Raw genomic sequence first — 84,684 nt, forward strand, 5'->3', positions numbered from 1 at the left:
GGCCGAACTCACCCGCGGCGGCGCCTGCCCTGCGTTGCCCTGGCCGTAATCCACCCACAAGAACGTCAGGAGATCCGACTTTTCTTGCGAACTCCAACTGCATCTGAATATGAGCGTTCTCTTTCCGCAAACGCTCCAACTCGGCGCGCTCATCGACATCCAGCGGCCGTTCCTGCTCGCCACCCTCGTCGCGTGCCTTCTTCACCCATTTCCCCAATGTCGTTTCATGAACACCGAGATTCTTGGCGACCGACGCAACCGAATCGCCAGAATCCAACACCAATCGTACCGCCTCGGCTTTATACTCGGCCGTGAACGACCGCCGCGTCGAACCCATCAATCAAATCCCTTCAGTGACTACCGGAACCATCCGGCTGTCCACCAAAGCGGGAACGGTTCAGACACCAATCAGGTCGCCCGCATGTAGACGACCGCAGCTCGACTGCCTCCAAATAGCTGTCACTGTTCCCAACTGCGCTGTCATCCGACACGGAGCGACGAATTCGAGTGGCATCTGGGCCCTGTCGAGGACTCGGTGCGGGCCGCGGCCCGCTATTGGGTACAGCGTCGAGCCGCCCGACGCGCGGTCACACGCTGACCGGTCGGAACCACCTCACACGGGCAGTGCACCGATGTCGGCATCGGCGGAGACGAAAAGCCGGTAGGTCGCGAGTTCACGAGCCCGGCGTCCACGCCATTCGAGGTAGCGGTCGATCACCGGGGTCCGGCCGAGGACCCGATAGCCGACGGTGCTGCGCCCCACGCCGCACCGAATGCCCGCGGAAGGCGTTGCGGCAGTCTGCGATCCCGCATGTCACGGGGTCCGAGGAATCCTTCGAGCATGCTCAGTAACCGTTCCCGTATATAGCGCGCAGCGAGGTGGGGTGCGTGTCGGTAGTGCAGCTCGGACTGAGCGTCGACCAACGCCCTGGACAACTCACCTCCGACGTCGGTGACCCCGTTCTGGCACAACAGGATCGCATAGCTGAGTTGATGCTGCTCACGTTCGTGGTCGAACAACCAGTCCTCGTCGACGCCGTTGAGCCAACCCACGTACTTCCACAGGTGCATGATCGCGCGGGACTTTTTCGTCGTCGACGGGCACACCGAGGGTTCGCACGCCCATCATGAGTGCACCACTGAACAGGTTGAGGGTGGAGCCGAGATCGGTCTGGTTGATCAGCAGCCCCCACTGCGTGGCATCCCAGCGCCCGTTCTTCTCGAAGGCCTCGTTGACCAGCGCGTGCATCAGCAGGACGTGCATGGTGAGTTTCCACCCGCCGTCGCGGGCCATGCCGCCGGGCGCGCCCACCGCGTTCGCCCACGTCTGGGTCTCGCCGAGCCGACGCGTCGCGGTACTGCGGACAGCCCGCCGGTCTCGGCGACCAGGTCGACCGGCCCGCCGAAGCGGTAACCGCCGATCAGGGACAGGGCGAGCAGGACGTCGTTGGCGTTGCGTCCGAACCGCCGGAAGACCTGTGCGCCATAGCCGACGAGTTCCGGATCGACCCACGACGGCGTGGCCTCGACGCGGGCGAAGAACTCGCGCAACGCGGTGGGGACGCCGTCCTCCAGGGCTCGGTGGACCGGGCCATCGAGACACGATCTGGGTGCTCCCGCGGCAGGCGCATCGCCGCGACCAGCGCTGCCGCCGGTTCGTCACGCACCATCAGCCGCCAGCCGAGCAGCGACATCTCCACGGCCGTCAGCTCACGCAGGCGCCAATACGCGCGCAACGGCCGCCCGATCAGCCGCCCACGGTCGGGTGACGCCCGGAATCGGCGGGGCGGTCCGAGATCCTGCGGCACCACAACGGTAATGCGACGAAACTACGTACTCCGGTGGAGCCGGATCGAGCGCGGCATCTCGGGTGAACTCGTCGAGAATGCCCCGCTCGTGCAGGCTTTCGATGTGCCGCACGTACTCCGGTCCCGACGACAACCGCGACTTGGTTCCCGGCATCACGACGTTGACGCGCACACCGAGATCGCGCAGATCACCGGCCGCGGCGCGCGCAAGAGCGTTCACCACTCCTTTGGCAGCGGGATGTCCACTGCCACCGAAGGTTCCGAGCGATGCGGCCGAGCCGGTCAAAACGATCGACCCAGATGCTGCTCGGCGAACACCCGCCCGGCGATCGAGTTGAGGTGGAACGAACTCATCAGGTGGGCGTCGATCTGCTGCCGGAACTGGTCCTCAGTGATCGTCAGGACCGTCGAGACCGGCGGCTCGGCGATTCCGGCATAGTTGATGGCGATCTCAAGCGCACCGAACCCCGACAGCGCGGCGTCGGCCATCTTCTCCACGACGCCCGCCTGCCCGGCCGGCCCGCAGACCCCCACCGACTGCCCACCACCGCCGATGATCTCCTCGACGGTCGCGGCGACGGCCTCGTCGTCGCGACCGTTGATCACCAGTGAGACCCCACGCCCGGCGAGCGCGTATGCCACCGAGATTCCGATGACCCAGAGCGGCACCCGCAAGCACCGCGACCCGGCCAGCGAGATCGAGCTCGACCGTCATACCCCGCTGATGATCGGAGTGATTGGCAGCGCCGTGACCGGGACCGAGCGGCCGCGGTCGGTGAAGCTGAAGTCGGCGCCCGAACTGAAACGAGTGATCGCCACCTCGCCGCTCTCGGGCTGTTCGTCGTCGCCGAGCGCGAACCGCACGCTGAGCCCGCTACCGGTAGACGTGCTGTCGGTGGACGTGCTCTCGGTGATCACCCACCTCGGGTCGACGGCCACCCCGATCGCGCGCAGCGGCTCGATATGGTCGTGGGTCAGCAAGGTGATCCATCCGCCGTCGGTCCGTGCGTCCGACTCACCGGGGATCGTCACCACGACCTCATCTCCCTCGACATCGACCTCGATCCCGCTGTAACTGCGGGGTCCGAGCACCGGCTCCAACGCGATCACCTGTGCCAGCGCTGCAGCGTCGGTCCCCAGGCGCAGCACCCGCCGCAGCCGATCCGCCGACAACCCCGCGATGCCGGTGAACTGTTTGCCGAAGATCTCACGCGCCTGCTCGTCGGAGTCGGCGTGGCGACGCACACTCGTCCAGAAGCCGAGCGCGAGCAATTGGTGTTGGAGGGCAACCTCTTCGGCGATTCGCGCCAACGCGGAGTGCGACCACTCCCGGAACTGCAGGTCCGCGACGAGCGGTCCACGATAGTCGACGAATCCGTCGTCGGCGTCCGGATCGATCGCCACCAGCTCGATCTGCGCGGCACGTGTGGTGAACATCGTTTCGGCGTCGGCCGGCAACGGGAGTTCGTCACGGTCGGGTTCGATCGTCACCGTCCACGCGCAGTGCGGATGCCGGTCGGCCGGACGCCGCGGCGGCCGGTGAATCGGCCGGATACGGGCCCGCCGATTGGTGGCGATCGCGGTCGCGTCGAATGTCGGGTCCTCGATGTCGTGGCACATCGCGGTGACGTACTCGTCGCCGAGCGGCTCGACATCCATCAGCGCGCCACAGTGATTCAGCACGAACGCGCCGTGGTGGTGGTCGGTGACCTCGTAGCGGAAGTCCATGAACTGCGGGGGCGCCCCGATGTCGAGTTGCAGGCATTTGAACATGTCCTCGACGCCGTCACCGTCGATACCCAACGCGGTCCGCATCCGGTGGGTGTAGACGGGGCTGGCGGCCATCCATTCCTCGATGGCCACCTGTGCCATCGTGTCCCGGCCGAAGGCGCTGATGAGGTGCGCCATCCCGCTGCGATCGATGAGTTGCCCCGACAACAGCAGCTCCGGGATGAGGTCGGCGAGCTGGTCGCCGGACAGATCGGAGTAGATGCGGGCTGGAATCTCCTGGGCTGTATCGGTCATGGGCTCAGGTCACCAGAAGGGCACCGGCGCCTTGCCGAACGGATACCAGCCCGGCTGATCGCCGGTGGCCTTCTCGATCCGTTTGAGCATGCCGTCGCTCATCGCATTGTTCTTCAGCATTTCGATGAACAGCGCGGAAACGTTGCCGTAGTCGAAGAAGTCGCGCTGCCAGGAGAACTGGAAGTTCCCGGCATACTTGAACCAGCTCCCCTGGATGCCGTCGAGCGCATAGTGGGAACCGTCGTCGCGGGTGCCGGAATAGATCTGCTTCCACAGCCCGATCATCGAACCAGTCTGATCGTCGATCACCCATTCCTGATACGGGTAGGTCCAGCCCTCGAGGCCTTCCATCTCCTGCCCGAGCGCGATCTCACGGATCTCCTCGCGCCCGACGGCCATGAAATCCTTGTCGGGGCCGTAGTTCCAGCCGTACGTGGCGTCCTCGGTATAGAACTCCGCCAACGGTTTCCAGTCGCCGACTTCCTCGGCGTCGATGTTGGCCTGCAGCCAACGCTGCTTCATCTCGTCCAGTTCGGCACGATCGAAGGGCATATAAGGTCCTCGTCATTCGTTGTCGTCGTCGATGATTTTCAATGCTTGGGTCGGGCAGTACTGCACGGCGGCGAGCACGTGCTCGCGCAGGCTCTCGTCGGGCTCCGTGTCGAGGATCTCGGCATGATCGCGGTGCGCGACGAAGACCTCCGGGGCCTCCATCTCGCACATCCCGTGGCCCTGGCACAGGTCGAGATCGATCTCGATGCGCATCACGACTCCGTATCCCGGACCCGTTTGCGGTAGCGCACCCGACACGGTTGCGCGAGCTGCACCACCATCTTCGAGTGGTCGTTGTGATAGCTATCGGCGGGCTGGGCCATCTCGAACTCGTAGTTCTGGAACAGCACCGAGAAGATCGCCTTGAGTTGCATGATCGCGAATTGCGCTCCCACACAACGGTGTCGGCCGGCGCCGAAGGGAATCCAGGTCCAGCGGTTGACCAGGTCCTCCTGGCGTGGCTTGAGGTAACGATCCGGGTCGAAGGTGTCGGGATCGGGAAAGTCGTCGGCCAGCCGATTGGACACCGCAGGCGAGACCGCGATCGTCTGACCGGCTTTCACCTCGAACTCCTCGATGTGGAAATCGTTGCGCACCAAGCGCATCAGGATGATCAGCGGCGGATGCAGACGCAGCGCCTCTTTCAGCGCGTTCTCCAGCAACGGCATCTGCCGGGTGTGGGCGAAGGTGTACTCCGGGCGCTCGCCGGGCGGCGTGTCACCGTAGATCTCGTCGAGCTCGTCGTAGACGCGCCGCAGGTACTCGGGATTGCGAAGCAACTCGATCAGGGTCCACGCGGCCGTGCCCTGGGTGGTGTGATGGCCGGCGAACATCATCGAGATGAACATGCCGGTGATGGTGTCGGCATCGAATCCGACCTGGATCAGGACGTCCATCAGGTCCCGATCCTCTTTGTCCGACACAGGGTTCGTGACGCGCTCGTGCATCACGCCCTGGATGTAGGTGACGAGTTCGGCGCGTGCGGCGTCACGGCGTCGGAAGCTCTCGATGTCGGCGTGGGCATCGACGTAGGCGATGGGGTCGGTGCCCTTCTCCAGGTCGTGGAACAGTTCGGAGACATGCTTGTCGAGTTGCTCGCGGAACTTGCGGCCGATCAGGCACGCCGAGGAGGTGTAGAGGGTCAGCTCGCCGAAGAACTCGAGCAGATCGATCTCACCCTCATCGCCCCATCCGGCGATGATGCGCTCGGCCTCGTTGGGAATCGTTACCGCATGTTGCTTCATGTGTGCGCCTTTGAGCGCCGAGTTGTGAATCGCCTTGGAGCGCTCCTCCGGGCTCGCGTCGAAGACCACGCCCTCACCGAAAACCGGTGTCATGAACGGGTATGCGGCGGCCTGGTCGAGATCCTCCTCGGGCGCCCGGAAGAACTCCTCGTTGGCCGCGGCACCGGAGACGAGCACCACCTCACGGTCGGCGAGCTGGAACTGCCCGACGTCACCGCACTCCTCGCGAACCCGCCAGAACAGTCCGATCGGGTCGGTGGCGAGCTCGTCAAGATGACCGTGTTCACCGTCGCCGCCGGACACGCGTTTCGGGGTCGTGAGGGTGGTCATTGCTCGGATCCTCTCGGGGGGAGTTTGCTCTTGGGGATGGCGCCTTCGGCCTCCACCTCGACCGCACGCATGTGCGCGCCGCGCGGCATCGCGATCATGGCCGCGACCGCCTGCGCAATGTGTTCCGGGGCAAGGAAATTGCCGTGCCGAGCCAATCCGTGCGTGATCCAGTCGTTGAGCATGTTCTCGGTGGTCTTCTGGTCGAGATTCATGCCCATGCCGGTGAGGGTCTGGCCCGGGCGCACCACCCCGGCGCGCACGCCGGTGCCCTCGAGTTCGAGTTGGATGGTCGCGACGAGACCGTCGATGCCGGATTTGGCGGCCACATACGCCGACGACCACGGCCGGGGGTGCAGTGCCACATCGGATCCGATGAACACGACGTCCCCGCGCGTCCGCTCGATCATGCCGCCGATGACCGCGCGGTAGAGACGGTAGGCGCCGGTGAGGTGGATGTTGATCTGATCGGCGAACTCGGCGGGCGAGGTCTCGTACGACAGGCCGACGGCGAGGTCACCGGCACCGGCGACGACGATTTCGAGATCACCGATCGCGGCCTGCGACTTGGCGACACACTCGAAGACCGACGCCTCGTCGGTGACGTCGAGGGGCACCGCGACGGCGTCCCCGCCCGCGGTGATGATCTTGTCGGCGAGCTCTTGGAGACGGTCGACACGGCGCGCGGCCAGGGCCACCGGATGCCCTTGCGCTGCCAGCCATTCGGCGGTGGCCGCGCCGATGCCGGAGGATGCGCCGGCCACCAGGACCGGGCGTCGTGCGGGATGCGGGAGGAAGGCCATCAGCGCACCGTCACTCGTAGGGGAAGTTTGGCGAAGCCGCGGACATTCACCGAGTGCACACGCACCGCGTTCTCGATGTCGATGTCAACCGATCGGATCGACCGGGCCACCTCGGTCAGCCCGATATTGGCCTCCAACCTCGCCAGGTGGGCGCCGAGGCAGAAATGGGTGCCCATGCCGAAGCTCAGCAACGCCTGACCGCAGTCCCGGCCGATCCGGTAGCGGTCGGGGTCATCGAAGACGTCCTCGTCGCGATTGGCCGAACCGACCAGCAGCAACACCCGTTGACCGGCGGCGATGGTGTGCTCACCGTAGTCGACGTCGGCGGCGACCCGGCGCAGCACCATCTGCGTGGAGTTGTCGTAGCGCAGCGTCTCCTCGGTCCAGTCGGGTACCAGGTCGGAGTCGGCGATGACACGCGCCATCTCGTCGGGATTGCGCCAGGCCCAATACAGGGCATTGGCAAGCAGCTTGGTGGTCGTCTCGTTGCCGGCCACCACCATCAGCACCATGAATCCGACGATCTCATCATCGGATAGCGCAGTCTTGTCCCCCGACTCGTCGTCGATCTCGGCGGTGAGTAGTGCGGAGACGAGGTCATCGCCGAGATTGGTGCGGCGTTCGGCGATCAACGCCGAATAGTATTTGTGCAGTTCGATATACGCGTATACCGCCGCTTCGGGGACGTCGAGCACCCCCTCCTCGCGATGCAGCAGCAGATCCGACTGCGTGCGCAGAAACGCCCGATCACTCTCGGGCACGCCGAGCAACTCCGACACCACGTCCATCGGGAGCAGCCCGGCGAAGTCGGCGATGTAGTCGAATTCGCCTTTGTCCAGGCACCGGCTCCAATATTCGCGGGTCAGGGCGGTGATCCGGCCGGAGAGGTCGTTGACGCGGCGCGGGGTGAAGCCCTTGCTCACCAGTTTGCGGATACGCATGTGCTTGGGGTCGTCGAGTGCCAGAAACGACATCGACTTGTGTGCGTCGGGACCGTATGACGCCGGGTCCAGTGACACACCCCAGGCGTTGGACAGGTTCACCGAGTCGCGAAACGCACTACGCACGTCGATGTGCCGGGCCAACGCCCAGAAATCCAACTCGGAGTTGTAATACACCGGCGCCTCGCGGCGCAGGCGAGCATAGGTGGGATAAGGATCCTCATGAAAGCCGTAGGCGTACGGATCGAACGGAATGTGCTCCTGCATCCCGGCCACGGCAACGGTGTCGGTCATCGGGTGTGCTCCATCATCACGATTGCTTCTCCATCAGCAGGTGGGCGGCGGCGACCAGACGTTCGGAGGTCTGCTCGTAGCTGAGGTGGCCCATCCCGGCGTGCACGAGCCCTCCGGCGTACAACATCTCCAGCGCGTCGACAACCGGCCCCGGGTTCTCCGGGTCCACCTCGAGCGCCCTGGCGAGACGTTGGCGGATGAATCCGCCGATGCGCAGACGCAGGTGTTCGACGTCGGGGTCGGTACCCAACAGCGCGACGGTGACAGCGCCGCCAAGTTGGCCCTCGCCGGCGACCACGAGGGAGACATCCCGCAGCACGGCGGCCACCCGGTCGGCCGGATCGAGGGCCGGGTCGGGGTCGGGCACGCCTTCGGCAAGTCGGCGCCAGAACACCTCGGCCACAAGGTGACTCTTCGACGAGAAGTAAGTGTAGGCGGTGGCGGGCGCGACACCGGCCCGCTTGGCGACCACCCGAACCGTCAACCCGTCGAAGCCCTCGTCGTTGAGCACGTCGACCGCCGCGTCGGTCAGCCGGGCAACGGTTTCGGCCTGCTGGGCGGAGAGTCGCCGTCGGGTCGATTCCTGAGATACGGGACTGGACATGTGACCGACGCTACACTAGCTTTGAACTCGAGTCCAGACACCTGTCCAGATGGAGTTCCAGTTCATGTCACTCAGACCCGCATCCGCCTCGGACCTACTCATCGACGGCAAGCTGATCCCCGGCGGCGGTGGCACTTTCGATGTCATCAACCCCGCCACCGAGGCCGTGATCGGCACGGCGGCCGACGCCGACGCCGCCGACATGGATGCCGCGATCGCCGCCGCCCGACGCGCCTTCGACGAGACATCGTGGTCGCGCGACCACGCATTCCGCGCGCGATGTCTCCGTCAGTTACGCGACGCCCTGCTCGCGCACATCGACGAACTCCGTGAGCTCACGGTCGCCGAAGTTGGTTGCCCAGTGTTCCTGACGCACGGGCCGCAGCTGGAAGGACCCATCAACGACCTCGGCTACTTCGCAGACCTCGCCGAGAACTATTCGTGGACCACCGATCTCGGCGAGGCCAAGCCGATGGGTCTGAAGAACCATCGCGAGGTGCGCAGCGAGGCGGCCGGCGTCGTCGGCGCGATCACGCCGTGGAACTTCCCGCACCAGATCAACTTCGCCAAGATCGGGCCGGCACTTGCCGCCGGATGCACGGTCGTCCTCAAGCCCGCTCCCGACACCCCCTGGTGTGCGGCACTGGTCGGCAAGGTGATCGCCGAGGAAACCGACTTCCCGCCCGGCGTCGTCAACATCGTCACCTCCAGCGATCACGCCGCCGGCGCCCAACTCGGCAGCGACCCTCGCGTCGACGTCGTCTCCTTCACCGGGTCCACCGTCACGGGTAAGAAGGTGATGGCCGCTGCCGCGGAATCACTCACCAAGGTCTTCCTCGAACTGGGCGGGAAGTCGGCGTTCATCGTCCTCGACGACGCCGATCTCGCGGCCGCGTGCTCGATGGCCGCGTTCGCCGTGGTCACCCACGCCGGGCAGGGATGCGCCATCACCACCCGACTGCTCGTCCCGCGCGAGCGACTCGACGAGGCGATCTCCGCCACTCGCGACAGCCTCGCCGGGCTCGCGGCGGGCGACCCGACCGACCCCGGAACCCTCTGCGGGCCCTTGATCTCTGCTCGCCAACGTCAGCGTGTGGAGTCCTACATCGCACTCGCACGCGCGGAGGGCGGCACCATCGAGATCGGCGGCGGACGACCCACCGATAAACCCACCGGATTCTTCGTCGAACCCACGTTGATCTCCGGAGTCGACAACTCATCCCGGGTCGCCCAGGAAGAGATCTTCGGGCCGGTGTTGGTGATCCTCCCCCACGACGGCGACGACGACGCCGTCCGCATCGCCAACGATTCTCCGTACGGCCTCTCCGGAGCGGTGTGGGGTACCGACGAGGATCGGATCGACAAGGTCGTCAACGGCGTTCGCACCGGAACCATGTCCGTCAACGGCGGCATCTGGTACGCCGCCGACGTGCCCTTCGGCGGGTACAAAGCATCGGGTATCGGCCGCGAGATGGGCGTCGCCGGCTTCGAGGAATACCTGCAGACCAAGGCCGTCGCCCGACCCGCCTGATCCATCACCCAACGAAAAGAGCAGCAGCACATGACGTCTTCACGATTCACCGACAAAACCGTCATCGTCACCGGCGCCGCCGGCGGCATCGGCGAGGCCTACGCCCGAGCACTGGCCGGCGAGGGCGCCAATGTGGTCGTCGCCGATCTCAACGACGAGGCCGGCGAGAAGGTCGCCGCCGACATCGGCGGACGCTACGTCCACACCGACGTCTCCGATCCCGACTCGGCCGCGGCACTCGCGCAGGCCACCGTCGACGCGTACGGCCGGATCGACGGTCTGGTCAACAACGCGGCGATCTACGGCGGGATGAAACTGGACTTCTTGATCACCGTCCCGTGGGACTACTACAAGAAGTTCATGAGCGTGAACCTCGACGGCGCGCTCAACGTCACCCGTGCGGTGTACTCGCACATGACCGGCGGGGGCGCGATCGTGAATCAATCCTCCACCGCGGCATGGTTGTACAGCGGCTTCTACGGTCTAGCGAAGGTGGGCGTCAACGGGCTCACCCAACAGTTGGCCACCGAGCTCGGCGGTCAGAACATCCGGGTCAACGCGATTGCCCCCGGCCCCATCGACACCGAGGCGACGCGCAACACCACACCGAAGGAGATGGTCGATGACATCGTGAACCGCTTACCGCTCAAACGCTTCGGCACGCCCGAGGATCTGGTGGGCATGTGCCTGTTCCTGTTGTCCGACGAGGCCGGCTGGATCACCGGCCAGATCTTCAATGTCGACGGCGGGCAGGTGATCCGGTCGTGAGCAGCGACCCTGCTGGCTCTCTGCGGCTCGGGTATGTCGGGCTGGGAAACATCGGTGGCCCGATGGCTGGCAGCCTCGCCACGTGGGCCGGCGGGATGACGGTGTTCGACTTGTCCGAAGACGCCGTCGCCAAGCTTGTCGACCAGGGAGCCGATCGCGCGGAATCGCTGTCGGACCTGGCCTCTCGCACCGACATCATCGGGATCTGCGTGCTCGACGACGAGCAGGTCCGCACAGTCGTCAGCGGCGACGGCGGGTTGTTGAGCACCGCGGCTCCGGGAACGATCATCACCGTCCACTCGACGATCGCTCCGGAGACGGCAGTCGATCTCGCTGCCGCGGCCGCCGAGCGCGGCGTGACAGTGCTCGACGCCCCGATCTCCGGTGGCGCGGCCGGCGCCGCCGAAGGCCGTTTGGCGATCATGGTCGGCGGCCCGCGCGACGCCTACGAGAAAATCACCGAACCATTCGCGCTCACCTCCGACATGGTGGTCCACGCCGGTCCGGACGTCGGTGCGGGCACGAAGATGAAACTGGCGCGAAACCTGCTTCACTTCATCTCGTTCACCGCCACCTCCGAGGCCGCCCGCCTCGCCGAGGCAGCCGGTATCGACCTGGTGAAACTCGGAAAAGTGGTCCGCCACACCGATGCCATCACCGGTGGTGCCGGCGCCATCATGCTGCGCGACACCACCGCCGAGATCGCATCGGACGATTTCTGGTACGGCATCTTCACTTCGGTTCGAACCCTGGGCGAGAAAGATCTCACGCTGGCGTTGACCCTTGCCGATCATTTGGGCGTCGACCTTCCCCTCGGCCGGTTGGCACGCCGCGACCTTGCCGACGCGCTCGGCGTCCCCCACCACGAAGGAGAGCTCTTATGACGTCCGAGCAGCGCCAGAAGTCACTCGACATGATGTCGAAGGTCTACGGCTGGGAGATGTCCGACGGACCCGGCGACTACTTCGCACACACCGCCGATCAGGTGTTCGGCGAAGTCTGGTCCCGCGAAGGGCTTTCCATCCGCGACCGCCGACTTCTACTCTTCGGTGCCCTTGCGCAGTCCGGCCAGATCGATGTCGCCGAGATCCAGGCGTCCTCGGCGCTGGCCAATGGCGAATTGACGCCGGAACAGCTGGAGGAGATCTCCCTGTTCCTCTGCTACTACGTCGGCTGGCCCCTGGGCACCAAGATGCACTTCATGTTCGGCAAGGTGATCGACAACCATCGAAAGTCCCAGAAGGAATAGCCGACCATCGAAGGGCGCTGACGCCCTCCCGCCCGACGGTGTTCCCATCCCGATGAACGAGACCTCGAGACCCGTTGCAACGATCGGTATCCGGTCCTCTGTTATCCGATTTCAGCTGTACCGCAGGCCATCTCGAGGCTCGCCGCACGCGGCTCGCACCTCGACCATCGGGAGGGAAGGGTCTTCGATTGTCGGGGGGGTTGCGACCATCGGGGGAAGGCCCGCCGCCTGGGGCGTCGGGGGAAGGGGTCCGGCCATCGGGCAGGGAGGGTTGCTCGACCATCGAGGGGAAGGCGCCTCTAGTCGTCGCCGTCAAACTCAGGAAGGCTCGTCGAACCGTGAACAAGGGTTAAGGTCGAATGATGTCGTCACGAGTGACCTTCATCGAACTGACCGGCGGGAATGGCCACAACATCCTCAGCGCCAGCCCCGGTCCCAACCTGACAGCACACGGGTACGACGAGCGCGAATATGCCGCCGTCGGACGAGCCCGCCGATTCGAGAGCACCTCGTCCGGTGCCGTTACCGAAGCCGACGCCGCAGAATTCACCACCCGAATCCTGGTGCGGCGACCCGCGAATGGCTCCGATTTCAACGGATACCTCGTCGTCGAATGGTTCAACGTGTCCAGCGGAACCGACGCCGCACCCGAGTACACCTACCTCGCGCCGGAGATCGTCCGATCGGGCTACGCGTGGGTGGGGGTTTCCGCGCAGTACACCGGCATCGAAGGCGGTGCCGGGTCGGTCGGAATGGAGGACGGTGACACGCCAACGCGTCTCGCCGACAAGGACCCCGATCGATATGGGTCACTGCGCCACCCGGGTGACGGCTACAGCTACGACATCTTCGGCGCCATCGGCGGCGCACTCGCCGCGAACCATACCGAAGGCCATCCGCTGGCCGGACTCACCGTGCGCCGACTACTGGCCGCGGGCGAATCCCAATCGGCCATGGCACTGACAACCTACGTGAATCATTTCGCCAAACAGCACAACATCTTTCATGGAGTTCTGATTCACAGCCGATCGCTCGGAGCACTACCGCTCGGCGAAGCCGGTAAGCCCGCCGACATCACCGAGGCCTATCGCGGGTTGCCCGTGCGACTATCCACCGATCTGACAGTTCCGGTCTTCGTCCTACAGACCGAAACCGACGTTCTCACCAACTTTCAGTATGTGCAAGCCCGGCAACCTGATTCGTCATTCTTACGCGTATGGGAAATGGCCGGGACATCGCATGCCGACCTCGCCCAGATCGGCGAGTACGAGTCGATGCTCGGTTGTCCGGCACCGGTGAATCGCGGCCAGCAGCGCTTTGTACTGCGTTCGGCACTGCACCATCTGCGGTCGTGGGTCGACGAGGAGTCGGAGCCACCGGTCGCCGACCCGCTCCTGGTGGTCGACGCCGGGGATGGCCACCGGTTCGAACTCGACCAGGTCGGCAACGCGCGCGACGGTGTGCGCACTCCGTGCGTGGACGTACCGACCCAGATCCTGCGCGGCGTGGTCGAGGACGACGTGCCCCGGATCTGTGTGCTGTTCGGTGTGACGACGCCCCTACCGCCGACGGTCATCGCGGATCTCTACCCGGACCGGGACAGCTACCTCAAGCGTTACACCGAGGCGGCCGACATGGCGATCGAGGGCGGCTTTGTCCGCCCGGACGACCGCTCCGAAGTGCTCGCCGATGCCCGCACCGATCTGGTGGCCGACGCCGACGCCTTCCGCTAGGTGAGAACACATTCCAGTCTGGTTGCTGCCCGCTGTTCACCACGGGTCGCACGACCCTGGGAGTCGCCGCGCGCGTCCAAGGACCCTCAGCTCACACGCAGGACTGACATTGTGAACCGCGGTCACCGCGATGGGGAACGCACGGTGATCGGCTCTCCGTGACCCGTGGCGTCACGCGCGGTACCGTCGATGCATGAACAGCGTCGTTCCCGAGCAGAATCCCTCCGCGCCGACACCGTTCAGCGAGTCTGAGGCACAACGGGTCCGCTCGATCTGGGGCACGTTGGGACTGCCGGGTCTGATCGACGTCCACACCCACTTCATGCCGCGGTCGGTGATGGACAAGGTGTGGGCGTACTTCGACTCGGCAGGCCCGCTCGTCGGACGCGAATGGCCGATCACTCACCGAGCCGACGAGGACGTCCGGGTGGCTGCGTTGCAGGCGTTCGGCATTCGCGCGTATTCGTCACTCGTGTATCCGCACAAGCCGGACATGGCCGAGTGGCTCAACGGATGGGCCGCCGACTTCGCCACCCATCACCCCGACTGCCTGCAGACCGCAACCTTCTACCCCGAGGAGCCGGCGACCGCCTACGTTTCGAAGGCCATCGCCGCGGGCACCCGGGTCTTCAAGTGCCACATCCAAGTCGGCGCCTTTTCACCACTGGATCCGCTGCTCGACGGGGTGTGGTCGCAGATCGCCGACGCGCAGGTCCCGGTGATCATCCACTGCGGCTCCGGACCGGCACCGGGCACCTACACCGGGCCCGAGCCCATCGCCGGGCTCCTCAAGCGATTCCCGTCGTTGCCGCTCATCGTCGCCCACATGGGCACACCGGAATACGAGCAATTCCTCGGCCTCGCCGAACGATTCGAGAATGTGCGACTCGACACCACGATGTCGTTCACCGACTTCTCCGAAGAGGGCGCACCCTATCCGGCGGACCTGCTTGCGCGTTTACGCGACGCCGGTCCGAAGATCTTGTTCGGCAGCGACTTTCCCAACATCCCTTACACCTACACCCACGCCCTGGCGGCCGTCATCCGGCTCGACCTCGGCGACGACTGGGTGCGCAGAGTGCTCTACGAGAACGCTGCTGAGGTGTTCGGGATCAACTGACTCCAGGACCACCGGGAGTTTCGCCTGACCCGCGCATGTCGCCATCCGACCCTCAGCGGCGGGTGTGGTTACTCTAGGGCAGTGACACCTTCCTCCGGCGATGACGGTATCAACGCAGCTCTAGAAGCCTGGCAATGCTCCGCCATGGACCGGCTACGGCGACAGGTACCGAGCATGTACCGGCGGGACGCGTGGTGGGATGAGAAGTACCCAATGCCCAGCAACCTGCCATATGACGATGTGCCGCAAGCACTTCAGACGGTCACCCGCAGCCGGGGCCGCACCGTGGAGTATCTGCGGCACGAGGGCGAGCTGCGGCCGGGCGAGTCCGTCCCTGACCACTGGTTCGACCTCGCAAGCTCGGGACATGCCGGGGTACGACGCGCCGCGGATGCCCTCCGAGATCACTTCCCCGATACCGCGACCGCGATGACAAAGCTCGTCACGGATGTCAAGGTCGCCCGTTTTTCGCTCTCGATGAACCCACCTCGGACCGCGGTCGGACTTTTCTACTTGACGCGCGCCAAGGACGATGGACGTCCACTGGCCCTGCTGGGTTTCCCGCCGAACCCGTCCGCCGTCGGGGCTCCACCGTTCTGGCCGACCGTCGCCGCGCGGCTCCGCGGACTCGCCGCCGACGTGCACGACGGGCTCCTCGTCTATCCCCAACTGGACTGTGGGCCAGTCCCATCTGCATACCTTCAGACGCTCGACATGTACGCCCAGAACAACGCAATTCTCGACAACGCCGACTCGGTGGAGGCCTATCTGGAGGACGGGAGACCCGTCGACCTGCCGGAGGTGCCGCCGCCACCAAGGATGGTCGTGGCCGCCAACAATGGCATCAACACCGTATTCATGTTCGACACCTCCGATCCGCAGGGCAATGCCTGGTCGTTCGGGGAGACGGTGCTATTACAGTCGCCGCTACCGATCGACACACTGCTGGACGACATGATTGCCGAACGCCTGATCAGCAGTTGCCGCCCAGTCGACTCGGCTCGGTAGTCGGCACCAGAGATCGAGATGCCCTCGATGCAGCCTACCCCCGCGCCGCGATCCGCACCCGAACCTCCGGACGCCGCAGCGGCGGTACGGTTTTCGGCGGCTGGCGACGCTCCGGGAGCTCACCGAGCAGGGTGCGCGTGGCGGCGGTCACCGCGATGACCGCCGCCTCGAACACCTCGGCGTTGGCTGCCGACGGATGACGTATGCCGCTCACCTTGCGAACGTATTGGCGCGCGGCTGCCTCGATTTCTTCCTCGGTCGCCGCGGGTTCGAGTCCGCGCAGTTCGGTGATGTTGCGGCACATGAGGTGACCTCTCAATCGGCGATGTGGACGACGGCTTTCCCCAGGATCCGCCCCTCGGCGAGATCGGTCAATGCGGTCGGCAGCTGATCAAGGGTGTAGGTGGTGTTGACCTGCGGACTCAGCCCCGCGGCGATCATCTCGGTCAGCTCGTCGTGCAGCAGTGCCGGCACGCCCGGGTGCGTGCGCACGTACTCACCCCAGGCGGCGCCGACAACGGCGATGTTGCGAAACAGCACGCGGTTCAGCTTGACGGTCGGGATACCACCGGCTGCGAAGCCGATGACCACGTACCGACCGTCGGGGGCGACCTGGCGCAGCGCCTCGTCGAACACCTCGCCGCCGGACGGGTCGATCATCACGTCGACGCCCTCGGGCGCGATCTTCTTCAGTTCGGCTCCCCAGCCCTCTTCGAGCTGGACGACCTCGTCGGCGCCCGCGCTGCGCAGCAATTCCTCGGCACCCTTGCGGTGCACGATCGCGATGACCTTGGCGCCCATCGCCTTGGCCACCATGATCGACGCGGTCCCGACCCCACCCGCGGCACCGAGCACCCCGACGACCTCACCGGGCGCGGTCTGTGCGCGCAGTTTCAGCGCGAACAGCGCGGTCTGGTAGTTGATGCCCAGAGCGGCGCCCTGATCGAACGTCAGCCCCTCGGGCAGGGGCAGCAGCTGCTCGGGCGAGGCGGCCAGCTGTTCGGCGAAGCCACCGACGATGGACGCGACGAGAACCTTGTCGCCCACCTTTACCGACGCCCCCTCGGGAGCCTGGCGCACCACGCCTGCGACCTCGGTGCCGGGCGTGAACGGCGTCGGCATGCGGAGCTGGTACTTTCCCTGACTCATCAGCAGGTCGGGGAAACAGATCCCACACGACTTGATGTCGACGAGGACCTGGCCCTCGGCGGGCGTCGGGTCGGGGACGTCGGTCAGTTCGAGGGCGGAAGGACCGGACTCTGCGGTGAGCACCTGAGCTTTCATGGTTGTCCACCCTACGCCGGGGAGAACAATCGCTCGGTCGGTAACCGCAGAGATGCCCTAGGATCGGTTTTCATGACCGCCTCGCCGGCATCGCAGCCGCTCTCCGCTCCCTCTCCCGAACGTCGTCAAGTCGCCGACGACGCGCCGGGTTTCATGCCGCTCGACGAGGCGCAGGCGCTGTTCGAGATCGCCGGTGAGTATCTGACACAACCGGATTCGACGAAGGTCGGCGTGGAGATCGGCACCTATTGCGGCAAGTCGACGGTATTCCTGGGCTCGGCGGCCGAGGCGGCAGGGGCGGTGATCGTCACCGTCGACCACCACCGCGGCTCCGAGGAGCATCAGCCCGGCTGGGAGTATCACGACGAGTCCCTGGTCGATCCGCATTCGGGCACGCTGGACACCTCGGCCCGCTTTCGGCGCACGATGTTCGACGCCGGCCTCGAGCAGACCGTGATCGGGATGCTCGCGCCGTCGACGGTGGCAGCCCGGGCCTGGGGCACGCCCGCCGATTTCGTGTTCATCGACGGCGGCCATTCGATGGAGGCCGCGCAGAACGACCTCGACGGGTGGGCACCGTGGGTGCGCATCGGTGGCGCGCTGCTGATCCACGACGTGTTCCCCGACCCCGCCGACGGCGGGCGGCCCCCGTATGAGATCTACTGCCAGGCCTTGGAGACCGGACAGTTCACCGAGGCCCGCGCGGAGGGTTCGCTACGCGTCCTGCGACGCGACTCCGGCGAGGTCGGAGCCCCGTTGCCGCGGGGCTGACCGCCGCCGAACACCTGGATCCACCCGCCTGCGAGTGCCCGCACCTTACCCAACACGTCCGGATAGCGCTGCAGGTGCGCGCCGCCGTTAAGATCGATTGCGGCACCGGTCATCCACCCCGACGCTGGGGAGGCGAGGAACGCGATCGTCGCGGCGATGTCCTCGGGAGTACCCGCCCGACCCAACGGCGTGTTCTCCAGGTACTCCTCGGTCAGCCCGGGGACGAAGGCGATTCCGGCGGTCAGCGCGGTCTCGACGAGTCCGGGCGAGACAGCGTTGACGCCTACACCCCGCTCGGCGAGTTCGAGAGTGGCCACCTCGACGAGCATCAGCACCCCGGCCTTCGCCGCACAGTAGCACCCCATCCCGGCACCGGGCTGGCGACCGTTCAGCGAGGCCACGCAGACGATCGAAACACTCTGGGCGACATGCCTTCCCGCATACTTGAACACCAGGAACGTTCCGGTCAGGCAGACGTCGAGGGTCATCCGCCACGCCGTCGACTCCAGGTCAGCGAGTGCTCCCGGCATCGACAACCCTGCGCAGTTGACGACGATCGCGAGGTCGTCAACACCGTCGAAACCTGCAGCGACAGAAGCCTCGTCGGTGACATCGAGATGTACCGCGGTCGCGATGCCACCCAGTTCGGCGACAGTTGCCAACGCGGCAGCGCGGCATTGACGTCGGCGACGACGACGCGATGGCCGTCCTCGTGCAGCCTTCGCGCGGTGGCCTTTCCGATGCCCGACGCACCGCCGATCACCAGCGCCGTACTCACGCGGTCACCGCCGAGGTAGCGAGATAGCGTGTGAGAAAAAGGATCTGGTGGGACACGACCGGCTCGAACCACGAATCCGCCACCTCGGCGAAGATCCCGAAGTGATCACACGGGTAGTGCCGGACCTCGGCCCGTGCGGCGAACCCGGCCTTGGCCGCCGCGTGGGGCGGCGCTCCCCGATCGAGGTCGGCGATCTGCATGAGGACCGGCGCCGCCACATCCTGCGCGGCCTTGTCGGCGCGAAATGAGCCTAGCTCCAAGCCGATCGACGCATCGACCTCGTTGCGCCAGCTCGGGCCGGCGATCGCGAGATAACTCTCCAGGTAGCCGTCGCTGGTCAGCGCAGCCCTGTCACCGGGCTTGCCGACGACCGGCATCATCACCGGATCGCGACCCAATGCGGCACGCAGCGCACTACCGATACCTACGGCCGCGGATCGCAACATCGAGCCCGCACCCACCTGCGGGTAATGGTGAACACCGGCCGCAAGCCCGTTGACCATCGGCACCGCCGCGATGACCGCGGCCACGTCGTCGCATCCCGTCCGCGCACGTTGCGCTGCCACGATCAACACGTGCCCGCCGGATTGCGACAGTCCCCACAGTACGATGCGGGAGGCGTCGACACCGGGTTGACGGCCGGCGGCATCGATGGCGGCGTGGTAGTCGGCGACCTGACCGGACATCGAGACGCGTTGGCGCGGTTGGCCGCCGGAGAGCCCGAAACCACGGTAGTCGAACGCGAACACCGCCAGACCTGCGTCGGCCAGGTGCCGCGCGAACGGCTCGAGTCCGGAATCCTTGGTGCCGCAGAAGCCGTGGGCCATCACCACCACCGGCACTCCCGCGTCGGTGGTGAATGCGTTCCCGGTGGGTGCGAAGAACCACGCATCGCAGTTCGTTCCCCCAGACTCGAAACTTACTGTGCGACGGTCGGTGTCGGCGGTGGTCATCGTGCCTCCTGCAGCGGCGTGGCGTCGACGCCCGCCCAGCGGACGGGCCCCTGCTCGGCGGCACGCGCACGCCCCGCGGGCAGTTCCTTGGTGCGGATATTGTGTTCGTAGAGATAGTGGTCGAGTTGCTGTGTGTGCCTTGCCGTGTGCAGCATGTGCCCAGTGAAGTACTGCTGGTCGGAGGCAATGGTGTCACGCATCTGCGGCACCGACGGCGGTCGGTACTGCCCGACCGCATAGGCCCCGATGACCCGGGCCTGGCATTCCACGAACGGAAACAGCGTCGGCGTGGACTGGGCGAACCCGGCGAACACGACGTCGTCGATGCCGGGATAGAAGATGCGCTTGTACAGGTCGATGTGGTTGTCGGGGGCGCTGATCACGTCGGGGTCGAAGAACGGGAAAGTGATGTTGTATCCCGTGGCGTAGATGATCACGTCGAATTCGGCACTCGTGCCGTCGACGAAGTGCGCGGTGTGGCCGTCGAGTCGCTCGATGTTGCCCTTGGCGGTGACGTCACCGGAGCCGAGTCGCAGCGGCAGCTCGACCGACTGCGTCGGATGTGCTTCGAAGAACTTGTGATTCGGGGTCGGCAGGCCGTAATCCTCGGGGCGCCCAGCGGTCATGGGCTGCATGATCTGGGTGAACTTGCGCTGCCACGAAAACGGAATATAGGGCGAGGTGTGGTAGTACTTGTCGGCCGGTTTGCCCGCGAAGTACTTGGGGACGATCCAGGCACTTGACCGCGTCGAGATGGTGACCGTGGTGTCGAGCGCCTTGGACGACAGTTCGACGGCGATGTCGGCGGCACTGTTGCCCAAGCCCACCACCAGGATTCGTTTACCGGCGAAGTCCAGCGGGGTGCGTGGGTCGATATAGGAATGGGAGTGGATCTCGTCACCGGCGAATTCGCCCGGGAAATCGGGCCACCGCGGATCCCAGTGGTGCCCGTTGGCCACCACCAGCAGGTCGACGCGGCGCGTCTCGCCGCGCTGCGTCGACAGCTCCCACCCACCGCCGTCGAGCCGGCGGGCGCGGGTGACGCCATTGCCGAACTCGATGTTCTCGCGCAGCCCGAAGGCGTCGGTATAGTCGTCGAGGTATTGCTTGATCTGGGTGTGGTGCGGGAAATCCGGGTAGTCCGACGGCATCGGGAAATCCCGGAACGAGAGTTGATGTTTGGACGTGTCGATGTGCAGCGACCGATAGGCGCTCGAGTGCCCGTTGGGATTGCCGAACGCCCAGTTGCCGCCGACCCGATCGGAACTCTCGAAACAGGTGTACGGGACGCCGTAGTCGGTGAGCATCTTTCCCGATGTCAGACCGCTGATTCCGGCGCCGATGATGGCGGTACGCGGGAGATCGCGCATGGGAGCCCCTGTGGATAGTTGACAAATCTCTGAATCTGTCTACCGCACGAAACGGCGTGGAGTAAACACTTTCACGAAACTGTCCAGCCCGGTTGTTAGAGTTGGTGTCCATGACAACGGCCCCGGCCACGAGCGTCGCCGACCGCCTGCTCGATGCGGCCGAGAAGTTGCTCGCCGACAAGGGCATTCGGGCCACGACGATGCAGCAGGTCGCCGATGTCGCCGGGGTGTCGCGCGGGTGGCTCTACCGACACTTCCCCGACAAGCAGTCGATGGTCGGGGCGACGATCGTGCGCCTCACCGATTCGTTCTGGAGCGACGCGCGCGTCGAACTCGAAACCCTTGGGGACTTCACCGAGCAACTCGTGGCAGGCGTGCGGATCGGCCGCGGCGCCTACGACGACCCCGGGACGTTACTACTGCGGCTGCGCACGGAAGAGCCGGAGGAATTCGCCGCGTGCGCGGGCGTCGGCGTCAGCGCCCTCGTCCCCGACCTGGCACTGCTCTGGAAACCATTCGTCGACACCGCGATCGAGAACGGAGAAGTGCACCCCGACCACGACGCCGGCGAGGTATCGGAGTGGGTGGCCCGGATTCTCATCAGCCTCGGCACCGTTTCCGGCACCACCGTCGACGCCGACGACCCGGCATCGGTGCGACGACAGGTGGAGCGCTTCGTCATTCCGGGGCTCGCGGCCGCGCCGTAGCCGGAGCGCTCGAAAGCGCTGTCGGCGATGGGGAGGGCGCTGTCGGCGAAGGGGGTTACACCACCGCAGGGGCGAGACCGAGCTTGCCGGCGAGTGTGGCGAGGTAGCCGCGGGCACGCTCCACCGAGTCGTCGGGGAGGCCGTACAGGACCTGCGTGACCCCGATCTCGCGCCACTTCTCCAGCTTCTCGGCAACCGGCTTGACGTCGAGGACGACGACCTGCGGTGCGCCGTCACGGCCGGCGTCGGACCAGATCCGGTGCAGCAGACCCACCGAGCCCTCGATGTTTTCTTCGCCCGGCGTGGTGATCCAGCCGTCGGCGCTGCGCGCGATCCATCGGAAGTTCTTCTCGTTGCCGGCGGCGCCGACGAGCGTGGGGATGTGCGCCTGCGGCTTGGGCCATGCCCAGCTGGGCCCGAAATCGACGAAGTCACCGTGGTATTCGGCCTCCTCGTCGGTCCAGAGCGCGCGCATGGCCTCGAGGTATTCGCGCAACATCGTCCGCCGCAGTTTCGGCGGCACGTTATGATCGGCCAATTCGTCGAGGTTCCAACCGAATCCGACTCCGAGCGTCAGCCGACCGCCGGACAGGTGGTCGAGAGTGGCCAGGGTCTTGGCGAGGGTGATCGGATCGGACTGCACCGGTAGCGCGACCGCCGTGGCGAGCCGAATCCGCTCGGTGACCGCCGCGGCCGCGGCAAGTGTGGTCCAGGGGTCGAGGGTGCGCATGTAGCGATCGTCGGGCAGCGAGGAATCGCCGGTCCGCGGATGGGCCGCATCGCGGCGGGTCGGGATGTGGCCGTGCTCGGGAACGAAATACGACGCGAACCCGGCCTCTTCGATGAGCGGGGCCAGGACCTGCGGCGTCAGGCCGCGGTCGCTGGTGAACTGCACGATCCCGAAATCCATACCCTCACCTTAGACACAGGCCTGGACACGTGTCTAGAACAAGTTATCGTCGTGTTCGAGTACTCGTCATGCCTTAGCCGGGGCAGATGTCGGGATACTGGACCCCCTCGGCGAATTCGTCCCACGTGCCACGATCGATGTGATTGTCGGCCGCGCAGACGCGGCTCGCCACGGCTCCGGCGTCGATCGTCCACCACTGCAGATCGGATCGGCCGCCCGCATAGATGACGTCGTTGGGCGCGATCATCGGCTCGCGGACGTACGCCGATTCGGCGGTGATCGACTCGTCGCGCGCAATCGGCTTCGGCGCATCGGGCGTCGAGATGTCCCACAGCTGCACGCTCAGGTCGGCGCCCACCACCAGGGTCGCGCCGTCGGCCGAAACCGACAGCGACGTCACCCGAACTCCGGTCGGAACACGCACGCGCGCAGACGATTCCGAACCTACCGCAGTCACCGAGATGGTCTGGTCGTCGGCGCCGCCGTAGATAAACCGCCCGTCGTGGCTGAATACCGCCGCATTGACCGCGCTCGTGTGCGAGGTCATCTGTTGCGCCAGGTGAGGATTGCGCGGGTCGTCGATGTCCCACCGGGTAATGCGATGTGCGGCATCGGCGACGACGAGATCACCACCGTCCGGACCGAATTGGACGTCCTCGATGAAGCCGTCCGTCGTAGCGAACGGCTGTCCGAGCATCCGTGGCGCATGCGGATCGGCGATGTCCCACAGCTGGATCGAGTTGTCGCTGCTGCCGGTGACCAGCAGGTCCCTCGTCGGGTCGAAGGCCAGCGGGAAGGTGTGCCGGGTCTGCACCGGCAGCGTCACCAGACGACGCGGCGCCCGACGATCGGCGATGTCGTAGAGATCCACCTCACCACCTCCGGTGAACGCGCTGGCGAGAATGGTTCCCGTCCGGTTGAACGCGGTCACATAGCCGCCACTGGGTCGCGGTTGCTCGGAGATGCGGGACAATTCGGTCGGCGCCCGCCCGCGCGGCAGGTTCCACAGGGCGATCGTCTGGTCGGCGGCACTGGTGGCCAAGGTCGTTCCGTCAGGGCTGACCGAGGTCTGGGTGATGGGCAGCGAATGCGCGGGCTGTGGTGCGGCCGGGATGTCCCAGGCCTGGATCGTCCCGGCGCCACCGGCGGTGAGAACGACCTGGGGCGCGATCTCGCGGGCGGTGAAGAACGCGCCACCGGAGGTCCGCATCGGCACACCGAGTTCGGTGAGCAGGTCGGCCGACGCCGATGTCCCGTCGCTGCCGACGTCCCAACGGCGCGCGAACCCGTCGAGACCGGCCGAGATCAGCGACCGCCCATCCGCGGAGAATCCGACCGACCAGATCGCCGCGCCGTGCGCCCGAACGCGGCCCAACGCGATGGGCGAGCGTGGATCGGCGATGTTCCACACCGCGACCGTCCCGTCGTCCCGGCCGGCCGCCAGTAGCGTGCCGTCGGGTGAGATCGCCACCGAATGCCAACCGCTGTCGATACCGTCCCGCAGTTCCGAGAGATGCACCGGCGCAGCCGGATCGGCGATGTCGGAGAGGCTGATGGTGCCGTCGTCGGAACCGGCGACGAGCACCGGCCGGGTCGGCGACAGCGCAACCGTGCGGACCGGACCGGTGTGCTCACCGATCTCCGATACCGCGCGATATCCGCCGGGCGCGGTGGTGTCCCACAAGGTGACGACCCCGTTGTCATGGGTGGTCGCCAGCACCCGGCCGGTGCGGTCGTAGCGCAGGATGTACGACGTCCCGGTGCCGTACGGCGACTGTAACGTCTGGGTCCGCACGGGGTGGGCGAGGTCGGCGATGTCCCACACCGCGATCTTGCCCTCGCCGTCGGCCGAGGCCAGGGTCGGCGAGCCGGGCCGGAAGTCCACCGAGGTGACAAAGGAGCCGTATCCGCGCAGCGCCGGACCCGCCGCCACGATGTCGCGCGGGTTGTCGGCCCGCCACAGGCGTACCGAGCGGTCGTAGCTGGCCGTCGCCAGCAACCTGCCCCCCGAACCCGTGCCATCGGCGCCGCCGGAGGTCAGGCCGAGGTCGTACACCGCCCCCTGGTGGCCCGCTCGCGCCGAGATCGGCAGCGGCAACTGCTGGGTCTGCAGCACCCGCATCCGCGCCAGCGGGTTGTCGGGGTGGATGCGCCACGCGCCCACCGCAAGTTGGGCGGCGAGGCCCGGATCGGTCTGGGCCAACCGACCCGCCGACGACAGCAGCGCCGAGAACCGCGCATTGTTGCTCTCGCGTGCCAGCGCGACGTTGGAGAAGATGGCCACCCCTGCGGCGACCACCGAGATCACCGCGAGCAGCGAGACCGCAGCGATCGCCCATCGCCGGCGGCGGCGTTGGATGTCGATGTGGTGGCGGCCGGTGGCGAGGAAGTCACGAGCCACCGAGCCGAGCACCGGGTTTTCGGCTACCTGCGCAGCCCACTCGTAGCGCGTCGGGTTGTAGAGCAAGGACGTGTCGCGGCCTTGTCGGTCCCATTCGGCGGCATCGGTGGTGACGCGCTCGAGGACCGGAGCGCTGTCGCGGGTGCGTTCGATGAGTTCGCTCAGCCGCGGCCAGGCACTGAGCACGACATCGTGGATGATCTGAACCTGCTGGTCGGAGACGGTGACCAGGCGTGACTCCGACAGCGCCTCGATCACCGCGACCGTCCCCGCGCGATCGTCCCCGAGGGCGACGAGATCGGCGAACCGACGCGGACGGCGCGCGGTCACCCCGTCGGAGATGTGGATCAACGACAGCAGAAGCCGCTGCGCGGTGACGCGGTGGACCGGTGTCAGGGCCTGCCACATGGCCTCAGCGGATTCGGCAATGGCCGAGGAGACCCCACCCGCCTCGTGATAGCCGCTGACCGTGAGCGTGGCCCCCGCACGGGTAGCCCACATCACCGACAGCACATGGGCCACCAGCGGGAGCTGCCCGGCGCGGTCCTCGATCGGACCGCGCCGACCGGTCAGCCCGCGCAGATCGGACAGAATGGTCGGGGCGAGGCCCTTGTCGACGCGGATTCCCGACACCCGTGCGGGCGCGGCGATGACCTCTTCGAGTTCGGTGTCGGTCATGGGCGGCACCACGATCGATCGGTGTTGCCACGCCGAGGCAACCGGCTCGAGCGTGGACGCCATCTCGTACATGTCTGCGCGGGCCCCGACCACGACCACGGTTCCCGGCCGCGACGCGAGCCCGCCCAAGGACTCCATCAGCTGCTGCACGCGCGGGGCGCGGCGCGACTGCCCGACGAGCACCTGCTCGAGCTGGTCGACCACCTGCACGGTCAGCGTCGGCGCGGCGGCGTGATCATCGAGCCCGGTGCCGCGCTGATCGGATTCCTCGACGCTGCTTTGTTCGACTCTGTGTTGGTCGGGGTCGGGTTGGTCGGGGTCGGGTTGGTCGGGATACTCGTCTCCGCCCGTGCCCTCGGCACCCTGCCCATCGGCGTTGTCGAGCAGCGCGACGGCCGGTCGCGCATGTACTTTCCAGCGATTCTCCGGACGTTCGGCGAGCCGGGCGAGGCCCGCGCGTAGCAACGACGACTTGCCCGCCCCCGAGACCCCGGTGACGAGCACCACCGCCGGTGAGAGCTCACGGTCACGGTCGGCGGCACCGATGACTGCCGCGAGTTCGTCGAGGACGCGGTCACGGCCGAAGAAGACCTCGCGGTCCTCCGCGGTCATCACCCCGAGTCCGGGATACGGGCAGGCGAGCGTCGGGATCGGCTCGGCGGTGCGCCGCTTCGACGGACCTGGGTCACGGGTGCGGGTGCCATTGGCCGCTGACCACCAGCGTCGCCAGTCTCTCAGCGACGATGTGTCGGCACCCCGCGACTGTGCTTGCAGGATGAGCCACACGAGGACGGGTTCGAGAGTCTCGAACCGGGCCGGGAGGTGACGTCCGCGACGCCAGTCCGACAGGCGCTGCACCGACACCTCACCACGCCCGGGGGCAAGGCGGGCGGCGCCGGCGATGGTCGCGGCAAGCGTCGGCGATCCAGCCGCGGTGAACAACGCGTGCAGTTGGGAACCGAAGCGTCCGGGGCCGTCGACCACGGATGCATCCGACAGACGCGTCGTCATTGGCGCTTTCCCCTCCCCCGGTCTCGGGTTCCCTGCGAATCTACGAACCAGGTACGCGCAGGCCACATCATAGAGTGGTCATACCCCCGATCCGGTGCACGGTTTTCCGGTCCGGAATATTTGTGCACTCACTCTACCAGCGGTTTTCCGGCAACATCCGGTTCCGCGGGTGGCATGGACCCAGCACAGTCCAATTGACTGAAGGCACTCCCCGGTCGGGGTCACGACCACCGGGTCGAGTGTCGGGGGTGCGCTCTCGTCGCCGACGTGGGGCGGCGACGAGAGCGCATTCGAGAGAACGCGGGGGTCCGCCCAGGTCGACGCCACTGGGTCGACGTCTCAGGCTAAGAACGCCACCGGGTCGACGACTCAGCGTCGTGCGGCCATCCAGCTGCCTACGTCGCGGAAGATCCCGTTGGCCGCCGACGCCCGGCTGACCGCGTCGGCGGCGAGGACCACCGCCGCCGAGGTCCAGCAGCTCTTCTCGACCGGCCAGCGTTTTCCGTCGGCGAAGACCAGACCGGTCCAGTACGAGCCGTCGGGATCGCGCAAGTGCTGGATCGAGGCGATCAGTTCGACGGCGTCGGAGGTATCGCCGAGCGCGTCGAGGGCCAGGGCCAGCTCCGAGGTCTCGGCCCCGGTCACCCACGGCCGGTGGTCGACGCAGCGCACACCCTTGCCGGGCACCACGAACTCGTCCCACCGACGCGCGATGAGTTCCTGGCCCGCTCGTCCGCGCAGCGCACCACCGAGCACCGGGTAATACCAGTCCATCGAATGCTCCGACGGGTCCTCGAAGACCTCGATCCGCTCGCGAAATGCCTCCCCGAGCGCCGCGAACGCACGTACCCAGTCGTCGTCGGGCTGATCGATCTCGGCGGCGATCCGGATCGCGCAGTCGAGGGCGTGGTGGATGCTCGCGTTGCCGGTGATGAGGGCTTCGTCGAACATCGCGTGCGTGCGGTGGTCACCGCCCCAGCGAAAGGCGCCGTCGGGACGCTGGAAGCGACGGACGAGCTCGATCGCCGACCACACCGTCGGCCACATCCGATCGAGGAACGCGGTGTCGCCGGTGATCAAGTAGTGATGCCAGACGCCGACCGCAATGTAGGCGCAGAAGTTGGAATCGATGCCGTGGTCGGTCACCGTCCCACGCACCGTCTTGATCGGCCACGACCCGTCGGGACGCTGGTGTCGCCGCGACCAGTCGTAAGCCGCCTCGGCCTCGGCACGGAAGCCGGTGACACTCAACGCCATCGCCGACTCGATGTGATCCCAGGGATCGGTCTGTCCGCCGGGGAACCACGGCAGTGCTCCGGAGTCCTCCTGCATGCCGACGATGGCCGCCCCGGTCGCGGTGACCTGCTCGGCCGTCAGCACACCGGCGATCGCCGGTGTGGCCCGACTCATTCCGGCTTGCGTAGATACAGGGCGACCGACTTGCCGATGACCGGGTTCAACACCTGCTCGCCGACCCGCGTCAGCCACGGCTTGCTCATCATGTCCCACACCAACAGTTGGTGGTAACCCTTGACCAGCAGGTTGTCGTTGTTCTCGACGCCGACCGCACACTTGAGCCACCAGTAGGGCGCGTGCAGGGCGTGGGCGTGGTCGGTGCCGGTGACCTCGAGGCCGGCGGCCTCGAGCTTGCCGGCCAGTTCGGAGGCCCGGTAGATACGAACGTGCCCGCCCTCGACCTCGTGGTACGCGTCCGACAGCGCCCAGCACACCCTTTCCGGCCAGTACCGCGGCACGGTCACCGCGGCGACCCCACCGGGTCGCAGCACCCGCGCCATCTCGGCGATGGCGCCGTCGTCTGTCGGGATGTGCTCGAGGATCTCCGACATCAGCACGACGTCGAAGCTGTTGTCGGCGTAGGGGAGTCGGAGAGCGTCACCAACCTCGGCGCGGGCTTTGGCCTCGGCGGGTACGTGCCCCTCGGCCATCATCGCGTCAAACATCTCGGCCACATCGGCCATGTCGGACTCGGACTGATCGAAGGCGATCACGTCGGCGCCGCGTCGGAACATCTCGAACGAATGCCTGCCCTGCCCGGCCCCAATATCGATCGCCTTGGTCTGCGGACCCACACCCAACCGGTCGAAATCAACTGTCAGCACGCACTCGTCTCCTTTGTGTTCACCCGGTCGAGCCCAGTTCTGTCTCGCGCTGTTCTGTCGAGCACCGTCTGATAGTGCTCTGCGGTCTTCGCGGCCACGGCCGCCCAGCTGTAGCGCTCCTCGATGCGGGCGCGCCCCGCGGCGCCCATCCGGGCGCGGAGGTCGGCATCGTCGAGTAGCCGCCCGATCTCCTGGGCCAGCTTGCCCGAATCCCGGGGCGGCACCAGGCGGGCGGCGCTGCCGTCGGTGCCGACGACCTCCGGGATGGCGCCGGCACGGGTGGCCACCAGCGGGGTGCCGCAGCTCATGGCCTCGACTGCGGGCAGCGAGAAGCCCTCGTAGAGCGAGGGCACACAAGCGACTTCGGCAGACGCGAGCAACTGCGCCATCTCTTCGTCGGTCAGTCCGGAGACGACCTGGACCCGATCGCCGATCGCGAGGTCCTCAATGAGCTTCGCCGAGGGCCCCTCGGGGTCAAGTTTTGACACCAGGGTCAGCGTCACGTCCCGTTCGGCGGCGAGTTTGGCGATGGCCTCGAGCAGATACGACACTCCTTTGAGCGGGGCGTCGGCGCTCGCAATGGACACCACGCGGCCCGGAATTCGCTGTCCGGCCGGTTGGAAGACATCGGTGTCGACGCCGAGCGGGATGGTGGTGATGCGACCCGACGGGATGTCGAAGGCCTTGCGGATGTCGACCTCGCTGCTGCGCGAGACGGTCAACAGCTCGGGGATGCGTCGCGACACCCGGCCCTGCATGCGCAGGAAAGAGTGCCAGCGCCACGCGGTGATCTTGCGCCACCCCGTTGCGGCCTTGACCGCGAGCGTGCGGTCACGGGTGATGGGGTGATGGATCGTGGCGATCAGCGGGAAACCGGCCTTCTGGATCTGCAGCAGTCCGTAGCCGAGGCACTGGTTGTCGTGCACGATGTCGAAGTCATTGCGCCGGTCGGCGAGCAGCCGTGCCACCCGCAGGCTGAAGGTCAGTGGCTCACCGAAACTGGCCGTCCACATCGACCCCACCTCGAGCGCGTCGATCCAGTCCCGGTATTCACCGAGCCGCGGCGTGCGGAACGGGTCGGGTTCGTCGTACAGGCCGAGGCTGGGCACCTTGGTCAGACGAACACCGGCGTCGAGTGCGACCTGGTCGAGATCGGGATACGGCTGGCCGGAGAAGATCTCGACCTCATGTCCGAGTAAGGCAAGTTCGCGGCTCAAATGCCGGACGTAAACCCCTTGTCCCCCGCAATGCGGTTTGCTCCGGTAGGAGAGCAGTGCGACGCGCACGTCGTGTACCCCGTTCTTCTCGTGTGACCCGATCGCCGCTGAGACGCCCACCGGTCGGCGGGCACCAGGACCTCAGGCCGGTTCGGCCTCGGCGGCCTTTTCCAAGGCCCGGATATCGACAAGCTTCACACGTCGGCGGCCTGCGGTCTTGCCGGCATCGCGTTCGGCCAGGTCGATGCGTTTCCACCCGGCCAGATCGATGCGATGCGCTCCGCGGTCGGTGACGAGGGCGGCGACGTCGTCCCGCGACGCCGTCGGCTCGGGCAGGGTACCGGCCACGAAGTCGCCGATGACCGACTCGGCCGTCTCCTGACCGCACAGGCGGTTGCGGCCGATCCCTCCGGTCGCCCCGCGCTTGATCCACCCGGCGACGTAGACGCCCGGAATCACCTCACCGTCGACGCCCGCGGTCACCCGGCCCTCGGTGTTGGGGACCACGCCGTGGCCCTCATCGAAGGGCAGGTCGGTGATCGGTACGCCGCGGTATCCGATCGCCCGCAGCACCAGTCCGGCGTCGATATCGTCATGATCCTCGGTGGGGGTGATGGCCACGTTGGCACCGGTGGCGTCGGCGTACACGTTGCGGGCACACGTCACCGACTGCACGCCGCCGGTTGCCTCGTCACCGGAACCGTTGATCGAGCGCGGTGACGCCATGAACCGGAAGACGATGCGACGGTTGCCCGGGGTTGTCGGACGCCCGGAGAACTCGCGGGCCAGCCGGATCTTGGTGGCAATCGTCGAGTCAAGCGTCCCGTCGTCGAGCGCTTCCTGCGTGGCCGCGTCGAGGACCAGCTCCTGGGGATCGACGATGACGTCGACCCCGTCGACGTCGCCGAGCGCGAGGAATTCGCTGTTGGTGTACGCCGCCTGGGCGACGCCGCGCCGTCCGAGCAGCACCACCTCGGTGATCTGCGAGTCCCGTAGGGCGGCGAGTGCGTGGTCGGCGATGTCGGTGCGGGCCAGGTCGTCGGGGTCGGTGACGAGGATGCGCGCGACGTCGAGCGCGACGTTGCCGTTGCCGACGACCACCGCGCGCTGCGCCGACAGGTCCACGGCAAGATCCGCGTAGTCAGGGTGTCCGTTGTACCAGGCGACGAATTCGGTGGCGGGCAGGGAGTTCGGCAGGTCCTCGCCGTCGATGCCCAGGCGCCGATCGGTCGGTGCGCCCACGGCATAAATGACCGCGTGGTAGCGCTGGGCGAGTTCGTCGTGGCTGATGTGTTTGCCCACCTCGACGTCGAGGTGATAGGTGAAGTTCTTCTTGGCCGCGGTCGAGGCGAAGCCAGATTCGACGCCCTTGGTGGCGGCGTGGTCGGGGGCCACCCCCGCGCGCACCAGGCCGTAGGGCGTGGGCAGCCGGTCGAACATGTCGACCGAGATCTGAGGTCGACGGACAAGGTCCTCGGCGGCATAGAACGCGGCCGGCCCGGCACCGACGATCGCGACGTGCAGAGGTCCGTCCGGGAGTTGCGGCGCCTTCTTCGGCGGCACAAGACCACCCTCGACGTCGTGGTCGTTGTAGTAGTCGGCGTTGATCTGCAGGTAGGGTTCGTCCTTCTCCTCGAGCTGATCGTCGGGAATGATGGCCTCGACGGGGCACTCGTCGATGCAGGCGCCGCAGTCGATGCAGGTCTCCGGATCGATGAACAACATCTCGGCGGTGAAGAACTCGGGCTCGTCGGGCGTGGGGTGGATGCAGTTCACCGGACACACGGACACGCACGAAGCGTCGTTGCAACACGGTCGAGTGATCACATGCGCCATCTGGGGTTTCCCTGCTTCTCTCCATCTAGAACGTGTTCTAGTTTAGCGGTTCACTGTATCTTAACTCTGACACAGTGGACGAGACACGAGGACTTCGAGTGAACACAGCCGCCCGGCCCGATGCATCCACACAGGTCCCCCGCGATCCCGCCACGATGGCCCCACTCCCCGATCGTAAGACCGGAGCGCGGCACTTCGAGGCCGAGTATCGGGTCCGTACCGGCGACGTGGACCAACAGATGCGAGTACGGCTCGATTCAGTCGCGCGGTACCTGCAGGACGTCGCCAACGACAACATCGAGGCCACCGACTTCGGCGACACCGATCCGTTCTGGATCGTGCGTCGCACCATCATCGATGTCATCGTCCCGTTCTCCTGGCCCGCGTCGATCACCGCGCAGCGCTGGTGCGGCGCCCTGTCCACCCGCTGGACCAACATGCGGGTGCGCCTGACCGCCGACCACGAGACAAATCGCTTCAATCCTGATCCCCGCCCGGCCGGGCTCATCGAGACCGAGGCGTTCTGGATCAACGTCAACGATCTCGGGATGCCGTCACGACTGTCCGACGATGCCTTCGAGATGCTCTCGTCGATGACCGACGAACACCGCCTGCGGTGGAAGTCGATGAATCCCCAGACCGCGCCCGCCGCGGAGATTCTCGATGTGGAGGACCGTCCACATGTGTTGCGCAGCACCGATTTCGATCCGTTCAAGCACCTCAACAACGCCGCCTACCTCGAGGCTATCGAGGACGAGCTCGTCGAGCACCCCGATCTCATCGACGGTCCGCACCGGGTGGTCATCGAGTATCTGCGCCCGATCGTGCCGGGCACACCGATCACGCTGCGCCGCGTGCGCGAACCCAACCAGCTATTGGTGTGGATGATGGTGCCCGCAGACGACGACAGCCCGGACGAATTGCGGGTCGCAGCAACGGTGTCGGTGACGCGCGCAGCGTTCACTGACGACGCAGTGTGATGACCTGACCGGTCTCCGAGGTTGCCAGCAGCTCCCCCGGCCGGCCGCGCACGACAGCGAGCGCGGTCAGAGGGTGGCCGACGCTCGAGGAACAGACACGATGGCCACGAAGGTCGACGAGGTGCACCTGGCCGGCGGCGGACGCGACTGCCAGCGTGGTCGAGTCGACGACAGCGAGGTCGTCAAGAATCGCGGGCACAGGAGCCGTCAGATCGGCGGCCGACGACGTATCCGCCGGATTGTCGATCGGCACCCGTAACACCCGGCCGGTGCTGCTCGTCGTCATCGTCAGGAACAGGTCATCACCGACGGCGATGAGCCCGTTCATCCCGGTACCGTTGATCACCGGTGTCGGTGCGAGATTGTGAGGGGCGCGCGCGGACCATTGTGTGTCGATCGAACCGTCCGCGCGCAACCGAAGCAGACCGAGTGCACCGTCGGCGACGAACACTGTCCCGTCGGACTCGACGACAAGTCCGTTGGGCATGCCGAGCCCCGTCGCGAACACTCGCGCGATCGGCTGTGCCGCACGCGGATCGAGGCGCACCACAGCTCCGGTGCGTGGCGCACCGGGGATCATGTTGACCGTGGAATCGCCGGACGCGACGTACACCATCCCGTCGGGTCCCTGCCGGATCGAACCGGGCGCGGTTACCGCGATCGAGGCACGCAGCCGCCCTGAGTCGTCGTATCGCTCGACGACGTTGCGCAGCGTCCGGGATACCCACACCGATCCGTCGGCGACAAGCAGGTTTTCCGCCCATCCGTCGAGCCCGGGACTTGGCAGCCACGTCCGTGCCGAGTAGACCGGACAGGACGCGGCGTCGGCACCCGCGGGCGCCGCCCATCCCGCGGTCACCGCGACCAGCGCGGCTCCGAGAGCGATCATCGCCCGACTCATCACACGCACGTACTGCTCCTTCAGTCGCCCTACGAATACCCGCCGCTCAGTACCCAGTCCATCAGAGTCGTCGGCGCGGCGCACGGGTCAGCGGCAGCCGCGCCGCCCACCGGCTCGACCCAGAACGAGTAGATGCCGCGACTCGGTGCACGGGCGGTGACCCCACACGCCGTTGGGCGGCGCGGGTAGGTCGAGGTGAAGGCGGCCTGGCCGGCGATCTCCACGTTGGTGGTGGTATAGCCGAGCTTCTTCGCGGTGTCCTTCTCGACGGTGACGGTGCCCCACTCGAACCAGTTGAAGGTCACATACGCCGCCACCGGGCCGTCGACGTACCACCGGCAGTTCGCCCCGAAGAAGATGGCATCGGCGCCCGTACCGCCGACCGCCTTGGCGATCTGGTCGGTGCGCAGGATCTGGCATTCCAGGGTGAGCTGATCGTACTGGTCGGTGTCGACGTTGCCGGACTGGTCTCCGCCCTGGGAGTTGGCCTGTGGCACCGACAACGGCGTTCCGTCCACCGATCGGGAGCATCCGGAGGCGACGACGGCCACCACCGCCACGATCAGCAGGACCAGGACGGCGCGAAGCCGGTGGCGGCGCCTCATTTCGCACGCTCGATCGACATCGTCGACAGTTGATGTGCGGCGGTGCAGATCGCATCGGGGTCGGTCGGTGTGGTACCGGCGACGCCGGTCCCGGAACTGACCGACCATTCGAAGAAGTCCGCGCCGAACTGGATACCGATCTCGCAGATGCCCGGGTCGGAGGCGATGAAACCCTTGTGCCCGTTGATGTCGATGTCCTTGATCGATTCCCGGGAGAGTTGCTCGGTGGCCCGCTCACGGCCGATGGGCGAGCCCCGGTACCAGTTGAACGAGGCCACCGCGCCGGTGCGACCGGGGCCCGAACTCCATTCGCACACAGACGGATTGTCGACGACGAGGGATAGGCCGCCGAAGTTGGTGATCTTGCCGACCTCGTCGGTGGTGACGCCCCCACACTCCCCGAAGTACGGTCCACCGCCGGCCGGCCCCGGGGCCTGCGGTGTGTTGCGGGTCGGCGCAGAGGAGTCGTCGGAGTCCGACGAACACGCACCCAGGAGGACCAGGAGCACCGCGAGTACCGCGGTCAGTCCGAGAAAGCCTGCACCACCGCGGAATTTGTCGAGTTCGCGTCGTTCTCGCTTGGTGGGACGACCCGCCCCGCGATCCCGTCGCGGTTGGCTGGCCAGGATCTCGCGCGGTGGCGGTGGCGGGCTGTGGTCGATATAGCACTCGGCTGCTGCCGGCGCCGACACCCGCTTGCTGATCAGCTTGGTGACCTCGACGATGCGTTCCCGCCCGGCCAGGCGCACCTGCACGCGGTCGCCGACGGTGACCTGCTGGGCGGGTTTGGCCGGGACGTCGTTGACGCGCACATGACCTCCGCGGCAGGCGGCACCGGCCGCCGATCGCGTCTTGGTGAGACGCACTGCCCAGATCCAGCTGTCGACGCGGGTGGACGCCACGGTCAGCCCTCCCGTCGCGGACGGCGCACGGTCTCCCCCGGTGACATCGACCTGGCCTACTTCTGCCGGGTCAGCAGGTAGTAGCCACCGCCGATCGCCGCGAGCGCGAAGACGATGGCCAGCCATTCGATGCCACACACCCAGAGCAGCACGAAGATCGCGACGGCCGGGGACACGGCGACCAGACTCATCACCGGATGCTGCCGCACCACCTGACCGACGGCTTTGCTCTTGTTCGCATCGATGGCCATCACGTCGGAGTCTCCTTGTCGGCGAGAGTTGCCGCATCCACTGTATCGAGCGGGAGGCACCGGCGGACGCGCCGTGCTGCTCCCACCGACGAGGAGAACCCTCAGTTGGCCGGGCTGACCGTCGGGACGCCGCCGGAACTCTGCGTGACGCCGGAGTCGGCGCCGGTGTCCGTGCCCGCCGACGAGGTCGGCGCTGCCGACGGTGCGCTGGTTCGCGTCCCCGACGAACTGCTCGACTGCGACGACCGGCCGGTGCTCGACGTGATTGTGGTGCTCGACGTCGTCGTGCTCGGTGTGGTGCTCGACGAGGTGGTGTTCGAGCTCGACGAGGTGGTGCCGGTCTCATCATCGGCGACAGCGCTCCGCACGGCCCGTGCCGTGGTGGTCGTCGTCGCGGCCAACACCCGGGCCGACGACGTCGTCAGCGCAGGTGCGCTGCTCACATACGGCCCGAGCGGCGCCAGGCCGAACGGGAAGGTGATCCGCGGGACGGTGATGACCGGGATGACCTGGGAGGTGTCGAGACCACCGGTCACGATCTGCGGCGGCGCAGCCATGTTGGGGCGGGTCTCGCCGTTGATCGTCGCGGTGGGGTAGATCGTGATCGTCGACCCGAGCCAGTTCACGGTGATCGGCGCCGACAGTCCGTACTCACTCGTCAGCGCCAGCAGCGAGTCGCCGCCGAGGGACAGGCGGGCGATGTCCTTGCTCAGGGTTGGTGTCTTGCCGGCGAAGATGTCGGTGATCACCTTGCTGAAGACACCAGAGGGGTCGGTCAACACCGCCGACGGATCGGTCAACGCGAACTGCACCTGCGGGATCGACAGCGACTTGCCGGCTGCATCCAACTGTGTGAACCGGAAGTCAAAGGTACCCAGCACATTCGCGCATGCACCGACACCCTCGGCATAGGCAGCGGTGAGTCCGCCGTAGCAGCCGACGGTCTTGATGCCGGGAATCGCCAACCCGGTCGGCTTGGAGAGAATCACGATCGGGATGTCGTCGGTGGTCCACGCATTGGCGATACCGACGAGCGCGAACGCGTATGCGGTTCGCCCGCCACTGGCGCCGGCTGTGGCAAGACTCACCGGTAGATAGGAGATCGCTGTCGCCTTACCGCCGGTGGAAGCCATCGCGAACTGGAAACCGTCGCCGATCACTGTGGCATGTCCGAGGGGGGTGGCGGCGTTGGGAAGGGAGCTGTCGATACCGAACAAGCCAAGGATCGTCTTGACGGCCTGGTTGTCGGCGATCGATTGAGCACCCTTATAGATGGCATCCGGCGTGAGCTCGAACTGACCCGGCATCACGATGGCGATGCCCGTACCCGTGGATCCCGAACAATCGGCGCCGCCACTCGAGGCACCGGACCCGCAGGCCTGAATGCGCCACTGCTCGAGCGCCGCCTGCGATCCCTTGTTGTTGATCAGCACTGCGACAACATTGCCGATACCCGCCGCCGGATTGAGGGAGGTCATCGCATTCAATCCGCTGATGATGTCCTGAGTGCTGGCTGCCCGCGCCTGTCCCTCGCCCATACTCACACCGAGTCCGATGGCCAGCACAGACAACAGCGTGACCACCGCAACCCCAAAGCGCCGGCGGCGTGGTGGCCGCGAGCTCGGCGGGGAAATACGTTCTGGGCGCGCGGTTTCGCGGCGGGTCAGCACATCGGCCATGGTGTCCAACTCCTGGTTCCTGAAGAGAAGCTGAGACAGTAAACCACGGCTAACCCGAACTGCGCACCCAATTCATCATCAGGCGAAAGCGTCCGCACGCGGCGGTCGCCTCGTGCGCGTTCCGGCCGGCCCCTCCGACAACGGTTACCGCGTCGTTGTATGCGTAGGTACACCTTGTATGCGCAGATACACCGCACGTCCGCACTTCTCCTCGCCGGTGTGTGTCCCGACGGAGCCGACCCCGCCCTCGCCATCTCTGCCACCGCCGACGGATGGAGAGTGGGCCGAATCGGGTGCCGATTGATGGGCGTGGGCACCGGATGCCGATCGGCGCAGGGAGCATCGAGGTCTGGACCACCGTGGGGAACGTCACCACCGATCCCGGTCGAGCCTCTCCCCCTCGGCTCCCGCGTCAGCGGCACAACCGAAACCGACGACCCATCGACCGTCGGACAACTCGACCCGACCCAGCATCATCGGCTCGGGCAGGGCGGCGAGGAACTCGCCCAGTGCTGAGGGGGAGAGTACCCACCGCTCTCCGTGAATCGACTTGCCGCACTCCGGGTCTCGGATGAGACCCGGCTTTGGGGGAACGGTGTCGAGCTTCACCAGCCGATAGTTCGATGCGGTGCGCACCTCCCCCGCCCACCGGGCACCGCGCCCGGACAGCTCGTGGGTGAGCGGGCCGCCCCGCATATGCGCACCGAAGACCGCCACTTCCACACCGCCGGCGTGCGATTCCGGCCACGCTGCGCGCGGCACGCAATCACCCCCGAACCGGCGGGCGAGATCCATGATCGCCGCATCGCGATGCGCCTTGGCCAACAGCGTGATCCCGAATTGCGCTGTACTGCCGTCCGGCTCGGCGATCGTACCGGCGGGCACGGCGACCGCACAAAGGTCGAGGAGGTTGCAGAAATTGGTGTAGGTTCCCATCCGCGAGTTGACGCCGACCGGATCGGCGGACACCTCGTCGATCCGGGGGTGGAGCGGCGCCGTCGGCACCATCAACGCATCGGCGTCAGCCCACTCGCGCATTGCCCGCTCCTGCAGTTCGGCCAGTCGACGGCGCGCCCGCAGCAGGTCGACGGCGCTGAACCGATCGGCGGCGGCGATGATCGCCGCAACCGTCGGATCGACGCCCGCGGCCACCGGATCGGCGAGCCCGAAGAGGAATTCCCCCACCGCGTCGTATCGCTGGGCAACGAGTGCGTCATCGTAGAGCAGTGTGGCGGCGGCGAGGAAGGCCGAGAGATCGATGGTCTTCACTCGGAAACCGGCGTCCTCGGCGCGTGCGACCGCCTCGGCGAAGGCGCTCCGCCACGCCGAGTCGAGCTCGGGAAGTTGTTCCGGGACGGCGAGTACCGGCGTCTCGGGTGCCGCGAAGTCAATGTGCCCACCGAACGGCCGGGGGCCGCGCGCGTCGGCCATGGCAGCCATCGCCCGATCGGCGGTATCGAGGTCGGCGGCAAAGATCGTCACGACGTCGTACTCGGCGCAGGCCGGCACCACACCGGCAGTGGAGACCACGCCCACCGTCGGCTTGACCCCGACGATGCCCTGAAGCGCCGCGGGCACCCGGCCCGACCCGGCGGTGTCGGTGCCGATCGCGATGTCGGCGAACCCCAACGCCACGGCGACCGCAGAGCCGGAGCTCGATCCACCGGAGATCCGTTCGGGCCGCCGCGAATCCCGCACCACTGCATAGGGACTACGCGTTCCGACCAGTCCGGTCGCGAACTGGTCGAGGTTGGTCTTGCCGATCACCACCGCACCCGCCGCGCGCAACGCGGCGACCGCCGGGCTATCGGTGTCGGGGGTGTAGGCGTAGCCGGGACACGCTGCGGTCGTGGGCACACCGGCGACGTCGACGTTGTCCTTGACCGCCAGCACCATTCCGGCCAGCGGCCCGCCCGCGGCGAGCGACTCCGCGTACTCGGCGGCGACGTTCGATTGCGGGCGCAGCGTGATGAAGACCTCCGGGCGGTCGGCCTCGGCGATATGTGCGTAGAGATCGTCGATGCGTGTCATGCGGCGAACTCTCCTCCCTGCGACCAGCGTTCACGTTCCGCGGCGCGCGCACTCTCCATTGCTCCGCGGGTGGCGTCAATCTCGTCGGCGTGCGCGTCGAGGAATTGTTGGTGTGCCGATAGGGAGAACATACCGTCGGTGATGCGGACGGAGTCGCCGCGGCCCGCGGCGACGTCGGCGCGCATGTCGAGAAGTTCCTCGGCGCTCACCGGATACCAGCGAATACGGTCGAAGAAGCGCAGCAACCACGGGTGCTCGGGATCGAACCCGGGTGTGGTCTGCGGGTGGCGGTGATTCCACACCTGGGTGGTGCGGCCGACGAACTGGTAGCCGCCGGGGCCCTCCATCCCATAGATGCAGAGGTAGGCACCACCGATGCCGACGGCATTCTCCGGGGTCCAGGTACGCGCCGGATTGTATTTGGTGGTCACCAGCCGATGACGCGGGTCCAGCGGAACCGCCACGGGTGCACCGAGATACACGTCGCCCAGACCGAGCACCAGGTACTCGGCATCGAAGACGATGCGGTGGACGTCGTCGACGGAGTCGAGCCCGTTCATCCGTCGGATGAACTCGATGTTCCACGGGCACCACGGCGCATCCGACCGTACGCCGAGCATGTACCGCTCGATGGCCTCGCGGGTCGCCGGATCGTCCCACGACAAAGGCAGATCCACCACACGACTCGGCACCACGAGGTCGTCGGCGGGCGGGAGTTGCGCCTCGCATTCGCTCAGCCACTGCAACATCGAGGTCTGAGACCAGACATCTGGGTCGGCCTTGACCTGCAACGAACGAATGCCCGGGGTGAGGTCGATGAGCCCACGCGGCTGCTCGTCGGCGATGCGTTCGCTCAGCGCGTGCACGCGGGCCCGCAGCTCCAGATCCAGTCGCATGTCGCCATATTCGACCAAGATGTTGTCATCACCGCTGCGCCGGTAGGTCACCTCGGTGGTGCCGTCGGCGGTGGTCGTACGACCGAGAATGCCGTGATCGGCGTCCCCGCCGGTGGACAGCACGTGCGGGAAACTCGCGCGGCGGTCGCGACCCAGCGACGACGGCGACGCCGCCGCCTCCGAGCGCACCGCCACGAAGCGGACCGTGTCGCCGGGCTTGAGCTGCCCGAGCTTCCATCGTTCGGCGCCGACCACGGTGACCGGGCAGACGAACCCGCCCAACGATGGGCCGTCGGGCCCGAGCAGGATCGGGGTGTCCCCGGTGAAGTCCAGTGCGCCCACCGAATACGCGTTGTCGTGGATATTGGACGGGTGCAGGCCGGCTTCGCCGCCGTCGCTGCGCGCCCACCGTGGTTGGGGACCGATCAGACGGATGCCGGTGCGATCGGAATTGAAATGCACCTCGTAGGCGGTCGACATCAGGTCGTCGATGTCGGCGGTGGTGAAGAACTCCGGCGCGGAGTGCGGACCGACGGTCACCGCGAGTTCCCACGAATTGGTCAGCGCGGGGATCTCATCGGTGAGGATACGGGTGATCACTCCCGATCCGGCGGACCCGATCGTCAGTGAGTCGCCGTCGGCGAGGGTCCGTCCGTCCTTGCCTCCGAATCGTCCCATGGTGAAGGTGGATCGACTGCCGAGGTACTCCTCGACGTCGATGCCGCCGGCAATTGCGACATACACTCGCATGCCCACCGCCCCGACGACCCCGATGTCGAGGACCTGTCCGGCCTCCAGATGCAGCGGAACCCATTGCGCAGCAGGTGTTCCGTCGATGGAGATACTCGCCGGCGCACCGGTCACGGCGACAACGGCGGGTTCGTCGACGCGCAGTCGGGGGCCGGCCATCGTGGCTTCGAGACCGGCAGCCGAGTCGGGGTTGCCGACCGCTTGATTGGCCAGCCGGAACGACAGATCGTCCATCGGCCCCGACGGCGGCACCCCGACCTTCCAGTAGCCGGTGCGACCGGGCCAGTCCTGCACGGTGGTGAATGGTCCAGCCCGCAGGATCTCGCACGCGGTCATCGGGTCACCACTACGCGCACCGCAGTCGGGTCGAAACCGTTGCACGGGTTGTTGACCTGCGGGCAGTTGCTGATCAGCACGAGGGTGTCGACCTCTGCGCGCAACGCCAGGCGACGGCCCGGTGCCGAGAGGCCGTCAACGATGCCGAGCGATCCATCGGGATCGACGGGCACATTCATGAAGAAATTGACGTTGCCGACGAGGTCGCGTTTACCCAGACCGTGCCGTGCACCGCCGATCAGGAAGTTCTCCACGCACGCATGCTGATGTTTGGTGTGGTGCCCGTAGCGCAGGGTGTTGGATTCCTGCGAGCAGGCACCGCCGAGGGTGTCGTGATTGCCGACCTCATCGGCGACGATGGTCATCATCGGTGCCGATTCCTGGTCCCGGATCACCGTTCCGGTGGTCAGAAAGATGTTGCCCTGCGCGGCGATCGTCGCCTGTGCGCTGTAGCGGATCGTATGATCGTGGGCGCCGTAGAAGAGAGTGTCGACCGCCTGGTTGCCGTGCAGGTCGACGATGGTGAGAACGTCACCCGCGGTGACGATTCCCGACCAGGGGCCGCGTTCGCCGACGATCTCGTCGAGGGTCACCTCGCCGGGAACGAGTGCGATCTCGGCGGCCGGTGCCGACGTCGGGTCGAGGGTCGGATCGAGTGTGGTGGTCATGGTTGTCCCTGTGGGTGTGATCGGGGGGGTGTGATCGGGGTGGGTGTCGACGTCAGAAATGGGCTGCGCGGTGGGCGTCTTCGCTGTTGGCGACGGCCCGTTGATATTCGGGGTCGCGGCGCCCGGCGTCGGCGACGAGTGCGTCGAGGTCGGCCGTCGCGCGCCAGGCGAGCACCTCGAGCGGTCCGACCTCGAAATCAGTTGCGGGGTCGAGAGGGTGGTTGGTGTTGGCAATGGCGACGATGCACGGGAGATGGAAGATCAGCTCCACCTGCGTGTCGGCACCCGCCGACCCGGTGGAACGCAACGAGCCGTCGGCGTCGACGGTGACGCCGTGGAAGAACGACAACGACGGTGCCACGTCGACGGGCGTCAACCCATTCTTCGCGGCCGCCAACACGAGCATCTCCCGTCCCGCCGGACTACCCGAATGCGGGCTCCCGGCACCATATTTTGCGATGTTTCCGGCGAGCGTCGAGGTCCCGCAGAGCGCGTCGTGATGACGGCTGTCGTCGGCGACGATGGTCGCCAGCACCCGCCCCTGGTCACTGAGCAGCGGGTGCCCTGTGGTGAGGTAGGCCTGCCACGGCACCTTGACGGTGTCGGCGACGTTGAGACGTTCATGGGGTGCGTCGGAACGCCATACCAACAGGTGCGAGCAGGCATTCCCGGTGATGTCGCGCAAGCGAAGTCGGGTTCCACGCGCGAGCACTTTGGTGGTGTAACGACCACCCGGGACGGTCTCGGCCCAGATGAGGTCGGTGGCGTCGACACCGGCGGGCGGGTGCGGCCATCCGGTGGCGGGCACCACCGGCATCGAGTCGGTCAGGGTTGTGGCCTGAGCCCGGGCGTGCGCGCGAGCGCCGGCGGTGGTGGCGGTGGCGGTGGCATTCATGGTGAGAGTCCTTGGCATCGAACAGGTGTGGTGGTTCCCGGGGACCGACGCGGGAGTCAGTCGACGGTGGCGATGTCGCTGGTCTGGCGGCTGGTTGCAGCCCGGCCAATGGTCGTGACCGGCTTGGGATGCTCTTTTCCCCTGGGGTAGCAGGCGATTCCGACGAGCACCGTAATCGCGATCGAGATCGGTCCGGCCCAACGCAGTATCGGCATGTCGCCCGCGGGGTCGAAGATCTCGGTGCGCGGCCAGGCGAGGTTCACGACCATCAGCGCCCCATAGATCACCGCTCCCAAATTCACGACGATGCCGAATCGCCCGAGTCCGAACAGCTTCTTGCCCTCCGCGTCGACCTCGACGGTCCCCTTCGGCCAGCCCTGCAGCCGTCGATACAACATTGGTCCGGTGACCGCGAGGTAGGCGAGGTAGATCAGGATGATGCAGACACTCGCGAGGGTCGCGAAGATCGCCGGGTTACCAACGTTGACCAGCAGGGTCGCGACGCACAGTAGCCCGATCAGGATGGACGGCGCGATGGGGGTTCCGGTGCGGGCGTTGACACGTGCCAGTCGCGCGGAGAAGGGCAGCCGGCCGTCGCGGGCCATCGAGAACATCAACCGCGAACATGCGGTCTGGATGGCCAGTGTGCAGATGAAGATCGCAACCGCGACGTCGCACAGCAGGACCTTGCCCCAGAAACCACCGAGCACCGAATCCAGCACGTACGGAAGGCCTCCGGTAGCGAGTTCGTCACCGAGTGTCGGCGCGGCCATCAACGCGCCGAGCAGCATCAAGCCACCACCGATCGCCGAGACGGTCAACGCCATCCGGATGGTGCGCGGGGCGACCCGTCGAGGGTTGCGGGTCTCCTCGGCGAGCTCACCGGCCGACCCGAAGCCGACCATCACGTACGCGGCCATCAGACCCGAGACGATGAACGCCCAGATGTAGCCGGGTTGCGCTCCGGGTAGTCCGGTGTCGAAGACGACGTCCGGGCCGCGCTTGGCGTGAGTGAACAGTGCCAGCACCACGGCGGTGACGCCGACGAGCTCACAGGTCACGCCGATGTTGTTGACACGGCTCATCCACCGCACCCCGACGCAATTGATCGCGGTGACGGCCACAAGCAGCACCGAACCGAGCAGGACCGCATTGGCCGCACCTGATGTACTGGTGAGCGTCGAGTCGTCCCCGATGATCTGGAAACCGGTCCACACTGTTGGCAGGACGACCTGCAGGGCGATCGCCGCCGCGGCCGCGGTGACGATCTGCGCGATCATCATGAACCACCCGCCGAACCAGCCGACGACTTCTCCGCCCATTCGGCGCGACCACTGATAGATCGCACCCGAGATCGGGTAGCGCGCGGCGATCTCGGCGAAGCACAACGCCACCAGGAACTGGCCGCCGTAGACGATGGGCCAGGTCCAGAAAAAGGCCGGCCCACCGAATCCGAAACCGAGACCGAACAATTGGAAGATGGTCGTGAGGATCGAGACGAACGAGAAGCCGGCTGCGAACGAGGCGAACTTACCCAGCGAGCGGTGTAGTTGCTGGTCGTAGCCGAGGTCGCGGAGGTCGTCGGAGTCACCCCCGCCCGACGACGACGATGCGGGAGTCGGGGTGGGCTCCGGGGATGAGTGAGCAGTCATGGTCATGGCGATGTCCTTCGGTAGGGCTCCCCGTTGAGCACTGTATCTGTCACTTGATAGATAACCGTCGATCTATTTCTGTCGGATGATAGATATGTTGCGGGACGGGAAACCCCCGTGACAGCCGTGTTACGCACCGTTGCGTTAGGCTGATTCTGTCGCGAAGCCGACCAGCATGCTCCTCTTCCCCAGGAGCCGAGCGCGAGGAGCCAGCCGCCATGTCCCGTACCGCGCCTCACCGCGGCACCGGCCCCGGGCGGCCTCGCCTGACCGAGCCCAAGCGGCTCGGAGCCACCGCACGCGAGGAGATCCTCGACGCCGCAGGCGAGTTGTTCGTTCGACACGGGTACAGCGGCACCTCGACGCGCATGATCGCCGATGCCGTCGGCATGCGGCAGGCCTCGCTCTACCACTACTTCAAGAACAAGGACGACATCCTCGCCGCGCTGCTGGACACGACTGTCGTCGGTGCGCTCGAAACCGCGCGACAACTGCTTGACTCCGATGCCCCCGCCCTCGACCGGCTCCTTGAACTCGCGCGCATCGACGCCCACCAATTGGTCGACGCACGCTGGAATCTCGGCTCGCTCTACCTACTCCCCGAGGTCGCCGACGAGCGATACGCCCATTTCCGCTCCGCACGACAAGAATTGGCCGCAGCGTACGAGGCTCTGGCCGCCGCTGCCCTCGACGATCCCACCGACATGCGCAGACTGCTACCCTTCCGCCTCGTCGAATCGGTGATCATGCTGCGCTCTGACGAACAGCGCGGCGAACTCGGCGATCACACCGTCGCCACTATGGTTGACACCATCGTCGGCGCGATCCGCATGCTCGTCACACCCTGACCTCGAGCACCGGACTGCGTGGACCACACCCACGACGACCTATCTCGGGCACTCCCGCGCCCGGCGACCGGGTCGTTCGGTCGCCACGGCCCACCGGGCGGCGGGATAGGGTAGGACGCATGGCAGGGCGGAGCATGCGTTTCGATCCCATCGCCGAGGCGAAGGACAACTGGGCCGAGGCCGGATGGGGTGACGTCGCCGATGGAATGGTCGCCGTCACCTCGGTGATGCGCGCCCATCAGATTCTGTTGGGACGCGTCGAAACTGCCTTGCGCCCTTACGATTTGACGTTCTCTCGCTTCGAGTTGCTCCGTCTGCTCGCATTCTCGCGGCACGGCGCCCTGCCGATCACGAAGGCCAGCGACCGACTCCAGGTCCACGTCACCAGCGTCACCCACGCGATCCGTCGACTCGAGGAGGCGACGCTTGTCCGGCGGCTGCCCCACCCCACCGACGGCCGGACCACGTTGGTGGAGATCACCGACCTGGGGCGTTCCACCGTCGAGGACGCCACGACAACACTCAACCGCGAGGTGTTCGCCGACGTCGGCATGGACGGCGACGAGATCCGGGGTTTGGTCGGCGCCATCCATTCGCTGCGTCATCACGCGGGGGATTTCTGAGGGTGGTCGTCGTCCGACCGATCAGTATGACAATTCCGCCGGATTCCGGACGAAACGTCATACTGATCACGCCGCCGACGAGCGCAGGGCAGCCGCGACCTCCGCGGCAACCTGGTCGGGGCGATCGATGAGGTCGGCCCACGTGTAGTTGAGTACCTGCCAGCCGGACCGAATCAGGGCATTGCGTTTGGTGCGATCACGCTGAAAGGCGACCGCGTCACGGTGGTAGGCGAAACCATCGATCTCCACCGCGACCTTCTGGTCGGGAAACGCGAAGTCGATCACGTACCCGCACGTCGGCAGGTTCGCCACCCAGCCGGAAACACCGGCCGCACGAAAGATCTTCACGGTGAGCCGCTCGGCTTGCGACCGCGCGCCGTCGCCGATGAGCCTCAAGTAGGCCGACGTCTTGGCCGCGCCATGCCGCTTCGGGTAACGGGCATGAACGTCGGCGAGGGACTGAGGGGTCACTCGCCCGGACAACAATGCCGAGTCCATGAACGACAGTCCCAGGGCAACTGACGCTTCGAGCACCGTGAGATCGGCCGCCGTCGTCCGAAGGCCGTCGTGCACGACGATGTCGTCGTCATGGAGTTCGCGATAACGGGTCACCGCCGTCGCCGATGATCGGCGAGCGCGGCCTCGGGTCTGAGTGAAGACCAGGTGTTTTCGCGGTTCCTCGGAGCACAAGCCGAGCCACCACGCTGCCGCCGCGCCACCCAGAACGGCATTCCTGTGCACCGAGAGCACCGCGATCCGCGCTTGCGCCCGAGGACCCCGGGCGTGTCCGGCGACGAGGTGAACGCCGTGCGCCACTTCTTTCCACGCGCCGGACGCCACGCGTCGCGCGATGGCCGACTCGCTCACACCGCAGTCCAGCGCTTCTCTTGTGGTGAACACGCCGTCGCGACGGACCGACAACTCGTGAATGTCCATGGGGATTGGACGCGAGCAGACCGCATCCGGTTCCATCGGCGACGTCGTCGTTGATCAGTATGACGTTTCGCCCGGATTCCGGAGGAAACGTCATACTGATCAACGGCTGACCTCAACGCAAGGTCGTGATGATCGCCGAAAAATCCAGTCCCGCGTTCTGCTCGGCAAAGGCCCGATACAGTTGCGCCGCATGGGTTCCCAGTGGGGCACGGGAACCGGTGTCGGCGACGGCGTCCATGGCCAGGCCGAGGTCCTTGTTCATCAGCGCGGTGGCGAAGCCGGGCGTGAACTCGTTGTTGGCCGGCGACGCCGGCTGCGGGCCGGGCACCGGACAGTTGGTCTCGATGGCCCAACAGTTTCCGGTCGCTCCGGTGACGACGTCGTAGAGCGCCTGGTCGGAGAGGCCGAGTTTCTCGGCGAGGACGAAGGCCTCGCCGACGGCGATCTGCTGCACGGCCAACAGCATGTTGTTGCAGACCTTCGCGGCCTGTCCGGCACCGGTGTCACCGCAGTGGATGATCTTGCCCGCCATGGGATCCAGGGTGGTGCGCGCCGCGGCGAAGGCCTCCTCGCTGCCGCCGACCATGAACGCCAGGGTGCCCGCGGCCGCGCCCTTGACACCTCCCGACACCGGGGCGTCGACCTGCGCGAAGCCGAGATCACCAGCGCGCGAATTGATCTCACGGGCATCGGCGACCGAGATCGTCGAACTGTCGATGAACAGCGTTCCGGTGGCACTCGCCGGGAGGATCTCGTCGTAGAGTTGCTTGACGATTGCGCCGCTGGGCAGCATCGTGATCACGACCTGCGCGACCGCAACGGCTTCCACCGCGGTCGGGAAGGTCTCGACGCCGGTCTCCTGCGCCGCTTTCACCGCCTCGGGCACCGGATCGAAGCCGTGCACCGTGTGCCCGGCCTTGACCAGGTTCGCCGCCATCGGCCCACCCATGTTACCCAGCCCCAGAAAGGCGATCGTCGTCATTGTCGAATCTCCATATCGAATCTCTCGGTGATGTCAGTTCGAGAAGCGTGTTGCGATGGACCGGCCCACCACGACTCGCATGATCTCGTTGGTCCCCTCCAGGATGCGGTGCACGCGCAGATCCCGGACGATCTTCTCGACTCCGTACTCGGCCAGGTAGCCGTAGCCGCCGTGCAACTGCAGCGCCTGGTCGGCGACGGTGTAGCACGAATCGGTGACGTAGCGCTTGGCCATCGCACACTGTTCGACCTTGTCCGGGGCGCCGGCGTCGAGTGCACTCGCCGCGTGCCACAGCATCAGGCGCGCGGTCTGCAGCGAGGTCGCCATGTCGGCCAGCGTGAAGCGGATGGTCGACTCGTCGATCAGCGCCGCCCCGAAGGCTTTTCGGGAGGCGACGTAGGCGGCCGCCTTGTCGAAGGCCGCCTGCGCACCACCCAACGACGACGCCGCGATGTTGAGCCGGCCGCCGTTGAGGCCGTTCATCGCGATACCGAATCCGATGCCCTCGGTGTTACCGAGGAGACTGGTCGCCGGAACCCGCACCTCGTCGAGGATCACTTGCGCGGTGGGTTGGGCGTGCCACCCCATCTTGTGTTCCTGGGCACCGAAACTCAGCCCCGGCGAGTCCTTCTCGATGAGAAAGGTGGAGATGCCCTTGGGCCCGGCATCCCCGGTCCGCGCCATCACGACGTAGAGATCCGACGAACCCGCACCGGAGATGAACTGTTTGACGCCGGTGAGCACGTACTCGTCCCCGACCCGCTCGGCACGGGTCGACAACGCTGCCGCGTCCGAACCGGCACCCGGCTCGGTGAGGCAGTAGCTGGCAACGGTGTCCATGTTCGCCAGCCTCGGAACCCACTGTGCGCGTTGTTCATCGGTGCCGTACTCGTCGACCATCCACGTACACATGTTGTGGATCGACAGGAAGGCGGCGACCGCCGGATCGGCGTAGGCGAGTTGTTCGAAGATCCGGACGCCGTCCAGTCGGCGGAGCCCACTACCACCGGCATCCTCGGCACAGTAGATCGCACCCATGCCGAGCTGCGCGGCCTCGCGCAGCTCGGCGACCGGGAAGTGGTTGTCGGCATCCCACCTCAGGGCATGGGGGGCAATGCGTTTCGCGGCGAAGTCGGCCGCGGTCTCGACGATGACACGCTCGTCGGCGTCGAGACCGGTGTCAACGAAAGTCGTCATCGCCGATCAGTCCATCGTCGGGATGACGAACTCCGCGCCGTCCTTGATACCCGACGGCCAGCGTGAGGTGACGGTCTTGGTCTTGGTGTAGAACTGGATCGACGCCGGACCGTGCTGGTTGAGGTCGCCGAAGCCTGACCGCTTCCAGCCGCCGAAGGTGTAGTAGGCCACCGGAACCGGGATGGGAACGTTCACCCCGACCATGCCCACCTCGACGCGGGCGGTGAAGTCGCGGGCGGCGTCGCCGTCCTGGGTGAAGATCGCAACACCGTTGCCGTACTGGTGATCCGAGGCGAGCGCGAGCGCCTCCTCGTAATCGGCGGCGCGCACGATGGCCAGCACCGGTCCGAAGATCTCGTCGGTGTAGATCGACATGTCCTTGGTGACGTGGTCGAACAGCGTCGGGCCGATGAAGAAGCCGTTGGACAGGTCCTCGTCACCGAAGGTCTGCTCGTTGCTGCCCCGCTCCCGACCGTCGATCACCAGGTCGGCACCCTCCTCGACACCCTTGCCGATGTAGGTGCGCACCCGCTCGAGTGCGGCTGCGGTCACCAGCGGCCCGTAGTCTGCCTTCGGGTCAAGGGAGTGCCCGACACGCAATGCGTTGACCTTGTCGACAAGCTTGGCGCGCAATCGTTCTGCGGTCTGTTCCCCAACCGGCACGGCCACGCTGATCGCCATGCACCGTTCTCCGGCGCTGCCGTAGCCGGCTCCGATCAACGCATCGACAACCTGATCGAGATTGGCGTCGGGCATGATGATCATGTGGTTCTTGGCACCACCGAAGCACTGCGAACGCTTGCCCTTCGCCGCGGCGGTGGAGTAGATGTACTGCGCGATGTCGGAGCTGCCAACGAAGCCGAGTGCCTTGACCTCGGGGTGATCGAGCAGCGCGTCGACGGCCTCCTTGTCGCCATGGACGACCTGGAACACACCATCGGGAAGGCCGGCCTCGGTGAAGAGTTCGGCGAGGCGGACCGGAACCGACGGGTCCCGCTCACTGGGCTTGAGAATGAAGGCGTTACCGCAGGCGAGCGCCGGGCCGGCCTTCCACAGCGGGATCATCGCCGGGAAGTTGAACGGGGTGATACCCGCTACCACACCGAGTGGCTGACGAATCGAGTGCACGTCGATGCCGGACCCGGCGCCCTCGGTGAACTCGCCTTTGATCAGATGCGGGATGCCGATCGCGAATTCGATGACCTCGATGCCGCGCTGGATGTCGCCGAGAGCGTCGGCGTGGGTCTTGCCGTGCTCAAGCGAGAGGGTGGTGGCGATCTCATCGGCGTTCTTGTTCACGAGATCGACGAAACGCATCAGCACCCGGGCGCGCCGTTGCGGGTTCCACGCGGCCCACTCCTGCTGGGCCTTCGTGGCGATCTCGACCGCCTTGCCGACCTCGTCGGCACTGGCAAGCGGAACCCGCGCGGCGACGGCGCCGGTACTCGGATTGAAGACGTCAGCGAAGCGACCGCCGTCGACGGTCACCTGAGTGCCGTTGAGGTAGTGCGGGATGGAGGTGGTGGTTGTGCTCACCGCGAGATCACCTGGACTTCTGCTCGGGATTCTGTGGACACCCCAATACTAGGAGATCCAAGTAATTGCGCAAGGGTCGGCCGCCACGAACCGGAGGCGACGGCGGCGAGCAGCACGGACCGGATGGTGGCGCGCGGGAGAATCAGGGTGGCCTCGCCACATTTCTGTAAGGAGTTCGGGTCCGCCGCCATTCTCTACGTCACCGCAACCGGCGACCGCCAGCGAGACCCTCAACCCCGGCGGTCAACTGAGGACCAAGAGGCTCACAGCCCGGGCGCCACGCAGCTCGGCGAGCACGCCCGCCGCGACAACTCCTCGGTGGTCAAGCCGAGCGTGATGGCCGCGACGTGGGCGCAGAGTCCGATCCCGGTGATCGATCCGGTAACCGCCTGATCTGATCACTGCCAGCCAACGCTCCGTGCTCGGGCCGGGACTGGGGTGCCGGCGCATCCCCGACCGGTTCGACCCGCGCGTCCTCGGCGCCAGCGTCCTCGGTGACAGCGTCCTCGGTGACAGGGTCCTCGGAGATAGGGTCCCCAGGGGCGGTGGGCGCCGGCTGGCCGGGCAAGGTGCCGCACCGCACCGCCGATTCCTTGGCCAGCTCGATGACCGACCGAATCATCACCGCCAGCACCACCCCGAGGAACAGGGCCGTCGTCGTCGACACCTTGAGGTTCTCGCCGAGAAGCACGACGCCGAGAGCCATCGCCACCGCGGGTTCCATCACATTCATCGCCGGGAACGACGTCTGCAGGTCACCGGCGCCGAAACCCTTCTGCTGGGCGAGAATCGCGCCGGTAGCGACCACCACGAACAGATACAGCTCGGGGTGGACGAACATGTGCATCGGATGGTGCAGTAGTTGGTAGACGATGGTCTTGATCAGCAGCGCCGACACCCCGAACAGGGTGCCCGCGGCCAAACCGTAGAACAGCGCCCGATAGTGCGGGGTCGAACGCTCGGCACAGACCACACACGCCACGATCACCGCGGCGACGGCGGCGACCGTCGCCCACACGACGAGGTCGTGCGGGCGGCGCATCGACGGCTCGGGGCGAGAGATGAGCAGGAACGTCGCCACGCAGACAACCAGCACCGCACCCCACGCCCACTCTGGCTTGGCGGGATGACGCCGATCGGCCCATGCCTCCAGAGGAAGGGCAAACAGCACCGCGAGCACGACGAGTGGCTGCACCAGCAAGATCGATCCGAGACCGAGCGCGACCGCCTGGAGCGTGAACCCGACGATCGCGATGAACGCCCCCGCCCACCAGCCACGGGTGATCGCACCCGACGCCCGGGACGCGCGCTGACGCAGCACCGTTCCGGCGGCGATCAACAGTGCCGCGAGAACCGCGAGTATCGCCGGAACCCATGAATGCACGTCCACAAGGCTAACGGTGCGCCTACCCGCGAGGCGAGGTTTGCCCGCCGTAAGTTGGATGCATGCGGTTGCGATCAGAACTGGAGTTACTCGGGACCCTCGATACCACCACGATCGAGGCCGTCTGCACCGACCCATCGCTGGCCGAGCACCTGGTCGTCGCATGCCTGGACGAGGCCGCCGACGCCGACACCGCCGCCGAACTGGCCGAGACTCGCGCCGAGGCGGATGCCGATGATACCGGTCGGGATGAAGGCGAGAGGGACCACGCCGCCGAGCCGGCCTGCTTCCACCGCCAGGAGGCCGCGGCGTGGCGGGCCACCGCGCGGGTGTTGGCCGGATCACAGCGCTCTCGCGACACCCCGCCGTCGCGCCCGGCGATAACGACCCGCAACGTCCGAGGAGTGGCGTGAGCCACGCCGAGACCGCCGGACCAAGACGGACGTTGGTCCTCATGCGACACGGCAAGTCCGGTTACCCGCCGGGCGTCGGCGATCATGGGCGCCCACTGGCCGACCGCGGTCGGCGCGAGGCAGCCCTGGCCGGTCGATGGATGACCGAGGAGGGACTGTCGGTGGACGCCGTGCTGTGCTCGACGGCCACCCGTACCCGGCAGACCCTCGACCGGACCGGGATCAGCGCCCCGACCGTCTACCTCGACGACCTCTACGGCGGCAGCCCGTTCGACGTGCTCGAGGCGTTGCGCATCCACGCGCCCGCGGACGCCACCACCGTGCTCGTCGTCGGCCACGACCCGGGTATGCCGACCACCGCGCTCACCCTCGACCCCGAGGGCAGCATCGATCGATTCCCCACCTCCGCCTATGCGGTCGTGCACATCGGCGTGCCCTGGGAGACGATCGGCGTCGACCACGATCCTGATGCCCGCCTTCTCGGCGTGCGCGTTCCGCGCGACTGACCTCGCATCGGCGCCACCGTCAACGCCTTGCGCGGTCTGCGATCTCGGATTTGTCCGGCGGGATTCCGCGCCATACTATCGATTACGCAATCACGTAATCCGCCAATTCATCGTTGAAACCAAGCGATGAATGACTGAGGAGCCCCCGTGTCGACCAACGCATTCTCCGGCACCGACCAGCCGCTGTATGAGATCAAGTCCAACCTGTTCAAGGCCCTCGCCCACCCGGCGCGTATCCGGGTCCTCGAGGTCCTCTCGGCCAACGACTCGCCGACCCCGGTGAGCGAACTCCTCACCATCATCAACATCGGCCCGACCACCATGTCGCAACATCTCGCAGTGCTCAAACGACACCACGTCGTCCGTTCGACGCGCACCGGCAACGCCGTGTTCTACACGCTCGCCCACCCGAAGGTGTCGGAGTTGCTGCTCATCGCCCGAACCTTCCTGGCCGACACACTCGACGAGCAGCGCGAGCAGTACGACGCGATCGCTGCGTTACCGCCAGTCGTCCGGGCCTGACGGCACGCGGCGCACGTCCATCACCGTCCCCCGACATTCCCAGGGACGGTGTGAACTCGCCCGGCCGGGCCTGGCCGTCGCCGAGCAGGCCATTGCGGCCGAGGAGATTTGGGAACCACGGCGCATACGCCGCCACTCCGTGGAGGACGGGGCGCAGCAGGTCACGGACGGCGGCGCGATGTGAGTACAGTCCGTAATGGTCCCTGTTCGTCCACCGAACATTGTCCACCGAGATATGTCCACCGAGATATGTCTGTCGAGTTGTGTTCACCAACTCACTTCCACAGCATAATCCCTGCCTCAGCCGACGTGGGTCGTCGACCGGACCGCGCAGTGGAGAACCCGATGCGGTTGCGCGTCACCGAGCGACGCCAACTCGCCCTCGAGTGCCACCGTGCGGGTGAACGCGACCGAAAGCACCGAGCGCACCGCCACACGACTGGATCGCCCTGGAGGCAGACGTTGCGCCGTTGAGGCGCTTCTACGCCTTCCGATAGTCGCGACGAGTTACTCGCGGCGATGGCCGAGCATGCATGCCACCACTATCGTCGTCCGGATGCTCGGCACGTACGTCACCGCCTGATCATCCGCCGGTCACCGGCGACACCGGTACGCACGGCACCGGGCGCAGATGAGTCGGGTCGAGGGCGTTGAGCACCAGCGCGGCAGATCGGCGGTTCGCCACGATAGACAGATGATCGGCGTGATCGATCGGACAGCCATCCTGCACAACGATAGTGGTGACATCGGTGCCGGGCGGTCCGGGAAGGATACCCGACGAGTACGGGGTGACGATCTCGTCGTCGCGCGTCACGATGTTGGTGTACCGCACCCCCGGCAGGTAGGGCGTGGGTAGGCGGACCGCCTGGTTGAAGTTGAGATCCGCCGGCGCGGGTGTGCATTCGGGACACGCCGGATGAGCGGGCGCCGCGATCCCTAGTCGCGCGCGGAATGCGGCGATCGTCTCGCCGCGGACGTCGTCGTCGTCGGGGCCCTGACGCCAGTACGGGGCGAGCGACACGTAATGTGCCACATGGCCCCGCCCACCAAGATATTTCAGCCAGTAGGTGGGGATCTCGGTGCCCAACGAATGTCCGACGATGTCGACCTGGTCACTGCCGGTCACGGCGCGCACGTGGTCGATGAATTCCTTGATCTGCCAAGCACTGTCGGGTTTGGGACCGAGTCCGCCGAGCGCCGAGACCGGCCACAGCGTACTGAGGGCACCGTAGGTGGGTGCGAACACGCAGTAGCCGGCGTTGACCAACACCGGCGCAAGCGTGGCCCAATTCGTCTGCTGCCCACCGCCGCTGCCGTGAACCAGGATCACCGGCCGCGGGTGGGCGGCCGACGGGCGGCACGAGTAGTCGTTGGTGCCGGGCAGCGACCCGCCGGGATGGGCGAGTTCGGCGGAGATACCGGCCAGGAAGTCGTAGGTCACCGGTAACGGGGTGTGCAGCCGAGCCTGAGCCGTCCCGATCCCGGGAGCCCCGATCCCGAGCACGCAGGCCACGACCATCGCCGCAACGGCGACGAACGTGACGCGACGTAGTCTGCCCCGTCTCCCTGGCGGACGGCAAGGCCCGGAGCGGTGCATGCGGTGATCGGGAACAAGCGACACGCCTTACGGTAACCCCGGGCGGCGAAGGTCGAAAAGACCTTGCTCCCCCGCAGATGAGCCGCAGTTGATGCCGTCAGCCATAACGGCGGCGGGCCACCACGTCTCGGGCCTCGGGCTCGCCGTATACGGCGAGCCAGTCGAGCAGATCCGGATACGTCGCCGGATTGGCGGCGAGATGGATGTGCAGGCCGCTCGCCGTTGCGGCGATCTGCGCGAGAACGGCCGGGTCGGTGGCGGGATCGGCGGCCTGCGCGGCCGTGAACCCGTGGCCAGGTGCTCCCGGCCTCGCCACGAGTTCGGTCGGCGAATCGACCGGCGGCTGAGCGCCCAACCCTCTTGGCCCCGTCGGCGGGCTCGGGAACCGCTGCCCCGGAGGCGGATTCGGGAACCGCTGCCCCGGAGGCGGGCTCGGGAACCGCTGCCCCGGAGGCGGGCTCGGGAACCGCTGCCCCGTAGACGGATTCGGGAACCGCTGCCCCGGAGGCGGGCTCGGGAACCGCTGCCCCGTAGACGGTGCACCGGAAGTCGCGATGCGGGTGCGCCAGAGGTACGCGATGTGGGCGATCGTCGTCGACGTCCCGGCGAACGGATCCATCCCGGTTCCGAGGAGCACTGTGTACAGGGTGGCGACGGCGAAGAGGAGGATCGCGACCGGCCAGAACAGGAAGACGAAGACCAGCGCGAGGAGGACGATCACGCCACCACCGATCAGTGCGCGCAGTCCCGCGCCCTGCGGATTGGGTCCGGTAGGCGCGGCCGGGCGCGTAGATGGACCCGACGGCCAACCACCGAAACCGGGGTTCGGGGCGCCAGGGTTGTCGCCGGGACCGGGAGGGATCGTCATGTCCTCACCCACATTCCGCCGCGATGTTGCGGGTGTCGCTCCGGAAGCCCGACTCGCTGATGAGCCCCGACGAGGAGTCGACGTCCTCCCCGTCGGAGCGGACGCCAGAGTCATCGTAGTCCTTAGCCGCATCGGCGAGTGCGGTGAGCTCATCGGTCACGTCGATTTCGGAATCGTCGTCGAAGGCGTTGAGCGCGGTCCGATACGCCGAGCAGAGTTCCGAGCGGCTCGTCGAGTACCCGCCAACCGCCGATGATCCACCGCCGCAGCCGCTGGCGAACACTCCGATCAGGCCGACAAACACCAGTGCTCCCACGATCGCCGGCAGCAGTGGGATGCGGCCGGCCACCTCGGCTGCCGGTGTGGGCCGGCGCGGCGGTGTCGGGGGTGCGGTCATCGGGAAAGCTCCTGCGAGGACAAGGATGTGACGAGCGCTCAACGGTATCAACGACGACCCGTTCGTCGGTGTCGTCCGTTTGGACGTAATCACCTGGACGCGCCGGCCCCATAGCCGTCCGCTCAGTCCGGCTCGTCCCCGTCTCCCGCAGCGCCGTCCGAGTCCTCGACGAGATCGAGGCGAACCCCCAACATGCGGATCGGCCGCCCCTGTTCGAACTTGCCCAGCAATTCGACGACGACCGGGATGATCACGGCCGAGTCCGTGCTGGGAGCGGGCAATTTTTGCAACTTGGTCCGCGTGTAGAAGGTGGAGGTCCGCACGGTGACGGCCGCCCGAAAGGCCACTCGCCCCTCCGCGACGATCTGGGCTCGTAGTTCCTCGGTGAGTTCGGTAGCTGCCGTGGCGATCTCGTCCGGATCGGTGAGATCGGTGGCGAAGGTGCGGGACTTGGAGTGGGATTTCGCGACGAACGGTTCGCCGGTGATTGTCGAGTCGCCACCGCCACGGCAGAGCACATAGAGCCAGTTGCCCTGGTGCGGGCCGAATCTCGCGATGAGGTCCTCGCGAGCGGTGGCGATCAGCTCGTCGACCGTACTCACCCCCATCTCGGTCAGTTTTTCCGCGGTGCGCGGGCCGACACTCCACAGGTCGCGTGTGGGGGCAGAACCCATGAGCGGCAGCCAGTTCCGACTGTCGAGCAGGAACACGCCGCCGGCCGGGTCGCGTTTGGCGAAGCCGGTGGCCATCTTGGCACGTTGTTTGTTGTCGCTGATACCGATACGACACGTCAACCCGCTACGGTGCGCGACCTGTTCGCGCAGTCCGGCCGCGAGGGTGCGGATCTCGGCGTCGGTCCCCTCGTCGACCCCGGCGTAGGCCTCGTCCCAACCCCAGACCTCGATGGGGTGCCCCGACTCCCGCAGGATATTCATGACCTGGGCCGACGCCGCGTCGTAGGCCGCCATGTCGAGCGGCAGATACACCGCATCGGGCAGCTTGCGGTAGGCGGCCCGCAGCGGCATCCCCGCGCGTACACCGACCGCACGCGCCTCGTAGGACGCACAGGTCACGACCTTGCGCGCCTCGGTCGGATCCCCATTACCACCGACGATCACCGCCACACCGACCAATTCGGGGCTGCGCAACCGCTCCACCGCGACCTGGAACTGGTCGAGGTCGATATGCAGGAGCCACCGATAACGCACGGGAGTCGGCGATCGGCGGCTCGACTCACTCACCTTCGCCACGATACCGCCGACGCCGTGGTTCCCCGAGCGTGATCGGGTGTGGGCGACAATAGCGTGAGCCGAGCAACCTGAGCCCGACCTGTTCGCATGCCGGCGCCGACGAGTGCCGGCGGTAACGCACCAACGTCAGATCCGAGGTGCCTGGGGCCAACCGGTCGCCGACGGCCAACAACAGGTTCTCGTCGGGCACCGAGAAGAACGACGACGCCGTGCTGACGGTGATCTCGAACCACGCCCGGCGTATGCTCGTCAGCCGACACCACCTGCGCGAGAATCATATTCATCATCATGCGATCGCGATGCAACGGCACCCAGCAGAAAGAACCGCAGCACCAGATCCGATCGGGCGGCCTGGTCTCCCTTGGCAGCAGCGGACACCACGAATCCCTGGACACGCACCGGCGACCCCTCGAGGTGTCAATACAACTCCGGGCGTCGATCGGCGAGATACCGCCAGGTCTCGCGTGACCGTCGAAGAGTGTCGTGGTCGGCGGTGGCGATGGCGACCCGCTCGTCGCGGCCCGCAGAGACATCGATGATCCCGCCGGGACCGACCATCTCGCTGAGACCGCCGAACGACAGATCTCGTTCGCTGCCAACATAATTTGCGTAGGCCAGGTACACCTGGTTCTCCAACGCCCGCGCCGGCAGGAGGATCTGCTGCACCTTGTCGTAGTCAGGCATGTTCGCCGTCGGCACACACACCACGTCAGCTCCGCGGATCGCCAAGTCGCGCACCATCTCCGGAAACTCGACCTCGTAACAGATGAGCATACCCAACCGCCAAGAACCGAAGTCGACCACCGGCGCGCGCGTCGTTCCGGCGGTGACCATCGCGATGTCGAGATCGCCGAACAGGTGCGTCTTGTGATGGGTCGCGATCGTCACGCCGTCGGAGTCGATCAGCCGAATGGCATTGTATACAACCTCTTTCGCACCGGCGCTCGTCTGATGAGCGTCGGTCACACGCTCGGCGCACCCGTAGAGCACCGCGAGACCATATCGCGAACTCAGTTGCGCCACCGAGGCGGCGATCGGGCCGTCGGCCTCGTCGGATCGTGCGCGCGCGGCCGCGGCGCCGATGTTGTAGCCGCACATGAACATCTCGGGGGTGATCAGCAGGTCGGCCCGCCCGGCCACATCGGCCATAATGGCCTCAAGCCGCTGAAGGTTCTCGGTGATGACACCAGCGTGATCATCACGGTCGGAATCGGGAAGCGGTGAACACTGCCAGAGGGCCAGGCGCAGCGTGTTGGGCCATCCGGCGTTGGGCGACTCGGCGTGCGGCGATGCGGAATCCAGCGACTTGTCGGTCATGGTCATTCCCCGATGTCGATCGGTCCGAGTTCGGCGTAGCGGTCCCCCGGCCCCGGATTGTCCGGAAGGCACCGTCCGCCGAAGTGCGTCATCACGCCCCAGACCGCGTTGAGTCCGGTCTGCACCGCCCCCTCCACCCACGCCGGGGTGAAGGAGACGTCGTCGCCGGCGATGAAGATCCCGCGCTCGGATTCGGGAAGAAGGTGTTGATCGTGGAAGTGGCCGTACATGCGCGTGTTGTATCGGTAGTGCCCGGGCAACGCACCCTTGAATGCGCCGAGGAAGTTCGGGTCGTCCTCCCACGAGACGGTGATCGGACGGCCGACGATGTGTTCGGCGATGTCGAGATCCGGATAGATCTTGCGCAACGCCGACAGTGCCAGCGACACACGACGTTCCACGGGGTGTGGCAGCATTTTCAGCGCGTCACTCATCCACGAGTAGGACAGGCAGATCACCCCGGGACGGTCGGGGCCGTTGTCGAACAGATAGGTACCACGGGTCAACCGATCGGTCAGCGTCATGCTGAGCACGTCGCGTCCCGTACGCGGATCCCGGTCGGTCCAGAACGGCCGGTCGACCATCACGAACGTTTTCGACGATTGCATGTACCGGGTGCGGTCGAGGGCCATCCACAGGTCTTGACTGAACAGTGCTTCGTCGCATTCGATCTCGGTGGAGAGCAACCACGCCTGGCAGGTCGCGATCACCGCACCGAACACCCGCGAGTCACCCCACCGGTCGGTGACCTCGATGCGATGTGGTCCGAGCCGACGCAAGGATCGCACCCCGGCCCGTGGCGCACCCTGATGCAGCGACGACAGGCTCGTCCCCACCGGCCAGTGCGTGATCCGCTGCGGCGCATCGGCCCACAATGCCCGCGGCACCTGCTCGGCGCCGCCGACGATCAAGTGCTGATCGGAGTCACAGTTGGTCAGCACCACCCGCAGGATCTCCAGCATCGAGTTGGCGAAGTCAGAATCCCAACCGCCGGTACCGAATCCGACCTGACCGAACAACTCCCGGTGACGGAACGACAACGAACCGAACTCGGTGGAGGTCGCCAGGAAGTCGTAGAAGCTGCGGTCGTCCCAGTCGGCGACGAGCGCATTCCATCGGCGCTTGAGCTCGACGGTGTCGCGCTCACGAATGGCCTGCTGCAGACCGGCGTAGCCGGCGATACGTTCGAGCGCCGCGTCCCATGCGTCGGATATCTCGCGGTAGACCGGCGGCAGGTCGTCGAGGGCACGGGCATAGAACGTCTCGCCGCCGATGTCGATCACCGTGCTCCCGGCGGCCTTGGTGAGCGGGTTCGGGAACGGCGCCGTCCGCAGGCCGAATCGGTTCACATACCCGAAGAAGGCGCTTGAGGAGATCGGAAAGCGCATGCCGCCGAGCTCGGCGACCTCCGGCTCACCGGGCACGAACGGCTCCGACCGCAACCGCCCGCCGATGCGATCGGGCTCGTAGACCACCGGCCGCAGCCCCATCCGCATCAGCTCGTAGGCCGCGACCATCCCTGCCATACCGGCACCGATGACGGCGACCTCAGCACCATGTGCATCGGGCGGCACCTCGCCCAGTCCGGCGGGATGGGCGATCCAGTCGTCGTAGGCGAAGGGGAAGTCGGGGCCGAATATGGTGATCGGGGCAGCGGACGGATCGCCGTGTACCGACGTCGGGTCATCTGGATTTCCCACGCCTGTAGAGGTTAGGCGGTGCGCGACCATCGGTATTCAGGTGACGCAGGACACACCGAGCCTCGGGAACCATCGGCGGGGACGCGCCGACCTCTCCTGCAATGACCTGGGGAGTACTCCGACCCCGAACTCCAGTCCACCAGCCCAGCACGAAAGCAGGACGAACACGTGGTGACGACCGAGCCCAACGATGTCTCCGATCCCCTCGAACCCCGGACCCCTGGTACCTCGGACCGGCTCGACACACGTGGTGCCACAGGCCGTTCCGCAGCCGACCGGTGGCGCCCCCTGCTACTGCGCTGGCACTTCTACGCCGGCATCCTGATCGGTCCGTTCCTGCTCGTCGCGGCTGTCACCGGCACCCTGTATGCGCTGATCCCCCAAATCGATCGCGCCGTCTACGCACACGAACTGACCGTCGACCGCGTCGGCGACACCATGCTCCCGCTGTCGGCACAGGTGGATGCCGCACGGCGTGCGCATCCCGAGGGCACCATCGTCTCGGTGACACCGGCCCCGCGCGCCGGGGAGACCACCCGGGTGGTGCTCGCCGCCGACAACCTGCCCGCCGACCGCACCCGCACCGTGTTCGTCGACCCGTACACCGGGGAGGTCCGCGGGGCGCTGCCGACCTTCGGCGAGTGGCTGCCGGTCCGGGCATGGTTCGACGATCTGCACCGCAATCTGCATCTCGGCGATCTCGGTCGCAACTACAGCGAGATCGGCGCGAGCTGGTTGTGGGTGGTGGCCCTCGGCGGGCTGATCCTGTGGATCGGCCATCGGCGTCGCACCCACAAACTCGCCCGGCTGGCCGTCCCGGACCGCGCCGCACCCCGGCGCGCCCGCACCCTGAGTTGGCATGGTGCGGTAGGGGTGTGGATCATCATCGGTCTGATCGGATTGTCGGCGTCTGGACTGAGCTGGTCGCGCTTTGCCGGGGAGAACATCGGTGACCTGCGCAGCGAATTGTCGTGGACGACGCCTGCGGTGTCGACGACAATCCCCGGCGCCGCCGGCTCTGCAGACGCGGCCGCACACCACGATTCCGGTGCCGCCCAGACCGGTCTGGCACCGCTCGGCGCCGACGACTTCAGCAAGGTCTACGACACCGCCCGCGCCGCCGGGTTGGTTGGCCCCATGAACATTTCGGTGCCCGCCGAGCCGGGAGCGGCCTGGTCGGTCAAGGAGAACGCCCGCGGCTTCCCGAGCCACTACGACGCGATCGCCGTTGACCCGCATACCTTCGCCGTCACCGATCGTGTCGACTTCGCCAGGTGGCCGTTCATGGCGAAGATGACCACCTGGGCGATCAGTGCGCACATGGGCCTGTTCGGCATCGTCAACCAGATCGCGTTGGTGGCGTTGGGGATCGGACTCATCAGCGTCATCGCCCGCGGCTACCTCATGTGGTGGCGACGTCGACCCACCACGCAACGAACCTCCACGAGCAATCGACATCTCCCCCAGGCACCGCGCCGTGGTGCGCTGAACGGTCTATACCCGGCGGAGGCACTCGCCGTCGTCGCCATTGCGGCGGGACTCGGCTGGTTCATGCCGTGGTTCGGAATCCCGTTGGCGCTGTTCGTGATCGTCGACACCGCGCGCGGGGTGTTCACCACACGCCGAGGCGCCCGCGCCGAGGCCGACACCGCGGTCGGGGCAGCCCGATGATCGACGACATCGTGCTGCGGTGGGCGGTCTCCCTACTGTTCGCGCTGGCCGCGGCGCAGTGCGCCTACCTGATACTCACCCGTCGGATGCCGTGGCAGGCCTACGTCGGGCACGTGCTGCACCTTGTCATGTCGGTGGCCATGCTGGCGATGGCGTGGCCGTTCTCGGCGGACTGGCCGACCACGGGACCCATGTGGTTCTTCGTCGTGGCGGCAGCGTGGTTCCTGGTGAGCCTGGCGCTGCAACCGAGCCTGCGGCCCACCGACGACTGTGGTTGTGTGCCACCGACAAACACACCATTGGGGCGACTCACCGCGGTGTATCACGCCACGATGATGGGTGCGATGGCCTGGATGTACGCGGTGATGAACGGCGCCGTTCTGCACGACGGACAGACGACGCACGCGATGGCCTTGGGGACGGGTTCATCGGCGTCGGTGACCGTTCTCGCGCACAATCACGACGAGATGCCCGGGATGAACATGCCCGGCATGGACATGGGCCATCACGCCGCGCAACCCGGCTACGTGACACCCGTCAACTGGATCCTCAGCATCGGTTTCGCCCTCGCCGCGGCGGTCTGGTTGTACCTGTACTTCGCTCGTCGTCGGGCGGCGGTTGCCTCGAAAGATCTGATGACCTTCGCCGGGGACCTCTGTCAGGTGTTCATGGCGCTCGGCATGGCACTCATGTTCGGGGTCATGGCCACGTAGATGGTCGCAGGACTGGTTGAGGCCGCACCACGTCGATCTCATCATCCCAGTTGATTGACACAAGTGTGTCGATCGTTCTACCTTTGTGTCAGCACACTGGCACAAGGAGTTGTACATGTTCCTCGCCCCGTTCATCCTCATCGCGGCGATCATCTACACCGTGGCACGCACCCTGACCACGAATGACTCGGCCCCGCAGTCGACCAGCTACCTCAGATATCGCGCCACGATGCGCAAGCGCCTCAAAGCCGCGATCATCCCGCCGATCGCGGCTGCCGTCATCCTGACCACATACGGGATCGTTGCCCAGGCACTCGACCCGACGAACCCGAACGTGGTCCCCGAGCCCCTACGAATCACCCTCGGCCTCCTCTGGTGGCCCGGTATCTGCCTGTTCCCGCTGCTGGCCATGCTGCTCACAGAAAAGACCACCCGCCCATCCGGACCTCCGGTGGCAACCCTGGCACCTCGAGGCACACGGGAGCTGATCCCGCGGTGGCTCCTGCGCTTCGTCTCGTCCATCTGTCTGATCGCCGCGCTCACACCGCTGATCCTGGTCTCGCCGCTCGGTGCCACCCGCATCATGCGGAGCGCGAACAACCCGCCTACCGTCAACTACTCAGTCGACGGAACGGACATCTGGATGGCATACGTCGTCTTCCTGGTCGCCGCCATACTGACCGTGTCGGTGATCCGCGTCACCATACGACGACGCGACATCGATCCCATCACCGGCAGCGATGGGTGGAGCCGCAGCGGCACCGCCGTCCGTGCGCTGTGCGTGCTCTACATCCCAGCGGCGTTGGTCATTGTCAATGGACTCACCGTTCCACGGAACGCAGCACTGGCATACCTCGATCACATCCGCGCGGGCGGCGAGTCGATCGATGGATGGCCGAGGTGGTTGGCATCAACTGCTCCCGCCTACATCGCCGACGGCACGAGTGCCATGCTGATGCTCGGCGTCGTCGTCGCGCTGGTCATCTTCGCGCGACCGCCTATGCCGCGGGCACTCGCCTTGACCGCGGAATCTCCGATCCCAGCTCCGCATCACAACACCAACGACCCCAACGACCCCAACGACCAGGCGGCCGCACGGTGACACCCCCGCGGATCAGGGTCGAAGAGGAGGATCCCACGCCGGCATTCGAGCAGATCCGGCGCCAGATCACCGGACATATAGCCTCCGGCGCCCTCCCTATGGGCGCGAAGCTGCCGCCACTGCGGCAACTCGCCCGTGACCTTGGAATCGCGGTCGGTACCGCGGCGCACGCCTACCGCGAACTCGAGGCCGCCGGTCTGATCGAAAGCCGGCGCGGCGGCGGCACCCGCGTGATCGCTGCGCCGGATGACACCCAACTCTCCGAATTCGACACAGCCGCCCTCCGAGCGGCCGCGGCGCACTACAGCGCCGTGGCCGACCGACTCGGCGCATCCCGATGGGCCGCGCTCGACGCCGTGATCGCAGCACTGCGCTCCGGCGGACCCACACCCCACGAGTGACAACGGCGTCACCACGATGTGCACACCTCCGCACTCGGCGGGGTTGCGTCGCAAGCAAACCCACGAACCGATCGTTGTCGGCGACCTCACCGCGATCACATTCGCTGTGATCGGGTCATCGCCCAGCCAGCCCGACGTCGCTACCTTCGGTAGGGTCACCTGCGTACTGAACACCCGGCGGCACTTGGCCAACAGCCACCGACAACAACAGCCCCCGCACTGAAAAGTGCAGGGGCTGTTGGTCTTTGAACGGTGCCCAGCGGCGTCGGGCTAGCGGTAGTCGCCGCTGGAGAAGCCGTAGTCGTCGAGCGGCACCGCAGCGCCGGCGGGAGCACCGAAGGTGCCGTCCGGGCTGTAATAGGTGTCGTCGTAGGCGGGCATCGCGTAGGCCGCGGCGCGCGCCTCCTCGGTCGGCTGCACCTGAATGTTGCGGTACCGGTTGATGCCGGTACCGGCCGGGATCAGCTTACCGATGATCACGTTCTCCTTGAGACCGATGAGCTTGTCGCTGCGGCTGTTGATGGCCGCATCAGTGAGCACACGGGTGGTCTCCTGGAACGACGCCGCACTCAGCCACGAGTCGGTGGCCAACGACGCCTTGGTGATACCCATCAGCACCGGACGACCGGCCGCGGGCTCGCCACCCTCGGACACGACGCGACGGTTGGCGGCCTCGAACTCGGCACGCTCGGTGAGCGAACCGGGCAGGAACTCCGTCGACCCCGAGTCGATGATCGTCACACGACGCAGCATCTGACGCACGATGGTCTCAATGTGCTTGTCGTGGATCGACACACCCTGGCTGCGGTAGACCTCCTGAACCTCGTTGACCAGGTGCACCTGCACCTGACGGGGCCCCATCACGCGCAGCACCTCGTGCGGGTTCGCCGAACCCTCCATGAGCTGCTGGCCGACCTCGACGTGGTCGCCATCGGCGAGCAGACGCTCGGAGCCGTCGTCGTGCTTGAACACACGCAGACGCTGACGCTTCGAGATCTTGTCGTAGACAACCTCTTCCGATCCGTCGTCGGGGACGATCGTGATCTTGTAGAAGCGATCATCGTCCTCGAGACGCACCCGGCCGGAGACCTCCGCAATCGGCGCGACACCCTTGGGCACGCGCGCCTCGAAGAGCTCCTGCACACGCGGCAGACCACCGGTGATGTCGTCACCGACGCCACCCTGGTGGAAGGTACGCATGGTCAGCTGGGTACCGGGCTCACCGATCGACTGGGCCGCGATGATACCGACGGCCTCGCCGATGTCGACGAGCTTGCCGGTGGCCATCGACCGCCCGTAGCACATCGCACACACGCCGGTGCCGGTCGCACAAGTCAACACCGAACGGACCTTGACCTGCGTGATGCCCGCTGCGAGCAGGGCCTCGATGGCCGGATCACCGAGATCGTGACCACGCTCGACGACGACGTTGCCCTCGGCGTCAAGGGCATCGGCGGCCAGCGTACGTGCGTACGCACTGGTCTCGACGTGCGCGTCACGGATGATCGAACCGTCGGGCTGCTTCTCGCCCAGCGGGACAACGATTCCGCGCTCGGTGTCACAGTCGGTCTCGCGGACGATGACATCCTGGCTGACGTCGACCAGACGACGGGTCAGGTAACCCGAGTCGGCGGTACGAAGTGCGGTGTCGGCCAGACCCTTTCGGGCACCGTGGGTGTTGATGAAGTACTCCGCCACGGTCAGGCCCTCGCGGAAGGAGGACTTGATCGGACGCGGGATGAACTCACCCTTCGGATTGGTCACCAGACCCTTCATGCCCGACAGGTTGCGGACCTGGGTCATGTTTCCGGTCGCACCCGACTTCGGGATCATCGTGATCGGGTTGTCTTCGGGGTAGTAGTCCTCCATGGCCTTACCGACCTCTTCGGTGGCCTGCTTCCAGATCTCGACCAACGCATCGCGCCGCTCGTCCGGGGTCAGGGCACCGCGCTGGAACTTGCGCTCCAGACCATCGGCACGCTCCTCGTAACGCTCGAGGATCTCGGCCTTCTGCGGCGGCACGAGCACGTCGGCCATCGACACGGTCACGCCCGAACGGGTCGCCCAGTAGAAGCCGACATCCTTGAGCTTGTCGACGGTCTGCGCGACGACGATCATCGGGTAGCGCTCGGCGAGATCGTTGATGATCGCGGCCTGCCGCTTCTTCGGCATCTGCTCGTCGACGAACGGGTACTCGATCGGCAGCAGCTCGTTGAACAGCACCCGACCCAGCGTGGTCGTGATGGTCCAGGGCTGTCCGAATCGCCAGCCGTCGGCGAACTCCTGCGCCTCGATCTCCAGTGGCGGTCGCTGATCGGTCAATCGCACCTTGATGCGCGACTGCACGGTCAGCACCCCACGGTCGACGGCCATGATGGCCTCGGCCGGGCTGGAGTACACGCCCACCTCGGGGTGCTCGGCGGTGGCGGACTGGTACTCGCCTACCGCACCCTCCTTGAGCGAGGTCAGGTAGAACAGGCCGGTCACCATGTCCAGACGCGGCATGGCCAACGGGCGACCGGACGCCGGCGACAGGATGTTGTTCGAGGACAGCATCAGGATGCGGGCCTCGGCCTGCGCCTCCGCGCTCAGCGGCAGGTGCACGGCCATCTGGTCACCGTCGAAGTCGGCGTTGAAGGCCTCACAGACCAGCGGGTGCAGCTGAATGGCCTTGCCCTCCACCAGCTGCGGCTCGAAGGCCTGGATACCCAGACGGTGCAGCGTCGGCGCACGGTTCAGCAGCACCGGGTGCTCGGCGATGACCTCTTCGAGGACGTCCCACACGGCCGGACGCTGACGCTCGACCATGCGCTTGGCGCTCTTGATGTTCTGGGCCTGGTTCAGGTCCACCAGACGCTTCATCACGAATGGCTTGAACAGCTCGAGCGCCATCAGCTTGGGCAGACCGCACTGGTGCAACTTGAGCTGCGGGCCGACGACGATGACCGAACGACCGGAGTAGTCGACGCGCTTGCCGAGCAGGTTCTGACGGAACCGGCCCTGCTTGCCCTTGAGCAGATCCGAGAGCGACTTCAGCGGGCGGTTACCCGGTCCGGTGACCGGACGTCCTCGACGGCCGTTGTCGAACAGGGCGTCCACCGACTCCTGCAGCATCCGCTTCTCATTGTTGACGATGATCTCGGGAGCACCGAGGTCGATCAGCCGCTTGAGACGGTTGTTGCGGTTGATGACGCGACGGTACAAGTCGTTGAGGTCGGAGGTCGCAAAGCGGCCACCGTCGAGCTGCACCATCGGACGCAGCTCCGGCGGGATCACCGGAACAGCGTCGAGAACCATACCCAGCGGCGAATTGCCCGACTGCTGGAACGCGGCGACCACCTTGAGTCGCTTGAGCGCACGCAGCTTCTTCTGCCCCTTGCCGCTGCGGATCGTCTCGCGCAGCGACTCGGCCTCGGCGTCGATGTCGAAGGTCTCGAGGAGCTTCTTGATCGCCTCGGCGCCCATCGATCCGGCGAAGTACTCGCCGTAACGGTCGGAGAGCTGGTGATAGAGCTTCTCGTCGATGATCAGATCGCCGGGAGAGAGCTTGACGAACTTGTCCCACAGCTCTGCGAGACCATCGAGTTCACGCTGCGCGGCGTCACGCATGCGACGCATCTCGCGCTCGGCCCCGTCCTTGACCTTGCGGCGGACGTCGGCCTTGGCGCCCTCGGCCTCGAGTTCGGCGAGATCGGCCTCGAGCTTCTGCTGACGCTCGTTGAGGTCGACGTCACGCTGGTCGGCGACGGCCTTCTTCTCGACCTCGATCTCCGCCTCGAGCGTGGAGAGCTCGTTGTGGCGCAGTTCGTCGTCGACGGAGGTGATCACGTAGGCGGCGAAGTAGATGATCTTCTCGAGATCCTTCGGTGCCAGGTCGAGCAGGTAGCCCAACCGGCTCGGCACACCCTTGAAATACCAGATGTGGGTGACCGAGGCGGCCAGCTCGATGTGGCCCATGCGCTCGCGGCGAACCTTGGCCTTGGTGACCTCGACCCCGCAACGCTCGCAGATGATGCCCTTGAAGCGCACACGCTTGTACTTGCCGCAGTAGCACTCCCAGTCGCGAGTCGGTCCGAAGATCTTCTCGCAGAACAGACCGTCCTTCTCCGGCTTGAGCGTGCGGTAGTTGATGGTCTCCGGCTTCTTGACCTCGCCGTAGGACCAGTTGTGGATGTCATCGGCCGTAGCGAGACCGATCTTCAGTTCGTCGAAGTAGTTGACGTCGAGCACTCTATGCCTTCCCTGAGCAAGCTCTTTGATTCGACTAATGGGGGTACCTGCCGGGGCCGTGGCCCCGGCAGGCGTTGATCAGTTCGCCAGGTCGTCGACCGTCGCGGACTCATTGCGCGACAGGTTGATTCCCAGGTTGGCGGCGGCGCGTTCGAGATCGTCGTCGTCGGAGTCGGCCATCTCGATCGCGGCACCGTCACTCGAGAGCACCTCGACGTTGAGGCACAACGACTGGAGCTCCTTGAGGAGCACCTTGAACGACTCGGGGATACCGGGCTCCGGAATGTTCTCGCCCTTGACGATCGCCTCGTACACCTTCACCCGGCCGACGACGTCGTCGGACTTGATCGTCAGCAGCTCCTGCAGGGTGTAGGCGGCGCCGTAGGCCTGCATCGCCCAGCACTCCATCTCACCGAAGCGCTGCCCACCGAACTGGGCCTTACCGCCGAGCGGCTGCTGGGTGATCATCGAGTACGGACCGGTCGAGCGCGCGTGGATCTTGTCGTCGACCAGGTGATGCAGCTTGATGATGTACATGTAGCCGACCGACACCGGGTACGGGAACGGCTCACCGGAACGACCGTCGAACAGCATGGCCTTCCCGTCGCCGTTGACCATGACCTCACCGTCGCGGTTGGGCAGCGTCGAGGACAGCAGTCCGGTCAGCTCCTCCTCACGGGCCCCGTCGAACACCGGGGTCGCGGTGTTGGTGTCGGGGGCCGCCGAGTACATGTCCTCGGGCAGCTTCGACGCCCACTCCGGGACACCGCCGGCCACGTCGACGTTCCAGCCGGCCTTGGCGATCCACCCGAGGTGGGTCTCCAAGATCTGGCCGATGTTCATACGACGCGGCACACCGTGGGTATTGAGGATGATGTCCACCGGGGTGCCGTCCGGCAAGAACGGCATGTCCTCGGCGGGCAGGATCTTGCCGATGACGCCCTTGTTGCCGTGGCGGCCGGCAAGCTTGTCGCCGTCCTGGATCTTGCGCTTCTGTGCCACGTAGACGCGGACCAGCTCGTTGACGCCGGGCGGCAGATCGTCATCGTCATCACGGCTGAACACCCGCACACCAATGACCTTGCCGGTCTCACCATGCGGGACCTTGAGCGAGGTGTCGCGCACCTCGCGGGCCTTCTCGCCGAAGATGGCACGCAAGAGACGCTCCTCCGGGGTCAGCTCGGTCTCGCCCTTCGGGGTGACCTTGCCGACCAGGATGTCGCCGTCGCGGACCTCCGCACCGATGCGCACGATGCCGCGCTCGTCGAGATCGGCGAGCACCTCGTCGGAGACGTTCGGGATGTCGCGGGTGATCTCCTCGGCACCGAGCTTGGTGTCGCGGGCATCGATCTCGTGCTCCTCGATGTGGATCGAGGTGAGCACATCCTCCTCCACGAGCCGCTGGCTCAGGATGATCGCGTCCTCGTAGTTGTGGCCCTCCCACGGCATGATCGCCACGAGCAGATTCTTACCCAGGGCCATCTCACCGTTTTCGGTGCAGGGCCCGTCGGCGAGGACCTGACCGGACTCCACGCGCTGCCCCTCGTCCACGATCGGACGCTGGTTGGCGCAGGTGCCGTGGTTGGAGCGTGCGAACTTGCGCATCCGGTAGGTGTTGCGGGTGCCGTCGTCGGCCATCACGGTGATGTAGTCGGCCGAGACCTCTTCGACCACACCGGTCTTGGACGAGACGATGACGTCACCGGCGTCGACGGCGGCACGCAACTCCATGCCGGTACCAACCAGCGGCGACTCGTTACGCACCAGCGGCACAGCCTGACGCTGCATATTCGCGCCCATCAGGGCACGGTTGGCGTCGTCGTGCTCGAGGAACGGGATCATCGCGGTCGCGACCGAAACCATCTGGCGCGGCGAGACATCGAGGTACTCCACCTGTGCGGCATCGACGAACTCCACCTCGGAGCCCTTCTTGCGGACCAGGACGCGCTCGTCGGTGATGTTGCCGCTCAGGTCGTAGCTGGTGTTGGCCTGACCGATGAGGTAGCGATCCTCTTCGTCGGCGGTCATGTACTCGATGGTGTCGGTGACGACGCCGTCGACGACCTTGCGGTACGGCGTCTCGATGAAGCCGAACGGGTTGACACGCGCGTACACCGACAGCGACCCGATCAGGCCGATGTTCGGGCCTTCCGGGGTCTCGATCGGGCACATGCGGCCGTAGTGGCTCGGGTGCACGTCGCGCACCTCGAGGCCGGCGCGCTCACGGCTCAGACCACCTGGGCCCAGCGCCGACAGGCGACGCTTGTGGGTCAGACCCGACAGCGGGTTGTTCTGGTCCATGAACTGCGAGAGCTGGCTGGTGCCGAAGAACTCCTTGATCGCCGCCACGACGGGACGGATGTTGATCAGGGTCTGCGGGGTGATCGCCTCGACGTCCTGGGTGGTCATGCGCTCACGCACGACACGCTCCATACGCGAGAGGCCCACGCGGATCTGGTTCTGGATCAGCTCGCCCACGGTGCGCAGTCGACGGTTGCCGAAGTGGTCGATGTCGTCGACCTCGATCGGCACGTCGAGGCCCTCGGGGCCGGCGACCTTGGCGAACGACACGGTGTGGGGGTCGGCATCGTGCAGACGCACCAGGTACTCGACGGTCGCGGCGATGTCCTCGCGGGTCAGCACCGCCTCGCCGGTCATCGGGTTGTCGGTGAGACCGAGCTTCTTGTTGACCTTGTACCGGCCGACGCGCGCGAGGTCGTAGCGCTTCTCCTTGAAGAAGAGATTCTCCAGGAGGTTCTCCGCGGACTCCTTGGTCGGCGGCTCGCCGGGACGCAGCTTGCGGTAGACCTCGAGCAGTGCCTCGTCCTGGTTGGCCGCGTTGTCCTTCTCCAGGGTGGACATCATGATCTCGGAGAACCCGAAACGCTCGCTGATCTCCTCGGTGGTCCAACCGAGTGCCTTGAGCAGCACGGTGACCGGCTGGCGACGCTTGCGGTCGATACGCACACCGACGGTGTCGCGCTTGTCGACGTCGAATTCGAGCCATGCGCCACGACTCGGGATGACCTTGACGGTGTGCAGGGTCTTCTCGGTGGTCTTGTCGATGGTGGCATCGAAATAGACGCCGGGGCTGCGCACGAGCTGGCTCACCACGACGCGCTCGGTGCCGTTGATGATGAAGCTGCCCTTGTCGGTCATGATCGGGAAGTCGCCCATGAATACGGTCTGCGACTTGATCTCACCGGTGTTGTTGTTGATGAACTCCGCGGTGACGAACAGCGGGGCCGCGTACGTCATGTCCTTGTCCTTACACTCCTCGACGGAGGCCTTGACCTCGTCGAAGTGCGGGTCGGAGAAGGACAGCGACATCGAGCCAGAGAAGTCCTCGATGGGCGAGAGCTCGTGCAAGATGTCCTCGAGGCCTCCGGTCGGGCTCTCGTCTCCGCGCGAGATCGCTTTCGCGCGCCATTCGGGAGAACCGACGAGCCATTCGAAGGAGTCGAGTTGGAGGTCAAGGAGGCCCGGTACCTCCAAGGGTTCGCTGATCTTCGCGAACGAGGCGCGGTGTGGTGCGCCAGGGATGGTGGTTGAGGTGGACTGGCGGTCGACTGCCAAGGTGCGTCCTTCCAACACGATGTGTTCACTGCCGTGCGTTGTGTGGCGTGGCTGATGGGCCGTTCGCTGGTGACAAACCTGGATCGGCGATCACCGCAGCCCACACAAGGTGGCCGGAAGGAGAATCGTGAGATGGACAGGAGGCAGCCAGCGCAACGTCCAACTATAACAGGAAAAGAAGGCACCGTGTCAAGCAGTGATCACACTGCGGCACAGACGCCGTGAACCGAACTCGCGCTGTGTGGCTGCCACCCGCGATATTCGCTGGTGACAGATTGGCCCGCCGACGCCGTCACGTCAAGCGGTACGCGCAGATTTGTGGAAGAAATAGTGTGTCGAACCTGCTGGAGAGCGGATCCGGGCGCGCCGCACGCCGTCCGCGCCGCCCGAAACGGTGCCGACTTCGGGTTTGTGTGTCCTGCAGGGCACACAAACCCGAAGTCGACACAGATTCGCGAGGCCTCAGATGTCGGCGTAGCTCTTGATGAGCCACTGATCGCCGTGCTTGACCAGACCGAGCTGGTAACGACCGATGACGCTCTGCGTTGGGGCACCGTTGGCGGTCCCCGAGGCGACGAAGTTCAGGATCACCTCGGCGGTGGCGCCGTCGGAGTCGCCAGACAGGTTGATGACGCCGACGGCGTCGACCTTGCAGTCGTTGGTGACGTCTTGCTGCCCGAACTGCTCCTTGATGGTTGGCAGGCCCTGGTTGAACTGCGTGAGGGCGTTGCCGGTGAGCGCTGTCCGTGCCGAGGCGGCCCACTTGTCGAAATCCTTGCTGCGCGCGCCCTGGACCTGACAGAACTTCGACTGCGCCTGCGAGGTCAGGTCGGTGGTGGCAGCCTGATCGAGGAATGCCTTGTTGTCGCCGACATTCGCGCCCGGATGCAGCGCAAGGACGACGGCGACGATCGCGAACACAGCGGCCGCACCGGCGATAATCACAATGGCCCGACCGGAAAACCATCCCCGCTCGGCCCGACGAGCGGCAACCAGTTCCTTGTCGGCCGCCCTATCGCGACCCGCTCCGCGTCGATCGAACCCGTTGCCTCGCTGCGCGTTTGCCTGGGCCTGCGCGCGGCGCGCGGCGTCGGGCTGCGGCTTGATGGTCGACACCCGCGACACCGGTCGCGTCTTGCCGGTCGGACGTCCGGTCTCGCCGGCGAGGTCGTCCGGCGCCCCGGATCCGGGGGCGTCGGTGTCTGCGTCGTTCGCCGTCATCGAGATCGGCTCTGTCTCGTGCCCGGCCGTCTCGTGCCCGGCTGTCTCGAGCCCGGCCGTCTCGGACTCGCCGGTCTCGGACTCGGCTGTTCCGGACTCGGCTGTTCCGGACTCGTCGGTGACCGGGTCGTCGGCGATCGACTCCTCCCCGACCGGGTTCTCCGTGGCAGACTCCACCGCGGCAGACTCCTCAGCGGCGGACTCCTCAGCGGCGGACTCCTCAGCGGCGGACTCCTCAGCGGCGGACTCCTCAGCGGCGGACTCCTCTGCGGCGGACTCCTCTGCGGCGGACTCCACCGTGGCAGACTCCACCGCGGCAGACTTCTCTGCGGCAGACTTCTCCTCTGCGGAGATCGCCGTCACCTCGGTGGCCATCAGGTCGGTCGCCGTCACATCGGTGACCTGATCAGTCACCGCCTCGTCCACAATCTGGTCGGCCGGGCGCCGCGACCCGGCAATCTTCGGGCGGTAGCCGGGCTTGCGCTGCCCTGGTGTGCGCGCCATCAGTTACCCCCTGTCGGCGCACCGGTCGGGGCGGGCGTACTGCCTCCGCTGCCGGTTCCGGTACCCGACGATCCGTCGTCAGCGTAGGAGATCCCGTCGAGCGGACTCACCTTCACCGCCTTCCACGTGTCACCGAATTTCCGCATCCCGACCAGGAATCCCATGGTGTTCGCGGTCTCCGACGCCTGCCCGGGCGTCTTGCCAGTCACCGCGACGTACACGAGAACCTGCGCGGTCCCCTCGTCGGCATTGACCTGCGTCGGCGCCGACCGCACCACACGCGAGGTCGTCGACCCCACCTGGCTGCCGGCCTGCTGAAGCTGCGGGTCGAGCGTGCCGGCCACCTGCTGCCGGACCTGGTCGAGGGCGTCACCGGCGAAACTACTCTGCAGACGCTGGCTGAAAGCGTTCATGTTCTTGGGATCGATCGTGGTGACATTCAGCATCGCCTGTTCGGCGGCCCCCGTCGCGTCGTCGCGTGCCTGCTGCGTCGGCGCCACCGCGTAGGCCTCGTAGGCCCGATACCCGAACCAACCTGCGCACGCTATCGCGGCGACCAGTACGCCGATCACCACCACGCCCAGGATGTTGCGGAGCATCGCGGCATTGCCCGGCGTCGGCCGGTTCTTGACGGCCGCGGTACCGGCAGCGGAGACTCGTCCGCCCGCCGCACCGGGCTCGTCGGTCCCCTGCCGGGGCGTGCGGGACCGCTGCGGGTCACTCTTCGTCGTCATCGCGCGTCACTGTAACGATTGGACCTGAGAGGTTGCCAATCGCTCCTTCATCGTCGAACAGAGGTCGTAGACGGGCCGGGAACAGCCCGTCATCCAGCGTGTTTCGTCACTGGCCGACGCCGTAACCGAATCCACCAGGGTTCACCGGACGCACACCCAGTAGATAGGCGAGCTGGGTGGCCAGCGGATTGAGGTTCAGTTTGTCGGGGTCCTTCTTGGGCGTGTTGTCCCACGGCTGCGGGGTGTCGGGATTGGCGTACTGCACCCGGTCGGCGCTGCGCACACCTGTCGGATTACCGAACGGCACCTCACACGACGCGTTCGTGTTGAACGGGAAATCGTCGTAGCGGATGTCGAAGGTCGGGTCCTTCTTCTTGATCTCGTCGATCATCTTGTAGGTGCTCTCGTACCCCTTGGTACACGCCGGCGGGTTGTTGGTCTCGAGCACGACGCCGAAGTGGATCTGCCCATCGCCGGGTGCCGGACTGTGGCTGCCCGCCGAGAGCGCCGAGAGCATGGCGAACGTCCCCGAGGTCATGAAGGTCGCAGGTTGGATCGTGCGCGACACCTCGGACAGGTCGCCGACCACCTTGCCCAGATCGCCGCCGTTCTTCTGGATCAGCGCCGAGATCTGGGTCGCCGACGCCGTACCCGTGGTGAGCAGTCGTCGCAGATCGGGGTCCGCCGACGCGAGAGTGGCGGTGATCAGGTTCAAGTTGCGCGACCACGTGAGGATCGCATCGGACTGGTCGGCCTGGGTGGAGAGCACCACATTTGAGTTCTGGATCAGCGAGATCGTCTGCGGCAGGTTGTCCGCGCCCGCCTTGGCCAGCGTGTTCAGCGAGTCGACGAGGCGGGGGAGGTTGTCACCCTGCCCGTTAAACGCCTTGCCGAGTTCGGTGATCACCGTGTGCAGGTCGTCGATCGGGATCGAGTTGGTGAAGTTGATGGCCGAGGCGACGACATCCTCGAGCGGCGCCGGAATCGAGACATTGTCGGGTGAGATCGTCGACCCGTTCCCCAGATACGGCCCGGACGTCGACCCCGACGGCTGCAGATCGATGAACTGCTCACCGATCGCCGACCGCTCGGCGACGACGGCCTTCGACGACGCCGGGATCTTGGGTCCACCGGAGTTCAGGTCGAGTGCGACGTCGACGCCATCTGCGGTCAGCGTCATTGCGCCCACCCGGCCGACAGGGATGCCCATGTAGGTCACCTCGGCGTTGGTGAAGATACCGCCGGACTGCTTCATTTCCGCTGTCACCGTGTAGTTGCCGATTCCGGCGAGCTTGTCTAGCCGCGCGTATTTCGCTCCGACGTAGACAATCGCGACGATGCCGACGACGGCGAACACCAGGAGCTGGATCTTGGCGAGCTTGCCGATCATGCGCCCACCCCCATCTGTGCGAGCGTCTTGTCCAGCAGTCCCTGCCCCTGCGCGGGGACCGGGGCAAACGACGCCGGGTTGGCCGGGTAGGTGCCGCCCGACGGTGGCGTGTTGGGGCCCGGACGCGAGTTCGCGGCCGGCGGCAGCAGAGTGATCGTCGGCCAGCCGTAGCGCGGCCCGTTGCCCTTGTAATAGGGATTCGACGGGTTCACCGGCACGCTGTGCCGCTCCGGCGGCGAATAGACCGGGTTGCCCTGGCCCACACCGAGCGCCTCGAGCTGGTTCAGCGTGCGCAGATCCAACGTCATGAACAGATTGGTCGAGTCACCCTGCACCGCGGGCAGCAATGAGTCGGGGAACGGGTGGGTCAGCATCAGCGGCGCGGAGGTGATGAGATCCGGTGCCGCCTTGGACAATTCGGTCAACACCGGTCGTAGCGCCTTGAGATCGGTGATCATCGACTCGCGGGCGCGGCCGAGGACATCGGTGCCCACCTGCCCGAGTTTGTCGAGTTTGGTCAACAGGTCGACGAACTGCGGACGCTGCTGCTCGAGGACGGCGATACCGGCGGGCAACTGCGCCAGGATGCGGTTGATCTGATCGGTCTGCGCATTGGCCCGCGCCGAGAGCGTGTTGAGCCCATCGATCGCGCTGATGATGTCGTCGCGCTGCTTGTTGAGACCCGAGATCAGCTCCGAGGCGTTGTTCAGCAAGCTCTTGACGTTGTCCGCGCGGCCGTCGAAGGCCTTGTTCAGCTCGGTGACAATGGGCTCCAACTGGTTGATGCCACCACCGTTGAGCAACATCGACAACGCGCCGAGCACCTGCTCGATGTCGGTGGCGGTGCGGGTCCGGGCCAGCGGGATCGGCTGGCCGTCGGGCTGGCGCGGCGCATTGCCGGCCTCCCCCGGGTCGTCGAGGGCCACGAACTTCTCGCCGAGCAGACTGGTCTGCTGGATCGCCGCCTGCGCCTGATCAGACAGGTCGATCTCGTGCTTCACCTTGATGGTGACCAGCGCGTACCACTGGCCGTCGGGGACCTCGACCCTGGTGACGCGGCCGACGGCGACGCCATTCTGCTTCACCATCGACTGCGGGACCAGATCCAGGATGTCGCTGAACGCGATGGTGTAGGTCCGCGGGTTGTCGCCGACGTCGACGCCACCAGGCAGCGGGATCGACTGGATGCCGTTACTGCCGCACCCGGCCACCAGCACCACGGTGGCCAGGCTCAGCAATGCCCCGGTCAACCGACCGACCGATGTCCCGGTCAACCGACCGACCGATGTCCCGGTCAACCGACCGACCGATGCCCCGGTCAACCGACCGACCGATGCCCCGGTCAACCGACCGACCGATGCCCCGGTCAACCGACCGACCGATGTCCCGGTCAACCGAGCCCACAGCGACGGTAGCGAGTGCTTCGTCAGATACCCCATGTCAGTTACCCCCCGCTCCCGGTCGGGCCGTCGTCGACGCCGGGCGACTCGCCGACGACCGCGCGGAGGTCGAGGCCGGCGTGCGACTCGTGCTCGGCCCCGGGTTCAAAGCCGTGTCCGGGGTGCCGGGCACGGTGCCCGGCACCGGATACTGCTGCAGCTTGCCGTTACTCATGATGCCGAACGGCAGGATGGGCAGAATCGGCGTGAGGACCTTGTCGTTGACCTGGTTGGCGATGGTGGTGCACTGATTGATCAGCGGCGCGAGGGTATCGCTGAACTGGGTCGCGGCCGGGTTGCCCGGCAGCAGCTGACCGAGGTCGAGGAACTTGCACTGCGCCGCAAGCAGATTCTGCAGATCGGGGATCGTCAGTCGCATCGCGAGCGTGCCGGACTCGGCGTCGTAGGCGTTGATCAGGTTGCTCAACGTCAACGGGAGCACCGTCAAGATTTCCTTCAGCGACGTCTTGGTGTCGAGCAATGCCTGCGTCGTCGGCTGCAGATCCTTCAGCGTCTGACCGATCTGTTCGCGGTTGTCCTGGATGAACCCGGCGACGTCGCCGAGGGCTATCGACAACTTGTTCAGCGCGGTCGCGAGCTGCTGGCGCTCACCGGCGAGGAAGCTGTTGAAATCGGCCATCTGCGTGTTGAATTGGCGCACCTGCGTGTCGTTCTCGCGCAGAGCGCCGACAAAGGTGTCGAGGTTTTTGACGGTGTCGAACAGATCGCCGTGCGAGTCCGACAGGGTGGTGCTGGCCTTCGAGAGATTCTCGATCGCGGCGCGGAGCTTCTCACCGTTGCCCTGTAGGTTGTCGGCACCGGTAGTGATGAGCTGGCTCACGGCCCCCTTGCTGTTGGCGCCGTCGGGGCCGAGCGCCTGGGACAGCTTCTGCACACTCGAATAGACCTGGTCGATCTCGACGGGGACCATTGTCTTGTCGAGTCCGAGGGTGACGTCCTTGCCAGCCTCGGGTCCCCCGGAGTAGGCGGGCGTCAGCTGAACGAAGCGATCGGCGACCACCGACGGCACGATCTGAACGGCTTTGACATCGGCCGGCAGACGCACACCACGATCCACCGTCATCGTTACCTTGACGGAATCACCCTCGGGCTCAACGGAATCCACCTTACCCACCGACACCCCGAGCACGCGAACGTCGGTGCCCTCGTAGATGCCGACGGAGCGGTGGAAGGTGGCGGTCACCTTGGTTGTGCCGATCAGCGAGAAGGCCCACCACAGCACCCCCGCGACGATCAGCGCGATGATCACGCCGAACACGATGTAGACGATGTGGCGCGGGGTGAACCACCGGCCGGGGCCGGAGGTGTTCGTCAGATCCGGTGCGGTGGTCATCCGGTGGCCCCCGTTCCGCCGTTGTTTTGGTTGGCCTGTTTGTTGGGCAGTCGGGTGGTGTTCTGCTGCGGCAGCGCCGGGGGCAGCAGGTTGGTGACCACCGCCTCGAACCACCGACCGTTGCCGAGCACGTTGGCGTAGAGCCGATAAAACGGCGCCATGTTCGTGATCGTCGCGCGCAGGTTCGCGTTCTGTTTCGTCAGCAGTTCGTTGACGCCCTTGAGCGAGTCGAGTGCGGGCCCAATCTGCGCCTCGTTGTCACGCACGATGCCGGTCAACGCCGTCGACAGCGTCGTCGTCGTGGCGAGCAGCGCCGAGATGTTCTTCTGCCGGCTGTTGAGTTCGTCGAGCAACTGCCCGGCACCGGCGATCAGCCGCACGAAGGTCTGGTTGCGGTCGGCGAGGATTTTGGAGGTGTCCTTGGTGGCCTGCAGCAGCTTCTGCACCTCTTGGTCACGACTGGCGATCGTGTTCGACAACCGCGCGATGCCATCGAGCGCGGGCCCCATGTCGCCCGCGGTGCCCGAGAACGCATTCGACAGCGAGCGCATCGACTGGGTCAACCGGTTGGTGTCGAGGTCCTCGATCTGCGTCGTCGCGTCGGAGAACGCCTCGATGACGTCGTACGGCGAGACCGTATCGGTCAGCGGCACATCGGGATCGGCCTGCTTGCTGCCGCGCGGGTTGAGGCTCAGATACTTCTGTCCCAGCACCGTCTTGATCTGAATGGACGCCTGCGTCTGGTTGCCGATCCACGTGTTGGACACCCGGAACCTGACATCGACCCGGTCGCCGTCGAGGGTCACGTCCTTGACCTCGCCGACCTTGACGCCGGCGACGCGGACCTCGTTGCCCGCCTTGAGGCCCGCAGCCTCGGTGAACTTCGCGGTGTAGGTGGCGGCCTGTCCGACCAACGGGAGAGAGGTCAGATAAAACGCGGAGACCGCGGCCATCAGCAGGATCAGGATGCCGATCCCGCCGATCGAGACCGGACTGCGCCGACCGGCGAAGCGGCGATTCGGATGGGCCTTCTGCGGCGCCTGCGAGGCGGTATCGTTCGCGCCGGTCTCGTTGGTGCCGTTGCCGGAAATGCGGTTATCGGTCATCTCGTCTCTCACCCCCCTGGCCTGTTGTCTTTCCAGCAGCGGGTCGCCGCGCTGGTGTAGAGCACATGATTGATGTCGGGCAGCGGCACCGCCGGCTGGGTCAGCAGGGTCGACTTGCCGTTGCCCGCCACGACGTCGATGCCGCACAGATAGAACTGGAACCACGACCCGAAGGTCGCCGCGCGGCCGATCTTCTGGAGCTTGACCGGCAGATTGTTCAGGATCTGGTTCACGTCTTTGTTGCGCGCGTTGATCTGGTCCGCCAGCGACTTCAGTCCCGCGATGTCACCCTGGATCGACGGCCTGGTCTGCGACAGTATCGACGCGGTCACCGTCGTCAGATTCGATACCGATGCGATTGCCGATCCGACCGAACCACGTTGCGCTGCAAGCCCGGTCACGAGTTGCTCGGTGTTGTCCAAGAGCGATTTGAAGTTCGCGTCGTTGCGATTGACGGTGCTGAGCACCGATGTCAGGTTGGTGATGAGTTCACCGATCACTTTGTCGCGGTCGGCCAGCGAGTTCGTCAGCGACGAGGTGCTCGAAATCAACGTGGAGATGTTGCCCCCCTCGCCCTGGAAGATCTTGATGATCTGGTCGGCGAGGTTGTTGACGTCGGCGGCCGAGAGCTCACGGAAGAGCGGCTTGAACCCGTTGAACAGCTCGGTGAGATTCACCGCGGGATGCGTGTCGCTCATGTTCGGGTCGGTACCGAAGGTGAAGCCCGGCGCCACGGTCACCTCCGAGGTACCCGCGCCCCGCTCGACGGCCAGGTAGCGCAGCCCGGTGAGGTTGCGGTAGCGGATATAGAGCTGCGCACCCTGCGGCAACGACGACCGATTGATAGTGAACTTCACCATCGCCTTGTTCTGGTCGTACACCGCGACATCGGTGACCTGACCGACGCGCACACCGGCGATACGCACGTCGTCGCCCTTGTTGAGCAGGGCGGCGTCGTCGAACACGGCGCTGTAGTTGCTGTCACCGTCGCCGCCGGCGTTGGCGATCGTCAACGCGAGCAGGCTGGTAGCGATCACGGTGATCACGCAGAACGTGATCAGTTTGATCAGCGGTCCCACAATGGACTTCACTGGATGTGCACCTCCGCGCCGGCCAGCGCCGGACCACCGATCATGGTGATCCAGGTCGGGACGTCGTTCGGGCGGGTACCACTGGCCGACCCGTAAATCAGCTTCAGTTGGGTCCGATACGACGGGTCGTCAAACGGCGAGGGCTTGATCAGTCCGACCGGGGTGGTGGTGAACTGTGGCTGCGGCAAACTCGGCATCGTCCGCGGGCCGGGGTTACGCGACGGCGGCTGGTAGGAGCCGTCGGCCAGTCCCCCGCCGGGGTACTGCGGGAACGGGCGGCCGTCAGTCGGCGGCTCGTAGCAAACCGCGGGCGGATCGATATCGAAGAACCGCGGCTCGTCCTGGTTCGGGAGATAGCGTCCGCGGGGGTTCACGAATTGCAGGTTCACGCGCACACCGGGATTGGCGGTGCCGGCACCGACGATCTTCTGCGACTCCGGGATCAGGGTCGCGAAGTTATGAAAGGTGCACTGGAAGGTCGGTGATTGCTTGGCCAGTCCGGTGAGTAACTGCTCGGAATCGACGAACAGGTCAACGAGGTTGTTTCCGTTCTGCTGCAACCAGCCGGTGGTGTCGGTGGCTGCGACACCGAGGGTGGCGATCAACGTCCGCAGGTCACCTTGCCGCTCCACGATGGTGTTGGAGGTGGTGCGGAAGTTGTCAAGGGCGTCGATGACATCGGGCAGCGCCTGGGAGTAGGTCTGCGAGAAACTCGCCAGACCCCGCAGGGTGCCCTGGAGGTCGGGCAGCACCGCGTTGATGCCGACGAACACCTTGTTGAGGTTGTCGATGGTGGTGCCGAGTTCTTCGCCGCGGCCCTGCAACGCCTGCGATAGCGACGTCAGGGTCACGCTGAGATCCTGCGGCGGGATGGCCTGCAGAACCGGGAGCAGCTTGTCGAACAGTTGCTGCAGTTCCTGCGCGTTACCACTCTTGTCGGTCGCTATGACGTCGCCGTCGTGCAGCCCCGGTCCACCGGACGCGGGCAGCTGCAGATCGACATAGCGCTCGCCGAAGAGCGTCTTGGGCAGGATCCGCGCGGTGGTCGTCTGCGGGATCTGCGTGGCCATGTCGGGGTTGAGCCCCAACTCGACGTCAACCAAGCCGTTCGCCGCCGGCGAGACACTGCGGACCTCACCAACGACGACCCCACGCGCCTTCACGTCGGCATTCGCGGGCAGCGCATTGCCGACGGAGTCGGTGGTGAGCGTGACGGTCGTGAAGTCGGTAAACGTCTTGTTGAACTTCATGATCGTCACCGCGAAGAACAGCGCGACAACGACCAGGAAGGCCACGCCGAGGAGTCTGCGGCGCACGGTCCCCATCGATCAGCCTCCCACTCTGACGGTCGTGGTGGTGCCCCAGATCGCCAATCCGAGGAAGAAATCGAGCACCGCGATCAGGACCAGCGCGGCGCGGACGGCGTGGCCCACCGCCACACCGACGCCCGCGGGACCCCCGCTGGCGTAGTAGCCGTAATAGCAGTGCACCAGGATGATGACGAACGCGAAGATCAGCACCTTGCCGAAGGACCACAGCACGTCCGCCGGCGGCAGGAACAAGTTGAAGTAGTGGTCGTAGTTGCCCGCAGACTGGCCGTTGAAGATGACCGTGATCTCCCGGGAAGCCAGATACGACGCGAGCAAGCCGAGCACGTAGAGCGGGATGACCGCGATGAAACCGGCGATCACACGTGTGGACACCAGGAACGGAATCGACGGCACGGCCATCGATTCCAGTGCGTCGATTTCCTCGGAGATCCGCATGGCACCGAGCTGGGCGGTGAAGCCGCACCCGACCGTCGCCGACAACGCCAGCCCCGCGACCAGGGGTGCCACCTCCCGCGTATTGACGTAGGCCGACAGGAAGCCGGTCAGCGCCTGCGAACCGATCTGGTCGAGCGCCGAATATCCCTGCAAACCGACAACGACGCCGGTGAACCCTGACATCAACACCATCACACCGACGGTCCCCGCGACGACGGCCAGGCCGCCGGTACCGAAGGCCACCTCGGCCAGCAGACGCAGCACCTCGCGCGTGTAGTGCACCAGTGTCTTCGGGATCCACGCCAACGTCCGTCCATAGAAGGACATCTGCTCGCCCGCGCCGTCGAGTACCTTCAATGGCTTGCCGGCCAGTTTGCGTACTTCGTAGAAGTAATACTCGGGACGACTCTTGGCGATCGTCACGCCACCACCACCGGACACGCCTAACTTCCCTTCGGCGGGACGATCTGCAGGTAGACCGCCGTGATGATCAGGTTGGCAAGAAACAGCAGCAGGAAGGTGATGACGACGCTCTGGTTGACCGCGTCACCCACACCCTTGGGTCCGCCCTTGGGATTGAGTCCCTTATAGGCGGCGATGACCCCGGCAAGTACGCCGAAGATCGCGGCCTTGATCGTCGAAATCCACAGGTCGGGAAGCTGTGCGAGGGCACCGAACGACGCCAGGTAGGCGCCCGGGGTGCCGTGCTGGACGATGACGTTGAAGAAATACCCGCCGCCGATACCGACGACCGCGACGAGTCCGTTGAGCAGCACGGCGATCAGGATCATCGCCAACACACGCGGAACCACCAGGCGCTGCACCGGGTTGATGCCCAGCACCTCCATCGCGTCGATCTCCTCACGGATGGTGCGCGAACCGAGGTCGGCGGCGACCGCCGACCCGGCGGCGCCCGCCACCAACAGCGAGGTCACCAGTGGCGATCCCTGTTGAATCACCACCAGCACGCTCGCCGCGCCCGTGAACGACTCGGCACCGAGCTGCTTGATCAGCGAACCGGTCTGTAGCGAGACGATCGCGCCGAATGGGATCGCGATGAGCGCCGTCGGCAAGATCGTGACGCTGGCGATGAACCAGGCTTGCTGGATGAACTCACGCCACTGAAAGGGCCGTACGAAGGTCTGACGCGCGACGTCGACGAACAGCTGGACGATGTTGCCCGCCTGGGCAAGGGCACTCGTTCCGGCTTGCGCGATTTTGTCGGCGCCACGCGTGGTGGCATTGGCCATTCTCGGTTAGCTCCGCCCGTCGCCGTGTCGGGGTTTGGTGGTGTCGATCTGCTGGGTGGGCTGGTCGCTCTGGGCGGCCAGCGGCACGTCCCACTGTTGAGTGGGCGCCTCGTTACCGGCGAACTCGTAGACGTCGGTGGGCGCTTCGGCGGTGGCCACCCCCCCGGCCGAACTCCACTCCCCCTGGCCGGATCCGCCGGCGTGAGCGGACGCGCCGGCACCGCTCTCGGCCAGGTCGGCACCGTGGGCGTGTGCCTGGGCCCGGATGTCGTCCTCCTGCGCCATCGATTCACGGATCGCGCGCTGGGCATTCTCCGGCAACGACGGCAGCAGTTCCAGGACGCGTTCGCGGTGACGGGTAACAGCCTTGCGCTCGGGCATCCCCGGATTGGGTTGCACCTGCGGGATGATCTCCGAGAAGTCGTCCTTGGTACCGCCACCACCGATACCCGCGGCCTGCATCGCCTCTTC

The 84,684-nt window shown here is 66.2% G+C and carries 69 protein-coding genes and 5 pseudogenes; 19 read left to right on the top strand and 55 right to left on the bottom strand.

Annotated elements, in window-relative coordinates; translation table 11 throughout:
• The 10 genes and pseudogenes from EF294_RS18855 to EF294_RS18900 form a co-directional block, all read right to left on the bottom strand.
• Window positions 1–337 (bottom strand): transposase (locus tag EF294_RS18855; RefSeq protein WP_148083268.1); only part of this gene is annotated, 337 nt, incomplete at its 3' end.
• A 276-nt stretch (window positions 338–613) separates the two neighbouring features.
• A pseudogene (locus EF294_RS22795) lies at window positions 614–1,820 on the bottom strand (oxygenase MpaB family protein).
• 10 nt (window positions 1,821–1,830) lie between these two features.
• A pseudogene (locus EF294_RS18865) lies at window positions 1,831–2,523 on the bottom strand (SDR family NAD(P)-dependent oxidoreductase); the annotation flags it as partial.
• Entirely contained in the window at window positions 2,520–3,833 is a 1,314-nt protein-coding gene (locus EF294_RS18870; protein WP_123932485.1) for a hypothetical protein, read from the bottom strand. The gene EF294_RS18870 and the pseudogene EF294_RS18865, both read right to left, overlap by 4 nt.
• 9 nt (window positions 3,834–3,842) lie before the next feature.
• Complete coding sequence (locus EF294_RS18875) at window positions 3,843–4,385, bottom strand: nuclear transport factor 2 family protein (protein ID WP_123932486.1); 543 nt, start codon at window positions 4,383–4,385, stop codon at window positions 3,843–3,845.
• A gap of 12 nt (window positions 4,386–4,397) precedes the next feature.
• Window positions 4,398–4,598: a ferredoxin gene (locus tag EF294_RS18880; protein ID WP_123932487.1), complete on the bottom strand. Its 201-nt coding sequence runs from the start codon at window positions 4,596–4,598 to the stop codon at window positions 4,398–4,400.
• Window positions 4,598–5,959: a cytochrome P450 gene (locus EF294_RS18885; protein ID WP_123932488.1), complete on the bottom strand. Its 1,362-nt coding sequence runs from the start codon at window positions 5,957–5,959 to the stop codon at window positions 4,598–4,600. Before EF294_RS18885 ends, EF294_RS18880 begins: the two co-directional genes overlap by 1 nt.
• Window positions 5,956–6,759 carry an SDR family oxidoreductase gene (locus EF294_RS18890; RefSeq protein ID WP_123932489.1) on the bottom strand — a complete coding sequence of 268 codons (804 nt, stop codon included), beginning with the start codon at window positions 6,757–6,759 and terminating at the stop codon, window positions 5,956–5,958. The genes EF294_RS18885 and EF294_RS18890 overlap by 4 nt, the downstream gene beginning before the upstream one ends.
• A complete protein-coding gene (locus tag EF294_RS18895) occupies window positions 6,759–7,994 on the bottom strand; it encodes a cytochrome P450 (RefSeq protein WP_123932490.1) in 1,236 nt (411 codons plus the stop codon). The genes EF294_RS18890 and EF294_RS18895 overlap by 1 nt, the downstream gene beginning before the upstream one ends.
• 16 nt (window positions 7,995–8,010) lie before the next feature.
• Window positions 8,011–8,598 carry a TetR/AcrR family transcriptional regulator gene (locus EF294_RS18900; RefSeq protein ID WP_123932491.1) on the bottom strand — a complete coding sequence of 196 codons (588 nt, stop codon included), beginning with the start codon at window positions 8,596–8,598 and terminating at the stop codon, window positions 8,011–8,013.
• A gap of 64 nt (window positions 8,599–8,662) precedes the next feature.
• Between EF294_RS18900 and EF294_RS18905 the strand changes: the two genes are divergently transcribed.
• The 7 genes from EF294_RS18905 to EF294_RS18935 all read left to right on the top strand — a co-directional run bounded on the left by EF294_RS18905 (window position 8,663) and on the right by EF294_RS18935 (window position 16,007).
• Window positions 8,663–10,129 (top strand): aldehyde dehydrogenase, encoded by a 1,467-nt coding sequence (locus EF294_RS18905; RefSeq protein ID WP_123932492.1) that lies wholly within the window; start codon window positions 8,663–8,665, stop codon window positions 10,127–10,129.
• Between the two features lie 30 nt (window positions 10,130–10,159).
• Window positions 10,160–10,897 (top strand): SDR family oxidoreductase, encoded by a 738-nt coding sequence (locus EF294_RS18910; protein ID WP_123932493.1) that lies wholly within the window; start codon window positions 10,160–10,162, stop codon window positions 10,895–10,897.
• Window positions 10,894–11,781: an NAD(P)-dependent oxidoreductase gene (locus EF294_RS18915; protein WP_123932494.1), complete on the top strand. Its 888-nt coding sequence runs from the start codon at window positions 10,894–10,896 to the stop codon at window positions 11,779–11,781. The genes EF294_RS18910 and EF294_RS18915 overlap by 4 nt, the downstream gene beginning before the upstream one ends.
• Window positions 11,778–12,146, top strand: coding sequence for a carboxymuconolactone decarboxylase family protein (locus EF294_RS18920; protein WP_123932495.1), 369 nt, complete (start codon window positions 11,778–11,780; stop codon window positions 12,144–12,146). Before EF294_RS18915 ends, EF294_RS18920 begins: the two co-directional genes overlap by 4 nt.
• Window positions 12,147–12,508: 362 nt before the next feature.
• Window positions 12,509–13,879: an alpha/beta hydrolase domain-containing protein gene (locus EF294_RS18925; RefSeq protein WP_123932496.1), complete on the top strand. Its 1,371-nt coding sequence runs from the start codon at window positions 12,509–12,511 to the stop codon at window positions 13,877–13,879.
• A gap of 193 nt (window positions 13,880–14,072) precedes the next feature.
• Window positions 14,073–14,999 (top strand): amidohydrolase family protein, encoded by a 927-nt coding sequence (locus EF294_RS18930; protein WP_123932497.1) that lies wholly within the window; start codon window positions 14,073–14,075, stop codon window positions 14,997–14,999.
• Between the two features lie 81 nt (window positions 15,000–15,080).
• Window positions 15,081–16,007 (top strand): hypothetical protein, encoded by a 927-nt coding sequence (locus tag EF294_RS18935; RefSeq protein WP_123932498.1) that lies wholly within the window; start codon window positions 15,081–15,083, stop codon window positions 16,005–16,007.
• A gap of 34 nt (window positions 16,008–16,041) precedes the next feature.
• On the opposite strand, the gene EF294_RS18940 is transcribed toward EF294_RS18935, so the two are convergent.
• The gene (locus EF294_RS18940; RefSeq protein WP_123932499.1) at window positions 16,042–16,311 is read right to left on the bottom strand and encodes a DUF2277 family protein; all 270 of its coding nucleotides are present in this window, start codon (window positions 16,309–16,311) and stop codon (window positions 16,042–16,044) included.
• Window positions 16,312–16,322: 11 nt separating this feature from the next.
• Window positions 16,323–17,291 carry an NADPH:quinone oxidoreductase family protein gene (locus EF294_RS18945; RefSeq protein ID WP_123932500.1) on the bottom strand — a complete coding sequence of 323 codons (969 nt, stop codon included), beginning with the start codon at window positions 17,289–17,291 and terminating at the stop codon, window positions 16,323–16,325.
• 72 nt (window positions 17,292–17,363) lie between these two features.
• On the opposite strand from EF294_RS18945, the gene EF294_RS18950 reads away from it, so the two are divergent.
• Complete coding sequence (locus tag EF294_RS18950; protein WP_123932501.1) at window positions 17,364–18,062, top strand: class I SAM-dependent methyltransferase; 699 nt, start codon at window positions 17,364–17,366, stop codon at window positions 18,060–18,062.
• Between the two features lie 26 nt (window positions 18,063–18,088).
• On the opposite strand, the pseudogene EF294_RS18955 reads toward EF294_RS18950, so the two are convergent.
• From EF294_RS18955 to EF294_RS18965, 3 genes and pseudogenes are all read right to left on the bottom strand, one after another.
• Window positions 18,089–18,840, bottom strand: a pseudogene (locus EF294_RS18955) (SDR family NAD(P)-dependent oxidoreductase); the annotation flags it as partial.
• Entirely contained in the window at window positions 18,837–19,793 is a 957-nt protein-coding gene (locus EF294_RS18960) for an alpha/beta hydrolase (protein WP_123932502.1), read from the bottom strand. The gene EF294_RS18960 and the pseudogene EF294_RS18955, both read right to left, overlap by 4 nt.
• A complete protein-coding gene (locus tag EF294_RS18965; RefSeq protein ID WP_123932503.1) occupies window positions 19,790–21,163 on the bottom strand; it encodes a flavin-containing monooxygenase in 1,374 nt (457 codons plus the stop codon). The genes EF294_RS18960 and EF294_RS18965 overlap by 4 nt, the downstream gene beginning before the upstream one ends.
• A gap of 110 nt (window positions 21,164–21,273) precedes the next feature.
• Here EF294_RS18965 and EF294_RS18970 point away from each other — a divergent pair, with 110 nt between their 5' ends.
• Entirely contained in the window at window positions 21,274–21,870 is a 597-nt protein-coding gene (locus EF294_RS18970) for a TetR/AcrR family transcriptional regulator (protein ID WP_185091158.1), read from the top strand.
• Window positions 21,871–21,925: 55 nt separating this feature from the next.
• Here the strand turns inward: EF294_RS18970 and EF294_RS18975 are convergent, their stop codons facing one another.
• The 6 genes from EF294_RS18975 to EF294_RS19000 all read right to left on the bottom strand — a co-directional run bounded on the left by EF294_RS18975 (window position 21,926) and on the right by EF294_RS19000 (window position 32,043).
• Window positions 21,926–22,780, bottom strand: coding sequence for an LLM class F420-dependent oxidoreductase (locus EF294_RS18975; protein ID WP_123932505.1), 855 nt, complete (start codon window positions 22,778–22,780; stop codon window positions 21,926–21,928).
• A 73-nt stretch (window positions 22,781–22,853) separates the two neighbouring features.
• On the bottom strand, window positions 22,854–26,870 hold the full coding sequence (locus tag EF294_RS18980) for an nSTAND1 domain-containing NTPase (RefSeq protein WP_123932506.1): 4,017 nt from the start codon (window positions 26,868–26,870) through the stop codon (window positions 22,854–22,856).
• Window positions 26,871–27,239: 369 nt separating this feature from the next.
• On the bottom strand, window positions 27,240–28,280 hold the full coding sequence (locus EF294_RS18985; RefSeq protein WP_123932507.1) for a prenyltransferase: 1,041 nt from the start codon (window positions 28,278–28,280) through the stop codon (window positions 27,240–27,242).
• Window positions 28,277–28,990 carry a class I SAM-dependent methyltransferase gene (locus EF294_RS18990; RefSeq protein WP_123932508.1) on the bottom strand — a complete coding sequence of 238 codons (714 nt, stop codon included), beginning with the start codon at window positions 28,988–28,990 and terminating at the stop codon, window positions 28,277–28,279. Before EF294_RS18990 ends, EF294_RS18985 begins: the two co-directional genes overlap by 4 nt.
• Complete coding sequence (locus EF294_RS18995; protein WP_123932551.1) at window positions 28,984–30,276, bottom strand: glycosyltransferase family 4 protein; 1,293 nt, start codon at window positions 30,274–30,276, stop codon at window positions 28,984–28,986. Before EF294_RS18995 ends, EF294_RS18990 begins: the two co-directional genes overlap by 7 nt.
• Before the next feature lie 72 nt (window positions 30,277–30,348).
• The gene (locus EF294_RS19000; protein ID WP_123932509.1) at window positions 30,349–32,043 is read right to left on the bottom strand and encodes an FAD-dependent oxidoreductase; all 1,695 of its coding nucleotides are present in this window, start codon (window positions 32,041–32,043) and stop codon (window positions 30,349–30,351) included.
• Window positions 32,044–32,198: 155 nt separating this feature from the next.
• Between EF294_RS19000 and EF294_RS19005 the strand changes: the two genes are divergently transcribed.
• Window positions 32,199–33,023, top strand: coding sequence for an acyl-[acyl-carrier-protein] thioesterase (locus EF294_RS19005; RefSeq protein ID WP_185091160.1), 825 nt, complete (start codon window positions 32,199–32,201; stop codon window positions 33,021–33,023).
• On the opposite strand, the gene EF294_RS19010 is transcribed toward EF294_RS19005, so the two are convergent.
• The 10 genes from EF294_RS19010 to EF294_RS19060 form a co-directional block, all read right to left on the bottom strand.
• The gene (locus tag EF294_RS19010) at window positions 33,004–33,924 is read right to left on the bottom strand and encodes an NHL repeat-containing protein (RefSeq protein ID WP_246007968.1); all 921 of its coding nucleotides are present in this window, start codon (window positions 33,922–33,924) and stop codon (window positions 33,004–33,006) included. The genes EF294_RS19005 and EF294_RS19010 overlap by 20 nt on opposite strands.
• Before the next feature lie 29 nt (window positions 33,925–33,953).
• A complete protein-coding gene (locus tag EF294_RS19015; protein WP_123932511.1) occupies window positions 33,954–34,529 on the bottom strand; it encodes a DUF3558 domain-containing protein in 576 nt (191 codons plus the stop codon).
• Window positions 34,526–35,431, bottom strand: coding sequence for a DUF3558 family protein (locus EF294_RS19020; protein WP_123932512.1), 906 nt, complete (start codon window positions 35,429–35,431; stop codon window positions 34,526–34,528). The genes EF294_RS19015 and EF294_RS19020 overlap by 4 nt, the downstream gene beginning before the upstream one ends.
• A gap of 56 nt (window positions 35,432–35,487) precedes the next feature.
• Window positions 35,488–35,682: a hypothetical protein gene (locus EF294_RS19025; protein WP_123932513.1), complete on the bottom strand. Its 195-nt coding sequence runs from the start codon at window positions 35,680–35,682 to the stop codon at window positions 35,488–35,490.
• A 101-nt stretch (window positions 35,683–35,783) separates the two neighbouring features.
• On the bottom strand, window positions 35,784–37,361 hold the full coding sequence (locus tag EF294_RS19030) for a hypothetical protein (protein WP_123932514.1): 1,578 nt from the start codon (window positions 37,359–37,361) through the stop codon (window positions 35,784–35,786).
• Window positions 37,362–37,730: 369 nt separating this feature from the next.
• On the bottom strand, window positions 37,731–39,392 hold the full coding sequence (gene atzF / locus EF294_RS19040) for an allophanate hydrolase (protein ID WP_123932515.1): 1,662 nt from the start codon (window positions 39,390–39,392) through the stop codon (window positions 37,731–37,733).
• A complete protein-coding gene (locus EF294_RS19045; protein ID WP_123932516.1) occupies window positions 39,389–41,374 on the bottom strand; it encodes a 5-oxoprolinase/urea amidolyase family protein in 1,986 nt (661 codons plus the stop codon). Before EF294_RS19045 ends, atzF begins: the two co-directional genes overlap by 4 nt.
• Complete coding sequence (locus tag EF294_RS19050; protein WP_123932517.1) at window positions 41,371–42,042, bottom strand: urea amidolyase associated protein UAAP2; 672 nt, start codon at window positions 42,040–42,042, stop codon at window positions 41,371–41,373. Before EF294_RS19050 ends, EF294_RS19045 begins: the two co-directional genes overlap by 4 nt.
• Window positions 42,043–42,094: 52 nt before the next feature.
• Complete coding sequence (locus EF294_RS19055) at window positions 42,095–42,937, bottom strand: urea amidolyase associated protein UAAP1 (RefSeq protein WP_123932518.1); 843 nt, start codon at window positions 42,935–42,937, stop codon at window positions 42,095–42,097.
• A 56-nt stretch (window positions 42,938–42,993) separates the two neighbouring features.
• The gene (locus tag EF294_RS19060; RefSeq protein WP_123932519.1) at window positions 42,994–44,595 is read right to left on the bottom strand and encodes an amino acid permease; all 1,602 of its coding nucleotides are present in this window, start codon (window positions 44,593–44,595) and stop codon (window positions 42,994–42,996) included.
• A gap of 212 nt (window positions 44,596–44,807) precedes the next feature.
• On the opposite strand from EF294_RS19060, the gene EF294_RS19065 reads away from it, so the two are divergent.
• Both EF294_RS19065 and EF294_RS19070 read left to right on the top strand, forming a co-directional pair.
• Window positions 44,808–45,437 (top strand): TetR/AcrR family transcriptional regulator, encoded by a 630-nt coding sequence (locus tag EF294_RS19065; protein ID WP_123932520.1) that lies wholly within the window; start codon window positions 44,808–44,810, stop codon window positions 45,435–45,437.
• Window positions 45,438–45,556: 119 nt separating this feature from the next.
• Window positions 45,557–46,060 (top strand): MarR family transcriptional regulator, encoded by a 504-nt coding sequence (locus EF294_RS19070; protein ID WP_123932521.1) that lies wholly within the window; start codon window positions 45,557–45,559, stop codon window positions 46,058–46,060.
• A 66-nt stretch (window positions 46,061–46,126) separates the two neighbouring features.
• On the opposite strand, the gene EF294_RS19075 is transcribed toward EF294_RS19070, so the two are convergent.
• The 5 genes and pseudogenes from EF294_RS19075 to EF294_RS19100 all read right to left on the bottom strand — a co-directional run.
• Window positions 46,127–46,996, bottom strand: coding sequence for a type IV toxin-antitoxin system AbiEi family antitoxin domain-containing protein (locus EF294_RS19075; protein ID WP_123932522.1), 870 nt, complete (start codon window positions 46,994–46,996; stop codon window positions 46,127–46,129).
• 112 nt (window positions 46,997–47,108) lie between these two features.
• Complete coding sequence (gene mmsB, locus EF294_RS19080; RefSeq protein ID WP_123932523.1) at window positions 47,109–47,978, bottom strand: 3-hydroxyisobutyrate dehydrogenase; 870 nt, start codon at window positions 47,976–47,978, stop codon at window positions 47,109–47,111.
• A 33-nt stretch (window positions 47,979–48,011) separates the two neighbouring features.
• Window positions 48,012–49,175 carry an acyl-CoA dehydrogenase family protein gene (locus EF294_RS19085; protein ID WP_123932524.1) on the bottom strand — a complete coding sequence of 388 codons (1,164 nt, stop codon included), beginning with the start codon at window positions 49,173–49,175 and terminating at the stop codon, window positions 48,012–48,014.
• 6 nt (window positions 49,176–49,181) lie between these two features.
• Window positions 49,182–50,711, bottom strand: coding sequence for a CoA-acylating methylmalonate-semialdehyde dehydrogenase (locus EF294_RS19090; protein WP_123932525.1), 1,530 nt, complete (start codon window positions 50,709–50,711; stop codon window positions 49,182–49,184).
• Between the two features lie 577 nt (window positions 50,712–51,288).
• A pseudogene (locus EF294_RS19100) lies at window positions 51,289–52,095 on the bottom strand (DMT family transporter); the annotation flags it as partial.
• Window positions 52,096–52,157: 62 nt separating this feature from the next.
• On the opposite strand from EF294_RS19100, the gene EF294_RS19105 reads away from it, so the two are divergent.
• From EF294_RS19105 to EF294_RS19115, 3 genes are all read left to right on the top strand, one after another.
• The gene (locus tag EF294_RS19105; RefSeq protein ID WP_123932527.1) at window positions 52,158–52,508 is read left to right on the top strand and encodes a hypothetical protein; all 351 of its coding nucleotides are present in this window, start codon (window positions 52,158–52,160) and stop codon (window positions 52,506–52,508) included.
• Complete coding sequence (locus EF294_RS19110) at window positions 52,505–53,014, top strand: SixA phosphatase family protein (RefSeq protein WP_123932528.1); 510 nt, start codon at window positions 52,505–52,507, stop codon at window positions 53,012–53,014. The genes EF294_RS19105 and EF294_RS19110 overlap by 4 nt, the downstream gene beginning before the upstream one ends.
• Window positions 53,015–53,161: 147 nt before the next feature.
• Window positions 53,162–53,536 (top strand): ArsR/SmtB family transcription factor, encoded by a 375-nt coding sequence (locus tag EF294_RS19115; RefSeq protein ID WP_123932529.1) that lies wholly within the window; start codon window positions 53,162–53,164, stop codon window positions 53,534–53,536.
• A 583-nt stretch (window positions 53,537–54,119) separates the two neighbouring features.
• Here EF294_RS19115 and EF294_RS19120 read toward each other — a convergent pair.
• From EF294_RS19120 to EF294_RS19150, 6 genes are all read right to left on the bottom strand, one after another.
• The gene (locus EF294_RS19120) at window positions 54,120–55,055 is read right to left on the bottom strand and encodes an esterase/lipase family protein (RefSeq protein ID WP_425459453.1); all 936 of its coding nucleotides are present in this window, start codon (window positions 55,053–55,055) and stop codon (window positions 54,120–54,122) included.
• A gap of 175 nt (window positions 55,056–55,230) precedes the next feature.
• Window positions 55,231–56,001, bottom strand: coding sequence for a variant leucine-rich repeat-containing protein (locus EF294_RS22500; protein ID WP_123932531.1), 771 nt, complete (start codon window positions 55,999–56,001; stop codon window positions 55,231–55,233).
• Window positions 56,002–56,005: 4 nt separating this feature from the next.
• Window positions 56,006–56,398, bottom strand: coding sequence for a hypothetical protein (locus EF294_RS19130; RefSeq protein ID WP_123932532.1), 393 nt, complete (start codon window positions 56,396–56,398; stop codon window positions 56,006–56,008).
• 122 nt (window positions 56,399–56,520) lie between these two features.
• Window positions 56,521–57,639, bottom strand: coding sequence for a DNA polymerase IV (locus tag EF294_RS19135; protein ID WP_123932533.1), 1,119 nt, complete (start codon window positions 57,637–57,639; stop codon window positions 56,521–56,523).
• Between the two features lie 426 nt (window positions 57,640–58,065).
• Window positions 58,066–58,965 (bottom strand): carbon-nitrogen hydrolase family protein, encoded by a 900-nt coding sequence (locus EF294_RS19145; RefSeq protein ID WP_123932534.1) that lies wholly within the window; start codon window positions 58,963–58,965, stop codon window positions 58,066–58,068.
• A gap of 2 nt (window positions 58,966–58,967) precedes the next feature.
• Entirely contained in the window at window positions 58,968–60,665 is a 1,698-nt protein-coding gene (locus tag EF294_RS19150) for a flavin monoamine oxidase family protein (RefSeq protein WP_123932535.1), read from the bottom strand.
• 168 nt (window positions 60,666–60,833) lie between these two features.
• Here EF294_RS19150 and EF294_RS19155 point away from each other — a divergent pair, with 168 nt between their 5' ends.
• The 4 genes from EF294_RS19155 to EF294_RS19170 all read left to right on the top strand — a co-directional run bounded on the left by EF294_RS19155 (window position 60,834) and on the right by EF294_RS19170 (window position 64,552).
• On the top strand, window positions 60,834–62,336 hold the full coding sequence (locus EF294_RS19155; protein WP_123932536.1) for a PepSY-associated TM helix domain-containing protein: 1,503 nt from the start codon (window positions 60,834–60,836) through the stop codon (window positions 62,334–62,336).
• Entirely contained in the window at window positions 62,333–63,049 is a 717-nt protein-coding gene (locus EF294_RS19160; RefSeq protein ID WP_123932537.1) for a DUF5134 domain-containing protein, read from the top strand. The genes EF294_RS19155 and EF294_RS19160 overlap by 4 nt, the downstream gene beginning before the upstream one ends.
• A gap of 115 nt (window positions 63,050–63,164) precedes the next feature.
• Window positions 63,165–64,151 carry a hypothetical protein gene (locus EF294_RS22305; protein WP_123932538.1) on the top strand — a complete coding sequence of 329 codons (987 nt, stop codon included), beginning with the start codon at window positions 63,165–63,167 and terminating at the stop codon, window positions 64,149–64,151.
• Complete coding sequence (locus EF294_RS19170; RefSeq protein WP_123932539.1) at window positions 64,148–64,552, top strand: GntR family transcriptional regulator; 405 nt, start codon at window positions 64,148–64,150, stop codon at window positions 64,550–64,552. The genes EF294_RS22305 and EF294_RS19170 overlap by 4 nt, the downstream gene beginning before the upstream one ends.
• A 270-nt stretch (window positions 64,553–64,822) precedes the next feature.
• On the opposite strand, the gene EF294_RS19175 is transcribed toward EF294_RS19170, so the two are convergent.
• The 13 genes and pseudogenes from EF294_RS19175 to EF294_RS19235 all read right to left on the bottom strand — a co-directional run.
• Window positions 64,823–68,782 carry a DNA-directed RNA polymerase subunit beta' gene (locus EF294_RS19175; protein ID WP_123932540.1) on the bottom strand — a complete coding sequence of 1,320 codons (3,960 nt, stop codon included), beginning with the start codon at window positions 68,780–68,782 and terminating at the stop codon, window positions 64,823–64,825.
• Between the two features lie 78 nt (window positions 68,783–68,860).
• Entirely contained in the window at window positions 68,861–72,358 is a 3,498-nt protein-coding gene (gene rpoB / locus EF294_RS19180) for a DNA-directed RNA polymerase subunit beta (protein ID WP_123932541.1), read from the bottom strand.
• A gap of 462 nt (window positions 72,359–72,820) precedes the next feature.
• The gene (locus tag EF294_RS19185; protein WP_246007967.1) at window positions 72,821–74,083 is read right to left on the bottom strand and encodes a hypothetical protein; all 1,263 of its coding nucleotides are present in this window, start codon (window positions 74,081–74,083) and stop codon (window positions 72,821–72,823) included.
• The gene (locus EF294_RS19190) at window positions 74,083–74,817 is read right to left on the bottom strand and encodes a hypothetical protein (protein WP_123932542.1); all 735 of its coding nucleotides are present in this window, start codon (window positions 74,815–74,817) and stop codon (window positions 74,083–74,085) included. The genes EF294_RS19185 and EF294_RS19190 overlap by 1 nt, the downstream gene beginning before the upstream one ends.
• 106 nt (window positions 74,818–74,923) lie before the next feature.
• Window positions 74,924–76,207: an MCE family protein gene (locus EF294_RS19195; RefSeq protein WP_123932543.1), complete on the bottom strand. Its 1,284-nt coding sequence runs from the start codon at window positions 76,205–76,207 to the stop codon at window positions 74,924–74,926.
• Window positions 76,204–77,481, bottom strand: a complete 1,278-nt coding sequence (locus EF294_RS19200; RefSeq protein WP_123932544.1) for an MCE family protein — start codon at window positions 77,479–77,481, stop codon at window positions 76,204–76,206. The genes EF294_RS19195 and EF294_RS19200 overlap by 4 nt, the downstream gene beginning before the upstream one ends.
• A gap of 166 nt (window positions 77,482–77,647) precedes the next feature.
• Window positions 77,648–79,000, bottom strand: a complete 1,353-nt coding sequence (locus EF294_RS19205; RefSeq protein WP_123932545.1) for an MCE family protein — start codon at window positions 78,998–79,000, stop codon at window positions 77,648–77,650.
• Window positions 78,997–80,106: an MlaD family protein gene (locus EF294_RS19210; protein ID WP_123932546.1), complete on the bottom strand. Its 1,110-nt coding sequence runs from the start codon at window positions 80,104–80,106 to the stop codon at window positions 78,997–78,999. The genes EF294_RS19205 and EF294_RS19210 overlap by 4 nt, the downstream gene beginning before the upstream one ends.
• A gap of 8 nt (window positions 80,107–80,114) precedes the next feature.
• A complete protein-coding gene (locus tag EF294_RS19215) occupies window positions 80,115–81,197 on the bottom strand; it encodes an MCE family protein (protein ID WP_123932547.1) in 1,083 nt (360 codons plus the stop codon).
• Window positions 81,194–82,522, bottom strand: coding sequence for an MCE family protein (locus EF294_RS19220; RefSeq protein ID WP_123932548.1), 1,329 nt, complete (start codon window positions 82,520–82,522; stop codon window positions 81,194–81,196). The genes EF294_RS19215 and EF294_RS19220 overlap by 4 nt, the downstream gene beginning before the upstream one ends.
• Before the next feature lie 3 nt (window positions 82,523–82,525).
• Entirely contained in the window at window positions 82,526–83,404 is an 879-nt protein-coding gene (locus tag EF294_RS19225) for an MlaE family ABC transporter permease (protein ID WP_123932549.1), read from the bottom strand.
• Between the two features lie 2 nt (window positions 83,405–83,406).
• The gene (locus EF294_RS19230; protein WP_123932550.1) at window positions 83,407–84,213 is read right to left on the bottom strand and encodes an MlaE family ABC transporter permease; all 807 of its coding nucleotides are present in this window, start codon (window positions 84,211–84,213) and stop codon (window positions 83,407–83,409) included.
• Window positions 84,214–84,219: 6 nt separating this feature from the next.
• Window positions 84,220–84,684 (bottom strand): annotated as a pseudogene (locus EF294_RS19235) (ABC transporter ATP-binding protein); the annotation flags it as partial.

It is taken from the genome of Gordonia oryzae, assembly GCF_003797185.1.
Taxonomy (GTDB): Bacteria; Actinomycetota; Actinomycetes; order Mycobacteriales; family Mycobacteriaceae; genus Gordonia; species Gordonia oryzae.

Bases quoted from the DNA above. Each gene is read 5' to 3' on its own strand.
- EF294_RS18960 (WP_123932502.1), bottom strand. From the start codon at position 19,793: ATGACCACCGCCGACACCGACCGTCGCACAGTAAGTTTCGAGTCTGGG.
- EF294_RS19075 (WP_123932522.1), bottom strand. From the start codon at position 46,996: ATGGACATTCACGAGTTGTCGGTCCGTCGCGACGGCGTGTTCACCACA.
- EF294_RS18905 (WP_123932492.1), top strand. From the start codon at position 8,663: ATGTCACTCAGACCCGCATCCGCCTCGGACCTACTCATCGACGGCAAG.
- EF294_RS18880 (WP_123932487.1), bottom strand. From the start codon at position 4,598: ATGCGCATCGAGATCGATCTCGACCTGTGCCAGGGCCACGGGATGTGC.
- EF294_RS18985 (WP_123932507.1), bottom strand. From the start codon at position 28,280: ATGAGTCGGGCCACACCGGCGATCGCCGGTGTGCTGACGGCCGAGCAG.
- EF294_RS19185 (WP_246007967.1), bottom strand. From the start codon at position 74,083: ATGGCGCGCACACCAGGGCAGCGCAAGCCCGGCTACCGCCCGAAGATT.
- EF294_RS19105 (WP_123932527.1), top strand. From the start codon at position 52,158: ATGCGGTTGCGATCAGAACTGGAGTTACTCGGGACCCTCGATACCACC.
- EF294_RS18975 (WP_123932505.1), bottom strand. From the start codon at position 22,780: ATGGATTTCGGGATCGTGCAGTTCACCAGCGACCGCGGCCTGACGCCG.
- EF294_RS18925 (WP_123932496.1), top strand. From the start codon at position 12,509: ATGTCGTCACGAGTGACCTTCATCGAACTGACCGGCGGGAATGGCCAC.
- EF294_RS19210 (WP_123932546.1), bottom strand. From the start codon at position 80,106: ATGACCGATAACCGCATTTCCGGCAACGGCACCAACGAGACCGGCGCG.
- EF294_RS19005 (WP_185091160.1), top strand. From the start codon at position 32,199: ATGGCCCCACTCCCCGATCGTAAGACCGGAGCGCGGCACTTCGAGGCC.
- EF294_RS18970 (WP_185091158.1), top strand. From the start codon at position 21,274: ATGACAACGGCCCCGGCCACGAGCGTCGCCGACCGCCTGCTCGATGCG.
- EF294_RS18980 (WP_123932506.1), bottom strand. From the start codon at position 26,870: ATGACGACGCGTCTGTCGGATGCATCCGTGGTCGACGGCCCCGGACGC.
- EF294_RS22305 (WP_123932538.1), top strand. From the start codon at position 63,165: ATGTTCCTCGCCCCGTTCATCCTCATCGCGGCGATCATCTACACCGTG.
- EF294_RS22500 (WP_123932531.1), bottom strand. From the start codon at position 56,001: ATGACGATCCCTCCCGGTCCCGGCGACAACCCTGGCGCCCCGAACCCC.
- EF294_RS19050 (WP_123932517.1), bottom strand. From the start codon at position 42,042: ATGACCACCACACTCGATCCGACCCTCGACCCGACGTCGGCACCGGCC.
- mmsB (WP_123932523.1), bottom strand. From the start codon at position 47,978: ATGACGACGATCGCCTTTCTGGGGCTGGGTAACATGGGTGGGCCGATG.
- EF294_RS19130 (WP_123932532.1), bottom strand. From the start codon at position 56,398: ATGACCGCACCCCCGACACCGCCGCGCCGGCCCACACCGGCAGCCGAG.
- EF294_RS19030 (WP_123932514.1), bottom strand. From the start codon at position 37,361: ATGGCCGATGTGCTGACCCGCCGCGAAACCGCGCGCCCAGAACGTATT.
- EF294_RS18900 (WP_123932491.1), bottom strand. From the start codon at position 8,598: ATGTCCAGTCCCGTATCTCAGGAATCGACCCGACGGCGACTCTCCGCC.
- EF294_RS19000 (WP_123932509.1), bottom strand. From the start codon at position 32,043: ATGGCGCATGTGATCACTCGACCGTGTTGCAACGACGCTTCGTGCGTG.
- atzF (WP_123932515.1), bottom strand. From the start codon at position 39,392: ATGACACGCATCGACGATCTCTACGCACATATCGCCGAGGCCGACCGC.
- EF294_RS19195 (WP_123932543.1), bottom strand. From the start codon at position 76,207: ATGATCGGCAAGCTCGCCAAGATCCAGCTCCTGGTGTTCGCCGTCGTC.
- EF294_RS18945 (WP_123932500.1), bottom strand. From the start codon at position 17,291: ATGAAAGCTCAGGTGCTCACCGCAGAGTCCGGTCCTTCCGCCCTCGAA.
- EF294_RS19010 (WP_246007968.1), bottom strand. From the start codon at position 33,924: ATGAGTCGGGCGATGATCGCTCTCGGAGCCGCGCTGGTCGCGGTGACC.
- EF294_RS19230 (WP_123932550.1), bottom strand. From the start codon at position 84,213: ATGGCCAATGCCACCACGCGTGGCGCCGACAAAATCGCGCAAGCCGGA.
- EF294_RS19205 (WP_123932545.1), bottom strand. From the start codon at position 79,000: ATGACCACCGCACCGGATCTGACGAACACCTCCGGCCCCGGCCGGTGG.
- EF294_RS19015 (WP_123932511.1), bottom strand. From the start codon at position 34,529: ATGAGGCGCCGCCACCGGCTTCGCGCCGTCCTGGTCCTGCTGATCGTG.
- EF294_RS19070 (WP_123932521.1), top strand. From the start codon at position 45,557: ATGGCAGGGCGGAGCATGCGTTTCGATCCCATCGCCGAGGCGAAGGAC.
- EF294_RS19055 (WP_123932518.1), bottom strand. From the start codon at position 42,937: ATGAATGCCACCGCCACCGCCACCACCGCCGGCGCTCGCGCGCACGCC.
- EF294_RS19190 (WP_123932542.1), bottom strand. From the start codon at position 74,817: ATGACGACGAAGAGTGACCCGCAGCGGTCCCGCACGCCCCGGCAGGGG.
- EF294_RS19160 (WP_123932537.1), top strand. From the start codon at position 62,333: ATGATCGACGACATCGTGCTGCGGTGGGCGGTCTCCCTACTGTTCGCG.
- EF294_RS19145 (WP_123932534.1), bottom strand. From the start codon at position 58,965: ATGACCGACAAGTCGCTGGATTCCGCATCGCCGCACGCCGAGTCGCCC.
- EF294_RS19045 (WP_123932516.1), bottom strand. From the start codon at position 41,374: ATGACCGCGTGCGAGATCCTGCGGGCTGGACCATTCACCACCGTGCAG.
- EF294_RS18965 (WP_123932503.1), bottom strand. From the start codon at position 21,163: ATGCGCGATCTCCCGCGTACCGCCATCATCGGCGCCGGAATCAGCGGT.
- EF294_RS18910 (WP_123932493.1), top strand. From the start codon at position 10,160: ATGACGTCTTCACGATTCACCGACAAAACCGTCATCGTCACCGGCGCC.
- EF294_RS18950 (WP_123932501.1), top strand. From the start codon at position 17,364: ATGACCGCCTCGCCGGCATCGCAGCCGCTCTCCGCTCCCTCTCCCGAA.
- EF294_RS18895 (WP_123932490.1), bottom strand. From the start codon at position 7,994: ATGACCGACACCGTTGCCGTGGCCGGGATGCAGGAGCACATTCCGTTC.
- EF294_RS19220 (WP_123932548.1), bottom strand. From the start codon at position 82,522: ATGGGGACCGTGCGCCGCAGACTCCTCGGCGTGGCCTTCCTGGTCGTT.
- EF294_RS19085 (WP_123932524.1), bottom strand. From the start codon at position 49,175: ATGACGACTTTCGTTGACACCGGTCTCGACGCCGACGAGCGTGTCATC.
- EF294_RS19025 (WP_123932513.1), bottom strand. From the start codon at position 35,682: ATGGCCATCGATGCGAACAAGAGCAAAGCCGTCGGTCAGGTGGTGCGG.
- EF294_RS19120 (WP_425459453.1), bottom strand. From the start codon at position 55,055: ATGGTCGTGGCCTGCGTGCTCGGGATCGGGGCTCCCGGGATCGGGACG.
- EF294_RS18940 (WP_123932499.1), bottom strand. From the start codon at position 16,311: ATGTGCCGCAACATCACCGAACTGCGCGGACTCGAACCCGCGGCGACC.
- EF294_RS18920 (WP_123932495.1), top strand. From the start codon at position 11,778: ATGACGTCCGAGCAGCGCCAGAAGTCACTCGACATGATGTCGAAGGTC.
- EF294_RS18885 (WP_123932488.1), bottom strand. From the start codon at position 5,959: ATGACCACCCTCACGACCCCGAAACGCGTGTCCGGCGGCGACGGTGAA.
- EF294_RS19060 (WP_123932519.1), bottom strand. From the start codon at position 44,595: ATGACCATGACTGCTCACTCATCCCCGGAGCCCACCCCGACTCCCGCA.
- EF294_RS18870 (WP_123932485.1), bottom strand. From the start codon at position 3,833: ATGACCGATACAGCCCAGGAGATTCCAGCCCGCATCTACTCCGATCTG.
- EF294_RS18890 (WP_123932489.1), bottom strand. From the start codon at position 6,759: ATGGCCTTCCTCCCGCATCCCGCACGACGCCCGGTCCTGGTGGCCGGC.
- EF294_RS18875 (WP_123932486.1), bottom strand. From the start codon at position 4,385: ATGCCCTTCGATCGTGCCGAACTGGACGAGATGAAGCAGCGTTGGCTG.
- EF294_RS18930 (WP_123932497.1), top strand. From the start codon at position 14,073: ATGAACAGCGTCGTTCCCGAGCAGAATCCCTCCGCGCCGACACCGTTC.
- EF294_RS19065 (WP_123932520.1), top strand. From the start codon at position 44,808: ATGTCCCGTACCGCGCCTCACCGCGGCACCGGCCCCGGGCGGCCTCGC.